This window comes from Limnothrix redekei LRLZ20PSL1 (assembly GCF_043235035.1).
Classification (GTDB): Bacteria; Cyanobacteriota; Cyanobacteriia; order CACIAM-69d; family CACIAM-69d; genus CACIAM-69d.
In genome coordinates this window covers 57,672-173,014 of record NZ_JAZAQF010000001.1, presented here as the reverse complement: position 1 = coordinate 173,014, position 115,343 = coordinate 57,672, and the positions used below count along the sequence as shown (strand labels likewise).

Sequence of the window (115,343 nt, the reverse complement as noted above, 5' to 3'; positions counted from 1 at the left end):
ACCAATCCAGGAACTCGCTCAAACTCTCGCTGATTAGCCGTCACCATAATTAATTGCTGTGCAAGCGCCGTCGCCGCAATTAACACATCATAAGCCCCGATCGGCTGCCCCTGCGATTTTAAAACAGCCCGAACTTCCGCCGCTTTTTCCGCTTCAGCAAGCTCAAATGGCAATATGGTTACAGATGAAAGAATGCTAGTAATGACTGGTTCAACTTTGCTCAATCTTTGTGGATTAATCGCCAGACCATAACGCAACTCCATTACCGTAATTGCCGAAATTGCAACATCTGTCGGTGAAGTGTTCTGAAACCGAAATATTGTTGCCGCATCACCCTTAATAAAGTCACTGATGACGCAAGTATCCAAAAGATAACGCATCAAAAAAACTCTATTTCTTGGGGATCAATCAATTCGCTACGATAAGACTCAAACTCAGGAAAATCGGGACTTGGTTCATAAGATAAAACAGCCTCCGGCCACTGAGTCGTGATAACTGGTGGCATCGGGACTAGCTGCCGAAGAATCTGTAGCACAATCAACGGCAAAGGGAGGTTAGCCTGGGCCGCTTGGCGCAGCAAATACCCCTCCAAATCCGGCGGCAAAGTAATCGTGATTTGCATCGATAACCTCCAAACCGTGAATGTATCCCCAACCTCGACAGCAGCAACCCAAGTCCTCACCATTTTAGCCAACCGCCACCTGCGATCGCCCTGCCTCCCTCCTTTTAGCGGTGCTAAGATCGCCACAATCCACAGACCAACAGGCAGCAGGCGATCGCCCAAAAAATCATGGGACTACAACTCTCAATTTCCGACTCAATTGTTCAAGCCATTCGCCTACCAGAACCCCGCATCGAGCGCGAACTACGGCGCGAACTTGCGATCGCCCTCTATGCCCAAAACCTGCTGGCCTTCGGCAAAGCCCGCGAACTTGCTGAAATGGATAAATACGACTTCGGCCAACTGCTTGCCCAACGCAGCATTCTGCGACATTACAGCCATGAAGAACTAGACGATGACCTCGCCTATGCTAGTCGTTAGCAACACCTCGCCAATTTTGAACTTGGCTATCATTAATCAACTTTTTCTTTTGCAACAGCAATTTGGCAAAGTCCTCATTCCCAAAGCTGTTTTAGAAGAACTAAAAATCAGTGAAAATCGCCCTGGATCTGCGATTATTCAAGACGCGATCGCCTCAGGATGGATTGAAGTTCAAGAAGCTCATGATCAGTCCCTGACTCGACTGCTAAAGCAAACTCTCGATCAAGGAGAATCCGAAGCAATTTCCCTCGCGCTAGAACTCAACGCTGACTGGATACTCTTGGACGAGCGAGAAGGTCGAAAAACAGCTAAATCTTTGGGATTGCAAGTAACAGGTATTTTGGGAATTTTGCTCCGAGCAGAACAAGACGGACAGCTTGAATCCTTGCCAGTAGCAATCAACAATCTTATTCATCAAGCTGGCTTTCGGATTGCTCCAGATTTACTCAAACGAATATTGGAGTGAAATCAGATTATTTAGACTAAGGATCTTTCCAAAAACCAAATATCTCGGCATCAATAAGCATGATATTTAGCTCCCTTTGAACCACATTCAACCCACCCAGCGCTAAACCCTAACCCTATGGTTGCCAATGCTGACCCGAAAAATCGGTGGACAACCGCCGATTTAGAATTCTTCCCCAACACCGGCGATCGCTACGAAATCATCGACGGAGACCTATACGTGACCCGCGCTCCCCACTGGAAACACCAGCGAGTTTTGACACGTCTCTGTCGATCGCTCCCCACCCAGGATGTGGACAACCGTATCGGAGAAGCCTTGCAAACACCGGGGCTGATTTTTGCGGGGGAAGAAAACGTCATCCCGGATCTAATTTGGATCAGCGACGAGAGAGCCGCAAGTTGTGTTGATAGATCAGGTCATTTCACAGCGGCTCCTGAGCTGGTTGTTGAGGTGATTTCCCAGTCTTCCCAAGATATTGCGCGCGATCGCCAGGTGAAATTAAAGCTCTATTCCCGCGTCGGTGTGCGGGAATACTGGATCGTGGATTGGCAACAACAAATCGTTGAGATTTATCGGCGATCGCAAGCCCGTTTAGAACTGGTCTTTACCCTCTTTGCCGAAGACGAATTAACCTCGCCCCTGTTCGCCAATTTCACCCTCAAAGTTGCCGACATTTTTAGCTAGTATGATTCCAATAAATCGCCTGGCAATCACTGAGGAAAAGCTGATCGAAATTTGCCAGCAGTGGAAAATTACTGAACTAGCCCTGTTTGGGTCTATTTTGCGAGAAGACTTTCGAGAAACTAGCGATATTGATCTGCTGATTTCCTTTGCGCCCGATGCTCCCCAAGGATTACTGACCCTCGCTAGAATCAAGCATCAACTTGAAGAGCTGCTCGATCACCCTGTTGATCTGGTCATCAAAGAGGCAATTCAAGAAGGTGATAACTGGATTCGTCGCCAAGAAATTTTGGATACTGCAGTCAGTATTTATGAATCGTGATGATGCCTATTTACTTGATATTTTGAATGCCATTAATCGAGCTAGGAGCCTTAATCATGCCGCTGATTGAAGCGAATGAAAATACGCCCTAGGGTTGTGATGGAATTTGCAAAATGCAGCGGGCATCGAGCAGTTGGAGGCGCTTGTTTTCGAGGACAGAACAGGGAGCGATCGCCCGTTCCAAAGCTGGAGTTTCACCGCGATCGAGCCGATCGCTCACGTCTTGGATGAGCGGCTGAAATTGCTGCAACCAAGTGTTATCTTCCAAGTCAGACTTTGAGAGTGACCAGGGTTCTAATAACCAGAAATTCACTTGATATTTCCGCAAGAATGCTTGCACCTCCGATAGGTTGCTGGTGTATTGAGCGCGGATGGTGTCCTCAATTCGTTGGCGCAAAACTCGGTAATAGCCCCAATGGTAAGGCAGGGCAAATTCGCGGCTGGCGAGAATCGATCGCCGGGCAAAGATCGGAATGAAATCCGCTTCCTTGGATAGGGAAACCACTAGGGTGTCCTTCGGTTGTTTTTGCAGAAATTCATAGACTTCGGCCATGCGTCCTTCCATTTGCAATTGGCTGGACACGGCCAAGTTAGGAACCATGGGCACAACGATCGACAGGCTGAGAACGAGGCTCACCAGGGGCCAGAACCAGCGCGGTTTTTGGGATTGGGTGGCTCGCATTTGCCGATCAAGCCACAGGCCCAGGGCGATCGCCCCCGCCACTGGCAACACCACTCGCAAGGGCACATAGCCATAGCGATTGGGTAAATACAACCGAAACAGCAGGGCATGGGCCACGAGAAACAGACCCAAACCACCCCAAACCCAATCCCCCAGCATGGCCAAGTGAGGCGAAAGGCGACTGGCTAGGGGAAATTGACGGGCGCGGGCGGGCCGGCTCAACCAGCGGGGCAAGGCCAAGGCCGCTAGGGCGATCGGGGGCACAAATCCCACCCACAGGAAGCCGCTACGGGGGGCAAACAGCCAAAAAATCAGCGGATTGGGGTGAAAAAAGAACGATCGCCCGTATTCATTGCCCACAAAGTTAAATTCCGGCAGGGCGGCGGCTTGGGATCGGCTGATCACGGGGCCAAACTCGCTGCTGGTGAACAGTTCCGGCAACAACACCGCAATGGCCATGGCAATGCCCCCGATCGCCAAGCGCCAGTCCAGGGGAGTCAGGGCTTCGGGATGCGATCGCCCCCGACGGGTGGCCCACCAGCGCCGACCCAAATTCACAGTCAGGGCCGCCGCCGCCACCACCGCCACCATCGGATAAAACAAACCACTGAGGGCGATCGCCCCTAAACAGCCCCAGAGCGATCGACTCAGCAGCGCATCTATCACCGCCAACACCAGGGGCGTGGCAAAGGCTCGCGGTGTGGATGAGGCCAAATCATCCTCCATCCACAGGCTTTGATTCACCAAAATGCAACCCAACAGGGCCACCCACGGCACGGGCAACAGCCGAATCATCACGCGCCAGGTCAGCACCGTGGTCACCAGACCCAAAATCACCGGCCAATATTTACTGACCGTTAGGGGATCCCAGCCGAGGAGGGCCGCTCCGTGATAGAGCCACTGATAGCCCAAGGGAGCAACGGATTGGTAATAGTCAGCAATCCAGTCGCCGGGAAAGAGACCCGGATCCAGGTAACGAAAGGCCCAAAACACATGCTGGCGCACATCGTCTTGCACGATATAGGGATTGCGTGTGGCCCACTGCACCGACTGCCAGCCATAAAACAACGCCATGGCTCCACTGAGCACCATGCTCCAGCGCCGATCGCCCGATCGCGCCCCTATCCAAGCCCATGCGTTTTTCATCCAACCAAACCTTTCGGGATTCCCGGCAACTGATCAGCCAGAAGCCACCCTAAACCAAGGTTGGGCCGTTTGGGGCGATCGCTGGTGTCGGTTCTCCGTTTGGGTAATGGCGAATTGAGGGGGCGGGCCCCAGCGACAGAGGGGCTTTGGGGTTGGGCCCTGGCTGCAGGATTGCCAGACCCGATAGAATGGAAGCAGCAATTGTTACCTAAAATTGGGCCACCGCTCCAAGGCTCGTTCTCGTCTAGGGTTTTCGCTCGCTTCTCCGCCGTCTCTGTCCAGCGGCTCTCGTTCAGCCTCCCCAACCCCGATCGACGCTCCAACCACTCTCTGATCCTGCTCCGGTGACCCTAACTATGTCCGAGCATCACCACCACTCATCGGGCCATCACCCATCGAGCCATCACCCGGCGGGTCATCATGGCCACAAGGCGCACTCAGGAACCCATGAGCCAGGAACCCATGAGGGTTGGGTGTCGCAACTGCGCGAAACCTTCAGCCTAACGCTGGTGCTGAGAAATCTGCGCTGGTTGGGTGAACCCTTCATCTGGTTGCCGGCCATGGCGATTTCGATGGCGACCTTGGGGGCTTGGGTTTTTTGGAAAAATCCCGATCGCTGGACTAATGCCGAACCTGAGCCGGACAAGGTGGATTGGCTCTCGATTCTGGAGTCCCAGCCCGATGATGATTCGGTGGCGGCCGATATTGACTCGTCTAATGTGTTGGCAACGGAGCTAACCCTGCCCCAAAACCAGCGCCGGAACAATCGCAATAACCGCGATCGCCAGAATGAAGAAAAAACGGCGAACAATACCAACTCTGAGCTGGCGGATATTTTGCAGTTGCTCAGTGGTGGTTCGACGGGCCCCGTGGGCAGTCGATCGCGCGGTGGCGAGGGCAGCGGTTTGGCCCCAAGGGCAGTGAATCAATTTTTGAGCAATGACCCTCGGGCCGCCAGTGCCAATGGCAGCACCTACAGCGTGGGGGGAAGCTCGACCATGCTCAATGGCAATGGGACAACCACCGGCCAGCCCGTGAGTCCCCTGCAAGCGGCGCTCGATCGCCTCTACCTCAACAACGGTGATGGCAGCAGCGATTCCAGCGGCACAACCCCCACCACCAGCACTAACACCACTACTCCGACGGTTCCCGTGACGGGTTCCAGCGGCACAACTTCCACCATCGGCAGCGGCACAACCAATCCCGCGCTACCGAATGTGGCGGTTCCCAATGCTGGGGCCGGCAATGGGAACTATAGCGGCTTTGGCAGCCCCACCGGTTATCCCAGCTATGGTTCTGGCCCGGCAACGGCGGGCAGCACCTTGCCCAAAATCCCAACAGCTCCGATGCCGGGCTATGGTTCCACGGGTTCCGGTGTGCCCTTAAACGCCGGTTACAACACGGTTCCCAACAGCCCCGTGATCGCCCCGCCGCCCAGCCAGCCGGCCGTGGCTCCGGAACCCGTGACACAGCCATCCCAGTCCAACATCGGTGGGCGACCGGTGCGCACTTTCAGCAATCCTTGGTAAGGACTGAGGGCGAAAAATTGGTCTATGTATTGATCTAATGTGTATTGATCTACTGTTGACCTACTTTTGACTGGTTTTCGAGCAGCTTTCGAGCAGTCGATCACTCAGGTCAACCTCTGCGGTTAGCCCTGGTAATTGGCTGGTGAAGCGGTCTATGCAGACGCGGCAGTTTTGAGAGTAGTTTTGAGAAAGGCGGCGATGCGATCGACCGAAAGCGCCAACTGTTCCGGGGTTTGCACCAGCGCAAAACGCACATAACCTTCACCGGAAGGGCCAAAGCCCACCCCCGGGGCCACGGCGATTCCCGTGGCAGCCACCAGTTGCTTACAGAATTCGATCGACTGGTTTTCCCAAGGCGGCGGCAACTTAGCCCAGGCGAACATAGTTGCTTGGGGCGTTTCCAGGGGCCAACCAATCCGATTCATGGCGGCCACAAACGCATCCCGGCGATCGCGAAAAATGGCTAACCGTTCTTGCACATCGGCTTGGGGCCCCTGAAGCGCTGCGATCGCCCCCCTCAAGATGCCCTGATATTGGTTAAAGTCCACGGCGGCCTTGACACTGCGCAGGGCCGAAATCAGGTCGCGGTTACCGATGGCATAACCCGCCCGAAAGCCGCCCATGTTGAAGGCCTTGGACAGGGTGAAAAACTCGATCGAAACCGTCTTTTCTGGATCCGCTTGCAGCACCGACGGCGGGCGATCGCCAAAGGCCATCCCGTCGTAGGCAAAGTCATGAATCAACACCATGCCATGCTGCTGACAAAACGCCACCGCCCGCCGGAAAAAGTCCAGGTTAGCCACCGCTGTGGTCGGGTTGTGGGGATAGTTCAGCACCATCAGCCGCGCCCGATCGACCACGGCCGACGGAATTTGGTCAAACTGGGGCAAATAGCCATGTTTTGCCAGTAGCGGCATCGGATAAACCTCACCGCCCGCCAAATGCACGCCGCCGTAGTGGGAGGGATAGCCCGGATCGCCCAGCAGGGCCACATCCCCCGGGTTTAAAACCGCTAGGGGTAAGTGAGCGGTTCCTTCCTGGGAGCCAATTAGAGCCAGCACTTCCGTTTCCGGGTCGATCGCCAGGCCAAATTGCCGCTCGTAGCGATCGGCCACCGCCTGTCGAAAGGCCGCCGTATTGCGAAAGAGTTGGTAGCCATGGGTGCTGGGATCCTGAAGCGCTTCCCCGATCGCCGCCAGCACATGGGGCGAAGTGGGCAAGTCCACCGATCCCAGCGATAAATCCACAATCTCGTGGGTTTCAGCCGCCGCAGCCTTCGCCCGATCCATTTCCGCAAACACGTTAAATTGCAGCGGTTTTAGTCGATCGGCAAATTGCATGAATTGAAGCCTCAGGATGCTGCTGCGATGACCCTCAAACTGCGCTGGGCACTGCGCCCACATGCGGCTTGAGGAAATCCGCCAACTTCTCCTTGGTCAGGGCCCCTTCGCTGGTGTCCAGCAATTGGCCGTCCTTGAACAGTCGCAGGGCGGGCACCCCTTCCACCTGGCAATGCTTGACGCTGATGGGGTTGGGATCCACTTCTAATTTCACGATCTGGAGCCGATCGCCCCAGGTGGTCGCCGCCCATTCCACGCTCGGACTCATCAACCGGCAAGGCCCACACCAAGATGCCCAAAAATACGCTAAGACGGGCGTTCCCGAGGCTCCCAGCACGTCGCTTTCAAATTCGGCATCCGAAATGACTCGCACTTGACTCACGATCGTTGTCCTTGCTTCTGAAAATTCGCCTTTTGCATCTTAAATCCACAAGTGTCTTGGCGGTAAGGGCAATATTTCGAGGGGGCGGCCGCCTGCGGGTTAGGTCACAAAACGCGTTAATTAACCACTGCACAGGCAATGCTACAGGGGCGCGCGGCCGCACGCCCCCACCCGAACTCGATCGCAGTTTTTGGTTTGGCGGTTTTGGTGTCCTGCCTACTTGGTGTCGTTGAGCTGGCGGCGCAGGGCTTCCAACTCGGCATCGATCGCCGCGTCTTTTGCCTCCGTGGCCGGTGCGGCATTGCTGGCCGGCAGTGCCCCCGCTGGCGTTGAGGAACCACCCAACATTTGCGCCTTCATTGCCGCCAGTTCATCATCCACATCGCTACCGGCTTCCAGGGATGCAAATTGTTGCTCCAACGAAACGCCGCTCAGTTCCAACGCTGCCGTGGAGCGGGCTTCCATTTCCAGCACCTTTTCTTCCATCCGCTCAAAGGCGGACATGGCGCTGCCGGTGTTCATGGAGCTGAGGGCCCCTTGCAGTTGCTCGTTGGCCTTGGCAGCTTGGGCCCGGGCCTTGAGCATGTCTTTCTTGGTTTTGGCTTCCGAAATCTTCCCTTCCAGGGCGATCAGGTTGCGCTTGAGCTGATCCACCATCCCCACTTGCTGATCCAATTGGGCCTTGAGGGCGGTGGCGGCTTCTGCCTGCACCTTTTTGCGGTTGAGGGCTTCGCGAGCCAGGCTTTCATCGCCTTTTTGCAGAGCCAGTTGGGCACGCTGTTGCCACAGGTTGGCCTCACTTTGAGCCTGGTTATATTGCTGCTGAATTTTTTGTTGAGCGGAGATCGCCCGGGCAACGGCCTGACGCATTTGCACCAGGTCTTCTTGCATGTCGATGATCGATTGCTCAAGGATTTTTTCGGGATCCTCGGCCTTGTTCACAAGGTCGTTGACATTGGCCCGAATCAGGCGGCTGACGCGATCGAAAAGGCCCATGACGGTGGCTCTCCTGCTGGTTAAATCGGGGAAGCGATCGGGATTGGGAAGCTTGGCCCCAAGGCCAACTGCTTTATCCAAACTACCAACTCCATCGGTCAACGGCCGCATGATCAAGACCGGCAGTTGCGATCGTCCTATTAGCCTAGATACCGAAAATCAGCGGCCCATGGCAAGTTCGGTTAGCTCTCCTACCGTGGTCGGCTATTGGGGGGCTGAGGGGCCCGGGCCCTGTGCCATTGCCCAACACCGGGAATTTTGGCGGCTAGGACGCTGGGAATCGCCGCTGGGAATTGCTGCCGGGAATCGCCCCAGGGCGGACTTGTGATGCTGTTGAATTATCGAAGCTCCGGGGGGCGACGGGCTTTCAGTTGTTCTAAGTCCCGCTCTAGGCGCTGGTCAGACTCTAGGGTTTGGAAGGCCTGCTCCAATGGATCGCGACCGGCGGTCTGGGACAACTGGGCACGAGCTTCGAGTTCCATGGTCCAAGACTCCAAACGCTCCAGCGGATTGTTGGGCCGGCTCAGGTAATTCAGAGTGTCGTGCATTCGCTGGGTAGCCATGGCCGATCGGGCACGGGCCACGTACAAATCGCGTTTGGTGCGAGTTTCCAGCAGTTTGGCTTCTAAATCCCGCAGGGTGCTGCGCAGTTGGGCGATCGTGTCCTGTTGGGTTTCCCACTGTTCCTGAAGGTGGGCGGCTGCGTCTTGCTGGCCGTGACACTGACTCAGGGCCGATCGGGCCCCTGGCTCATCCCCAACATTCAGCAACTGTTGGGCCCGTTGATACCAATCCTCAGCGGCGCGGGCGGCGGCTTCCCGTTGGCGCTCCGTGCGCTTTTGGGTGGCGATCGCCTGGGCCACCGCTTGGCGCAACTGCACCAAATCATCCTGCATGTCCATCAGGGCCTGATCCAAGGCCTGTTCAGGATCTTCCGCCTGGGCGATCGCCGCGTTCACATTGGCGCGCACCAGTTTCCCAAGTCGCTGCAATAGTCCCACGCTCGATCTCCTTCTGGCTCTTGCCCCGATCCTATCGCTTCGATCGTTCGGTGGGGCCTTTGGGGGGCGATGCCGTTGCGGTTGGTCAGCAATTGATCAATTACCGCTCAACCGATTAATTACCGCTCAACTGATAATCATTTGCTGGCTGATGCTGACTTGCTTGCTGACTGTTGACTGAACCGGCCGATGACCGGCTGGTTTACGGATTGGTTCGGGGACTGGGCTTCGGGCTGGAACTGGGTTGGGAGCGGTTGCCGGCCGCAGATTGATTGCGATTATTGGGCTGGTTACGGTTAGCGGCGTTGCGATTATTGGGCTGGTTGCGATTGGCGTTATTCGCATTCGGGCTAGGTTTGGCCCCTGGGCTAGCGGCTGGTCTGGGGGCAACGGGGCGATAGACCGTGGCGGTAATCCCGGCCGCCTTCAGTTGCTGAATGAGCTGGTTGGCCTGTTGTGCATTGTCCAGGGCCCCAAACTGAATTCGCCGCCCGATCGACAATTCCCGCACATAGGCATCGGCCACCTGTTTGCGCGCGGCAATCAGGCTAGCGGGCCCACTGTAGGGCCCCACCACATACCAGCGCCCATCAGCACTCGGATTAGCCACCGCTGGGGCTGCGGGTGAGTTGGTTGGGGGATTGGCTGGGGCACGCTGGGCTTGGGGAAACGGCAAGGGGCTGGGGGCCGGTTGCGGGGCCAAGTTAGCCCCAGCGGGCGCAGCGGCCCCGATCGTTCCCGTGGGCATCGGCGGGCGATCGCCCAAAACCGAAAGGCTCTCCAGGCTCAAATCAGCAAACTCATCCCGCGTCAAATCCACCGTTACCCCAGTGGGGGCCGTGGGCAAAGGGGTGGGTTCCGCAGGGGGCAATTCTGCCAAAACCGGCTCTGGCGATCGAGTGGCCGGTTGATTCAGCCCGATCGCCCGGCCCGTTCGTTCCAAAAATCCACCCACCTTTAGCCAACCGTCACTATCGGGATAGTTGCTGTAGTAAGTCCAAATTGTGCCCGACAGCATCACCAAAATCGTTCCGACCCCAATCCCCGTCCAGGTGGGTTCCTGTCTCCGACGCACCCGCCGTCGATCCCAGCCATTGCCATTGGCAACCGGTTGGGCCCCCTCCAGCAGCATCGCCGCCTGCACCACGGACTTCGCCGCCAAGGGTGCATCCTCGCCCAACTCATCCGCCGCCGTCAGCAATCGAGGCGAAGCCGGGCGGCGGTTTTGCTGAGCCAAAGCCGCTTGCAAATCGCTAGTATCAGGCACAGGGGGCAAGCTCAGGGCCCCAGAAGCCTCCAGCGCCTCCGCAGAAGCCAACAGGGGCGGTTCTCCAGCCCGTTCCGGGGGCTTCAGAAAGAAGCGACGAACAATGCCTTGGCGAGGGCCCCGCAGGCGACGATAGCGCGCGAGTTCCGCGTCTAAGTCCAACTCCATGCATTCCAACGCCAAGGACAGGCGACGGTGCAGGGTTGGCTCGGTCTCCGATCGCGCGGGTTGTTGGCGCGCTGGGCGGAATTTCATAGCGGTTTCGAGGCTCCTCGGTGCAGGGTTAATAATCACCCAAATGGTTCAACGTGACCAGGAAAGATGTGACCAGGAAAGATTAAACGGATGCCTCAGAGGGTGTCTGAAAAGCCAAAATGGATACACCGCTTCCCCCAGCGATCGATAGCGATCGACACAGACAAGGGGCTTAAGCCCCTTGCCCCGACGACAATTGGGGCTTGACTAGGGCTTCAAGATATTTTTCAAACATCCTCTCAGCGGGCTTGCTTCTCGCCTATTTTAGATTTTGCGAAGCGTTTGTCCAGATTAAACGCTGTTTGCTTAACCCATAAGGCTTTCCCACGGGTTCTGAATCTGAGCTGCTGTGATCTGAGCCGCTGTGGTCTGATGTGATCTGAGCTGATGCAGCCTGAGCGAACCCAATCCGCGCCGATTCAACGCAGGTTCAACGCAGATTCAACCTGATCGAATTTAACCCGATCGAACTGATTCTGAGCCGTGAGTTGTGATTGGGTTCACGGAATTGTTGAGCAGGGCCATGGGCTGGATTCACAAGGCTGACTGGTTCGATCGACCCCGGTTGTTTCCCAAATCTCTGCTGATTAACCCCTTTGCTCCCCCGTACTTTGGCCATGGCCTTTGACCCAATCGATGGACTGCTCAAACGGCTTGACCAACACCCGGCTTGGCAGTCAAACCGGTCTTTCCTGCAACTCTGTCAGCAATGGCGAGTCATTGTGGGCGAGGCCTTGGCCGGTCACACCCGCCCCATTTCCGTGCATCAGGGGGTACTGTGGGTGGCGGTGTCCAATCCCGCTTGGGCCCAAACCCTGATGTTTGAGCGATCGCGCCTGATCACCAAAATTAACCAATCGATTACGCCCCCCTTCAACCCGCCCCTGACCGACGCGCGATTTTCTACGGCCCGCTGGTTTGAAAATCGGTCTCAGTCGATCGCCCTGGGATCCGCTGCCACTGCCCGATCGCCCCAAAGATCCCAGCACCCTCCCGATCGACCCCGACCCGCCACCGCCACCGAAGCGTTCACCCAGTGGGCCGCTTCCGTGCAAAGTCAACTGAAGCGCTATGATTGCTGTCCCCATTGCGGGCGATCGACCCCACCAGCGGAATTAGAGCGCTGGGGAGTTTGTAGTTTGTGCATGGTTGAGCGCTGGTCTCAAGCCCGTTCATCCGGCTCTGGATCTTGAGATCAGCTTCCATTCAGCTTGCCTTTGGAAGTTCGATGCGCAAGCCAGAAACCCCAAGCCAGAAATCCAAGCCAGAAATCCAAGCCAGAAATCCAAGCCAGAAATCCAAGCCAGAAACGCAGGAACAGAAAAACCACAACTCCATAAGCATATGAATATGGGTGAATGTGGGTGAATACAGATCGATATCAATGCGAAATCAATGCGAATCAATGCAAGCAGTGAAATGCGGGCACTGGTTTCATGGAAGCCTCAAAATTTTGCGCAGGATTTGCTTACAGGATTTGCTCACCAAAATTCTGGGAGGGTTTCTTGCGAAATTTCCTGGGAAAGGTATCAAAAATAGCTCAACTCGATTGATCCCAATCCCAAACTCGTAGCCGATCCAAATGGCTCCCCGATCAAACAATGAGATCGAACAATGAGGCCAATAGTATGTCCAAAAAAAATTGATCTCAAATGTCCTGCCTTCGTCAATTTCAAGAGATGTTGCTAAATATTGCGTTTTGTATAATGGTATCTCTTGGGAAACGGTATTCTAGGTAACCGTTCACTCCTAGACTTTCATAACTTACCATTACTAGAAACCCAGGCTCCTAGCGTCATTGGAGAAATTGGCCACCCTTTTTAAAGACTTTTTAAAGTAATTGACAAAAACTCTTCAAAATGATTAACGATTGATTTTAAGTAATTTTTCTTTGATCCCCTAGCTGATTTTTTAGGAAAATCAATGGACTTCTGAAGAAAATTTTTGAAGAAGCCAAAGTGGAAGCTGAAGATAATCTAAATTTCTAAAAGTGTTTGGGATCGCTGAATCTCAGAGCAGATCTAGGTCTTAAGGACTTTTACGGCCTTTCGTCTCAATTCCATAATGAAATTAGCAAATTCTCAGCGGCGCTCTGCGTTGGCAGTGCAAAATATGAGTGCTACGCCCTTCCAAGTTTCTGCTTGCCGCCATTGTCGCTACTACACCCCAGAAGGGCGACGTGGTGGATATTGCGGTCAGTTTGATGCAGTGGTTCGTGCGGGCTGGAAGGCTTGTCCGCTCGCAATGCCAGCATTCGCTCCATCTTGGGAATCATTAGAGCGGTTGGTTCACAGCCCCGCAGAAACGGGCGTGGCAATCGTGGCGACGGTGGAGTTTAAAAATGAAGCGGCTCTGGCAACCACTACGTCGGTTTTGCGATCGAATGCTTCTGCTTCCATTGCCTAGGGGATCAGTCATGCCGTTGGCAATCAAGGCCTGATGAGTATCAGCTTCAGGGTGCATCAAGCTCCCAACTCAGCGCCTAGCCAATCAGGCAATTTCCTAACTATTATCCCCTAGGGTATTGCTCCGTTTTAAGGATTAACACTTAAAGAACGCTATTCGGGTTGAAATAGGGACTGAAACAACGATTGAAACCAATTTTGACCCGTCACTAGCACATCATTAGCAACTGATGGACGCAACTGGGTAAGCACTAGATCATCAGTCATTCAAAAGTGAAAAATGAACCAGGAGACTAAGGTGCTCCTGGTTCATTTTTTTAGATCGAATTTTGTGTCGATTGGGCAAGGGTGAGCCTGATACCCAAGAACCCTAAAAATTTTGCCTGATATGGCTTAGGGTCGCCAGGGATAGCGGCGGAAATTAGGCGATCGCTTCTCTAGAAAAGCCTGTTTGCCCTCGCTGCCTTCTTCGGTCATGTAATAGAGCATGGTGGCATTTCCAGCCAATTCCTGTAAGCCTGCTTGCCCGTCGCAATCGGCATTCAAAGCGGCTTTTAGGCAACGAATCGCGATCGGGCTTTTTTCGAGCACTTCTTGGGCCCAGCGCAGGCCTTCCGCTTCCAGTTCCGCCACGGGAACCACGGTGTTGACAAGGCCCATCTCCAAGGCCTGTTGCGCGTCGTATTGCCGACACAAAAACCAAATTTCGCGGGCTTTTTTCTGACCCACAATTCGGGCCAGATAGCTGGCTCCAAAGCCGCCGTCAAAGCTGCCCACTTTCGGGCCCGTTTGCCCAAAAATCGCGTTGTCAGCGGCGATCGTCAAGTCACAGAGCAGGTGCAGCACATGGCCGCCCCCGATCGCATAGCCCGCCACTAGGGCGATCGTCACCTTGGGGATCGATCGAATCAGTCGCTGCAAATCCAACACATTCAACCGGGGCACGCCAGCCTCATCCACGTAGCCCGCTTCCCCGCGAATGCTCTGATCCCCACCGGCACAGAAGGCATATTTCCCATCGGTGTGGGGGCCTGCGCCGGTCAGCAAAATCACGCCCACGGCCGCATCTTCGCGGGCATCACAAAAGGCTTCGTACAGCTCAAACACCGTTTTGGGGCGGAAGGCGTTGCGCTTGTGGGGGCGGTTGATGGTGATTTTGGCGATGCCGTCGGCTTTGACGTAGAGGATGTCTTCGTAGGTTTTAACGGTTTGCCACTGAATGGTCATGGTTGGCTGGTTTGTTAATCAAAAATTGGATGCTTGACCAGCATAGGGGTTGGCGCGATCGCCCGGATGCTGGCCGGGCCGAGTCTTTGCCAATGGAGTCTTGCCCCCTGGAAATTGCATCTGTGACGAGGGGCACACCGTGATCCTCGATCGAGCCGTTAGCTTAGAGGGGATCCTATGCAAATGCACGATCGCACGTGATTTTCGATTTTGGGGCAAAACCCTTAAGGTTTCTGCAACAAAACAGCAACGGGGCGATCGGGCGCGTTTAGCCACTCACGACCGCTTCAACAGGAGGTAGTCCCCGTGGAAATCGGTGTTCCCAAGGAAATTAAGGATCTGGAATTTCGGGTGGGTTTGACTCCCCAGGGTGTGCGGGCGTTGGTCGATCGGGGGCATTCGGTGCGGGTGGAAACCCAGGCCGGTGCCGGTGCGGGGTTTGGCGACGAAGACTATCGATCGGCTGGGGCGCGGATTGTGCCCGAAGCGGACTTGGCTTGGGACTGTGATTTGGTGGTGAAGGTGAAGGAGCCGCTGCCCGGTGAATATGGCTTCTTGAAAACCACGCCACTGTTGTTCACCTACTTGCATTTGGCGGCAGAGCGGGGCTTAACCGAAGCCTTGCTGCGATCGGGGATCAGCGCGATCGCCTACGAAACCGTGGAAACCCCCGATCGCCGTCTGCCCCTGTTGGCCCCCATGAGCGCGATCGCCGGGCGGTTGTCCGTGCAGTTTGGGGCCCGCTACTTGGAAAAACAACAGGGCGGGCGCGGAGTCTTGCTGGGCGGTGTGCCGGGGGTTGCGCCGGGCCGCGTCACGATCCTCGGTGGCGGCGTGGTCGGCACCGAAGCCGCCAAGATGGCCGTGGGCTTGGGGGCCAAGGTGCGGATCTTGGATGTGAATGTCGATCGCCTGAACGATCTAGAAACCCTGTTTGGCTCGCGGGTGGAGTTGCTCTACAGCAGCAGCGCCGCGATCGCAGCCGTTGTGCCCGAAACGGACTTGCTGATCGGCGCGGTGTTGGTGACCGGGCGGCGGGCCCCGATCTTGGTCGGTCGATCGCTGGTGGAACAGATGCCCACCGGAGCCGTAATCGTTGATGTGGCAGTCGATCAGGGCGGTTGCATCGAAACCCTGCACCCCACCTCCCACAGCCAGCCCACCTACACCGAGTGTGGCGTGGTGCATTACGGCGTGCCGAATATGCCGGGCGCTGTGCCCCGCACCTCCACCCAAGCCCTGGAAAACAGCACCTTGCCCTACGTGTTGTCCTTGGCGGATCACGGACTGGCCGCGCTCGATCGCGACCCAGCCTTGGCGAAGGGCCTCAACATCAAAGACGGCCGGATCGAACATCCAGCCGTCCAAGCGGTTTTCCCAGATTTGTAGGAATGAGGAGGGGTCGCTAAAACCATCCACGGCTACGACGTGATCAAAATCATCCCCATTCGGGTCGATCGAGACCCATCAACCCTGTAGGGGCGTACAGCGGTACGCCCCTACCCGGATTAATCCTCATTACAACGGAATATTCGTGACTGGCTCCGCGTCTTGGAACAACGGCGTGCTCAGGTAGCGCTCCCCAAAGCTGGGCTGAATCGCCACAATCAATTTGCCCGCATTTTCTGGGCGGCGACCCACCTGAATCGCCGCATAAATCGCCGCTCCCGAAGAAATCCCCGACAGCAAGCCTTCTTCCCGCGCCAACCGACGACCATAGGCGATCGCCTCGTCATCGGTCACCGTAATTACTTCATCAATCAGATCCACCTTCAGCACCTCGGGCACAAACCCCGCGCCAATCCCCTGGATTCGGTGGGGGCCCGGTTGCCCGCCGGAGAGCACCGGACTGTTGGCCGGCTCCACCGCGATCGCTCGAAACTCCGGCTTCCGCTGCTTAATTACTTCCGCCACGCCCGTAATTGTGCCGCCTGTACCCACACCGGAAATCAAAAAATCAATCTTGCCGTCCGTGTCGGCCCAAATTTCCTCAGCGGTGGTGCGGCGGTGAATATCCGGATTTGCCGGGTTGCGGAACTGCTGCAACATGTAGGCATTGGGAACCGTGTTGGCAATGTCCTGGGCCCGCCGAATACAACCGCCCATCCCCTCAATGCCCGGCGTGAGTTCCAACTGCGCCCCATAGGCTCGCAGCATGGCCCGCCGCTCAGCGCTCATGGTTTCCGGCATGGTCAGGATTAGTTGATAGCCCTTGGCAGCGGCGGCCATGGCCAGGGCAATCCCCGTGTTCCCGGAGGTGGGTTCCACCAAAACGGTCTTACCTGGAATGATCGTGCCAGCCTGTTCAGCAGCTTCGATCATATTGATGCCGATCCGGTCTTTCACCGAAGCGGAAGGGTTCATGCTCTCCAGCTTGACCAGCACTTCGGCCAGGCAGCCTTCCGCTTGGGGCAGGCGGTTAAGCCGAACTAGGGGAGTGCGGCCAATCAGTTCGGTGATGTTGTTGGCGACGTTCATGGACATCTGGCTGGAACTCTCTCGTCAGGTCTGAGGGGATCGATCGCCCCTATGGCACGGGTCGGATCGAACAACGAAGCATTGGGCAGTGAGTGGATCAGTTGAATCATCGGGCCATTCAGCCAGCAATTCAGCAAAAACCAAGCAACCACAAGCAACCACAAGCAACCACCAGTATCCTGAGCATTCTCAGGATCTGTTAAGTGCTCTGGATTGCCCCTGGGCAGCCATGATCCCCAGAGCCTAGATGTAATACATCAGGTCAAGTTGCTTGCGGGCATCTCGACGATCCTTGAGATCCTGGAGGGTGTAGCGTTGCAGCACGTTGTTGGCAGCTTGATCCACTTCAACCCAAATCTCGTAGATAATGGCGCTTTCGAGCGGGCGATCGCGCCCATCGTCGTCGGCAATGTTGGCATCGGCTCCTTCTAAACATCGCAGCACATCCAGCAGCGAGATCGTCCAGGGCGATCGCGCCAGCAGATAGCCACCTTTGGCCCCGCGTTGGCTTCTGACCAAACCGCCTCGGCGCAGGGTGGCTAAGAGTTGCTCAAGGTAGCGATCGGGAATGTCCTGATCGGCAGCAATTTGGCGGATTTGCAACGGCTCGTCGTCTTGGTAGCGATCGGCGAGTTGCAACAGGGCCAGAAGGGCATATTCGCTTTTGGATGACAGTTCCACGGGTGGAGAACCTAGGAGCGAGGCTGGATCCCTAAGCGCCCGATCGCCTCATGATCGTTGATCTGAATCATGGATCTAAATCATGGATCTGAATCGTTGATCGGCGAGTCGATCGAGATAGCTTCGGGGCGATCCTAGTATACCCCGGTTTTCCGCTGGGTTTTGTAGGGTTTCGAGAGAGGTGTGGGGTATGGAAAATTCAAGCCAATCCGCCACGACTGAGCGATTGGCTAGGTCAGAAAAAGGCCTTCAGTCAAGACTTCCTAAGTCGCTGGCTCTGGCTCCAAAACGATATAACCCTTGATTACTGACGACTCTGGCAAGCTTAACAATTTGGCTTCCAGGGCCGAGGGAGTTAGCTGTTGGTCTTCCAACAACTTGTATTGGGCGACATAACCTTCAAAGACTGCGCTCCGAGCCAGTAGCTTTCGCAGAGTTGGGATCACCACTTGCTTTTCCTGGTCAAGCCCTAGCCCCGCATTTCGGCTGAGGCCCGATCCCAAGTTGCCCAGATTCGGGAGCCAGCCTCGGGCGTACCAGGTTTCATTCATCTTCAATCGCAGCTCATCTACCCAACCCAATCCCCGTTGTTCGGGCTGAATAAAGTCCATCCACTGGGCTAATTCCGTCACAGGAACCGTATCCGCAAAATCCGTAGCTAGGAATCGCTCGGGGTATTCACCAATCAGAATGTCCTTAGCGATGCGGCGGGCTTGTGCTTGCCAGAGTTCATTGACTTCCTGTGCTTCCTTACGAGCAATGTCTAGCATTCCTAGCTCTGCGGTGCAGCGGATTTGCGCTAAAGCAGTGAGAGAAAAATATTCCTCATGGGCGATCGTAACTTTCAGTGCCTGGGACTCTGCTAAGAGTTCCCGATAGCGCATGTGAATCTCCGCCAAGACATTCCGCGATTGATGCAAAATGGTGTGGCGATGGGCTGAATCGGTACGCTCATCAATTTTCAGTAAGGCATTTAAAGCGGCGAAAAGTTTGGCTCGTTCACTACTTTCAAGAAACGATTTGATCGCCTGCACTTCTTGCTGAATTTCCTTGAGCCGACTATCAATTTTGCTGAGCTTGTGGTTCATTGCCAAAAAACCAATCGAACTCACGGCCAGGCCCAATCCGGAAAAGACTGCTGCTCCGGTTGCCATTTGCAAAATTTGCTGAGTCGATTGAGACAGGACGCTAATTTGCCCTGAGAGTTGGAGGAGTTGCTGAGTATTTGCTGCTGTTAATTTTTGTAGGTCATGCAGTTGGACATTCGCGATGATTCCCGGTACAAAACTGAGTCCTGGAATAGCGCCAAAAAGATCAGAACTGATGGGGATTAGATGCCGAACAATTTGACCTCCTTGTCCTGTTCCAGCAGCCCAACGAATTACGCCACCATAGAGTTTGTACTGTCCAGCCACTAAGCCAACTAGGATTTCAGTGGGGATTGCGCGGGCAACTGTCCAGCCAGGAATCATGGGCTTTTATCCCTTAGATTTTGTGTCCCATAGATACAGTTATGATGCTTTGTGTTCAAGCATCAATCACTCTTAGGTTAGTGTAATCCTGATCTTGGGAAGCGAACCTAGCCAGTGATCAGCTTGACCAGCACAAAGGGCGCAACAATCATGGCCTGAAAACGAACATCGCCCGATCGATCCCACTCCGCGAGTTCGGCTTGGGTGGGTTTTGTGATCGCCTGCTCATCAATCCAGCGCTGCACGACGGCGGTGTTGTCGCTGGCCAGGGCCTCGCCCACTTCGGCCAAGTCCAAATCTGGCGTAACCACAATGACGGCATCGCGGCCGATGTGGGGCTTCAGCCAATCCCACTCAGCTAGGTCGATCGATTCCATGAGGCTCGATCGCAGGTTGCCGCTGGAGGGGTCATCGGCCGGAAAATTGGGGTTGCTGGGTTCGCTATCCATGCGCTTGATGGGGGCAGGTGGTTTAGGCGGGCCGCACCCGCATCAAAACTTGATCGAATTCGACGGGTTGGGCATTTTCCACCAAAATTTCCACCACTTCACCGCTGATTTCGGCTTCTAGCTCGTTCATCAGTTTCATGGCTTCGATGATGCAAACCGTTTGCCCCGAGGCGATCCGATCGCCCGGTTGCACGAAGGGCGGCTCGCCGGGGGCCGGGGCCCGGTAAAACGTGCCCACCATCGGGGACTTGATTTCCAGCAGTTTGGGATCGTTGAGGGGCGGTGGCGAGGCGGGCGGCGCTGCTGGCTCCAGGGGCGTTGCCATGGTCACCGGGGCCGCTGCCGGGGCGATCGGGGCCGCTGCCATGGCCATCGGGGCGATCGCCGTGCCTGCTGCTGCCGCCGCCACTGCCTTTCGCACCGTCAGCTCATAGTCACCTTGCTTGAGCGTCACTTCGGCAATGTCCGTCTGGTTCAGAACCAGCAGCAGTTCCCGCAATTCGTCAAAGTCCAGCGGCACGGGTCGTCTCGCTCCTAATCGCAGAATGTTAAAGCGTTAAAGGGATTCAAAAAAGAGCCGTCTATGGGGCCTTGGGCCCAGGCTCCGAGTTGAAAAAGAGGCAATCTAGGCAATCTAAAGCAATGCAAACCAAGGCAATGCAAAATGCAGGATTTAGTCAGGATTTAGTTTAGAGAGCTGCCTGGTCTGAGGACGATCGCTTGGAGATTCCCAAGGGTTGCCCAGACCAGGGGCAGGGGCTGATTCAGTATCGGTTGTAACACTAATTGCCTAGCCCCTGGCGATCGGTCGTGGTGTTCCAGGGCCCAATCACCAGGAGCTTTGGAAGGAAATTAATTTTCGCGGCCAAGGTACTTGTCTTCGCGGGTATCAATCCGCAATTTTTCGCCCACGGAAATGAACAGGGGAACCATGACCGTTGCGCCGGTTTCCAGCTTGGCGGGCTTCTGACCCCCGGTGGCGGTGTCGCCCTTCACGCCGGGATCCGTTTCCACCACTTCCAGAACCACGGTGTTGGGCAAGTCCACTTCAATCACCTTGCCGTTCCAGGTCACCACCTGGGCTTCCATCCCTTCTTTCAGGTATTTGACCCGATCGCCAATTTGGGCGGCGGAAATGTTCATTTCCTCGTAGGTCTTCATGTCCATGAACACATACTGCTCACCATCCATGTAGGTGTGCTGCATGTCGCTTTTTTCCAGGGTCGCTTGTGGAACCGTTTCCCCTGCGCGGAAGGTGCGCTCAACCACGCTGCCGGTCTGCGCGTTTTTCAGCTTCGTGCGAACAAACGCTGCGCCTTTGCCGGGTTTGACGTGCAAAAACTCGACAACTCGCCAGACACCATTGTCTAGCTCGATCGTGACACCGGGGCGGAAATCATTACTGGAAATCATCGGAAGCTGGTTTACAAAGCACCGCAGGCGGGCATAGGACGGGATACACTCTACCGCTTTTTGGGGCCGTTGGGTATTGGGCCCAGGAATCTGGAATCGACCGGGCTATGGCAAGATTGGAAGATTGGCAGTCTCCCGATGCGCCCATGGAAGCGGGCGATCGCGCTGGGGCTGTTGCGATGGTTTGAGGGCTTGCGGGCTAGGGTTTAGGGCTAGTTTTCTTGCGAGTCCTGGGGGCTGGCTTGCGGGTTGGCTGGCGCAATTGCCGGTGTAGCCAGTAGTCAGCCAGCCGTCAGCCAGCCGTCAGCCAGCCATATTTTTTATTCACTTCGATTGACCTCGATTTATCTTCGATCATGGCTATTCCAAGGCGACTTAAGGCAGGGCAAACCCGCTCCGGGTGGGCAAAGACGATCGAACCCTGGACAGCGGTGGTCGATCGACAACTGCAAGGACGGGAGCAAGGGTGGATGGGCGGTTGGGCGATCGCCCTGAGCCTGGTGATGGTGCTGTGGACGATCGGGGCGGCTCCCGCTTGGGCAGCACTGCCGGCCGGCAATGCCATCACTGACGGCAAGGCCCTGCTGCGCTATTCCTTGCCGATCGACAATGTGCCCATTCGCAAGGTGCAGTCGGAGGTGGAATCGATCGCCGGATCCTTGCGGGCTAAGCGTTGGAGTCCCGTGGCCACCAGCTTGAAAACGGCCGATCGGACGGTGACCTACAAGCGCGACCAAATTTTGGCGGCCGTTCGTCCCGATCGCCAGGAAGCCGCGGCCCAAAAGCTTGATCAGATTAGCGAGACGATCGCCAAGGCCCAAGCCGCCGTGGAAACCAAAAATAAGTCCACGGTTTGGGAACTGCGCCGGGAGATTCTGGACGCAGTGGGGGCGATCGAAGCGGATATGGTGCAGGGTTTCCCCTTTGAAGTGCCTGCTCAATATGCCAACCTGCCTCAACTGAAGGGCCGGGCCACGATCGAGATTGAAACCAGCAAAGGCAGCGTCACCGTGATGGTGGATGGCTACAGCGCCCCCGTCACGGCCGGCAACTTTGTGGACTTGGTGCAACGAGGCTTCTATGACGGGTTGCCCTTCACCCGCGCCGAAGATTCTTACGTGTTGCAATTTGGCGATCCGGCTGGCCCCGCTGAAGGCTTCATCGATCCCAAAACCAACGAATATCGCGCCATTCCCCTAGAGATTCTGGCCAGCGGCGACAAAGAACCCACCTACGGCATCACGCTCGAAGATGCGGGCCGCTATGGCGATTTGCCCGTGCTGCCCTTCTCGTCCTATGGGGCCCTGGCCATGGCCCGACCGGAACCGGATCCCGATGGCGGTTCGTCTCAGGTGTTTTTCTTCCTGTTTGAACCGGAACTGACTCCCGCCGGGGCCAACCTGCTGGATGGTCGCTATGCGGTATTTGGCTACTCGATTAGCGATGCCAAGGCGGTGCTGGATAAGATTCGCCCCGGTGACAAGGTGGTGAAGGCAACGGTGGTGGATGGGTTGGAAAATCTGGTGCAGCCCAGTTAGGTGCGGCGGGTTCTGAGTGATGCCGTTTGCTCAGAACCTGTCTTGCAGCGAACGCCTCCCCGAGGATTGAGTCCCCGCTTGGCCTGGATGCCAAGGGGGACTTTGCTTTGGGCGTTGGGAGCCGTTCCGGTTGGCTGGGTTGCCTGGGTTGCTGGGTCGTTATGTTTGGGTTGAGTGCGTTTGGAGTCAGTGCGGGAGGTTGTGGACGCGGTGGAATCGTTGCGGTTGGCGGATGTGGGGGAAGCGGGGTTACTGGCGCGGTTGTTTGCCTTTTGCGATCGCTCGGTGGTGGGCGATGACGCGGCCCTGTTGAATTGGCCCGAGGGTCAATCGCTCGTGGTCACAACTGATGTGCTGGTGGACGGGGTGCATTTTAGCGATCGCACCACCCCTCCTAGGTCGATCGGGTGGCGAGCGGTGGCGGCTAATTTGTCCGATTTGGCAGCTATGGGGGCAACGCCTCGGGCAATCACCGTGGGGCTGTCTCTGCCGGGGAATTGTGCGATCGACTGGGTGGAGGCTCTCTATGGGGGAATGGCCGATTGCTTAGCCCAGTTTGGCGGGGCCATTGTGGGGGGTGACGTGACGCGATCGACCGTGGCTACAGTGGCCATCACGGCGATCGGATCGGTTTTGCCCGATCGATCCCTCCAGCGCCACGCGGCCCAATCGGGAGACGCGATCGTGGTGACGGGTGAACATGGGGCTTCCCGAGCAGGATTGGCCCTGCTGTTGGCTGATTGGCCCCCGGAGGCTGTGGAACCCTCGGCCGCAGCGCGATCGACCTGGATTCGGGCCCACCAATACCCAACCCCCCGTTTGGACGTAATTGCCCAGTTGGATCAACTGCGCCCCAGGCTGGCCGATCGCCCCCTGGCCGCCATGGACTCCAGCGATGGGCTGGCCGATGCGGTGGTGCAATTGGCCCAAGCCAGCGGCCTGCGGGCGAAACTGTGGGGCGATCGGCTGCCGATGCCAGCGGGGTTGGTGGCGGCGGTGGGGCTGGCGCAAGCCCGCCATTGGACGCTCTATGGGGGCGAAGATTTTGAATTGGTGCTGTGTTTACCACCGGATTTGGCTGCTGATTTGGTGCAGTCCTTGGGCGGTTCGGCGGCCATTGTGGGAGAAATGGTGGCTCCAGAGGCGGATCTAGAAGCGTTAACCCAGCAGCCGATCGCCTGGGTGGTGGATTCAGGGGCGATCGAGCCGATCGGGCGATCGGCCAGCTTCCAACATTTCGGAACATCGGCCACCACCGGGCCCGCTTGAGGCTGTCTCGCTGGGCCGGGCCCAAGGCGGCCATGCCCAATTGGCCCAGGATTGAGCCATCATGATTGAGCAATGCTAGAGGCGCAAAATGCGGAGCTGTTCAACCGCAAAGCCACTGAACTGAGCCACTGAACTGAGCCATCTCCATGGGGTTAATCAACAGGCCATCGGAGCAACCAACCTTGCCCATTGAAGAACCCACGATCGACCCCATGGGCCTCGATCCCAATCCGCATCCCCCTGGGTCGGCGGCGAAAGATGCCCGTGATGATCGATCGAGCTTGGCCCCGATCGCCCCAGAATCAGCACCGGATTGGTCAGCAGTGATTGAGCAATTGCAAATTTTTCAGCGATCGCAACTTAACCAGCTTGCCCAAGATCTCGATCGCCTGAGCGCCGAGAAAACCCAATTACTGTTGGATCTCGATCGCCTAGCTCGCTATCGCCAACAACTGCGAGCACAGACCGCTCCGGGGCAGTCCCTGTTGGATCCCAGCAGCCAAGCTTGGGCCCAACAGTGGGCAAAACAACTGGCTCAACACATGGGATCCCACCTGAAAAGGGCGATCGACCAACGGTTTCAGGCCTTGGCTCAGGAATTGCGGCCCAGGGATTCCAGCGAGGCGATCGGCTCGCCCGTGGTGATCCATGGTCGTCTCAGCAGCACCGCGATTGAGCGACAATTGATGGCGCTGGATCAAACCCTGGCCCAAGTTTTTACCCATCTCCATCAAGACTTAGCGGCCTATGAACAGGCGCTGGCCCAACGACTCAGCCGATTGGCCCGGCAGCAACAGCAGGGGGAATTGTTGTTGAAGCAGGTGATGGCTCGTTGGGAAACCTCGATCGCACCCAATGCTCTTGCGCCTGATTCCCTTGGGTTGAATCCTGGGGTTCCCAATCCTGCGGTTCCTGAGCCTGAATCAACCGCGCTCGATCGGCCCGCTTCCCCGATCGCTCCCTTGCCCGATCCGGCTCCTGTGTTGTTCCCTCCCCCCCTTGTGGCCGTGAAACCCTCCGTCCCCCATCCTCAGACCCTGCGGCAACCGGGCTGGCTGTTGGCCCTGGTGGCGGCCCTGTTGTTGGCCCTGTTCAATGTGGCCCTGAAGCTGTTGTTTACGGGCAATGCTCCGGAAACCCTGTTAGGGGTGGTGACCCTACCCGGCATCATTGCGCCGGGGCTGGGCAATTCCCTGCTGATTTTGCTATTGCGCACCCTAGCAATCGTGTTGGTGTTTCCAGCGCTGGCCACTTGGCTTTATCCCGCCACTTGGCAGGAAATTCGCCACCTGTGCCAAAGCCGCGATCGCCGGTCTTGGCAAATGATCTTGCTGAACGGCTTTTTCATGTTTGTGTCCCAAGTGCTGCTCTATGTGGCGATCGGGAATTTGCCGACGGGCTTGGCGGTCACCCTCTTTTTTCTCTACCCCGTCTTTACCCTGCCCCTGTCCTGGTGGCTATTGGGCGATCGGCCCACGGCCCTGCGCTTGTTTCTCACGGCCCTGATTCTGCTGGGGGGCGGCTTGGCCTTGCCCGAGGGGGGCCCGGCCGCGGGCGATAACTGGGTGGGCCTCTCCAGCGGGCTAGCGGCCGGCGCAGCCTTCGCAGGCTATCTACTCACGGTGCAATGGGGAACCAAAACCTTGCATCCCGTGCCGTTCACCCTGGTTTCCTTCCTGTGGGTGTTTGTGTTGGCTTGCTTTGGACTCATTGCACGGCCGGAGGCGGTGACGGTGCAGGTGTTGCCGGGGACTTGGGGCGGCCTGCTGTTGGGTGGAGTCATTTTGGGTCTGTTGACCTTGGGGGGCTACCTGCTGAATAACTTGGCGGTGCAACGGGTGGGAGCCGCTTGGACGGCCATTCTCAGCGCCTCGGGCAATGCCCTGACGGCCCTGGCGGCCTGGATTTTGATTCAAGAATCGCTGGCCGGGGGGCAATGGCTGGGCATTGGGTTGGTGACCCTTGGGGTGACGCTGCTGAGTGTGGAACAGTTGAGCAAGCCGCGCCGATCGCCCCGATCGCGCCAATCGCCCCAAAGCTAGGCCAGGTTAATCAACCATTGATGGTCTCGTGGGCCCCTTCTGAGACAATGGGGACGCGTTTGTCCTGATGCTTGCGTGCCGATGAAATCCTATTCGCTGCGATCGCCCGCCAAAATTAATCTCTATTTGGAAATTGTGGGCGATCGTCCCGATGGTTTCCATGAGTTGGCCACCGTGTTCCAGAGCATTGACTTGGCGGATCTCGTCCATGTGCGATCGGGAATGCAGGGCGTAATTCAAGTGGAATGCGCCGCCGAGGGTGTGCCTAACGATGCCAGCAATTTAGCCTATCGGGCCGCAGCCCTGATGAGCGAGCGGTTTCCCGAAGCCTTCGCCAAATTTGGGGGCGTGGCGATTGAAATTGAAAAGCGAATTCCCGTGGCCGCTGGCTTAGCTGGAGGATCGGGCAATGGCGCGGCGGTGTTGGTGGGGCTGGACTTGGCCTGGGGCTTGGGCCTCACCCAAGGAGAATTGCAGGAGTTGGCGGCCGAGTTGGGATCCGATGTGCCCTTCTGTGTGGGTGGAGGAACGGCGTTGGCCACGGGACGCGGAGAAGTGCTGGATCCCCTCGCGGGGGTGGATCAGGTGTGGTTGGTGTTGGCGAAATATCGCAGTTTAGGCGTTTCCACGCCCTGGGCCTATCAAACCTATCGCGCTCAGTTTGGGGCGGAATATGCGCGTACTCCGGAGGCCCAAGCGGCTCGGCATACGGCGGCCAAGTCTGGGCCCCTCGTGCGATCGCTCCAGGCCTTGGCCGCGGGCGATCGAGCTGGTCTTTCGGCGTTGCGGCCCCTGCTGCGCAATGACCTGGAGCGGGTGGTGTTGCCGGCCCATCCCCAAATTGCGCAGTTGCGGGACTTGCTCGATCGCCTGGCCCCGCTGGGAGCGATGATGTCCGGTTCTGGCCCCTCGGTTTTTGCCCTGGCCGAGTCTGCCAGCCAAGCCCAGGAAATCCAAGCCGCCGCGCGATCGGCCCTGCCGGATCCGGATTTGGAATTTTGGGTCACCCAATTCAGTGCGGCGGGCATTCGGCCCGTTAACCAGTCGGTTTAGCGGTGGATTCAGCCGTGGATTCAGCCGTGGATTCAGGGATTCACTCAGAGGTTAATTCAGGAGGCGGTGGATTCGTTTCTGCCAGGGGCAACCAAGCCACGGCCATCGTTCCTTGAGCGATCGAGGGGAGGAGTTGATCGGAAGTTTCCCGCAACCGCAACCGAGCAGATAGGGCGATCGGGGGACTAAACAGCTCCAAGCGGCCGCCCATTTGCATCATCAACTGACGGGCGATCGCCAAACCCAACCCCGTGCCTGGAATCGGGCTGGCGGCCTGAATCCCCCGAAAGCCGCGCTGAAACAGCCGCTCCAAGTCCGCTGGCGGGATATTGTTGCCCTGATTGTTGACCACCACCGCCAGCCCCCAACCGGCCGCAGGCGCATCCTGCCAAGCAGCGACCCGGGCCAGCACCTGCACCCGGCCCCGATCGCAGGCGTATTTGATGGCGTTATCCAGCAAATTGCTAAACACCTCCCGCCAAGCCGTGCCATCGGCCAAAACCGGCGGCAAACCGGCGGGTAACGAAATCTGAAACGATCGCCCACGTTCGATCGCCACCGCTTCCGCCGCCGCGATCGCATCCATCACCAAGGTATCAACTGGCCAAGGGGCGATCGTCACCCCCGGCAACAGCAGGGCCGCCCTGTTTTCGGCGGGGGCGGGCAACTCCGACGGTGAGGGCTGATCGGCACCGGGAGCAGCCGCCCCTGTCCAGTCCGGCGTGTCAATCACTTGGCTAAAGTCCGTCAACATTCCTTGGAGTCGATCGCCCTCCCGCAGCAAGCTTTCCAGATGTGAGCGCGATCGATCCTCACCCCCTAACCGCTTCAGCACCAACTTGCCGAATGTCCGAATGGCCGTTAGGGGATTGCGAAACTGGTGCAGCCAATTGTGCAGTAATTCCGCTTGGCGCTGTTGCGTGGTCTGTTGTTGGCGATAGGCCGCCTCCAACAGTTGATTGCGGCGATCGAGTTCGCAGGCCGCCGCCAAGGTCACCGCCACCCGCCCCGCCTGCTGGCGATCCTTGGGAGTCCAAGGTTTAGAACGATCAAGCACCAACAACCCCAACATCATCTCCCCTCGGGCCAAGGGCAGCACCAATCGGCCCGGGTGGGGTTGGGGATTAAATAGGGGATTCAACGCGGGGTCAGCGGCTGAGTGAGCAGAATTGGCTGAATGGGAATTGGTGGAATGGGCAGAGGCTGAATGGTCAGCATCCGTGATCTGGTTGGCCGCCGGGGGAATTGCTTCTGGCGCAATTGAGAGGTTCATCACGTCTGCCCGATCGCCCGCTTGGTGACTAACCTCGGCCTTGGGCGCGATCGCAGAGGTGATCTCCGCAGGAGCCGCTGCCCAAGGGCCCGACCCCGACAGCAACCGCGATCGGCCCCGACTGCGCGATCGGCCCGTTCCCGCTTCCTCCAAAAGCTGCGTATTGGCCCGAGCCGGATATTCCAACACCGGCATCCAAGCCGGTTCCGTCGTCCCAGACCAATCCTGCGCCAAATACACCACACCCCGTCCCAGGTGCAACGTTTCCGCCATCAAGGCCAACTGCGCTTGGCACAGGGCCAAAAAGGTTGAACTCGCCATTGCTCGCCACTCCCCCCGGGGGGCCTCCATCGGGGAACATTCGCGGTTGCTAGAGGTTGGGGAGCGGCCGCGCCCGGTTTCCCGCATGGGGCGATCGCCGGCTTTGTGAAGAATTACGGCATTGCTCTCCCCAAGGCTTGAGAACTCCTTAAGCTGGAACTATCTCAAGCCGCTTCTATTCAAATTGCTCCATTCAAACTGATTAAGAATCATTAAAAAGCCGCAAGGGATCGCAAGAACCTGGGGCAGCAATTGTGTGAAATCCAGACAGTCTCTAGGTTTCTGAATGGGCCAGTACTCAAAATGAAACTGCTAAGAAATCGACAGAATAAACAATTGTAATTGAATTCGTGTCGATCAATTAAAACAAGTTGAAATTTTGGCGCAAAGGCGATATACTTTGCACGGCTTTTGTAACCGTCACTACACTTATCTTGGCACGGGAGGTAAGGAGGTTGGCAAGGAGACGCAAGCGCAAGAGCCGTCGGCGGCAAGAAGGGCGACGGATTCTTGAGAATGTGCCACAGTATAGCATCGAATGTGGCGAAGATAAGCCGGTCACGGCCGCTCGCAAATTCATTAAGGCAGAGGGAATTCATCCCCCCGCTTTGGTGTTGGTGAAGCGTAACGAACACACCACGGATCGCTACTTTTGGGCCGAAAAAGGGTTGTTCGGAGCGCAATACGTTGAAGAAAACCACTTCCTGTTCCCGAGCCTCCGGCTCTGGGGCGATCAAGAAGGGGATGTGCCTGCTTTGGGAATGGTGGCCGCTGCGGCACGCTAAGCCCATGACAACAAAACTGAAACCCGCGTTGTGTGGAGCCTGAAATCAGACGTTTGAGGTCGTGGCTGCTCTGCAATTCGGGCACAGTTGAGGTGCAAATCGTCTTGGGGCATGGATGCACGGAAACGTGGATTAATTGGTGATTTGTTATTGATTGGTGGGTGATGACTGTTGACCTTCCATTGGCGATCGACTTCTACATCGCAGCGTCCATGGATGATCGAGTGCATCACAGTTGACACATCAATCTCTCATTAGCAAAAAGCTCAATAGCCGACTGACGACGGGCCTAAGCGCGATCGCTTCTTGCGCGATGGCCTTGTGCGGCCCTGGGTGCTTCCAATTCAAAAAAATCCAGCAACGTCCGCGATCAGACCGCTGATCAGTGGGCGTTGCTGGTTTTTCATGTGTTTGTAGGTGTGTTTGCAGTGGCACGGCTACCTTAATTCGCTTGGTCAAATTACATGACCGTTGCCGTCATCTAATCGTTAAGCAGCAAGATGCTCAAGCCCCTTGTTACCACGACTGGCTCCGCAACTTTGACCCAATGTCTTCAGTCTGTCACGCTAGTAGGTGTGTTTGCAGGTGTGAGGTTCTGGGGTTGTGCTGTGCTTTCGATCTAGGCAGCCTGGAACAGCAAGGCACGGAAAAATAGGCCGGTCAATGGGTTAACCAGGTTAAGCAACAGTTACCACATGCCGCGAATTGGTTGTGCGGGGCGATCGGGGGTGATGGTGGTTTGTTGAACAGTGGTTTGTTGGCCGCTGCGTTGTACGGTGCGTTGTTGCACGGTGGTGGTCGTGGTCACGCTGGCTTGACTGGTGCTGACGTAGGCGTTGTCAGCATTGGCCAGTTGAATATAGCCATTGCGAATCACAAGGGCATCGTTTCCCAGGGCAACGGCTTGGGCAAAGAAACGACCATCGACCAAGGCCAAGGTGATTTGATCTCCCGGATCGAGGCCCAGTCGGGTGCGATCGACCTGGGTGATGCCCACCAGGCGAGTGGAACCATCGGTCAGCAACAGTCGCACCCGATCGCCCACCAAATCTTGAATCTCGCCGGTCACAATTTCCACATTCTCAGCGGGCCCCACCATCCACACCACTTCCGGCATTTCTGCCCGGGCGGGCAAGGGGGCCAAGGTGGCGGTGGTGGCCAAAAGGGCGATCGAACCCATCACTGCGCAAGTCCATTTGCAAGCCATAACCAACTTCTCCAACGGAAGACTGTGAGTGCCAACGGAAGGACTCGATCGGGCGATCGAATCCGCCAACTGATTACTTCGCAGCCACGGGTGGGAAGTCAGGATCACCAATTCGGCCTCGATCGGGCCCAGAGGCGTGATCGCCAGGAAATGCTGGCACTTTTCTAAGGCGAGCGTGCGTTAAAACTCCTGGCCAGAGTCGATCGCAGCGGCCACCACATCCAAAGCAGCGGTGGTTTTGCGACCCGTGAGCCAATAGGTGCGCATGGGGCCGCGGCCCTTCACATCAATCTCGCCTCGGGATTCAAACTCATAGCGATCGCGTAGGGCCTGATACACCGTTTCGGTCACCTGAATTCGGCTGGCCAAGCCCTGGGATTCCATCCGGCTGGCAATGTTGACCGTATCGCCCCAAAGGTCATAGATAAACTTGCGAATGCCAATTACACCCGCAATGACGGGCCCGGTGTTCATACCCACGCGGATTTCCAGCGATCGCCCCAAGGTTTGCTGAAACTCGTCTTGAAAGCCATGAATCACCCGCTGCATATCCAGCGCCATGTTGGCCATGGCCGCGGTGGGATCTTCCATGGGCAGAGGCAGCCCGGCCGCCACCATGTATGCATCTCCGAGGGTTTTGATTTTTTCCAGGTGATGGCGCTCTGCCAGGTGGTCAAACTGGGAAAAGATGCGGTTCAACCAAGTCACCAAGTCGATCGGGGGCAGTTGGGACGAAAGGGGCGTGAAACCCACGATGTCCGCAAACAGAATGCTGACTTCTTCAAAATGTTGGGCGATCGGTTCCGATTCTGTGGATCCATCGGGCTGCACATTTTGCTTCAGGCGATCAGCTACGGTGCGGGGCAGGATATTCAACAGCAATCGCTCCGATTTTTCCTGTTCCCGGCGCAGGGCTTCTTCGGCCTGTTTGCGTAAGGTGATATCTTCCACCACCCCCAACAACCCAATCACGCGGCGTTGATTGTCGTGAATCGGAATTTTGCTGATATCTAGCCAAATGGTTTCGCCCGTGGCTCCCGGTTTTTGCTTGGGGGCGATCGCGTGCCAAACGGGTCGATCGCTCTCAATTACCCGGCGATCTTGCTCGCGAAAGGCTTCCGCTGCCTCTGGATCTCGCACCAGGTCAAAATCCGTCAACCCAATCACCGCTTCAGGATTTTCCAGCCCCGCCGCCTCTGCCCAGTTTTTGTTGCAACCCTGAAAGACCAGATCGGTATCTTTCCAAAACACATGCTGGGGAATGTTATCGAGAATTAGCCGCAAATATCGTTCCTTTTCCTGCAGTTTGGCTTCCGAGAGGGTGAGGGCAGCCGTGCGTTGTTGTACCTTCAACTCTAGATTTTGGTTGGCTTCCTCCCAGGCGGCGAAGGCCTGCCGCAGTTGAAAGGCCATGCGGTTAAAGGACTCGGCCAGGCGATCGACCTCCAGGATTGGGCTGGCGGCGGCGGTCTGATTCAAATTGCCCTCGGCGATCGCCTCAGCAGCCCGGCTAATCCGACTAACGGGATCCACAATCCAGCGTGTGGTGGCGATCGCCATTAAGACGGCCAAGCCTAAAGCACCCAAACAGAGCAGAGCGGTGATACGGGTATTTTCCTGAATTTGGGATGTGAAATCCCGCTCGGGGACAACCGTCACGGTCACCCAATCGAGTCCATAGTCATTTTCCAGAGGCAACACATCAATGAAGATCCGATCGCTCCCCTTCGGTCGCACAATGCCCTGATACCGCTTGCTAACCTGGCGATAGGTGCCAAAGCGATCTCGCAAAAACTCGCCCGCTGCCCGGATTCGAGGATCGCGGCTTTCCTCCGGCTTCAGTCGCCGGGGTTGGTTTTGGGCATCCCGCGCAAACAGAGGTTCCTCAGACGACGTGGCCACCAGGGCCCCGGTCAACCGCTCCACAATAAACATTTCCCCGGTTCGCCCTACCTTCAGACCCCGTAAAAAGGTAGAAAGCTGTTCCAAGGGAAGGTCGATCGCCAGCACGCCCTTGAGCGTTTCCGTGGTCAGTGGTGTGCCACTGGCGGTCACCGTACTGGGGCTGCTGGCGTAAATGGGCAAAGCCGGAGTAATGCCCAATATCGGCGGCTCCGTGAACACATAAATGGGCGACCAAGCCAAGCTACCCCGAGCCACAGCAGCCCGATACCAAGGGCGTTTTCGAGGATCGTAGGGCCGGGAGCTGACGAAGCGATCGCGCTGGCCCTGCTTGTTCAGGGTATAAATTCTCCAGTTGGGGGCCGTGGCCGTCGTTCGTACGGAGACAGTGGAAGGGTTGCCGCGCTCAACCTGTAAAAAATTGCCCTCCGCATTGCCGTAGTAGAGGGCGGAGACCGCCGGTGTGATGTGTACCTGATGCCAGAAATAGCGCTGAAGGGCGGTGAAGTCGTCTAGGTTGAGGTTGCCCGCCGCCACGGATGCAGCATCAATGCGCAAAAACAGCTCGGATGTGCCCAAATAACCCTGCACATGCTGTTCCACCTTGGCCGCAATTTCGCCACTGAGCCTGGCCGCGAGGTCATTCACGGCCCGCTGGCCATTTCGCAGTGAGAGCCATCCCGTGAGTCCAACGGCCCCGGCCACTTGCAGGATGAGCGGCACGACCAACCAGCGCAAGCGTAGTTGTCGGAACCGCTTCGGGATCGACTGGATGGGTTGCACGAGTTTCATAGGGTGTCTAACGGTGCGGGTGGGGCATGGTCAGGATCAGGAATGGAAAACCAGGCCTCGCTTGGGTTTCCATGTTGCAATTTGTTGCGGCTGAGAGAAACCTGCGCAGCAAATTGCAGCAGCCGACGAGAGTGCTCCGATGAAAAACGTGCCGATACTTGAACGGGTCTGGGTTGTAGCCTTGGCGCAGGCATCAGAATCGTTGAGAACGGTGGTCTGATTCTGGCATTCTCGGGGGAACTTGTGGGGTGATGCACCTAGGCGCAGCGTGTGACTTCCTGCGGCGCGGCGGTTGATCATGATCGGGGACTCGGCCCGATCGCCCCGCTGTGGCCCAGCCGGGTATTGCTAAATCCAGTAAGGCAACCAGCGCACACCCTCAATTCCCCAAATCCGCAGTTGCCAGTCAAAGGGGGTGAGGGGCCAACCCAAATAAACGGGAAGCCAAAAAAGAAAAGACAGCCCGATCAAAATCATGGCAATGATCGAAAGGGGGCGATCGGAGCGGGATTGCCAGAGCCGATCGAGCAGCCAAGCCAAGACCAAGCTCGAAAACACAAACGCTCCCATGTAGTGGTAGAGAAAGGTGCAACGAGAGACCTTGGCCCAGGGCAACCAGTTCGCCCCGTAGTTCACCAGGCAATAGGTCAACATCAAAACTTCAGGCGATCGCGCGGCGGCCCCGATCGCGCCCGATCGTTCCCACATCAGCCGTAATTGCCAGCGGTGGGATCCCAACCGCACCACGGGACTTTCCAAATAATCGGTACTGACAAGGGGGTTTGCCAAAGCGGCCGGTTGCGCGATCGAACGCCACCAGCACCGCCCCAACCACCACAGGGCCACAACCAACGCCCCCGCCGTCAGCCACCAAAGCAGTGGATTTCCCAAGGCATGTACGTCATAAACCGTTGGCGTACCAGCCGGGAGATCCTTGGGGATCGGGTTTTGATAATCGATCGGGGCGTTGGGGCTGCTGGTGCGGGCGTAGAAATAGGCGATCGGGCGCAACAGCAGGGGCCAAGTGAACCAACGGGAACAGTAGGGATGGGCATCATCACCCCCAACCCGATGGTGGTAGCGCAACAAATCTTGGTTAAATTCCCAAATACTTTTGCCAGGATTCATTTGGGCATGGGGAATCCACAGCAGCCAATAAATCACCAACGGCAGCAGCCCCAACATCAATCCCATTTGGATCGGGCTGAAGCGCTGAAGGAGTGTTAAGGGATTTGCGGCCGATCGCCCCGTTCGGGAACTAGGGCTGTTTTCAATGCTCTCGGGTCGTTCGGCATTCTCGATCGGCTCAGTTGATTGCCGGGTCGTGAAACCAGGGCGATCGAGCCAATGCCAAACTCGCCACAGGGCCCAACTGCCCCAAGCCCCCACCAAAAAGGCCAAGCCATTCCACTTCACACTGGCTGTGCAACCAAACCCCAAGCCCGCCACCGCCAACCAGGCCCACACCTGCCAGTGATAGCGCGATCGCCCGGCCATGGCCCGCGCCGCCATCAGCCAGCCACAGTGACCCAACAGGCCAAAGATCACCAGGTAAACATTATTCAACCCATAGCGGGATTCCACCAAAAACAGCCCATCCAGGGCGATCGCCCCCGCCGCCACCAAGGCCAACAGCCGCCGCCCGGAAATTAACCAAGCCAACCAAGCCACCACCAACGGCATCAAAGATCCCACCAGCGCATTCAGCCAGCGATAGCTGACCGTGGCTAGCAGGGAACCGGTTGCTTGGTTGGTGTTGTCGCGCCCCCACTGAAAATGCTCACTGATGGCAATCCCGATCGCAATCAGATACTTACTGAGGGGGGGATGGCCATCTTCAACGGGTTTGCCCACCAGGTAGTCGCGGGCGAACTGGGCAAAGTAAACCTCATCAAACACCAAGGTGTTCAAGTGGCCCAAATTCCAAAATCGGACGATCGCCCCCACCAACACGATCGCCCCCAGGATCCACCACCAATGGGATTCCCAGTGCCATCGCAACTTGGAAGATCTTGGAAAATCCCCCTGGCCTGCTGGATCTTCCTGGAGTGGTGAGTGGTCTAGGGGCGATCGCACATCAGCCATGACAAAATCCATGGAAAAAAGGCCATTTTAAGGGCCATTGCAGCGGCCGCAATTGCGAGGCCCCGCGAATGGGCGCTTAAGGATTTGGGTTGGAACCCGTGCCTTGCCAGTCACTGCCGATTTGAATCGTCACGTCGGATCCCAAAATGCCCGAGCTATCCACCCGCACATCACCCCGCCCGATCGCCGCCTTCACCTGTTCCGCCGTATCTGCATCCCCATTTTGGGCAATCACTCGCGTCGTGCTGATCGTCTCCTTCCAAGACCGAGCCACAAACGTTTGGCGATAGCCCATCGCTTCTAACTGCCGTGCCACCGCTCTGGCCGCCTCCGGATTGCCACTGGCATCCTGCACCGCCACACGCACCTGCGAAATCGATCGACTGTCGCCGGAACTGACCCCATGTTCAAAGTGCCTAGCCATCATGTCCCGAATCTGATTCGGGTAGGGCAACCAATAACTCGTGCCGTAACGGGCAATATCTCCGTAATCCCCCGGGGTCACCAGCATTTGCACATTTTGGCGATCGACCTGGGTGGCAAAGCCCGCCAGCGCCACAATCTCCTCCATGCTGAGGTTGGTGTCCAAATTCTCCCGAATCACCGACAAAATTTCCGGTAGCTTCAGCAGCGTGGTGGGGTTCAGGGCCTGTTCCTTCAGGCTGCGCATGGCCATCTGCTGGCGCTGTACCCGGCCAATGTCTCCATGTTCATCGTGGCGGAACCGCAAGAACGCCAGCGCCTGTTCCCCATTCAGGTGTTGCCGTCCCTGTTTCAAATTGATGTAAAGGTGTTGGCTATCATCTTGATACTTCATATCGCGGGGAACATAGACCGTTAAGCCCCCCAAAGCATCCAGCAGCTTTTCCACCCCTTGGACGTTAATTCGCATGTAGCGATCGATCGGCACGCCCCCCAACAGCTCGCTCACCGCCTTGGCGCTCAGGGCCGGCCCCCCACGACTGTTAGCGGCATTAATTTTGGTCATCCCCAGGCCATCCACCCAAGCCCGCGTGTCCCGAGGAATTGACAACACCGATAGTTTTTTCTGGCTGGGGTCAAACCGCACCAAAAACATCGTGTCCGACAGACCCTCAAAGGAGTTCACCAGCGCATGGTAGCCATACTTGCGACTAAGGCTCTCATCCACATCAGCGGTGATGACTTTAATCCCCAGCACCAAAATATTGACCGGCCGGGTGAGTTGCGGCAGTTGCAAGCCCAGGCTGGAAATGGGTTGATTGTTCCCAAAAACCGCCTTTTCCTCTTTGCTCAATTCCCGCTGACTGAGGCTGGGGGAACTGAGGGAAACGGCCAGCAACGCCCCCGTGGTTGCCGAGATGGTGGCCACGCCCAAGAGGCTAAACAACAGCCAGAACCAACGGAAGCGATTGGCCCGAGGCTTGGGTTGCGGCGCTTGGGAGCGAGACATATCGGTAGCGTGGGTTTGGGGATGTCGATCGGTCAAGGGTGAGGAGGCGCGGTTGGAATGGCGAGTGGACACGGAGTTCCTCAAAAGGGGGTCAAGGGCGGAGAGTTGATGAGAGAGTAGCGCACTGAATTGGCGATCGGACAGGGGCACTCGGGTGGCTCTGGCAGGGCGATCTCCACTTGATGAGGCTCTGAGAACCGCTGGGAGTGCGGTGTGGGGTGGCTGCCCAGACACCAATCTGACCGTTCTGACCATGGAAAGCAGAGCACAGCGGCCCGGCCGCATTGGCGGGAAAACCACTAGGTGCAACTGCCGTAGCGCAATCATCGGGGATGGGTGCGCAAAACTGCCGTCATTTTAGCGGCGTTTTGGTGCGATCGCGGTGGATCATCCGGAGAAGACTGAGCAAAAATTCGCCGGAACTTTTTAGCAGGATTTAACTAGCTTTGGCCGAGAGTTCAGCCGACAATGCGATTCCCCAAGCGGTTCTCGGTCACCATTCCCAAATCCCATTCCTAGATCTCAGCTCTTTTCAGGGCTGCTCAGGATGGGTTGGGAATCAGTCCAAGATCGGCCCCAGATTTGTTCGGGGTAGAGTTGGGCCAGCTCGTGATTGCAGGCTGTTGGCAGCCGCCAAGCTGGGAACCTGAATGCTAGCGGGTCTTGCTTGAGTCTTGATTTAGTAGCGAGTTGGTGGCGAGTTGGTGGCGAGTTGGTGGTGATTCGATGTTAAGGCGATGCCGAGATGCGATATTGGAATGCAATATTGGAATGCGATATTGAGATGCAATATTGAATTGAACCGGCGTTAACACTTTTGAAGCTGGCGTTGAAACCGTGCAAGATACCAGGCTCAACAACCTCCTAGGCGCGATCGCCCGGGGATTAGGAGGATGGCTCCAAAATCCTTGGCGGCGCACTTCTGTACAGTGTTTGGCGGTGTTGGTGGGGTTCTTTGGGGCTTCCGCATTAATCACCACAGCGGGCCAGGAGGCCGCCTGGGACTTATCCATGGCGGGCATTTTGGCGGTGTTCTGCGAGGTGGTGAGCATTGTGGTCTATCGCCGCTGGAATGCTCAGGCTACAGATTTCAACGGGCGATCGCCCCTGTGGCTGTCGGTTTTGAATTTACTGAAATTAGGAATGGTTTACGGCCTGTTCTTAGAGGCTTTCAAATTGGGAAGCTAACCCCAAACAGGAAAAAAGCCCCGCCCTGCTGGGGCGGATGGCCTGAAGTTGGGGAGTGCCTGTGAGGTGATGATTTGCGGCGAGTGAGCGCTGACGCTGCAAGGCTTTCACGAGCTGGCCGTGCCTGAGTTACGGCACTACCAATTACGGCACTACCCAAACGCCCTCATGATTCCTAGTCGCGCTCTAACTCGCCTTGAGCGACTTGCTAGCCAATCCAGACCAAGTTTTCAGCCGCGTCTCGAAAATCGTCAGACGCAGACACACCATTACAGGTGGTAATTTCCGGGGACTCCTCGCCATCGCGGGGGCGATCGGGTGGGGGCGGCGGCGGTGGAAAAGAAGGCGGCGGTGGCGGTGGTGGAGTTAAGCCCGCCGTGGTTGTTGCGCTGGTGGGGCCGTAATGCTTGCGGTGGCGCAAACTGGCATCGTCGGTGCGGAAACTGCCTGCCGGATCTGACACAGCAATCGGCATTCTGGCGGACAGAGGAGCTGGGGGCCGCTTGTTAGGTTCCGCCGAGGTTGAGGCCGATCGCACAAACCCTTTGCGGTGGGGACTAGCGGGCGCAGCGGCCCGGGCGGCACTGGTGCGCTGGGTTGCCGCAGCCATGGACTGACGAAGCGATCGACGTTCCGGTTCGATCACTTTGTCCATGAAATATTCGATGGTTTGTTCGCGAACCCAACCCCGTTTCGACAAAATTTCCCCAAACCGCAACCCCGTCACACTCTGATCATTCAGAGCAACCGTGACTTGAGCGGGCGCGAGCAAACCCGCCTCCACAAGGTATTGACCCAGGGGCTTAAGGCCGATCGACCGGGGCCAGGCTGCTGGTTGTCCCGAGACCGATCGATCTGTGCTGGGAGACGGTTGATTCTCCATAGCCAACCTCTACTACGACAAGGGATACAAGCGGGAGCGCGATCGTGGCAGAGCAGAATCCAGATGCGTCCCTCCGCAAAAGCCGAATTCGGGAACCACCAGAGAAGGAAACTTGGAACTGGATTGCAACGGAGCAACGGAACTGACCATCCACGTTATTACAGAGTCAACGGAGGGTTCAGTGGGGTTTAGCCCCCTAGGGGGTTGCCATCGTTGAATCTGGCCATGTTCAGAATATTATGGCACTGGATTTGTCATCCGAGTAATTACGGAGAATTTTTGGGATTTTAGACTCCGCCTCAAGCGTAACATGCCCCAATGGTGCCCCCCGCCATGCGATCGCCCCATGAATTGACGTTAACTTTGATTAATCTGTCTCGATCGAGGAAGCAAGCTCAGCCAGTTCCATCACGTCATAGCGCTCAAACGGCTGATGAATCCAGGGATTATGGGGTAAATAACAGTCGTAATAATCCGGGGCGATTGTTGAACAGCCCTTGTACCAAATCACGGCCGTGCGCAGATCGCTGAGATCGTAGCGATCGCGCAGCCACTGGATCGAAGCCTTCAGGGTTGCTCCCGAATCGGCCAAATCATCCACCACCAACACCCTCGGCCCCAGGCGATCGCCCGTCATGGCCAAGCTTTGGGCAAATTTGAGCTGCCCCCGTTCCCGTCCCAGCTCTCCGGCATAGGAACTGGCAAACAGAATGGCTAAGGGTTTGTGAAACAGGCGCGAGAAAATATCACCCACTCGCAGACCCCCACGAGCTAAGCAGACAATTTGGTCAAATGCCCAGCCCGATTGATGCACTGAACAGGCTAACCGTTCGATCGCCCGGTGATAGTTTTCCCAGGAGATGTATAAATCGCTACTTAGATTGTTATTTTCTATCCGTGATTGCCGATTGGGTGTTTCAGTCTCGATCGGGGTTCCAGGGGCGATCGGGGATGGGGCTTGGGAATTGCAGGGCGAATCAGAGGGCATGGCAACCATATCCAAGAGGGGCATCCATCAAATCATCAAACAAATATTCAAATCATCAAACAAACATTGAATAGATCAAATAGATTGAAGAGCGCGATCCGTAACGCGATCATCAGCAAGGGCCAGTGCGGACAATCGGGAAACCGGGAATCCAAACCCACAACAAAGAGCGGCCATCAACTCATCTCCAGCCCGATCGCATAGATCCGGGTATGGAGAATGGGTCGATCGCCGCTGCGATTTCAGACTTGGGCAGTGATTACGAGTCGGGCCTACGAGCCGGGCCGTTGGAACCTGTTGATTGTTTTTGATCGGATAGCCCCATCGAAAGCGGTCTATTAGATCCAACTATTAGATCCAACTAGAGCCAACTCCAATAGATCCAACAAATCCAACAGGCTTTTTCAACAGCTACTAGCCAACTCTCAAGCCCTACAGCTTGGCCCCGCAATGGGAACAGAACTGGTGACTCGGGTGATTATCCGTTTGGCAGTTGGTGCAAGTTTGGTGGCTCACGGGAGTTTCCCGCTTCACTTCCGGTAAGCCCAACATTTGGGCATTACTCTTGCCGGGAGCCACCATCGGGTAGCAGTTTTCATCGCGCCGCACCCGCACATCCAACAGCACCGGGCCATCATAAGCCAGCATTTCTGCTACGGCCGGCGCAAGCTGGCTGCGCTCCGTCACCAAAATGCCCTTGATGCCAAAGGCTTCGGCCAACTTGCCAAAGTCGGGCATTCCCACTTCCATGTTGGACGACGAGTAGCGCTCACCATAGAAGGCTTCCTGCCATTGGCGCACCATCCCTTGCCAACCGTTGTTCACAATCACGGTCTTGGCATTGATCCCAAACTGGGCCAAGGTTCCCAGCTCCTGGATATTCATTTGCACACTGGCATCGCCGGCCACGCAAATCACCTGGTGGTCTGGCAAGGCGACCTTTGCACCCATGGCCGCCGGAATCCCGAAGCCCATGGTTCCCAAGCCAGCGCTGGAAATCCAACGACGGGGGCCGTTCTTCAGGAACTGTGCCGCCCACATTTGGTGCTGGCCCACATCGGTGGTGTAGTAAGCATCGGGGGCTTGGCGACCCAATTCCACGATCACTTCTTGGGGGGCGATTTCGTTGTCGTAGCTGGGCACCACCAAGGGATAGTCGGTTTTCCATTGGTTGATACGGGTGTGCCAAGCGGCCGTTTGGGCCGGATCGCTGACGATTTCCAGTTCCCGCACCCGATCGAGCAGTTCAATCAGCACTTGCTTCACATCACCGACGATCGGCACATCAGGCACGCGGGTTTTGCCCACCTCGGCCGGATCGATGTCGATGTGGATCACCTTGGCGCGACTGGCGAACTCATCGAGCTTGCCGGTGACGCGATCGTCAAACCGCGCCCCCACCGCAATCAACAAATCGCACTCGGTCACGGCAAAGTTGGCGTAGGCCGTGCCATGCATTCCCAACATGCCCAAGGCCAGAGGGTGATGCTCATCAAAGGCCCCCTTACCCATCAGGGTGGTGGTGGTGGGCAGGCGGAAATGGTCGGCCAAACGGGCAATTTCCGCATGGGCCCCGGCCGCGATCGCCCCGCCACCCACATAGAGCAAGGGACGCTGACTATTGCGAATCAGTTCGATCGCCTGGGTGATTTGGCGCGGGTTGCCCTTCACGGTCGGCTTGTAGCCCGCCGGCCGGATCGCTCCCGGCTCCACCGGCACATAGTCAAATTCTTCCAGGCCCACATCCTTGGGCACGTCAATCAGCACCGGGCCCGGACGACCGGAAGAGGCGATATAGAACGCTTCCGCCACGATCGCCGCCATATCGGCCGGATCGCGCACCACGTAGGAATGCTTAACGATCGGCAGGGTAATGCCCCAAATATCCGTTTCTTGGAACGCATCGGTGCCGATCGCCGTGCGCGGCACTTGGCCCGTAATCACCACCAAGGGAATCGAATCCATGTGGGCCGTGGCAATCCCCGTCACCAGGTTGGTGGCTCCGGGGCCGGAAGTTCCGAAGCAAACCCCCACCTGGCCGGTGGCGCGGGCGTAACCATCCGCCGCATGGGCCGCGCCCTGTTCATGGCGCACCAAAATATGTTTTAGTTGGCCCGATACTTCAAAGCCGTAGAGTGCGTCATAGATCGGCAGGATCGCGCCGCCGGGATAGCCGAAAATGTGCTTCACACCATGACGGCACAGGCTATCGAGCAGAGCATAAGCGCCCGTGCGCCGCGTCACAGGCACGATCGAAGAGTCAATTTGGGAAGCGTTTCGCGATCGCACGAGCAGGAACCTCTAAAGGCGAAGAGTAAACGGTGGGTAAACGATCACATCGAAGGAAAGCTCTACCACAACATGACTTCGATCGGTGCGATCGTAACCTAGTTTACCGATTGATCGGGATTGGAAGCTAGGTCTCTGTCAAGGTTTTCTGGCCCCGATCGCGAGTTTGGGCATGGGGGCAATTCGGTTGCGATCGGGACGCTGTGGTGATCCCCCGCTCAGGATCAAAAAGTGATGTAGATCACAAATTTCTGATCCGCTTAAGGTTTCTGATCCACTTCAGGTTGGCAATCCAGCTTGCTTGCTGATGCTGCTTCACCTGGAGGGTTTGGCTTTGCCGTTCAAAAATTGCTGATACTGGCGCAAAATCATGCGCTGAACCGCAATAATCGCCGGATTAATTTCCACATACCGCCGCTGGGGATCGCGATCGATCGCCCGTTGCTCGCTTTCCATCATTTCGATGTCTTGATTCAGAAAGCGCATAAAGATTTTTTGCTCAATTAGCTTGGCAGCCCAGGGCCGCAACACCTGCACCAGCCAACCGGGCAACCCCAACCGCAAAAAGAAAATCGCAAACGATCGGCTCTCCCGCAGCCCCACCGGCAGGCGCATCAAGTAAAGGCTCGAAACTCCTTCTAGGCGACTAAAAAAGTGCGGATAGCGATACTGCACCGTCACGGTTTTGGTGGTGACTTGATCGGCCGACTCCGTAAAGCCCAAAAACTTCGCCATTTGCCCCTTGTAGGACACACGGTAGTCCGCCACGATCGCGTTGCCTTCGTCCTTGAGCTTCAGCAACACCGGATCAAACCAGCCCTGCAACTCTTCGTGCAAAAACCCGTGGAACACATCCATCGAGTTTTCATTACAAACCGAAAAATGGGCCCGAAACTGTCCCGTCACCGGCACGGCCAGCCATTGGGGATCGTCAAATTCGGGAATTTCCGGCAGCGGCATTTGATCCGCTAGGCTCTGGTCGCCGGGAAACACCCAAATGATCCCGTAGCGATCGACCGCTCGATAGCTCTGGGCTTGGGCACAGGGCAGCTTTTGACTCGGTGGCAAGTAGGGAATCTTGCGACATTGGCCCGCTCCGTCAAACTCCCAGCCATGGTAACGACAGGCGAGATGGTCGCCCATCACCTTGCCCCGGCTCAGTTCCACGCCGCGATGGGGGCAGGCATCTTCGAGGGCCTGTACGGCTCCCGATCGATCCCGATAGAGGGCGATTTTTTGCTGCCACACTTCCACGCCCAACACTTGCCCCGCTGCCAACTGGCTAGACCAAGCCACCGCGTACCAGAAATTGGGATTAATTCCCGCCTGGCGCACGCTGTTTTGCACCTCGTGCTGCTCTAGGGCGATCGCCCTGATGGGGGCTGTTCCGTCGCTGGAATCACCCAAGGCCGAATTGGCAGACTGCTCAGGAGTCTGATTGGCAGATGTCACCATGACAACTTTGGCAACTGATTGGCAACTAAACGACTCTGCCAGCTTAGTACAGCGTCGTTCTTGTGGTTTAGGTCGCTCGATCGCAAAAACGGAGAGAGAGGGATTCGAACCCTCGTTAGAGTTACCCCTAAACAGCATTTCCAGTGCTGCGCCTTCAACCGCTCGGCCATCTCTCCAGATGACAGGACGTTATCTTATCAGGCTGATGCCGGTTATGGGAAGAGAACGGTAAAATCTAGCTTCAGCGCGGCGGCAATCCCTGCGACCCGATCGCGCTGTGCTGGTTGGCCCCTAGATGCCCAAATCCCCCATGACCTACAGTGCTGAAGATCGATCGACCGCCACCCAAACCTATCGGGTGCGGATTCATAACCGCCAGCGGGGCACAGTTCATGAAGTGCAAGTGCCCGGCGATCGCTATATTTTGCAGTCCTCGGAAAATCAAGGGGCAACGCTACCTTTCTCCTGTCGCAACGGGGCTTGCACGGCCTGTGCGGTGCGTGTGCTGGAAGGCAAACTGAGTCAACCGGAGGCCATGGGCCTGTCGCCTGCTTTGCGCGATCGGGGCTATGCCTTGCTCTGTGTCAGCTATGCCGAATCGGATCTGGTGGTGGAAACCCAGGACGAAGACGAAGTATATGAACTGCAATTTGGCCGCTATTTTGGCAAGGGCAAAGTCCGCCGCGGCCTGCCCCTGGATGAAGATTAAGTCACCGGATCGGGTTCAACCGTCACCCCAAGGGCGATCGAGCACCCCATCAACCAGCCCATTCGCGACCCCGTCAGCAATCCCACACATCGGGACGGCCACCAGCCCCAAACAGCTCGCCAACATACCCACTCAACTCCGAACCGGGCCACTCCCGCAAGTCATTCGCAACCACCCCTGGCGCAGGGCGATCGCCCTTGGCCTGCTCCTGGGGTTGCTGACCAGTTGTGGCAATTCGTCCCTCGCCGGGGTGCAGGTGGTGGTGAACTGCGTGCCCAGCGGCAACACCCTGGAGGTGCGCGGCACGGGGGCCGATGCCAAGCGGCTGGAAACCGTCCGCCTTTTGGGCATTGATGCTCCGGACTTGCGCCAACAGCCCTGGGGGATTAAGGCCCAACAAACCTTGATGGAGTTGGTGGCGGGGCAAACGGTTTGGTTGGAATTTGAGTCCGGGGAAGCACGCGATCGCCTCGGTCGCCTCTTGGCCTATGTTTGGCGGGATGGGCAGCTTGTGAATGAGCAACTAACCAAGGCGGGCTATGCGGTTCCGGCCAGTCGATCGGGGCTGCTGAAGTACGATCGCCGCATTTTCTACGCCCAGGAATATGCTCGGATTTTGGAGTTGGGTGTTTGGGATCCCCGATCGCCCATGCGGTTGCGGCCCAGCGAATTCCGTCGCCAAAACCCCTCCTAACTGGCGGAAACAGACTGCGAGGTTAATCAACAGCTTTTGCAGGATGCATAACCTTAAAAAACGTCGGATTGAAGCATGAGTCAGTTACCGGATCAGGCAACATTGCAACGACTGCTGGAAATTGCCACGGAAGCGGCCCTGGCCGGAGCGGCGGTGGTGCGATCGTTTTTGGGCAAAATCGAGGCCGAGGAAAAGGGGCGATCGGGCGACCTGGTGACCGCGGCCGATCGCGCCTCGGAAACCGCCACCATTGAGGTACTGAGTCGCCACTGTCCGCAAATTCCCATTTTGGCGGAAGAGTCCGGGGCGATCGGGGGAACCCAAAACAGTGACTATCTTTGGGCGATTGATCCCCTGGATGGAACCACCAATTTTGCTCACCAATACCCGTTTTTTGCCGTTTCGATCGGGCTGCTCTTTCAAGGTCAACCGATCGTTGGGGTCGTGGCCGATCCCGAGCGCGGGGAACTATTTCGAGCGGCCAAGGGACTCGGGGCCACGCGCGATCGCATCCCCATGCGGGTGTCACGCACCGATCAACTGAGCCGCAGCCTGTTGGTGACCGGTTTTGCCTACGATCGCCGCGACACCAACGACACCAACTATCCCGAATTCTGCTACCTCACCCACTTAACCCAAGGGGTGCGGCGTGGCGGATCAGCCTCGATCGACCTGGCCTATGTGGCCTGTGGGCGGTTGGATGGCTATTGGGAACGGGGCCTCTCCCTCTGGGACATTGCCGCCGGCATCGTGTTGGTGCAAGAAGCTGGCGGCCAAGTCAGCGCCTACGATGGCAGCCCCGTCAATCCCAGCAGCGGCCGACTCGTGGCCACCAACGGCCACCTACACAATCAACTCTGCGCGGCCCTGGCAACGGTTCCCAAGCTCGACCTGTGGCACCAGCCCCCCACCACCTGGCCGAAAGTTGGTCAATAGGGCCCATTGGGGGTTAATCAATCGCAAGATGCCTCAGACCCCACCCACAATCAAGATCACCATGGCCACCCCAGGAACCCGATACACTACTAGATAGCGATTAACCAAATAGCAATTCAACGGCAATCCTTGAGATTGCCCCTCAGGCTGCATTCAGCCCAACAGCATCCAGCCCGGCTCCATCCGGCCAGGCTCTGCCCCTGTTCCGTCTACTTCCCCTGCTCCCATCCCCCTTTAGCGACTCACAGCACCGGCGGCGCGCTATGTCATTCGAGATTCAACGAGGGCTTTTTGGTCACGATGTGACGGATCACTATGCCATCCTGGGCATTCCGTTGGGGACAGATCCCAAAACCGTGCGCAAGCGGTTTTTACAAATTGCCCCCCGACTGCATCCCGACACCTGCTCCGCCGCCAATGCTCAGGGCAAGGCCTATGCCCAGCAACTGATGTCGCGGTTGGTGAACCCTGCCTACGCTACTCTCTCTAACGATGCCAAGCGGGCGGATTACGAGGCCGTGTTGCGCACGTTGCATAGCCGCTTGCCCCAACAAATCAACAGGGTGGCCATCCAAGGAGACCTAGCCCGCGAGCTAAGCCAAGCCACCAATGTACAGGGTACGTATCTCAAGGCGTTACAAACCCTCACCGCCAGCCAATACGACGATTTGGAACAGGTGCTGAACCGGATTGCTGAAATCAGCGAGTTGAATTTGGTTTATCTGCTCAAAACCGCAGCGGGCAGCGCCAGCCCAGCGCGTCCGGCCGCTGCTCCCCCACCACCACCGCCGGCCCAGCGGCCCGCGCCCACTCCCACCAGTGGCGGGGAAACCACGGGGGCCCGAGAAGGAACCGCCAGCAATACGCAGTTTGTGCTGCGGGCTTTGCAGCGGGCGGAGGAATTAACTGCGAAGGGCCAATTTGCGATGGCGATGCAGGAGTTGAAGGATGCGCTGAAGATTGATGGAAACAATGCCGATTGCCATGCCTGGTTGGGCAAGGTGTATTTGACTCAAAAACAAGGAACCTTGGCCAAGGTGCATTTGACGCGGGCGTTGGCGATTGATCCGCGCAATGCGATCGCCCTGGCCGCCAAGCAGGAACTCGATCGCGCCACGGGCGGCCAAGCCACGGGCCAAGCCACGGGCCAAACCGCCAAACCCAACAAACCACAGCCCAAAACGATCGGGGGCGGCAAAGATAAACCCGGCGGTGGGTTGTTTGGGGGCCTGTTTGGCCGTAAGAAGTAGGGGGCCGATGTTCACTGCCCGATCGATTTCGTTTCCCCCCTGACACCATGGCAATTCACCAACCCCCGACCGGCGCGCGCGATCTGTTGCCCCTTGATGTGGCCCAGAAGCATTGGATCGAAACCAAGCTGCAAGACGTGTTTCAGCGCTGGGGCTATCAGTGGATTGTCACGTCCACCCTGGAACGGGTCGATGCATTGGTGGCGGGCGGTTCGGTGCGCCGGGACAAGGTGATTCAAATTTATGACAGCGAAAGTGAAGATCTGGGGCTGCGACCGGAGCTGACGGCCTCGATCGCCCGGGCCGCCGTCACCCGCATGGCCGGCGTGACCCACCCCCAGCGCCTTTGCTACAGCGCCAATGTGTTTCGCAAGCCCCCCAAGGGCAGTGCCAGCCGCCAGCAGGAATTTTTCCAATCGGGGGTGGAACTGTTGGGTGCTGGGGGCGTGGCGGCTGATGTGGAGGTGCTGTTGCTGCTGACAGACTGCCTGGAACGATCGGGCGTGGCCGATTGGCATTTGCTTTTGAGTGAGGCGGGCTTGACCCGATCGCTCCTGGAACCCTTCCCGCAACCCTGGCGCGATCGGGTGCGTTCGGCCATGGCACGGCTCGATCGCCTGGCCATCGAAGCCATGCCCCTTGACCCCGCCCTGCGCGATCGGGCTTTGATCTTGTTTGATCTGCGCGGCCGCCCCATGGACGTGATTCAACAGGTGGGCCAACTGGACTTAACCCCCGACCAGCAAGCCATGCTCGATCGGCTCAAAACCACCGTTGACCTGCTGCAAGATTACGGTCGAGCCACCGAACAAACCCTCCCGATCGTCCTGGATTTGAGTCTCATTCAAACCTTCGACTACTACACCGGCATCGTCTTTGAAGCGATCAGCAGCGCCGACACCGGTCACGAAATCCTCGGCCAAGGGGGGCGCTACGATCAACTGCTGGGCCTATACGACCCCGACGGCAACAGCTATCCCGGCATTGGCTTTTGCTTAAACCTGGAACCTTTGCACCGCGTCCTTTCCAGCGGAGAGCGCCTGCCCAATCAACTGCCCGCCAGTGACTGGTTAGTGGTTCCAGCGGGGCCGCGCGCCCGGGCCGCGGCCTTTGTCTATGCCCGCCGCCTGCGCACGGAAGCCCCCAGCCTGATTCGGGTGGAGTTGGACTTGCAACCCACGGTGACTCGAGAATCGGCCCGCGATCGCGCCCGGGCCCGGCGCATCGGGCGGCTGGCTTGGGTACAAGAGGACGGCGTGATCGAAACGGAAACGATCACCAAACGCAAAGGGCCTGAAGCCCCCTAGCGATCAGGCCCATCAGTCATCAGCGAATCCGCGAGAACCGGATCCGTTTCCAGCAAATCCCCCGTGGACGGCAATTGAGCATGGGGAGACGTTTGCAAGAACAGCCGATAGCGATCTAACTGGGCCGATCGCAGGCTGCGGCGCAACTCGTTGTCATACAACCCCTCAAGCACCACCCGATCTTCCTTCTGGGTGGTTTCCGGGGCCAAGGGTAATGGTTCCGGCCCATCGATCGAAACCAGGTTGTACTGGACATTTTCCGTGTAAATCGCAAACGTCACATTGAAAATGTCAAAGAAATATATCGCCCAGCGGCATTTTTCTTCATCAAACTGTTCGTAATATTTCACCAATCGCGCAATACACAGATCCAAGTGCGATCGGGTGCTGGGGGCAATCAAAACCAACTTCAACAGAAAAATGGTCAGCGTTAACGCACTGCCATTCGACAAAATGAGCAGAAAAAGCCGCGAGGGATTATGCAAATCTTCCGTCGTCAGAAACTGAATTAAGTGGCGGCAGGTCTCCGCCTGCAAATCTTCCGTAATCACCTCATCATGATGTTCCGCCAGCAAGCTCGCTAACTTGTCTTGTAACTTTTGGCGAACCACCTTCGTCATGTGATCTTGGGTACTTTCCAATATGATGTATTTCAGCAGACTTTTTTTATAGCCGTGATACCTCAGTCCTTCCGTTTGTTGCAGAAACAAATTGGACAGGCTGGAGTAGCTGTATTTTCCCGTTCTCAAAACAATTGATTTCACAATTTTGAGCACCTGATCACCCAAATTGGTTGGATTTTTCAGGCGCTCTCGATCGCTCCGGCTCGATTGAGACTTGGCCATATACATCGCCAAATCAAACTTAAAACGCTCCCGCCACTGTCGCGCATAGGCCGCCGCCGCTTCCCGTTGCTCTAAGGGGTTGTTGGGATCCACCGATTGGGCCACCAACAGTTGCCCCACGTAACGACTGCTCCAATGCTGCTCATCAGGTGTAATAGCAGTTGCTGTAATCTGATCGGACTGCAATCGAGTGCGCGTGGCCGTCATTTCTGACTGACTTTGGTCAGAAGCTTGGGAATGATCTAGCTCGTGACGCGCAATGAAAAGTTTTAGCTCGTCATAGTCATTACTACTAATGAAATCCGCAACCCACTGGCGCACCCGATTCAACGACAAGGACGCGCTATCACTATGTTCATGGGAATGCTCAAACATCGCAATCAGGCGATAAATAAAAGCCTCATTCCGACGACTAGCCCAGTTATTAATCAAGATGTAGCAAGACCGCTTGAGAGTAGTTTGAAAGGCCTCTTGATTATTGAGAAAAACCAGTTGATATACAGCATTTAAAGGTTTGCTATCGGTTGTGTCACAGCAGTTAATAAACAAGCAGCAAAATTCATCCAGAACTTCTTCCGGTGAAAGATTCTGCACCGATCGAATCAGATGCTGAAAAATAATGTCTTGAATTTGTGGCACCGTTAAACGGCTTGGAAGTTCACCCTTGGGCGCAGGCGAAGCCCCCAACCCCTGAGAATCGGACTGGTGGCGGCTGGCAGATCGATCGCTCATGGCAGAAAGAGGAGAGGAGGGCAGTAGAGCGTCCATGGTGGAGTTGTGCCGAAAACCCATCGGTTGTAGATGCAATGAACCAGAAGTAATAAGTTAACTGGGGTTGAATGGGTTAGAAATTGCTCATTTCAACGGATCACCAACCTGCCGCATTAGCCCGGAACCTTCACTCGCTGAGATCGCAGCCATCATTCTCAGTGATGGCTGTTAGCGGCTGTTGCTTGATGCTTGCAGTTAATCAACTCAATCAGCATTGAGCAGCAGGCATCAGCATTTGTCAGCGCCAATTCCTGTTAATTCTTGCCCATCCTTAATTCATGAGTCACGAAGTTTTGTGATGGCAACCAGGAGGAAATCGCGAGCAACAGCAAGTTGGTGTTAAAAAAAGCACTTAATAACACTTAAGTATGAACATATCCCGAGTCTAGCAAATTCAGATTCACTCTCGGTAGAGTGTTGTCAGCCCTACCCCCCAAATACTTCACCATTGACCGCTAATGGTTCAAAAATCAAGCTTTATTGGCTGTCATGGATTTTGGAAAAGTTCCCTAGTTCTACGTGGGGATACTGGAATTTCTGTAAGGCTGGGTTGAAGAATTTGTATTGCTCAACAAAAAACCCCTGAACCATGAACCAGTTCAGGGGGTGATGACTTGACAGTCAATTCAGTTGTTAACTCGTGATGCCCGAGAGCACCACAAAGCCCAAGACCATTAGCCCGTGATGCCCGAGAGCACCACGAAGCCCAAGACCGCCGCAAACACGATCAGCGCGTAGAACTGGGCGCGACCGTTCTCGAAGTACTTCAGACCTTCGCCGGAAATCAGGGTGACGAAACCGGTCAGGTTGACCGCACCATCGACGATTCGGAAATCCACTTCCATCACCTGACGGGCCAGGCGACGGCTACCTTGGACAAACAGCCGATCGTAGATTTCATCGAAGTACCACTTGTTCAGGGACAGGCGGTAGAGGAAGGGAATCTTTTGGGCGATCGCGCTGGGGTCGATCGACTTCTTGAAATACATCAAGGAAGCCAAGGTAATCCCGATCAACGCAATCCCAACGGAGTTGCCGCCCATCACCAAAAACTCGGTGAGGTTAAAGGCGTGTTCCGCGTGCTCGGCGGCGTGGGGTGACTCCAGGAAATGCTCAAACAGGTTGTTCCAGGGCACACCCAACAACCCGATCAGCATCGACGGAATCGCCAACACTACCAAAGGCAACACCATCGTGGTGGGCGACTCATGCGGCTCGTGGGCGTGGTGATGGTCGTGGTCGTGGCTCAGTTCCTTGGGATCCATCGCGCCGGGGCCGAAGTTCGGGGTCACTTCCACGGGCACGGGCACAGCGGCCGCCGCCAACAGTTGCTCTTGGATCGCCTTGTCGTTGCCCCGGAATTCGCCTTCAAAGGTGTTGAAGTACATCCGGAACATATAGAACGCCGTCACGCCAGCCGTGACCCAGGCGATCGCCCAGAGGGCAGGGTTGGCCTCAAAGGTCAGACCCAGAATTTCATCCTTCGACCAGAACCCGGCAAAGGGCGGAATTCCGCAAATGGCCAGCGTTCCAATGAAGAACGTGGCGGCAGTAATCGGCATGTATTTCCGCAAACCGCCCATCAAGCGCATATCCTGCGCCAGCACGGCGTTGTGGCCCACCACCGCTTCCATCCCGTGAATCACGGAGCCAGAACCGAGGAACAGCATCGCCTTGAAATAGGCGTGGGTCATCAGGTGGAACATCCCGGCACTGGATGCACCAACGCCCATGGCCATCACCATGTAGCCCAACTGGGACATGGTGGAGTAGGCGAGGCCTTTTTTGATGTCGTTTTGGGTGATGGCGATCGAAGCGCCCAGCAGGGCCGTGAAGCCGCCCGTCCAGGCGATCACGGTCATCACGTCGGGCAGTCCTTCAAACACCGGAATCATCCGGGCAATCAGGAACACACCCGCCGCCACCATCGTTGCCGCATGGATCAGGGCGGAGATCGGCGTGGGGCCTTCCATTGCGTCCGGCAGCCAGACATGCAACGGGAATTGGGCAGACTTGGCGACGGGGCCGAGGAATACGAGGATGCAGAACAGGCTGGCCACGCCCGCGCTCAGAGAGCCGGAAGACACCAGCTCTTGCAGGCGATCGCCCATCACGTTGAAGTCAAAGCTGCCGGTACACCAGTAGAGCGCCAGCAACCCGAGCAACAGGCCAAAGTCACCCACCCGGTTGGTTACGAAGGCCTTTTGACAGGCATCGGCAGCGGGCTTGCGATCGAACCAAAAGCCGATCAGCAAATAGGAGCACATCCCCACCAGTTCCCAGAACACATAGATCTGAACCAGGTTGGGGCTGATCACCAGGCCCAGCATCGAGGAGCTGAACAGGCTGAGGTAGGCATAGAACCGCACATAGCTCGGATCATGGGCCATGTAGCCATCGGTGTAGATCATCACCAAGAACGCCACGGTGGTGACAATCACCAACATCAGGGCGCTCAGGTGGTCGATCGTGTAGCCCATCGTGATGTGGAAGTCTCCGGCGGCCGCCCATTCAATGTTGCGGGCGAAGGCTTCGTGGCCGTTGAGTTGGCTCCAAAACAGGGCAAAGGCCATGGTCATGGCCCCACCGATCGTGGTGAGGATGACAATCGCGTTAATTTGCCGCAGCTTGTTGGTGAATTGGTTAAAGGAAATCAGACCCAGGCCGACCAGCGCTGCACCAAGCAACGGCAAGACCGGCACGAGCCACGCATACTCGTAAAGCGGTTCCATCGCACAAGCCTGTGTTACAAGACAGGACGTTCAAAAGTTGTCTGGCCGGGCGATCGGGCTGAGGCTGGTGACGGGGAGTGCAGCCAGTGACGGATGCAGCCAACAAACGGCCCCAGAGTAATCGTCACGATCCGGCAAAACCAGTGACTATTGTGGCATGGGTGGCCGAGGGCGATCGGGCAGTTTTGCGTTGGTATTTGGGATCACAGGGCGATCGGGCAGCCCCTGAGTTAAAAACGAGTTACAAACCTCTTTACATTCCTTAAAAAGCAGTTACAATTGTTTACAACACCCCAAACAAGAGCAACCACCATGACGCAACGCGGCTACACCACGGAAGAACTGGGTCGTTTGAACAACTTCGCCGTTGAACCCAAGGTCTATGTAGACGACGTGCAGCGTGTGGGCTTCACCCAATACGCCGAACAACTGAACGGTCGCCTGGCAATGATTGGCTTCCTGTCTGCCCTGGCTGTGGAATTGGTCACCGGCCATGGCGTTGTAACCTGGCTCACCAACCTGTAATTGACCCACCACCCCAAGACTCGCGGATTCTCATTTTTCAAGGGATCCGTTCTCAGCAAGTCTTCTTTTGGTCAATCAACATTAAGTTTCCCTTCGATCTCTAAAGAATCCATCACCTAAGGAATCATCCAGGGCTGCCTAGGCAGTCCTTTTTTATTTTTTATTGCCCTATTTTATTGCCCTATTTTGTTGCTCTATTTTTGATTTCTGAATTCTTCATTGGATTTATTCCTTTTTTGATCAATTCTTTGCTGTTTACGGCACTGGCGGCGATGGATTGGGGTTGCCTAACCCGGCCAAATTAGCCACCTCAAAAGACCAAATTGGCTGGCAGGGGGCCAGCAGCCCCCCAAATATCGCCGCCAGCAAGAGACTTCTAGATCTGTAGCCCAGAGACCCAGGCCTAGAGACCCAGGCCTAGAGACCTAGGGCCTATCGTCATTTCCTGGGATCTAGGCGGAAACGATTGATTTTCCATATCCCAGTCGTCATAACAAGGGGCTTGAGCATCTTGTCCCCCACGATCTGCCAACGGTGGAATCAGGGTTTCAGGTGATTTGACGACACGCCCTAGCCTAAAAATCTAGAGCCTAGAGATCTAGGCGCGGAATCCTCGTTGGTGCATCACCAAATCCATGAACTCCTGGCGGGTTTTCGGATCTTCCGCAAAAACTCCACGCACCGCGCTGGTCACAGTCCAGGATCCTGGTTTTTGCACCCCACGCATCACCATGCACATGTGGGTTGCTTCCACCACCACGGCCACCCCTTGGGGCATCAGCAACCCTTGAATCGCATCGGCAATTTGGGCCGTTAGCCGCTCTTGCACCTGGAGCCGTCGGGCATACATTTCGCAAATTCGAGCAATTTTGGACAGGCCAATCACTCGGTGATCGGGAATGTAGGCCACGTGGGCCCGGCCAATAATCGGCAGGATGTGGTGTTCGCAGGAGCTAAACAGGTCAATATCGCGCACCAAGACCATTTCATTGGCATTTTCGTGAAAAACAGCACCATTGAGCAGTTCATCTAGGGATTGTCGATAGCCCGAAGTCAGAAACTGCAAGGCTTTGACCACTCGCTTGGGGGTGTCGCGCAGGCCTTCGCGATCGGGATCTTCCCCCAATCCAATTAACAGCGTCCGCACAGCTTGCTCCATCTCGGCCTGGCTGACGGGGGGGTTGGCCGCCGTGGTGATCAGGTTGGGCCGAGGTGACTCGATCGAAAGGGTCATAGGGATTGAGATCGCGGTGAATTGGCGTGGATTGGGAAACGCCCACCCAGCCCGATCGGGTAGGTGAGCGTACAGGTTGAAGAGATTCAGAGTTTGGGCGGCGCAACCCATCCAGCCCTAGAAACCAGCATTGGCTCTATGACTTGGGTTGGCATCAGACCAGTTATTTGGAGCAACTGGCTTGAATTTCCCTTTAGAAATTATAATGATAATCATTCTCATTCGATCATTTTTGCATTAACTCGCTGATGCAACTCGCTGATGCGAGAGGCTTACCCATCGATCGCGCCGTCTCTAACCGCGCCATCTCTAACCGCGCCATCTCGATCGCACTGACTTTTGAAAACGACTTTTGAAAATCGGAGTGTTTTAATGACCGTCACCCCCATTTCGCCGACCACTGAGGCAACAGCCAACGCCGCCATGGAACTGGAGCCAGCCACGGCGGGGCAATCCACAGGGCAATCCACAGCGCGATCGGACTCAAGCACGGCCGCCCAGACCACAGACCCGATCGCCCCGGAATCCACATTGGAACCAATCCTGGAACCAACAGCGGAACCGATCGCGCGGCCACGGCGATTGCGCCGATCGGCCACCCTGCGGCGAATGGTGGCAGAAACGGTGTTGACGGCCAAAGACTTGATCTATCCGGTGTTTGTGATGGAAGGGACGGGGCTGGTGGAGCCAATTCCCTCAATGCCCGGTTGCGATCGGCGATCGCTCGATCGGTTGTTGGAAAAGTTGCAGATGGTTCAAGGGGTGGGCATTGGGGCGATCGCCCTGTTTCCCGTGATTCCGCCCGCTCAAAAGGACGCGATCGGCTCCGAAAGCCACAACCCCAACGGCCTTGTGCCCCGGGCCGTCAAAGCCATCAAAGCCGCCTTTCCCGATCTATTGGTCTTGACGGATGTGGCCCTCGATCCCTATACCACCCACGGCCACGATGGAATTGTGGATGAGGCGGGACGGATTTTGAATGATGAAACCGTGGCAGTCTTGACCCAACAGGCCCTGGTGCAAGCGGCCGCAGGGGCGGATTTTGTGGCCCCGTCCGACATGATGGACGGTCGAGTGGGGGCCATTCGCCAAGCCCTGGATGCGGCTGGATTTTGGCAAACGGGCATCCTGGCCTACAGTGCCAAATATGCCTCGGCCTATTACGGCCCCTTTCGAGATGCCCTGGATTCCACCCCGCAGTTTGGGGATAAGAAAACCTACCAGATGGATCCGGCTAATCGACGGGAAGCGCTCAAGGAGGCGCTGTTGGATTTGGCGGAAGGGGCGGATGTGTTGATGGTGAAACCGGCTTTGGCCTATTTGGATATTATTTGGCAACTGAAGACCCAAACCCAACTGCCGGTGGCAGCCTACAACGTGTCTGGGGAATACGCCATGGTGAAGGCTGCTGCCGAGCAGGGGTGGATTGATGAACGGGCGATCGTGCTGGAAACTCTGTTGGGCATGAAGCGGGCCGGGGCCGATTGGATTTTGACCTATCACGCGGTGGACGCGGCCCGCTGGTTAAGGGAGCGGCCCTAGCGGGTGGCTAGCTCGATCGCTCCCACAACCCGATCGAGCTGCTCCAGGGTCAGGCCCGGAAACAGGGGCAGCGAGAGAATTTCATTGGCTAACTGTTCCGTCACCGGGAAGGCCCCAGCTCCGTAGCCCAAGGATTGCAAGGCCGGTTGCAGATGGCAGGGAATGGGGTAGTGAATGCCCGCAAAGATCTGTTGCTGTTGCAGGGCCGCCAGCAGTTGATCGCGATCGAGCCGACAGGTGGGCTGCACCCGCACCACGTAGAGGTGATACACATGGCCCGGCCCCGACTGGTTGGCGATCGGGACAAGACCGCGATCGGCCAGGGCTGCCAACCGCGCATCGTAGGCCGCCGCCAACTGGGCCCGGTCTTCATTCCAGCGGGGCAAATGGGGCAACTTCACGGACAACACCGCCGCCTGCAACGTGTCAAGCCGCGAATTCATGCCCAACTCTTCGTGGAAATATTTGCGAGGTGCGCCGTAATTGCGCAACATCCGCACCTTTGCCGCCACGGCCGCATCGTTGGTGACCACGGCTCCACCGTCCCCGATCGACCCCAAATTTTTGCCCGGATAGAAACTAAAGGCCGCCGCCCGTCCCAAGGAGCCGGCCAACCACCCGCCCCGCCGCGCCAAGTGGGCCTGGGCTGCATCCTCAAAAATCAACAGACCGGTGCGATCGGCCAAAGCCAACAGGGCCTCAGGATCCACCATTTGCCCATAAAGGTGAACCGGAATCAGGGCCTTGGTTTTGGGGCCGATCACCCGTTCCGCCGCCGCCAAATCGATCAGCGCCGTGTCCGGATCACAATCCACCAGCACCGGTTGGGCCCCCGATCGCAACACCCCCAGCACCGTGGCAATGAACGTGTTAGCTGGCACAATTACCTGATCTCCCGGCCCCACGCCACAGGCCGTTAGCCCCAAGGCCAACGCATCGGTTCCCGTACCCACGCCGACACAATGTTCAACGCCACAGGCCGCCGCAAAAGCCGCCTCAAAGGTAGCCAAAGCCTGGCCAAGCACAAAATCGCCCCGATCGAGCGTGCTGGCAATGGCGCGATCGAGTTCGGCCCGCAAGCGCTCGTGCTGAATCGACAAATCCACCAGGGGAATCGGCATTGCCATGGGCGTAATCGGAGCGGCCACCATTGGGCCCTGGGTCAGGGAAGCCGGCACAACGTCGGTCATAGTTAATTGCTCAATCCAAAAAGTAGCGGGAAGATCGTTCAGTCTTTTGATTTTGAAGCCTGTCTGAACACACCCCATCAACAGCATTCAACAAACTGTCGGTGAGAATGCACCAGGGGCTAATTGCTCCTGTACCATGCGTTCAGTGTCCCTTGCGCTGTTCCTTGGGCCATTGCTGGCCCTTGATCTTCAATTTGCCAGCATTTTTGATCCTGTTCAGGAGACAGTGCCCGGAACCCCGCAAGCCACACAAGCCACACAAGCCCATTTTTCCCATTCAACTTTTCCACCCATGCTGTTGGGGGTTAATCAACAGAATTTTTGGAGAACGTTGTTCATGGCCCCACTGAGTCAGGATTCAGCCGATCGCCCCAAATCCAGCCCCCTTCCCGATCGCCCCTCCGGTTGGCAGCGGTGGCGGGAAAGCGTGCAAATTATCGGCATTGCCCTGGTGCTGGCCCTGTTGATTCGCACCTTTGTGGCAGAACCGCGTGTCATCCCTTCTGAGTCGATGTATCCCACCTTGGCCGTGGGCGATCGGTTGGTGGTGGAAAAAATTTCCCACTGGTTCCGGCCCTTGCAACAGGGCGACATCGTGGTTTTTGCGCCGCCGCCCCAACTGCAAGCCCTTGGTTACCCCCGCGATCAAGCATTTATTAAGCGGGTCATTGGGTTTCCGGGTCAAACCATCGCCGTCAAAAACGGCCAGGTTTATGTGGACGGCCAACCCCTCACGGAGCCTTACACCCTGGAGCCACCCACCTACGAGTTAGCGCCCGTCACCGTTCCTGCACAAATGTTGTTTGTCATGGGTGATAACCGCAACAATAGCAATGACTCCCATGTGTGGGGCTTTTTGCCGATCGAAAACGCGATCGGGCGGGCCTGGTGGCGGTTCTGGCCGCTCGATCGGTTCGGTCTCACCAGCCGCTAGCCCCACCGCTAGCCCCACCGCTAGCCAGAAAAGCGACCCAACCCACCGCTTGAATCCAAGATGGCTCTGTGTCAGTTTTCTTGGATTGCAAATGATTTTGCTCAAACGCAATTTAAATTCAACTGCTTTAATCGTTTTTAATTGTTAATTCGACTATTTCAGCCGCTTCAATCCTATTGACTCGATTTTTGAAGACTTTTCTCACTCCATAGCCATTTTTCAATAGACTTTGCATCATCCGTTGGCAGCCATCCCAGCCATCCAGGTAGCTTCCTGACCCCGATCGCTCCATGACCGTTGCCGACTCATTTTCCTGGTATTTTGACCCCTCTTCTAGGCCTATCAATCCCCCTATGGATGATTGGGATTTGTCGCCTCCGCCGCCCTCCGAAATGGGGGATCGCGAGGTGCTGTTGGATGGGATGCATCTGGCCGGCCGGCGCATTGCCCTCCTCGTTTGTGGCAGCATTGCCGCCTATCGATCGCCCGATGTGGCCCGGGCCCTACGTCGCCAAGGAGCGGATGTGGTGGCCTTTGTGTCGAAGGAAGCCCGCCGCTACGTCACCTTGGAGGCCCTGGAATGGAGCACCACAAATCCGGTGGTCACCAGGCTCACGGCGGCGGCCGAACACCTCAGCGATGCTCACCCCTTCGCAGCTTACTTAGTGGCCCCCGCCACCTACGACACGATTAATAAAATGCGGCTGGGGATTGCCGATGGCGTGGTGACGGCGACCCTGGCTTCGGCCATTGGGCGCATGGAGGCGGGCCGCACGGAGGTGTTGGTGGCTCCGACGATGCATGGCACAATGCACAACTCTCTCCTGACGGATTCGTTGCAGGCCCTGCGATCGATTGGGGTACGGATGATTCAACCCCGCCGCGCCTATGGCAAGAACAATTTGCCCGATCCGCAAACTATTGTGGTACATGTTTGTCGGCTGCTGAGTCGATCGCCCCTGCGCGGTGTGCCGGTGATGGTGACCGGTGGGCCAACGCCGGTTCCCTTGGATGCCATTCGTCGAATTACCAACTGCTTCACGGGGCAACTGGGGATTGAAATCGCCAAAGAACTCTATCTCCGGGGATCCCAAGTGCATCTAGTACATGGGGCGGGCAGCACCGCGCCACCGGACTGGATACCCCACACCATTACACCGACCTATCACGACTATCGCGATCGGGTGTTGTCGCTGTTGCAGGAGCGGGATTATCGGTTTGGGATTTTTTCGGCGGCCGTGGCGGACTATCAACCCGTGCAAATTCACCCGGGCAAAATTCCCAGCGGCGGCCAGTGGAAGACGATTCAACTGCAACCCACAGAGAAGGTGATTGACCTGGTGAGCGAGTTGGCCCCCCAGTTGGGTTTGATCAGCTTCAAGTATCAAGAGGGGGTGACTCACGAAGCCCTGATGCAAATTGCCCACGATCGACTCCAGCGGGGTCACTTGGCAGTGGTGGCCAATCGGGGGAATGAGACGGGGCCCCGGGGAGAACAGGTGGCCTATTTGGTCACCCGGGATCGATCGCCCCTGCGGATGTTAGACAAGCCGGGAATTGCCATGGGCATTGCAGATTGGCTAGAAAGCCTGTTCTAGGTTTTGGCTGATTTTTTGCCTAATTTCTGGTCTCAAGGTCTTGTCCTAATTCCTGATTTCAATCTCCAAATCTTGGCGAATGGCGATGGCTAACGGCTCGCAAAGCCGTGGGGCCGGGGCGCGGGTTAGCCGATTTGGAACGATCGGTGCGATGCTATAGGCGCTCGCAATTGCCCAAGGGGACGGCCCCAAAAACATGCAACCTGCGCATATATCGTTTAAAACCGATTGAGATTGAGATTGCGATCCTGCTGAAATACTGTTGAGAGACTGCTCAAACAAGCTTGCCCATATGCGCTTGAGGTGGGCAAGTTTTAGCTCGCGGCTGGATAGCGGTGCTGGGCAAACAGTTCCCGCAATTCCTGAAATTTCAGCAGTTCCGGCAGTCCAAGCAATTCAAGCAGTGCAAGCAACTGAGTGGGTTCATCGCCAGCGCTCACCCCGGTCGATCGATTCCCCGATCGCCCAGGGGCCGATCGCGTGATGTTGAGGAGTTAGAACACAATGGTTTATGCGGCTGGGGTTAGTGGTTCGGGAAGCATCGGGTTGACGTGGGATGCGGGCACGTTGGCGAGTTGGTTCGATCGCTACCTGGCTCCCCATGGCATCCGCACCAAGGTTTCGGCGCAAATGACCGGCCAGATTGATGTGTGGGTGGAGTGCCAGCAAGAACCGGAGCGCGATCGGTTGGTGCGGTTCATTTGCCACCGACTCCATGGCTTGAATTTGGCGGCGGTGGAAGGGGTGCGGATCATGGCCCGGCGCGTGGGTCAGCCGGAATTGCTGTGGCAGCAGTCGGTGCAGTTGGAGCAGCGGCCGGGCCTCAATTCCACGGCCTATTATCAGCAGGTGTTGCCCCGATCGCCCGAGCAGCAGGTGATGCAACGCTTGGCCCATAGCTGGTTGGTGGCGCGAGATGGTTGGTCTGCGCTGGCGACGGCCACGCGCGATCGCTGGCGATCGCCCGTTGGTATGGATCTGGGCACTATTTCCCAATGGTTGCAGCCGGTGGGGCAAAGCTTGGGGGCTGGGCTAACGGTCGATCGACTCAATGGTCGCTGCTTGGTGGTGGAAGTGAAGTTGCCGCCAGAGGCCGCGATGGCAGCAACGGCCGCCGAAGTCACCTCCAGTGATGGGGAAAGTCTGGCGACCTCAAACACTTCAAGCAGCCCTTCAGACAGCACCTCAGACAGCGCCTCAAAATCCCTGAGCCAACCCTACATTGTGCAAACCATTTGCCGACGACTGTGGCAATTTAACGCCTCAGAACAAGGCCAAGTCAGCGGCGTGCGGATTCGGGCCACGGTGGCAGGGCAGGTGGATCCCTTCTGGCAGCAAACGATTCGGATTGCAGCTCCGGCGGGCCGGCGGGAGTTAGGGCTAGCGGGATTAACCCAATGGGCTACGGATCCGGCCCTGGAACCCATTTGGCGATCAGTGCTGTTGGGCGGGGCGACGATCGTGCCCTTTGTGTTGGCCCTGTGGTTGGCTAGTTCGTCACCCGATGCCACCCGATCGCGCCCCCAACAACCCTTGGCCAGCCCTCGCAGCGGCAATTCCACGGAGCAGGTCTTGCCCCTGCGCCCGGCGATCGCCCCCGTGGCCAGTCGGGTGCGGCAGGTGCGGCCACCCGTGGTGCAGGGAGCTTTGGAACTGTTGCCGGTGGTGAATCACCCACCCGCCAATCCCACCGATCCGGCGGTGACCTTGATGTTTGGGGGAGATGTGACCCTGAGCGATCGGGTCAAGCGACGGTTAGGGGGAGATTGGTCGGCGGCGTTGGCCCAGTTTCCCGAGTCCCGATCGGTCGATGTGGCCATGGTGAATTTGGAAAACCCAATTACGGATGCTGACCGTAAGCGATCGGGCAAGCGTTTCAATTTCCGTGCGGAACCGGAATCGGTGGCCGCCCTGGAAGCGGGGGGCATTGACCTGGTGACGCTGGCCAACAACCACACGATGGACTATAACCGGCCGGGTTTGTTGGACACCTTGGCCGCCCTGGATCAAAGCGACATCCACGCGATCGGGGCCGGAGAAAACATCACCGAAGCCCGTCGCCCCAAAATTTTGGAGGTGAAGGGTCAACGGATTGCCTACTTTGGCTATTACAACGCCCATTGGCACGCGGCCACGGAAACCAGCGCGGGCACTAACCCACGCGAAAACGAGGCCTTGGCGGCAGATATTCAAGCCGTGCGCGATCAGGTGGATTGGGTGGTGGTGAATTTCCACTGGGGCGAAGAATTGGCACGCTATCCCGCTCCCTACCAACGGTCGATCGCCCGGCGAGCCATTGATGCGGGGGCGGATTTGGTGGTGGGTCACCATCCCCATGTGCTGCAAGGCGCTGAGGTTTACAAGGATCGGGCGATCGTCTATTCCCTGGGTAACTTCATTTTTGGTGGCCATTCGCGCAGCACCTACGATACGGCGGTGCTGAAGGTGGCCCTGCGTGATCGCCAAATGAAGGTGGACTTTGTGCCGGTGCGGGTGCAAAACTATCAACCCCGGGTGGCTAAGGGCGATCGGGCTAAGGAGATTTTGCAGGAGCTAACCTACATTTCCCGCCGGTTTGACCAACCCCTGACCCAATCCATGGTGTTGACGGCGAGATCGGCTCCCAATCTGACTCCCAATTCTGGCTCGGGTGATTTTGTCTCAAACAGTCCCAATTCTGGCAATCCTGGTTCCAGCGCCCTCCCAATGACGATCGCCCCAACGGCTCCACTGACAGCCACCGGAGATCGCCCCCAACCCCAACTGCCGAGCTTCACCCGCTCGGCCGCAACCACCAACGGGCAATCGCCGATCGTGGTCGCCCCCTTGCCCAGCCCCGCAGCGGCTCCAATGCCCAGCAGCTCGCCCGCCGTGGCCAGTGCCCCGATCGCTCCTCAGCGCCCCTCTCAAGCGGGGGCTAACCCCATTAGCCCTTCTGACGGCAGCGCGATCGGCCAACGAATCCAAGCCACTGGTCAATCGGCACGCGATCGACTGGCGCAATTGATGACCGCCGTGGAATTGAGCGAACTGGTGCGCAATGCAGAAGCCCCCACGGATGAAGCGTTGGGGCCTAGCAACCGTTCCGTGGCGGCCATCACGGCTCCGGCAGGAAACCCATCAGCAACACCTAGCCCCATGGGCAGCAACCCACGCCGATCGATTTCCTTTGAAATTGGCCCAGAGGCAACCAGCTCAGAGCCGGCCGCCGGGCGATCGACCACCAGCCCTCAACTACCCTTTACGGCCCCTACCCAATCGGGAGCCACGCAGGACAGCGGGTTCACGGCCGCACCATCTTCGATGCCTGCCAACTACAGCAGCCTCAGCCTGCCCGCGTTGGTGAAGTCAGCAGCCGATCGGGCCCAGGCCATCCTGGAACCGTAGCGATTGGTTCGCTCCCATGGTTCCAGGTTCAGGCTTGGGGCGATCGGGGCTGGCATTGAGGGCAAACATGGCTCGATCGACCCGCAATCCGCAACCGCTCGATCGCCGTGCCACAAACGCGGCAGGGTTGCCCCTTGCGGTTATACACCCAAGCTTCCCCGCCGTAGTTACCGTTTACCCCTTCCAGGTTCACAAAATCGCTAAAGGTTGTGCCGCCCGCCGCCAAGCTGGCTTCCAGCACTTGCCGAATTTGCTGATGGAGCTTGCCAACCTGTTCCATGCTCAGGTCTGCGGCCCTGGTTTCTGGCCAAATGCCTGCCAAAAAAAGGGATTCATCGGCGTAGATATTGCCCAAACCGGCCACTAGGTCTTGATCCAGCAGGGTGGCTTTGATGGTTTTGTGGCGTTTTCGCAGCCGCTCCGCAAAGTAATCGATCGAAAAAGTCGGGTCAAAGGGTTCTGGGCCCAACTTCGCTAAACCGGTGATCACTTGCTCGATCGGGCGATCGGGTGACACCCACCACAAATGCCCAAACGTGCGCTGATCCACAAACCGCAATTCTCGCTCGACCGCGTTAGAGCGCAGTCGCAACCGAATCCGCGTGTGCTGATGCACCGGAGTCGCCGGATCCACCCACAAAAACTGACCCGTCATTCGCAAATGGGCCCCCAACCAGCCGGCTGGCCGTTGCGCTCGCTGCAACTCGCCCAGCAAATACTTGCCCCGTCGTTTCCAGCTCACCAAGCAACAACCCTGCAAGCCCGCTAAAAACGCCTCGGGTTCCGGGGCCGCCACCGCCCGATCGAGCAGCACTTCACCCCCCACAATCAGCCAGCCGGGAGTTGCTGTGGCCAACCCCCGCCGGACGGTTTCTACCTCTGGCAGCTCTGGCACAACATCCCCCGGCCTTGCAAAGAACCAACCCACGAATCAGACCAAGGCCAGCAGCCTTGGCTTGCGAAACGCTGCCACCATTCCCAACGGGCGATCGCAGCAGTGATTCGCCTATTTTTTCGCAGCAGCCTTCGGTGCTTCCACCACTTCCAGCTCTTCGGGCGCGAAGTTGTTGGTGTTAATGTTCGAGTAATTGACCTTATCAAAACGGACAATTACCGAGTATTTGATGCCGCTTTGGTCGATCGAAGCAACCGTGCCCACATCCCGATACCAGTACGACTCGGGGCGCAGAACCCGCACCTTAGCACCGCGTTGAACCGCCATAGGTTTATCTTCCTTTGGTTTATTTTTCTCTCTTTTGACCCCATCCCCAGGCTTAAGACTTGGGGATTTTGGCCCTAAATTAAACAGCCGAAACTGTTTAATTCGTCCATGGGTTGACGCTGCATTGATCGCCCCCAGAAATCTGGATGAACCCGATCGGCGCGTCGATGTTGAGTCTCGGACTGACTGCCCGTGACGATCGCACCCACATCGGAAGGACAGCCCAGAAGGCCAGTCCTATTGAGTCCCGTTTAGGGTGAAGTGGCTGCTCTCTAGGCTACTATCGCCCAGCCAACGACTAAAGGGGTGAGGTTTTAAGTTTTATTACTCGCTAAACCGAGAGCAGCCAACCAGGGCATTGATTCGGCTGTTGATTTGGGCATTGACTCGGCCGTTGATCAAGCCATGATTGATCGGGCCATGGTTGATCGGGCTATCGATCTGAGAACTGATCCGAGAACTGACCCGAGAACCCTGAATCGGAATCCTTGCCCATCTAGTTGTCGCCAACGTTGGGCCAAACACAATCCCCCGCCCATTCCCGCTTGAAGCCCAGGCGCGATCGATTGGGAACCGTCAAAATCACAGGATTCGTTTGCTCATCGGCCAAGTTGTAAGCCTGGAGGTGTTGCTGAGTGGTGATGTTGCAATAGTACCGACGACTGCCCACGGTGTAGAGAAGCTGCCAAATATTGCGCCAGTTGCTTTCGCGATAGATGCCATCGGGCCAAGGGCAAATCCCTGTATCCGTCCGACCCCGATCGAACGTGGAGCGATCGCCCACCACCCGCACCACACCATCGCCCCCAAAAGCCGTCAACTGATCGCGATTCATCACGCGGCACATGCGACCATCCCCCGCAACCCAACGGATGGTGGAATCGCTCATTCGCCGATAAAAGCCCGGTGGCCAACTTTGTTGGGCGTTACTCGGTAACGAATTACCGACCATGACCACCGCAGCGGTGGCCGCCATGCAAGTTGTGGCCAAAACGGCCCGGATCCACGTTGTTCGCGTTAAACCAGCCATGTCCTCACTCCTTTCTGGTTCACTTCTTCCTCGCCCGGATACGTGGCTCAACCATCGCTGAACCGTTCTAAACCTTGAGCACCCGAGGACTCTCTCCACAGCCTTTAACCATGAAGAATCGGGAACTGCGGATACCCAAAACCATCAGCAGCCACCAGTCACCCAAACGACAACATCAGGGTTTTAGAAATTTGATAACAGACCGTCAGGCAAATTTGGTTCAGCAAACTTGGTTCAGCAAACTTGATTAAGCAATTTTGATTAAGCAATTTTGGCTGAATAATTCTGGTTGGGCAATTCTGACCAAGCAATTCTGGTTAGGGAATTTTGGCCGGGCCAGTGGGTTTTAGCAATTGCTTGAGCGACTGTGCTGAAGCAATCCCTAACGCATGGCGATCGGTTGGGCACTGTCGCCCACATTTTTCGCCACTTCTTGGCCGTATTGCTCAAAAATCACCACCGGATCCAGAGTCTTGCTCAGTTCCACCCGCTTCACCAAAACCTGGCCATTGGCAATTCGATCGCCCACATTCACGTAGCGCTCGGAGTTCTCACCGGGAATTTGCACAATGATTTGGAATTGATCGCCCACTTGCACCACACCAGTCACCCGCAAACTGAGGGCATCCGTGGGCGAAGGAGGTGCGGGCGGCTGGCTGGGAACCGTCACAGGCGGCACTTGTGGCCGCGCAGCCACCGGAGAGCGAGCAGGCGTGGGACGACGCACCGCCGGCCGCGGCTTGGGCGGATCAACCAGCGTTGGCGGTGGATAGCCTCGGAAATCGCGGCCTTCCACATCGGTTTCCGGCTCTTGCCAAGTGGGGGATGGAATGGCAATCGGTCGGGGGGATTGGGTCACACTGGGGCCCACAGGGCTGCCATCCGGCAACTTGGCCAGGGGCTGCACTTGCAGCGGAATCGCAAAGGGATCGCGCCGACTGTTCTTGCTATTTTGCTGAATTTCGGTTTGGGTTTGTTTCGCCCTTGCGTCGATGTTGGTGGGCTGAATGAACCGCTGGATGGTAGGTACGGCCGTCTTGGGGCGACCGGCAACCATGGGCGATTTGAAGTCAGCCTTGGGCACGGTGGCAGTGGGCGCATCCGTACCGCTGGCGGGGGACGCAGTTGGGCTGGCCTCGTCAGTGGTTGCAGTGTCTGTGGGGCCACCACAACTGGTGGCTGCCACCAGCAGGGCTACGGCTGCCCCAAACCGTACCAGGCTGGGCATAGGTGAATTCTCCGATGGTTGAGTCCGCGGGATGGTTGAGTCCAAGGGACTGAGCTGCCCAGCATTGTAACCAATGGCTAGGCGATCGTCTCGTTTTCTGGGCCCCGATCTCCAATTGGCCCTGGGTTCGGCAATGTTGCTTCGGAGGCGGCCTCAATCGGGTTGAGAACTGGCCTCTGGAAGTTGCTGAGTGGTCAACGCTTAATCGTCAACCGTCTAGTCGTCAACCGTCTAGTCGTCAACCGTCTAGTCGTCAACGTTTAACTGTCGGTTAATCGTCAACGGGTTCCATCATGTCCTTCAAGGACTCTAGCCCCTTGCGCACCCGACGGGAAACGGTCACAGCACTGATCCCCATGCGATCGGCCACTTCTTTTTGGGTCAAGTCATGGAGAAAAACAAATTCCAGAATCTGGCGAGTGCGCTCTTCTAGCTTGACCAAAGCTTGGTTCAAACGCAGGCGGTCTTCTTCGGCCAGTTGGAAGCTGCGATATTTACGATCGGGGAGCGTATCCCCCAAGGATGACGGTTCCTCTTCGTCGCTGCGTACCGGCGCATCCAGGCTAAGGGGCGATCGATTTTGACGAGCCAGCTCCACATGTTGCCACTCGCTCAGCTCAATCCCGAGGGCTTCCGCAATTTCCCAATCATTGGGCTGGCGGCCCAGGGATTCCCGCAAGTTGCGGGTGATGGTGGCGGATTGTTGCTGGAGTTCCAACCAGCGGCGAGGAATCCGAATTGAACTACTGCGATCGCGGAGGTAGTGCTGAATTTCGCCCCGAATGTAGGGAAGGGCAAAGGAGCTAAAGGCATTGCCCTTGCTAGCATCAAACCGCTCGATCGCCCGAATTAGGCCAATGCTGCCAATTTGGAGCAGATCTTCGTAGCTTTCCTGGCATTGGGCAACCCAGTGGGCCGCTTCTTTCTTCACCAGGCCAAAGTTCAGCTCAACCAAGCGATTGCGCAGTTCCGTTGAGGGACAGGCCCGATAGGCGTTCAGCAACTCCAAACTGCGGGCGCGCAGGTCGTTGGGCGCAATACAAGCAGGACGAGCAGCCATGGTTACTAGCAGGGTAGTGCGTTGACTTTAGGGGGTCTGACACCCTGTTTCTTAGTGTATGGCCATTGCTACCCGATCGCTGTGATTCATAGCACAGCAAAACCGCGTTGTGGTTTTCTGGCTGGGATCACCGATCCATCAAACTTCGGCCCCAGTCGCTTACCCCGTTAATTGATTTCATCTCACTGATCAAGTATCGCAAAACACCTATCGCAAAACACCTATCGCAAAACACCCGACTGCAGCCCCAAGCTCCCCTTAGCCTCGATTCAGGTGCTGATTTGATTGACCGATCAATTGACCGATCGATGGACCGATCCACGGAGAGGGCCGCTCAGCAATCCATGCAATTCAAGCAAACTAAGTGAATGGCTTGGCAGTGAGGGCTTAGCAGTGAGGGCTTGGTCTCTGCGCTTAATTTAGGCCTCCACTTCCAAAGACTGAAACACCAAGCCCAAACTTTGGAGCCGAGCCACAGCTCGTTGGTGTTCTTGCTCCACGGCGGGTAACCACCGCTGGGCGAGGGCGAGGTCTCCTTGCTTCGCAGCGGTTTCGATTTGCTGGCTGGTTTGATACACCAACAGGGCCCCCATAGTTCCGCTGGTGGACTTGAGGGAATGGGCCGCATCCTTCAGGTGGGCCGTGTTGCCATTGCTCAGGGCCGATCGCACCTTTTCCAGCAACATGGGAGAATCGCGTAAATAGAGTTCGATCGCCTCATCCAGCACCTCTACCTCCCGCAAGCTGCTCAGGATTTGCTCATCCAAAATGGGTTCCTGGTCGGCCACCCACCCCGAAGGCAAGGGCGACCCGGCCAGCTCCGAGGCTGCTCGGTCAACCACCAGGTCAGGCTCCGGCCCAATCCCATTTCGTTCCACAGAGCTGGTATGGGCTAGCGCCTCAGGGGCAACCGGTTCGGATTCACCGCTCACCAGGGCCGTCACCAATTGCGGCAGGGCGATCGCCACGGCTCCCGCACCGTTCTCCGTCACCGCAGGCAACACCGAATCGGGCAAAGTTGGCGGTTCCGGTGCAGTTTCGCCGGTTCCCCCTTGGGCAAACCCCCGAGAAGGACAGCGCCCCAAAGCCTCCGCCAACTTCTGAATCCGGATAGGCTTGCTGATGTAATCATCCATCCCTGCTCGAATACAAGCCTCCCGATCGCCCTGCATAGCGTTAGCAGTCATGGCAATGATGTAGGGCCCCTGCTCTGTCACCCACTCCTGTCGGATCCGCTCCGTGGCTTCCAGCCCGTCCATTTCCGGCATCTGCATATCCATCAGCACCACGTCATAGGGTTGACGACGCAGGGCCTCTAGCACCTCGATCCCATTGCCCGCCACATCAGCCCGATATCCCATGCGCTGCAAAATCTGCAACGCCACCTTTTGGTTCACCGCATGGTCTTCCGCCAGCAAAATCCGCAGTGGGTGGAACTCAGCCATGTGGGAATCCACGTCAGCCATGACCGATCGAGCGGCCACCGTTTCCGCCGTGCGTCCGCCCAACACCGTCACGATCGCGTTGTAAAGCTGAGATTGCTTGATGGGTTTGTTCACCACTGCCGCAAAAACCGGCGAGGCACTGCGCTCCTGATAGCCCATTGGAGCCATGGCAATCATCCGCAACGGCGTTGTTTTGGGTAGCGCCAAATCCTGCAACCGTTGGGCCAACTGCAAGCCGTCCATCTGTGGCATTTGCAAATCCAGCAGCGCCAAGTCAAAGGATTGTCCCCGCATCATCCAGGCGATCGCCTCCTGAGGCGAGGCGGTGCTCTGGGTCACCGTGCCCCAGGCCTCCACCTGCCGCACCAAAATATCCCGATGGGTAGCGTTGTCATCCACAATCAGCACCCGCTTCCCTTGCAGATAGGGCTGGACTTCGTAGAAATCCACCAGGGACGCATAGGGAGCCGCCGCCGCCACGATCGTGAAGTGAAAAACAGAGCCTTTACCCAGTTCGCTTTCCACCCACATGCGCCCGCCCATCATTTCCGAGAGCCGCTTGCTGATGGCTAGCCCCAACCCTGTGCCGCCATATTGGCGAGTGGTGGAAGAGTCCACTTGGCTGAAGGATTTGAACAGGCGGTTCATGCGATCGCTCGGAATACCAATGCCCGTATCTCGCACCGCAAAGTGAATGTCGTACAGCGGTGCGTTGTAGTCGTGGGAACGGGTTGGCGGCAGGGTGCTATCACTTTGCAGCAAGGCATTCGATTCGTCGCTGGTGGTGTGGGGCTTGGCTTCCACCTGAATCACCACTTCCCCCCGGGCCGTGAACTTGACCGCATTGCCCACCAAGTTCACGAAAATTTGGCGCAGGCGCGTGATGTCCCCCACGATTAGGTTGGGGACGGCTGACCCCATCCAGTAGGCCAAATCCAAGCCCTTGTCGCTGGCTTTGGCGGCTAACAAATCCAGGGACTCTTCAATACAACTGCGCAGATCGAAGGGTTGCGACTCCAAATCCAGCTTGCCGGATTCGATTTTGGAAAAGTCCAGGATGTCGTTGATGATGGCCAACAGGGCATCGCCGCTACTGCGAACGGTTTCCACAAAGTCCCGCTGCTGACTGGTCAGCTCCGTATCCAACAGCAATCCGGTCATCCCAATGACGGCGTTCATGGGAGTGCGGATTTCGTGGCTCATGGTGGCCAAAAATTCGCTCTTGGCTCGGGTGGCCTCTAGGGCTTGGTCGCGGGCCCGGGCCAGGTCGTCGGCGGCTTGCTTGCGTTCCAATTCACCACCAATCCATTGCCCCATCAGCTCCAACAGACCAATATCAACGGCTTTGAAGGGCTGGTTACGGGTTTGATTGCTCCAAAAGCAGAGGGTGCCGTAACCCCGACGGCCGACGGTGATCGGTGTGCCAAGGTAGGCTTCGATTTCCAGGGCCGCATCGACGGCGGTGGGGCCAAGCTGGGCCAGGGATTTGGACTCGAAATACAGCGGCTCTTCGCGGGCAACGGCAATCTGAAAGATGGTGTTGCGCAGGGGGAACCGATCGCCCGCTTGCCAGTTCCAGGTGCTGGGCATTTGGGCGCGATCGCCCGTGTGAAAGATGCCCACCACGCGACATTGCAGATCGCCCACGGCAGCCATGCCGCCGTTATAGTCTGTGGGGTCTGGATCCGGGAGGGTGGCAAATCGATCGTCAATTTCCACCAGCAGCCCCAGTTCCAAGCCAAATTGCTCGCAACCCATTTGCAGCAACCGTTGCAATCGATCGTCAAAGGTCAGTTGGCGGGCGGCGGCAATTTGATAGAGACGACGGATGGAACTTTCGCTGTCACGCAGATCTTGCTCCACCTGTTTGCGGGGGGTGATGTCCCGCGAAACGGACAACGTGCCCTGAAATTCGCCGTTGTGGGAGTCGTAGATGGCGCGGCTGGTGGTTTCAAACCAGATGTAGAACCCATCGTGGCGGCGAATTCGATATTGGGTGGTGTAGGTGGCTTTGCGATCGCGGGCGTGCTGGTCTTCTTCAATGAGGCGAGCGCGATCGGCCGGATGGATAAAGTCCCAACGCTGTTGCCCCACCATTTCTTCCGGGTGATAGCCCAACAGGGCCATGCAGGCGGGGGAGGCATAGATATAAACATTGTCGGCCGTTTGCCGGGAGATCAAGTCGGTGGAGTTCTCCGCCATGATCCGGTAGCGCTCTTCGACGCTCGATCGCTCCCGCTGGAATCGATCGAGCGCCTCCAGCATCTCATCGATATTGTTGGCCAGAAGACCCAGCTCGTCGCTGCCAGGCATTTCTAAGCGGGTGGCCAGGTTGCCGCTCTGGCCAATGGTGGCCACCGCAGTGCTGAGGCGGGTTAAACGGGCAAGCACCAATTTCTCGATCGACAGCAGGGCCACGCCCCCAAAGAGCACCCCACAAAACACCGTGGCGGCTCCCAAGTAGCGGATAGCCCGTTGGCTACGGTGATAAATCTCCCGAGGCAGCGTCACCTCCAAAATTAGGGCCGGTTCCCCTTCTAGGTTCCGCAGCAGAATTTCCGCTCGCAACAGATCCAAGGATCCCAGGGCCGTGATGGAAATTGGGCTGCGGGCCAAACCGGGCCGGCTCACCTCCAGGGTCATGGGCTGGCTGAGGGTTCCAGAGTCCGCGGTCTGAAATTGCTCTAGGCTGACCGCCGGCCGCAGGGAAAGCTGTAACTCCACCCCCTCCGCCAGGCGATCGATTTCCACCTGATCCAACCAACGGCCCACCACCAACGCGCCGCGAATGGGGCCGGCCCCTTGACTGGTGACGATCGGGCGGGCCGCCACCATCAACACCCCTTCTGGCAGGGACACCAACCCTGAAATTACACGATCGGGCTGATCTTGTTGTAAAAGCGTCGTTTGGCCCGGCCCAGCCAAATAGTCCAGCAGGGAGCGATCGGCCGGTTGCAACCGGCCCCGCGTCGCATCAAATCCTTGGCTGTAGAGCACTTGCTTCTGGCGATTCACAATCGCGATCGCGTTCAGCCGCAAAGCCGTAAACGTGCGATCGATCAGATTGGACTGGATATAAGCAGGGTTGCGCGTTTCGATGAATTCATAGGTGTCGTCCCACTCCGCATATTCCTGAGCCGCCACCGCCAGACTGTCGAAATCCGCCGAGAGGGCATCCATGGCCCGTTGAGCATCTTGGCGCGCATATTGCACCTCCAGGGCCCGAAAATCCCCAGAGACCAACACCGACAGCGCAATGCAGAGCGTCACGATCGACACCACCGCCGCCATCCCCACAATCGCCAAGGTTTTTCGGCGTAAGTTCACGCGATCACCCTCCTGGCCCCCTGATAGTTCCGCCACATCAGCCCTCGGCCAATAGATTCGGGCCAACATCGCTGACTTGACCTGACCCATGGTTGACCACAGGGTTGATCGATCCACTGACCCCGATCGGCTGGAGACCCCTGGGTCTCGGCCGGTGGTTTCGGTCGAACCTGACTTGGAAGCTGCCATGGCGACTGCACAACGATTTGCAACAGCAACGGCAAATGCACCTGAATAAATTCGCGATCAATCAATTGGAGACTTAATTGGCGACCAATCAATTCGCGACAATGGTTCGGAGCGCACTCCCACGCCCAACTTAACCCTAGTGTCATCCCGTAGGGTTCTAACTCAAGCATAGGAGGGGTGAAACCCCTAGCTTCAAATTGCCCTAGTCGCGAGCAATTACTAACCATTCACTCGTCCAACAAGAATTACTCAGGCAGGTGTTTGCGTTGCTACTCCTCAATTGCCACAGCAGCGAGGCAATGGTCGGGATAATGCCTCAATCGATTCGCACAGAGCCGCATAGAGAGCCAATTGTTGCAGCCTTATAGAAAGCCAATTGTTGCAGCCTTACATCAACTTGTGACCTTACCCCCAACATCAGACACCCAACCCCAAGGCTGAACCAAGCCGTAGACTCTTGCGGGATTGCGGCCTCAGCGGCCCCCAACAGCAATGATCGCTCGATTCGATCCCGATTTTGCCGAATTCTCCGAACCGATTTGCCTCCCAAACGGTTTTGTTGCATCACTTTCGACCAGCCCCAATCCCATTGACATTGAATAGGCTTCCCCTTACCCCCGGCGCGGACTCCCCTGATCAACCGCTATGGGGGGTGAGACCCATCATTGAGATCTAGAAATCGATTTTAACGGTTCCCAGAGCAAGACTCCGTAGAATTTCGAGCTAGACCTCAATTTCTCCCTCGAACTTTGTTACACAAAGGGCCCATTCATTCCGAAATCGAAATTGAGCGTGCTGAATAGGGAAACTGGGGTCAGTTTCGGGGGCTGTTGGGGGCAGGGCTAGGAGCGGCTGACTGTTGGTGGCTGCAAATCGTTGACCCAAAGCTGACAAGAAGCTGACAAGAAATTGATAACCGTTGCAATCCCCTTGAGCCAATTTTACGGCGATCGCCTGGCTAGCCAGGGAGATTCCGATCACAATTGCCCCCACTCCTTTGGCGGATGTTCCCGATCGCCCCGGCACAGCTTGCGGCCCCTGGGTCTCCCTCAAGGGTCAGGCCACCGATCATGAGCCATTCATCGAAAACGAGGCCTGAATCGAGAAACCTGAATCGAGAAGCCCGAATTGAGAAGCCTGAATCGAGAAGCCTGAGTCGAGAACATTTACGAAGGCTTTTACGAAGGCTTCAGCGTTGCCGCGATCCAGGAAAATAAACCGTCTATAGTGTCTTTAAGTCCCTGCCGTAGCCTATGACCGCCTCTCAGTCCCGTCGCGATCGCCTGGAGTATTTCGATCGGCTGATTTCCCAGGTCATTTTGAACCGCCAACACCCCATCAGCGGCCTAATGCCCGCCAGCACCGCCGTTAATATCCATGGGGACTACACCGATGCTTGGGTACGCGATAACGTCTACAGCATCTTGGCGGCCTGGGGGCTGGCGCTGGCCTATCGCAAGGCGGGACTCGAAGCGGGACGCGGCTACGAAATTCAGCAGAGCGTGGTGAAGCTGATGCGGGGGCTGTTGTCATCGATGATGCGGCAAGCCCACAAGGTGGAGCGCTTTAAGCACACCCAAGATCCGTTGGATGCGCTCCATGCCAAGTACGATACGAGCACGGGCAACACGGTGGTGGCCGATGACGGCTGGGGCCATCTACAGATTGATGCCACCTCGGTATTTTTGTTGATCTTGGCGCAAATGACGGCCTCGGGCTTGGAGGTGATTTACACCACTGACGAGGTGAATTTCGTCCAAAATCTGGTCTATTACATTGGACGCGCCTACCGCACGGCCGATTACGGCATTTGGGAACGGGGAAACAAGATTAATCACGGCAACCCGGAGCTAAACGCCAGCTCGATCGGGATGGCGAAGGCGGCGTTGGAAGCGCTGAATGGCTTTGATCTGTTTGGGGCAAGGGGATCGCAATTATCCGTGCTGCATGTGCTGGAGGATGAAATTGCCCGATCGCGGGCCACGCTGGAATCCCTGTTGCCGCGCGAGTCGGCTTCTAAAGAGGTGGATGGGGCCCTGTTGAGCATCATTGGTTTCCCGGCGTTCGCGGTGGATGATGCGAATTTGGTCGATCGCACGCGGCGGCAAATTGTCGAAAAACTGGAGGGTCGCTACGGCTGCAAGCGGTTCCTGCGGGATGGTCACCAAACCGTTCTTGAAGACACCAGCCGCCTGCATTACGAACCCTACGAACTCAAGCGCTTTGAGCATATTGAGTGTGAGTGGCCGCTGTTTTGGACCTATTTGCTGCTGGATGCCCTGTTTCGGGGCGATCGGGACAGGGCCTTGGACTACCACCACCGATTGCAAGAGGTGGCCGTGGAACGGGAGGGATTCGCCCTGTTGCCGGAAGTCTATTATGTGCCAGAGGAGGCGATCGCCGCCGAACAGGCCAACCCCGGTTCCCAAACCCGCTTGCCCAACGACAACGTACCCCTGGTTTGGGCCCAATCCCTGTGGCTGCTGGGTCAGTTGGTGTTGGAAGAGCTGATCGATGTGGCGGATTTGGATCCCCTCGGCCGGCGATCTCGCCCGGGAGCCGTGCGGGAACCGTTGGTGCAAATGGTGTTGCTGGCGGAAGATGCGGCCTTGCAACATCAACTAGCAATCTACGGAATTGAAACCCAAACGCCGGATCAAGTGGCCCCGATCGAGGTGCGGCCCGCGCGGGATCTCTCGGCGGCCTATGCCCAAATCGGCCGCAACGAAGCCCTGGGCCTCACCGGGCGGCCCCTGCGGCGGCTGCGCACCCTCACCACGTCGCGGATTTTCTCGATTTGCGGCAAAACCATGGTCTTTCTACCCTCCTTCCTGGATCAGGAGCAGTTCTATTCGGGCGCAGATCCGGAGTTTTTGACCTCCCAAATTCGCAGCGAACTGGCTTACATTGCCCGCCAGTGGCGACAGTTGGGGCGGCCGACCATGACCCTGTTGCTGACTCGGGAAATGTTGGGATCCACAGAAGCCGACCTCGACACCCGATCGCCCCTGCTCTCCCTGATTGCGGACTTCAAATCTGGCAAATGCAACAATGTGCCGATTCGCCTGGGACGGCTGCAGTCCTTTGTGCTCACCGCCGGGAGCGAGCGGATTGATTTTCTCCACGGCTACGAATTCGAGCAATCCGTGGCCAATGGCACACCCTTGCCCCTGTCCCAATACCTGGCCTTTTCGGCGGCGGACACCAAACCCCTCAGCAGCCGCCAGGAATTTCAACTGGAGTCGGAAACCAATCCCAAGAGCTTGCTCACCCGGTTGCGGGCCACGGTGAACCTGTATGAGCAAATTGAGCTAATTCAAGACCTGTGGCGACTGGTGGGCCCGGATTTTGAGACGGGCTTTGCCGGGGACGATCGCGCCGTGCCGCTCAATCTGCTGGTGGAGGAAATCTATAACCGGGCCCTTCAGGGCTACAGCGTCGTGGAATCTGACGGGATTGCTCGCCATCGGCCCTATTGGGCAATTGTGCGGCGGGCGGCGGGCCTGCTGAACAAGGCGGACATTAACCTTTCGGATGCGGTGACTGATTTGCTGGTGCGGCAAAAGTTCATCGCCGTGGGCCGGGCTTACAGCGAGGGATCCTTGATCGATCGCCCCATGCCCCATGACGAGATCGTGGCCAAAATTGATGAATTTTGTGGGGAAGACATCCGCGATCGAGTCTTGAGCCAGGAAATTTTGGTGGCCTTGGGCGTGCTAATTAAGTCCAATCCGGCTCTGTTCAAAGGCTTTTTGACCCTCCGCACCAGCTATTTCCTGCTGCTGTTGGTGAGTGAATTGGGTCGCGAAATGCTCGTCACGCCCGATGAGGCCTACGAGCAACTGATGGAACTCAGTCCCTACGAGGTGCAATTGCGCTTGCGCCACGTGCTGGAGGGCTATCAGGGCGCAACTTTGGCCTTGCAACAGCAGGAATCGTTGCACCTGCGGGCCACGGGCCGGGCGATCGAATGGACAATTGTGCCGCAGCGGGAAGAGGGTTTGCCCCCCGCCGGGAGTTGGGCCCGTCAGCGGGAACTGGACGGCGCATTGAACCGCGTGCCCAAGGATTTTTATCCCCAGGTTTGGAACCTGTTGGGCCACTGCAAGGGCCTGGTGATTGGGGACAAGCTGGAACGTCGCAACCGGCTCGACAGTGCCTTGGTGTTGGCGGAAATGACCCCCGGCGAAAAGAACTTCGCCCTGCAAGTGGAACACCTGCTGAACAAGATTGGTGCGCCGCTTTACCGACAGATTTGTATGGAGGCGTTGGCGGAGTTGGCAGCCCTGACCGATCGCAACCCCGAGCTGCAAATTGATGATTACCTGGTGTTGGATGTGTTGGTGGGCCACGCGGTGCGGTTGGCCTGGCTCGATCGCCATCCCGAGGATGAACCCATTTACAACGAGCGTAAGGGTCAGGCCTGGCAACAGTTCTATGAAACGTCGCCCTACAATTGCGCCACCTTTATGGTGAAGGCCTTCCAGTTCCTGATCGAAATGGCGGAACAGTCGGCCCGCGATCGCGCTGAACAGGCGATCGATGAGTCCCTGGAGCCGGTGGGGTAATGGATTAGCCATTCCCACCCGTCCGCTTCAACAGCCCATCCTGAGGGCGATCGCCCAACCCGATCGCCCCGGCTGAAATCGGCCCTTATCACCCTCGCACCCATGCTGCTCCATCACTGGAAACTTCTGCGGTTGTTTGTCACCACCGCGATCGCGGCCGAAATGGAATATCGCGGCAACTTTCTCTTAGCCAGCATTTCCTCCGTTGGTGGGGGAATTGCCAGCGGCTTTGGGCTTTTTTTGTTTTATCGAACAGGCTACACCTTCCAAAACTGGAACTGGCATGAAGCACTTTTGGTGTTGGGGCTTTTTCTATTTTTACAAGGCTTTTCCAACACCTTTTTAGCTCCTAACCTCAACAGCATCGTGCGCCAGGTGGAGCTAGGAACTCTGGATTTTGTGTTGCTGAAACCCATCAGCAGTCAATTTTGGCTATCAACCCGCGCCGTTTCCCTCTGGGGCTTTCCTGACATTGCCCTCGGTTTGGGATTGATTTTCTATGCTGGGATCAATCTACAACTTCCCTGGTGGCAATATGGCTGGGCAATGTTGCCCCTCAGCTTTGGATTGCTAATTTTATATAGTCTCTGGTTTGTGTTAGGAGCCACCAGCATTTGGTTTACCAAAATCTATAACATTACGGAAGTGTTGCGGGGGCTGTTAGAAGCTGGGCGCTATCCCCTCACGGCCTATCCGGCGGCGTTTCGCTTCTTCTTTACCTTCATTGTGCCGGTGTTGTTTATGACCACTGTGCCGGCGGAAATTGCCTTGGGCCGCGATGCTTGGTTTTTGGTAGGAGTTTCAGGGTTGCTGGCGATCGGGCTGTTGTATTTGTCCAATCAATTTTGGCGGTTTGCCCTCCGGTTCTACACCAGCGCTTCTAGTTAGATTGCCGGTGAACCACGCGCAGCTCCGACCAGAAGCACTGGCCGGAGCTTTGGATGATAAATGGGTTTAAGGATGGGGGCAGAGGGGCTCGAACCCTCACGACCGTTTAGGGTCAACGGATTTTCATCTTCCTGTGGCTTTCGCCCCTGCACAATTCGGCCCGGGAGTCAGCAAAACTGCTCGATCGACCGTTTGGCGTTGAAGATTGGACTCTCCCTTTACCCTCGGCTGGTTACGTTAGGGTAGCTCCCGTCGAGTCTCTGCACCTTCCAAAGGAAAAGCCCGCGAGCTTTTTGTCCCTTCGGCTTGGCTCAGGATTGCCGTAGCGATCGGGGTGATCTGCGAACAACGTCCCAGAATTGGTTCCGTGCCTTAGGTTTCCCTGAGTTTGAGAGCTGCCACTCGATCGATTTCTCAACCGAGGCTCAATTGTCTTAAGTCCGTAGCGTCTACCATTCCGCCATGCCCCCTTAGTGGAGCCAATTGATCAGTTTAATTGATCAATTAAGCTGACTCGCCCCTAAGGACAACTCAAGTTAACGGGTAACGTTGAGCCGTCCCATCATACCTCGCAAAGGGGGACGAGAGGCAAGAGTTGAGCAACTCCTCAGTCTTGGCGAGATCTCTTGGCTAGATCTTTGAAAAGTCCCAATGGCTGCTCTGTACGCCCCCGCGATCCGCACAGACGAGGGGCTTAAGCCCCTTGCCCCCACTTAAGCCCCTTGCCCCCACTTTTGATGGCGATCGGTCAATTAATGGTGATCGGTTAGGGCCATTTGCCCCCACTTTTGATGGTGATCGGTCAATGAATGGTGATCGGTTAGGGCCATTGACTAATGCCATTGGCCGATCGCTAGGCATCTGGCGATCGACTAATGGTTGCAATTGTATTTTTTGAGGGGCCGATCGCCCTTGGAAGGGGAAGGGGAACGATAAAATGTGGTCTGGTTGTGGTCTGGTTACGGATAATGGCGCAGCGCTCAGGATCGCAACCGGAAATTAGGGGCCGATCGCTGGCTGCTAATGGGTTGCAAGGGGCTGCGGTTGTCCGTACGGGCTGAAGGATGACGTTCAGGCGAGGGTCTGGTTTATGGCTTTGACGGATTTGCCGATCGCGCTGATTTTGTATGTGGCACTGGCGGGGGCTTACCTGGTGGTGTTGCCGCTGGGCCTCTACGTTTATCTACAAAAACGGTGGTATGTGGCTAGCTCGATCGAGCGGCTCTTAGCCTACTTTGCGGTGTTTTTGTTCTTCCCCGGGCTGCTGTTGTTGTCGCCGTTTTTGAATCTGCGTCCCCAACGTCGGGCCGTTTAATACCTAGGATGCCTAGATTCTCCCGCTTGGGCGATCGCGCCAGGATGATGGGTTGGATGATGGTGAGCAATCGTGAGCAATTGACAGGGGCGATCGAGCAAACATGCGGCGAATTGACGCGATTCTGATTGGGTTAGGTGTCTTTTTGGGTGGGGGGCTGGTCTATGGTCTCCTGCAACTGGTGGGCATTGATGCCACCAATGCCGGCATCTGGACTCAGGCCGCGTTGGTAGTAGGATTGATGGGCTGGTTGCTGACCTATCTGGTGCGGGCCCTGACCCAAAAGATGACCTACTCCCAGCAGTTGCAAGACTACAAAGACGCGGTTTTGCAGAAGCAGTTGGAAGCACTGTCACCAGAGGAGTTGGCCGCCTTGGAAGCTCAACTGAAAGCGGAAGCGGCGGAAACGGATCGATCGAACCCGACCCATCCGTCACCCTAATCCGCATCCTTCGCTACCAACGCGCCGCCTGTTCCCCCCCCATTCCAAGCCAGCATCCTCAGCACCCAACAAGGGTTCACCCTGAATCCAGCATGTGGGCGAAGTTGCTGGCCGTTCTTGATGTCCTGACCACCGAGTTGATCGATCGCCTGCCACCATGACCGTCTCTGTTTCTGAACGCTTTGCCACCCTGCGCCAAGCAGAACGCTGTGCCCTGATCCCTTTCATCACCGCCGGGGATCCGAATTTGGCAACAACGGAGGAGGCCCTGCGGCGACTCGATCGGGCAGGAGCCGACCTGATTGAACTGGGTGTGCCCTACTCCGACCCCCTAGCGGACGGCCCCACCATCCAAGCGGCCGCCACTCGGGCCTTGGCGAACGGCACTCGCCTTGATGACGTGTTGGCACTGGTGCAGCGGGTGTCGCCGGAACTGTCCGCCCCGATCGTCCTGTTCACCTACTACAACCCGATTCTGAATCGAGGAATTGAGCAATTTATTCAAGACGTGAAAGTGGCTGGAGCGGCGGGCCTGGTCGTACCAGACTTGCCCCTCGAAGAAGCAGATGGCCTGCTGAAGCCAGCAGCGGCAGCGGGTTTGGAAGTCACTTTGTTGGTGGCCCCGACAAGTTCAAAGGATCGGATTGAAGCCATTGCCCAGCAGTCTCAAGGATTTATCTATTTGGTCAGTGTGACCGGAGTAACGGGAATGCGCAGCGAAATGCACGGGCGCGTTTCCGAAATTTTGGCCGCCATGCGCCAGGTTACTGATAAGCCGATCGGGGTAGGCTTTGGCATTTCCTCGCCGGAGCAAGCGGTGCAGGTGCGTACTTGGGGGGCTGATGCGGCGATCGTGGGTAGTGCTTTTGTGAAGCGATTGGCCGACGGCACGCCGGAAGCAGGTTTAGCCGCCGTTGAAGCGTTCTGCCGGGATCTGCGAGCCGCCCTTGATCAATGAGGATCAATTTAAGGATCAATGAGGATCAATAAACTCGGCCAGTTTCATTGCGGCGAATTCCATTCCTCCACCAGAAACAGTCCGAGTAAGGCAGTCCGAGTAAGACAGTCCGAATAGGGGCGTACGGCCATACGCCCCTATAGCCATTTCAAAACTGCTTAAACACTTGCGCGGTCTTTCGAGCAAAAACAGCTAATGGGCGAGTTCGTTCGCGGTTTCGGCTTCCCAGGCGGCGCGGACAAGGCGGATGTCGGCGTAGGTGTAGCGCTGCTGCAAGAAGTCGTAGATTTCCGGGAGTCGCTGGGCCCCGCAATGGTCGATCGCCCGGATAATTTCTTGCTGGATCTCGGGAGCCACAAAATCATCGATGTTGATTGCGTAGCCCTTGCGGATCAGCTCTTCGATATGGGTGACGATCGTGGTGGTGCGCAGGTTGCGGGCTTCGGCGATGTCCGCGAGGCGCTGGCCCTGTTGGTAGAGTTCCCAGGTGCTGTAGATGGTGGCGCTGACGGCGCGGCTGGTGCGATCACTGATTCGCTGGTCGATCGCGCTGGCCGGTGAATCCAGGTTGAATTCCTGACAAAATGCCCCGATCGCCGCCGTGAAGGTTTGGCCATATTGCTCCAGCTTGCGGCGACCGACTCCGGGCACATCGGCAAACTGCGCCAAATCCAGGGGCCGCAGCTTGGCCATGGCCCGCAGGCTGGCATCGGTGAAGACCACGTAGGGCGGCACGTTTTGCTCGTCGGCTAGTTGTTTGCGCAGTTGCCGCAGCCGATCGAACAGGGGTTGTTCTTCGGGGGCCAGGTCTTCGGTGTTGCTGGTGGGGCGATCGCGCCGCTGGGGGGGCACAGCGACCCAGACTTCCCGCTGTTTGCGCAATACTTCCCAACTGAGGGCGTTTAACCGCAAAACTCGATAGCCATCGGTGGTTTCATCGACCAATCCCTCGTGCCGGAGCGATCGCGCCAGTAGTTGCCATTGTTCCGCCGTCCGATCCTTGCCAATGCCGTAGGTCGAGAGTTCTTGATGGCCGTTGCGGAGGATTTTTTCGTTTTTGGAGCCGCGCAACACGTCGATGATGTATTGCGTGCCGAACCGCTCCCGCACCCGGGCCACACAGGAGAGGAATTTCTGAGCCGGAATCGTCCAATCTTCCAGGGGTTTGGGATCGCGGCAATTGTCGCAGCCGTTGCAGTTACCGGGAAAGGCTTCGCCAAAATAGCCCAGTTGGATCGTGCGGCGGCAGACGGTGCTTTCGGCATAGTCGATCGTCTGGCGCAGTTGCTGTTGGGCGATCCGCTGCTCGTTAGGGTCGGGCTTTTGGCCGATCAGATATTCAATGCTGCGAATGTCGCCCGTGCCGAAGTAGAGGATGCAGCGGGCGGGGTCGCCATCGCGGCCGGCGCGGCCGGATTCTTGGTAATAGCCTTCTAGGTTGCGGGGCAGGTCGTAATGCACCACCAGCCGCACGTCAGGTTTGTTGATGCCCATGCCAAAGGCGATCGTCGCCACCATCACCCGCACATCGTCGCGAATAAAGCGGGTTTGGTTGTTGGCGCGGCTCTCGTTGTCCATGCCCGCGTGGTAGGCCAGCGCTTCGATGCCGTCCATTTGCAGCTTGCGGGTCAGCTCGTCCACCCGTTTGCGACTGAAGCAATAGACGATCGCGGAGCCATCGGTGGTGCGCAACAGCCGCAACAGTTCGGGATAGGTGTTGCGATCCTTGGGCCGCACTTCGTAGTAGAGGTTGGGACGGTTGAAGCTGGCGATGTGGATGCGTGGATCGCGCAACTGCAACTGGTGCACGATGTCTTGGCGGACGCGATCGGTGGCGGTGGCGGTCAGGGCCATGAAGGGCACGTTGGGATAGCGATCGCGCAGGCTCCAGAGTTGCCGATATTCCGGGCGGAAGTCGTGGCCCCACTCGGAGACGCAATGGGCCTCATCGATCGCGAATTGCGCCAAGCCGATCGTCTGGTGGATCCGATCGATCAGGGGCAAAAATCCCTCGGTCATCAACCGTTCGGGCGCAACGTAGACCAATTTATAAACATTGTTCAGCAGTTCCAATTCGCGCGATCGCAACTCGGCCACGCCCAAACTGCTGTTCAGGAAGGTGGCGGAAATCCCGTTATCGCGCAGGGCAGCCACCTGGTCTTGCATCAGGGCAATCAGCGGCGACACCACCACGGTCAGGCCGGGTTGCAACAGGGCGGGCAGTTGAAAACACAAGGATTTGCCGCCGCCCGTGGGAATCACGACCAGTTGATCGCGCCCTGCCAGTGCCGCTTCCACAATGTCCCGCTGGCCGGGCCGGAAGCTGCGATAGCCAAAGTACTGCTTGAGGGCCTGATCAAGGTTGGGATCGGTGACCCGATCGGGCGTTGTGGAGGGTTGCCCCGCCGTTTGGTTTGTTGTCTGACCAACCCCGATCATGTTCCTTGCCGCCACTCGCCGTGCAATTCCTTGCTGAATTTAGCCCAAAACGGCAGTCCATACCGATCTCGCTGGGGATGGGCGATCGATCCGGGGCCGGGGTTCAAGTACGACCTGCCATAAGCCAGAAAATATACCCCGCTGATGTCAAAATAATCACCGATGGGCTGATCTACATCCGGTCATGAACTCTTCCTTTGTGTGGCGGTGGCTTGTGCGACGATCCTGCACATCTGGGCTGCGGCCCGTTGATGATCCGGGTTCAGGATTGGCGGCTGGCTCTGTGGTTGTGCGTATTGTGGGTGAAGATCTGGGTTCTGGATCGGTTGCTGGTTCCGTGACTTTGGGTGATGGGCGATCGGGTCATCAAACCCAGAAGGCTTCTCACTCAATTTCAGGCTGTTTGATTTCAAATCGCTTGATGGCGGGTGACTCAGCGGCGGGATTTACGCTGCTGGAATTGCTGATTGTGGCGGCGATGGTGGGCATCCTCAGCGCGATCGCCGCGCCCGTTTGGCTATCTTTTGCCGATAATCAACGCCTCAGCCAAGCCCAGGATGCGGCCTTTCGGACGTTGCGAATTGCCCAAGCTCGGGCCCGCCAAAACCGCCGGATTTGGGAACTGTGTTTTCGGGATACGGGACGATCGGTCGAGTTGGCGGTGCAGCCCGCTCGGACAGGTTTTTGTGACAACGCTCGGTGGGAACCTCTGCTGGCGGAGGCCACGGGCACGATCGGTGTGGCGATCGATGTGGATAACAGCACCCTGCGATCGCGCAGTGGCGTTTACCGAATGCAATTCCAAGGCAGCGGCTGGGTGAATGGGCAACTGGGCCGCATCACCTTTCAACTGCGCGATCGGGCGGATGATAGCCGCCGGAGTTGCGTGTTTGTGTCAACCCTCTTGGGTGCATTGCGGGGCGATCGCGATCGGGCCTGTTTGCGCTAACTCACGGGTGGTTGTCCCGATGGTTCACGGGCTTTAATTCTTCGCTTTTTCGCTCACGCCCTGGCCCAGCTCAGGAGCCACGGGATACCAACGCCAGCGCTGAAGCCGAAACCGCAGCATGGTGAACCGGGCCCGTTCCGCCACCGGGCGATCGAGCAATTGCTCCACGGGCAACACTGTGCCATCGGTCTGCACAGCCAAATTGTCCGCATCTAGCTCCAGCATCCAATTGCCGAACCGACAGGTGACCGGCGTGATCCGAAAACCACTCAAGGACTCGATCGGGTAGCCAATGCGCGCCCCCACACAAAACACCTCCTCCGGGGCCCGACTCACGCCCCGCAGCGCGATCGCCACTTCCTCGCGTAATTTCTCAGATTGCTCAATTAACGATTGCCACTCGGCCAGGCTGGAGGAGCCACCAGCCAAAGCAGGCTGGACTTCCCAGCCAACGGTGGTTACTCGTACAACTCCCACCAGAATAGTGATCAGCCCCAAAGTCCAATGTATGTACTTACCCATTGATCGGGAAGCAACCGCCGAGCGCTCAGACGATTACGTAGCCTCTGCTACAGTTTTAGCCCGATCGATTCAATCTCAGCCCAGTTCTCAAGAAAACCACACAGCAATTTCAGTGCGTCTGGTCACCACGATTCGATCGCCTGCCTCGTATCATGCAACCGAAGCGGGCCCCTCATCGGATTGACCCACGGGAAGCGGCCAAGGAGTGAATGAAAAACAGCGCGGGCAACGCTCCGCCCGGCCGCCACCAACCGATCACTCCTAACCTCCCCCAACAAACCCTCAGAGCCACTGACTGACCATGGATCACGAAAGCGAATACATCAGCAAAGCCGAAGCCACCCGGGTGCGCGTTCTCAGCGAAGCCCTGCCCTACATTCAGCAATTTGCCGGGCGCACGGTGGTGGTGAAATATGGCGGCGCAGCCATGAAAGACGATCGCCTCAAGGACAAGGTGATTCGTGATGTTGTGTTCATGTCCTGTGTGGGATTACGTCCGGTGGTGGTGCATGGGGGCGGGCCCGAAATTAACAACTGGCTGGGCAAACTCAACATCGAGCCACAATTCCGCGATGGGCTGCGGGTGACCGACTCCGACACCATGGATGTGGTGGAAATGGTGTTGGTGGGCCGTGTGAATAAGGAATTGGTCTCGCTGATTAACCAGGCCGGCGGCATGGCGATCGGGCTTTGTGGCAAAGACGGCAACTTGGTAACCGCTCGCCAAAAGGGCAACCGCGAGGAAATTGGCTTTGTGGGCGAAGTCAACAGCATCAACATCGATGTGTTGGAACCGATGTTGAACAATGGCTATATTCCCGTGATTTCCAGCGTGGCGGCCGATGTGGACGGCCAAGCCTACAACATCAATGCGGACACGGTGGCCGGGGAGTTGGCGGCAGCCCTGGGAGCCGAGAAGATGATTCTGCTGACGGATACGGCCGGGGTGCTGCGGGACTATAAAGATCCTTCGACCCTGATCCCCAAGGTGGATATTCAAGGGGCCCGGGAACTAATTTCCCAAGGCATTGTCGGCGGCGGCATGATTCCCAAGGTGAACTGTTGTGTCCGATCGCTGGCTCAGGGGGTGCGAGCAGCTCACATTATTGATGGCCGCATTCCCCACGCCCTTTTGCTGGAAATTTTTACGGACGCGGGGATCGGAACCATGATTGTGGCCTCCGATCTGATGAAGTCTTGAACGCCTTAGGGTGCGGGTGCGGTTCTTCATAACCCTGATCCCGCAGCCATGAGATCGTGGGGGGCAAGGGGTTTCGGCCCCTTGTCTAGTATGGGTATTGCGGAAGTTCCCTGAAGCAACCTGAACCGTTCTGAACTGTTTCGAGCAATCATGACCTATTCCACAAACACCCTGGGCGTGGCGATCGCCGGTACGGGGTTTGGCCAAAAAATCCATCTGCCGGTGTTGCAGCAGCACCATCGCACTCGCCCGATCGCCCTGTACCATCGCCAAATTCAAACGGCCCAGGCGATCGCCCAACGGCATCAACTCCCCTATGCCTTCGATAGTTTTGAGGAAATGGTGGCCCTGCCGGCGGTGCAGGCGGTGATGATTTCTACGCCGCCCTTTTTGCACTACACCATGGCCCAAACGGCCCTGGCGGCCGGGAAGCATGTGCTGCTGGAAAAGCCGGTGACCATGACGGTGCAAGAGGCGATCGCCCTAGAGCATTTGGCCGCGAAAACGGGGGCGATCGTGGCGGTGGATTTTGAGTTTCGGATGGTTCCAGCTTGGCAATATTTGGCGGAACTGCTGGCGGACGATCGCGTGGGCCAAAAGCGACTGATCAAAATCGATTGGATGGCTTCCAGCCGGGCCGATGCCAGCCGGCCTTGGAATTGGTATGCCCAGCGATCGAGCGGTGGCGGGGCCCTCGGGGCGATCGGGTCACATACCTTTGACTACATCCATTGGCTGTTTGGGCCCGTGCGGCGGTTGTTTGCCCATTTGGTCACCTCCGTGCCCGCCCGACCCGACCCCAGCAGCGGCCAACTGAAACCGGTGGATTCCGATGATATTTGCCAACTCCTGCTGGAGCTGACCGACGGCACACCGGTTCAGGTCTGTTTAAGCTCCACAACCTACCAAGGGCGCGGCCATTGGGTGGAAGTCTATGGCGATCGGGGCACGCTGATTTTGGGCAGCGACAACCAAGCGGACTATATCCATGGGTTCAAGCTCTGGTATGCACCCGCAGGCGAGCCGTTGCAAGAATTGCCCATTCCCGATCGCCTGGCGTTTCCCCAAACCTATCCCGATGGGCGGATGGCGGCCGTGTTGCGGGTGGTCGATCGCTGGGTGCAGGCGATCGATCAAGGCCAGGCGATCGCCCCATCCCTCCACGAGGGGATTGCTTCTCAGCAGCTAATGGACTTGGCCCACGAGTCCCACGATCGGGGTCAATGGGTGACGGTTCCCGATGCTTAACGGCCTTGGCTTGCGGCCACTGAACACTCTTGTTCAGCAACAACTGGCAGCCTAACGTGCGCCCATGGTCTACCAATATTCGGGGTTGTTGAGAGCCTCGACACAGAAAGACCGACCCTTGATCGATCGAATCTGATCTCCCGTCAAAGATTGGGCCAACCACCCTTCTGGACGCTGTAGCGCGAAGGGGGGCGGAATCACCGCCTCCGTGACCCCTCGGAATCCCACTTTGGAGTAGAACTGGGGGTCACCGTAGGTCACGACAAGTTCTACTCCCTCCTTTGAGAGAGCATCTAAACCAAATCTGATCAACTGCTGACCAATCCCTTGGCGCTGAAAATCAGTCCGAACAGCAACGGGCGACAGAATGAAGGAATTAGTTCCATCCTCAAAGATCAGTCGTGAGAAAAAAATCCCTCCGATAATTTGGTCAGCTTCTGTGGCAACAAAGCCGTAGAAATTACTTGGGTCAGTGCTACTAATCAAGTCTTTTACCAGTCGCCCAACGATCGCTCCTTCGGACTGACCTTCAGAGTTTGTGAATGTTTGAATGAACAGTTGCTCGATTTCAACTGCATCATTGGGCTGGTATAACGACAGTTTCATGGTTGCTCCTTGCAAATGTCGAAAGTTGGAACATTGGAACATTGGAACATTGGAATATATGTTCGGAATATGTGTAATTTTGCGGTTAATTCAGCACCAGTTGGTTCAGCATTACCCTCTCCCAAAAGGCGATCAGAGTCGTTGAGTGATGCGTTATCAAGTGGGCAACGCTCCATAGGCGACTGGCCCCTTGAACACAGGAGTGGCGAGCGACCCCTGTTGAAATATCTTCGATCTGAACTATGCTCTTGAGATGAATCGGCCCAGCTCGATCGACGGCGGCCACAGCTAAGCCATTTGGCATTCCGTAGCCAGCCGCTGGGCAACCAGCTCGTGATTCAAGTGCGGTTCTGGTGGAGATCAGCCACCAGAGGTAACGGGGAAAGTCCGGTGCAAGTCCGGCGCTGTCCCGCAACTGTGATGGGCGATCGCCCTGAGTCAGGATGCCCGCCGCGCGATGTTTACCCCTTCCACTTCTGCGAGGTTCGGACTGTGGAGTCCTCACAACTTTTGTCACCGACGGGCGAAACGCTCGCGGCCCATTCCGCATCCCCATCCGTCGTTTTCAGCCAAGCTGGCTCCGGGAAAACCAGCCCAGCGCCAACGAATGGAGCCGCCTCGGCCGCTGTGGTGCAATCGGCCGACCAACCCGCCACCGTTCCCATGGCCCTGTTGGTTTGCACCACCTGTGCCAGCACTTGGCAAAACGGCAAGCGAGTGGGCATCAGTGGCGGTGAGCAACTGCTTGATCGCCTGCAAAGCCATTTAGCGGACGGGGCAAATGGAGCGATTGCCCTGACTCCCACCCAATGCATGAGCGCCTGTAGCCATGCCTGTGTGGTAGCTTTTGCGGCCCCCGGTAAACACAGCTATCTGTTTGGGGACTTGCCCCACGATCCGGCCCACCTGGATCAGACCGTGGAGGCGATCGCCGCCTGTGCCGATCTCTATGTCAATCGCCCCGATGGTCTTTTGGCCTGGGGTGAGCGGCCGGAACCCCTGAAAAACGGCGTTTTGGCCCGCATTCCCCCCACCACGGTTTCGATTGCCTAGGGGCTGTTGCCCGCTCCCTAGAATTCTGCATCCATCCCATATTCATCCCATCCGCCCACTAGGGCTTGGAGAAATTACCCATGCGACAAACCAAAACATTGGCATCGGTTCAAGGTTGTTTTGCTGGCGCTGTGACCGGTTTGGCCCTGCTGTTGGCTGCTCTGCCCGCATCGGCGCACCACATGATGGGCGGTCAAGTGCCCAGCAACGGCTTTGAAGGATTCATGTCCGGTTTGGCTCACCCGGTGATCGGCTTGGATCACTTGGCCTTTGTGGCGGCTTCCGGTTTGGTGGCGATCGGGGCGGCCCGAGGGTGGATTGTGCCTGTGGTCTTTGCGGCGGCAGCCCTCGGCGGCACGGGGCTACACCTGCAAAGTTGGGATTTACCCTTCCCGGAGCTGATGGTTTCCGGTTCGGTGGTGCTGTTTGGGTTGTTGCTGGCCATGGGTCGCCAACTGCCGACGGTGGCCTTGGGGGCGATCGCCCTGGTGGCTGGCTTGTTTCATGGTTATGCCTACGGTGAATCGATCGTGGGGGCGGGTATGGTTCCCCTCACGGCCTATCTGATTGGGTTCACGGCCATTCAGCTCACGATCGCCCTCGGGGTGCGGGGGTTGGTGCAACAGTTGGCGGAAGGCTCGATCGCCCAAACCCTTCGCTACATCGGCTTTGCCATTGTGGGTGCGGGCGCGGCATTCTTAGCCTCGGCCTTGGGCGCTTAGGACTGATCGGGACTGGAGTTCAAGGACTGAATTCAACACCAACAACCATGCACAAAATTCCCGTTACCGTTGTCACTGGCTTTTTGGGCGCGGGCAAAACCACGCTACTGCGCCATTTGTTGCAAAATCCCCAAGGCCGACGGATTGCCGTGCTGGTGAATGAGTTTGGCGAAGTGGGGATTGATGGGGACTTGCTGCGATCGTGCCAAGTCTGTGACGAAGAGGAGGCGACTGGCCCCAATAACGGCCCCAGCAACGTGATTGAGCTGACCAATGGTTGTCTCTGCTGCACGGTGCAAGAGGAATTTTTGCCGACGATGCAACAGTTGCTCGATCGCCGGGAAGATATCGATTGCATTGTGATTGAAACTTCGGGGTTGGCGCTGCCCAAGCCGTTGGTGCAGGCCTTTCGCTGGCCGGAGATCCGCACGGGGGCGACGGTCGATGGCGTGATTGCCACGGTGGACTGCGAAGCCCTGGCCGCTGGTCGCGTGGTGGGCGATGTGGCCGCGCTGTTGGAGCAACGGGCTGCCGATGACAGCCTGGAGCACGAAACCCCGATCGAGGAATTGTTTGAAGACCAGCTCGCCTGTGCTGATTTGGTGTTGTTGACCAAGTGCGATCGGGTGGAGCCGATCGAGGTGGCGCGGGTGGAAACCTGGCTGAAGCAGGAGTTGCGACCCGGGGTGAAAATTGTCCGTTGCCAGCGGGGGGCGATCGCGCCGGAACTGTTGCTGGGCTTCAATGCGGCCGTGGAAGACAACCTGGACGATCGCCCCAGCCACCACGATCATCACCACCATGACCACGATCATGACGATGAGCATGATCACGATCATGACCATGATCATGACGACGACATCAGCGCGATCGCCCTCACCCTCGGAACCGTGGAGCCTCGCGCCCTGGTGCAACGCCTAGAGCGGCTGGTGCAGGAGTGGGAAATCTACCGCATTAAGGGATTTGCCGATGTGGCTGGCAAGCCGATGCGGTTGGTGGTGCAAGGGGTGGGGCCGCGGTTCGAGACCTTCTTCGATCGCCCCTGGCGGCCCGATGAAGCGCGATCGACCCAATTGGTGATCATTGGTCGCGATTTAGATCGATCGGCGATCGCGGCTGCTATTGGATAAGTTCAAGCTCAGGGAAAAGTTACATGGCCTGATTCCAGGTCGTGCCCACAAACACGATCGCCGCCATCAGGGCCAACAGTCCTTGAATCACGTTGCCAATGATGGATCCCAACAGGATGCCCAAGGCCGCCTTCAGGGAAACTTTGAAGCGGGGCACGAGCGGTACGGTGCGCCGGTAGAGCATTTCCCCCACCACGGCCCCCAACACCGGCCCCAACAAAATGCCTGCCAAGGGCCCTCCGATCGGGAGGGCTGGCAACAGGCCAAAGAACCCCAACAGCAACCCCACGATCGAGCCAATTTGCCCCCACTGGCTGGCTCCGGCCTTTTGTGCGCCAATGATGCCCGCCAGGTTGTCGATTAACAGGCTCAAGACCAACACGGCGATCGACACCCACAGGGCCGTGGTCACCAGGGCCCAGCCCTTGACGGCTCCCCAAATCACCACGGCCAACACCACCAAACTGGGCCCCGGAATGGCGGGGATGAAGGATCCCAAAACACCCACCAAGGCCATGGCGATTAAGCCCAAATACAAAATTGTCTGACCTGTCTGCCCGTCCATGTTGAGTTGCGAATTGAGCTGCGAGTTGGTTGGTGAATTTGGGCGAGTTAATCGGGTTGGGATGACAGCGGGCTAGCGATCGAGCCGCACCCTCGGATCCAAAACTCCGTAGAGGCCATCCGCAATCAGATTGAACAGCACAATCAAAATCGCATAGATAAACGCGATCGCCATCACCACGGGCGTATCGTTGCGCTGGATGGAGTCCACCAGCAAAGAGCCAATGCCCGGCACACGGAACACCTGCTCCGTCACGATCGCCCCTGTGAACACCGCTGGCACATCAAGCGCCACCAGCGTCACCACGGGAATCAAGGCATTGCGCAAAATATGCCGCCCCACCACGATCCATTCCGGCAGTCCCTTCGCCCGAGCCGTGCGCACATAGCCCTGATACACCTGTTCCAGCACCGAAGCGCGGGTGAACCGCATCAGGCCGGCCGTTTGAAACAGGGCCAACACCCCGATCGGCATCATGGACTGCTTGATCTGCTCTCCCAGGCTAGCGAAATCCACCACTTGCAGGTTGCTGTCATAGATAAAGGGCAGCCAGCGCAGTTGCACACTGAACAGCAAAATCACCAGCAAGCCCGTGAAAAAGGGCGGCAGAGAAAAGCCAATGAAGGAAATGAGCGTGGCCGTGCGATCGACCCATCCATGGCGCTTGAGGGCAGCAATTAGCCCCAACGGCAGGGCAATGAGAGCGCTGAATCCATAGGCCACCCCCACCACGGCCAGGGTGGTGGGTAACCGTTGGCCAATCAGTTCCAAAACGGGCACCCGACTCACGAAGGAGTAGCCTAAGTCGCCCCGCAGCAGGGACAGCAGCCACTTGAAATAGCGGATGTGAACGGGTTGATCCAGCCCCAGGGAGGCGCGAATTTGTGATCGCACCTCGGGGGAGAGGGCCCCGTTAGCGGCAAATTCACCCAAGGGGTCGCCGGGAGCCAGGGCCAGGATGCCAAAAATAATCAAACTGATGGCGAGCAGCGTTGGAATTGCCACCCCAATTCGTCCGAGGAAGTAGCGCCCCATGGTTTCAGTAGCGATTGATCCGGCTGATGGATCGAGTGATTGAATCGAATGCCTGAATTGAACGATTGATCAGGGCATTGACCAACGTTCAAAGTTCAGAGTTCAGAGTTCAGAGTTCAGAGTTCAGAGTTCAGAGTTCAGAGTTCAGGCCGATGATAGGCCTTTGGGGCCGATCGCCCCGTAGCCAGCGAGACCCGCCGTGCAGATTGCTTTGGGCGGGTCTCGCTTGACCAGAGTGGCCTTAACGGACAAATTGGGGCATGATTTCAGCGGCGGTGAACAGGCCAAATTGCCCGCGCCGTTGCAGGGAAACGCCGGCCTTCAGATAGCCAAAGGCGGGGCCACAAACGTTGGCGGCCATGCTGGTTTCGTCGCCGAGGGTGAAGGTGTGGGTGGAGATTTTGCCCTCGAAGGTGCGGCCCGTCACTTGCACGTTGGTGCTGAGGGGTTTCTTGGCGTTGCGCGTATCCACCACACCACCGACGGTGACCCGATCGCGGCTGCAAATGCCCGCCAGCTCCAGCATCAGATCATCGGCATGTTCCATGTTTTCCAAAGATAGGATGCCGTTGGTGGTGTCGAGCAGGGCTTCGACTTCCGCATCGGTCATCAGGCGGGCCCGCTCGGTGTCATAACCGGGCATGTGGGCGATGTCTTCGCGGATGGTGGCGCGGTAGGCTTCCCAGTTGGCGATGCCGACTCCAAAGGTGATTTTGACGCTGTGAACTTCGGCGTAGCTTTGGGCGGCGATCGTGGCGGCGGCGGTCAGCAGGCCGGGGGTGGCTCCGCAACCGGTGAGGTAGGTAATGCCAGCGTTGGCGAGCCGATCGCCCAGGGCCAAGATCTGTTCCATGGCGCTGGTGCGTTTGAGGGCATCCACCAATACGCCGCGCCAACCGGAGGCGATGATTTGTTCGACAACCTCGGCCATGAAGGTGTTGGGCAGGTTGGGCAGGGCCAGGAAGAAGCCATCGACGTTACCCTTGGCGGCTTCGATCGCCTCCAGGATGCTGGTGGGGCTGAGGGAGCCGCCGGGCAGATGGCCCACGGAACCCCGATCTCGGTAGGTGGCGATCGCCCGATCGGGATCTAGCCCTTCGGGGCTGTAGGCAAAGCCATCGCGATCGACCGCTGCCACCAAGAGCATTTCGCGCTTGGGAGCCAGCACCCGCGCCGCCGCTTGGCCCAAGCCGCCAAAGCCCATCACCCCAACCCGAATTGCGCCGGTCTTGTCCGAATTCACCATTTGCGCCGATGCCAAGTCCACAACCGAATGACTCATAACGGAATCCCCAAACTGAACGGGTCAATCAACTTCCAACAAATTCCCACAATACAGATTCCAACAAATTCCCAGTGCGGGAAAACGCAGGAAAAAGATAACCCCCAATCATTGCAGTGATCGGTAAATCTCAGCAATCGCGATCGCCGGGCCACCTGCCCAGGCTCGGCGGGTTTTGATCAAGATTGCCTGGGCAGCGGGTTGCCCAAACCGGTAGCTGACAATACTTTCGAGCGATAAATGCTTGGTGCTCAATGGCCGATCGATTGCCCCAAACCCTTGCCAATGCGTCCCTTGACTGCGATCGGAAGTTACGCCACACTATCAAAAAGGCAAAGTCAGCGCTCCTATCCAATTTAAACAATTGTCAAGAAGCGTCTCGAAATGGATCGTTTTTGGGCGATCCGAATCGATCGATTCTCGATCGACATTTCAGACCCTCGGTAATTCGGTGAAATCCCGATTCTAAAAAGACCATGGTTTGCTCGGCGGGCGCTTTCAGCAGCTCGGAACTCCTTCGTTGGGTTCCCCGTTGCGGAGCGATCGCCCGAGTCAGTGCTCAAAAACCTGTACGAGTTATCCCGATCGGGAACTTGTGCAAAGGCCTTGAGACCGCCTGTTGGCCGCCTAGTCTGGAAACCCTGCATGGAAACCCTGGAATTCATCATTTACCCCGATGGTCGGGTACAGGAGAAAGTCACCGGTATCATCGGGGCCTCCTGTGCCGAAGTGACCGCCGCCATCGAAGCACAACTGGGGCGGGTCATTAGCCGCGAGGTAACTTCCGAAAACTTTGCTCGGGCCCAAGCGGATCGCGAGGCCTCGATCGAAGCCCAAACAACCTTCAGCGAGTGGTAGCACTCTGGGATTTCTAAGGCGCAGCTTTCGAGCCATTCGGGAGCGGCGCTTTAAAAATTTCAGCCGCGCTTGCTCCGGGGGGTCTGCATCGTTCAACCCGTTCAGATCGCTGTTAACGAAAACCACCATGTCGCACTTTAGCCAAATCAAAACGCAACTTCGCAACCTGACTTCCCTGAAAGCCGCTCTGACGGATCTGGGCATGGATTGGAAAGAAGGCCCCGCCACCGTGCGTGGTTACCAGGGGCAAACGGAAACCGCCGACGTGGCGATCGAGCAGCCCAACGGCTACGACATCGGCTTTGCCTGGAACGGCCAGGAATATGCTCTGGTGACCGATATGCAATTTTGGCAACTGAACGGCTCGGTCGATCGGTTCCTGAAGCAAGTGACCCAGCGCTATGCCTTCCACACCGTGATCAGCAGCAGTGCTGAACAGGGCTTTCAAGTGGCCGAGCAGGTCAAGAATGAGGACGGATCGATCCGTCTGGTGTTGCAACGCTGGAATGGTTAAGGTTCGTTAAGGGAGAGGCTTTGATCCTTTCTGCGCAACGACTCAACCGGCCGCGTCGTCTCCATTGTCTAGCGCTGGCTTTGCCCAAAGCAGTGGCGATCTCGCCAGATTTTCTCGCTTGCGATCGGGGCAGGTTCTCAGAGTCCAAACTCGGAACTTGCCCCGATTTGTTTTTTCCGATTGTCGGCTTGCTATGCCACTAGAGGCAGAAAAAACCATGGATCAGGAACCACAAGCACCAATGGAATCCGCAATGGAATCCGCAATGGAATCCGCAATGGGATCCACCGACCTGGCGGGCAACAATGACGCGGGCCCAGGGTTTGCGCCAGAGCTGGGCGGTGCATTGCGTGGCCTGGGCGATCGCACCGGATTGGAACCGGAGCTAGGCGGTCTGGTGCGCCAAAAAGGCGTGTATGTGGACGAAATTACCTGCATTGGCTGCAAAAACTGCGCCCACGTAGCCCGCAACACCTTTTACATTGAGCTGGAATATGGCCGGGCCCGAGCCATTCGCCAAGACGGCGACCCCGAGGAATTAATCCAAGAGGCGATCGACACCTGCCCGGTGAACTGCATCCATTGGGTCCCCTTTGCGGAACTGAAGCGCCTCGAAGAAGAGCGGCGCTATCAAGAAATTCCCACGGTGGGCTTCCCGATCGATAAATCCGTGATTGCGGCTAATTTGCGTCGTCGCAAGGAAGCGGCCAGAAAACGGCGATCGGAACAGGGTTAAACAACCATTACAACCCACCATTACAACCCGCCATCACAAGCCTGAGTCCACGATTCAATGGTCGATCGCCCCTGATCCACGGGCTGGCCCCGTTTCCCGAAGCTCCTGTGTCCCGAAGCTCCTGTGTCCCGAAGCTCCTGTGTCCCGAAGCTCCTGTGTCCCGAAGCTATGGTTCCTGAACCGCGAGTGAATGAACCCATGGCCGATCGATCGATGGTGGATCACCCCAGGGCCGATCGACCCAGGGCGATCGTCATTCGCCCCGGCTTGCCCAGCGACGCAGCGGCAATTGCCCGACTTTTTCACGATACGGTGCGAGAAATTAACAGCCGCGACTACAGCCTTCAGCAGGTGAAAGCTTGGGCCCCGGATGATTTGTCGTTTTGCAACTGGGCTGAACGCAGCCAAACCCGCTGGACAATCGTGGCGGAGGATCAGTCAGCCCCCGATCGCGACCTGATCGCGGGTTTCTGTGAATTGGAACCCGATGGCCATATTGATTGCTTTTATTGCCACAAAAACTATCAACGCTGTGGTTTGGGTCGGCAGCTTTACCAGGCCCTAGAAACCGAAGCACTCGATCGTTCTCTTCAACAATTGCAAGTTGAATCCAGCATCACAGCACGCCCTTTTTTTGAAGCGATGGGTTTTGTTATGCTCTCTCCGCAGACCGTAAGTGTTCGAGGCGAAAGTTTTGTGAATTACAAGATGATTAAAGCGCTCAGTCCAATCCCCAAAAGCAGCATAATCTAAGATTTAAAAAGACAAGAGTCGCATTACTAAAATGCGATATTTCTTGATGAGAATTTAGACATTAATGATGGAAAATTTTGTGATTAAAAAATTCAACAATTAGTCAATTGATTTTAATTAAATCAATTCACTTATAAACTGACAATTACAAATTGGGCATTGATTCTCAACACCTGAGTTGGAAATTTAATTATAAATTTTGTCAATTGCTGGGGTTGAATTCTAGCAATAGAGAAATAGGCGTGCTACCTTGAAAGTCCGAAAAAACTCGTAAATTAGTTCGAGCATTTCAAATCATTGACCTTGCTGATTACCTTGCCCTGTCACGATCTTACCCCCCAATCTCGATACGTTGGTATCAATTTAAACCAGAAAATCTGTATTGATCAATCCTGGTTGCTCTGGCGTTGCTTGTAAAGCGGCCTGTGAAAGCAAAATCTCGAGGCTATGAATCAGAGAAAAAATAAAATAATCCTAAAAAAATTGAATTGCCGTCCATTGTCATCCATTGCCATCTGTGGTTGTAGTTCGTTTTGGATGACCGATCGACCCTTGGCTCAAAGTAAGCCTGCCACTCACTAATCCTATTCTCTTCATTGCTGAAACTGATGGCTCTAAAATGATGGTTCCAAAAAAAATTCGATCCAAACAGCTTTCACAATTTTTGTTGGTTTGTGCATTTGTTCTAAGCCTGGTGATTCATGGCTGCTTGGCCGGCGGAAATCGCGAGCTACCAACCTTGCGAGTGGGGATGAATAATTGGCCCGGCTACATGGTTGCTCTTTATGCCAAAGAAGCGGGCCTCTTCCAAAAACGCGGTCTCCAGGTGGAGTTAGTGCGCTTCACCAATCAGCAAGATAATATTCGGGCTACCATTCGCGGCTCATTGGATGCCAGCTTTGTGCCCCTGTGGGAGGCAATGCAGGTAGACCCGGGGAACGATCGCCCGGCCTATGTGATGGTGGCGGACATTTCCCATGGTTCCGATGGAATTGTGGCGCGATCGTCCGTGCCCTCGGTGAAAGATTTGCGGGGCAAAACCGTGGCGGCCAAGTTGGGAACCGTCAGCCATCTGATCTTGCTAGAGGCTTTGCAGTCTCAGCAACTGAAACCAACGGACGTGAAAATTAAAGATGTTTCCAATGATATTGCCGTGCAGTTGTTGGCCCAAGGCGAAGTGGATGCGGCAGTAGTTTGGGAGCCATTGCTGAGTGAAACGGCGGCCAAAATTAAAGGCAAAGTGATTTTTACCACCAAAGATGTGGACAGTTTGGTGATTGATGGATTGGCCACGCGGGCTAGCTTTGCGGCGGATCATCAAGCGGAATTAACCCAACTCATGTTGGCTTGGTTGGATGCGATTCATGCGGTGGATACCCAGCCCGATCGCGTGTTTGCCAGCATTGCGCATCAGTTGGGCCAAACGCCAGCATCCGTTGCTAAGGACTATTCTGGCCTGCTGAAGGGTGGAGTTGAATTGAATCGCCGGATGTTTGAGGGTCGTCTTGAAGCCGCCAAAAATGAAATTGTGCAGTTGCTGAAGTTAGACCCGCGCCATCGCCAGGTTATTCGTGAAGATATTAAGTTTGATCGTGGGCCGATGATGACTGCAATTGAACAATGGAAACCCTAATTTCAAGCCAAAACCCAGACCAAAAGTCCGGGACAATCATCATTACCCCATCGCCCAAATCTCCCAAAACAGTTGCCCCTGCCCGCAGCTTGGCTCGGCAGCTCCTCAGCAAGCTAGGAATTTCCTTGATGGCGATCGGGGTAACTATTTTGGGCGTGAACTATCAGCTCATTTCGGCCCAATTACAAAACCAAATGGGCAAGCGGGCCTTTGCCATTACCCAAGGGTTGCAGTTTGCGACGGAAGGACTGCTGGAAATTAGTCAAGAGAGCATTTTGCGGCGGGTAGTGCAAAACTATGCCACCTTGCCAACGGTGTTGGAAATTGCCATTTTGCGACCCGATGGCACGGTTTTAACCCATAGTTCCGGCTTCCTAGAAAACCAATCCTATGCTGCGAAATATCCTGCTCTGGCGGAACCGATTCAAGGGGCAGCCGCTTCAGGGGTTGAAGCCAGTTACCCCATGCAATTGCAGGGGCGATCGGTATTGGTGAGCCTGATGCCCTTTAGCAGCACACTTTTTCAGGTGCAAGGGAAACGAGGGTTGGCCGTGGTGATGCTGGATCAAGAGCAAACGGCCTTGGAAATTCGCCAAAGTTTTCTGACTTCCATGGTGACTTGGGGGGCTGGCATCATTGGCATTTTGGGTTTGGGAACTTTGCTGTTGCAGCGTCTGGTGTTGCGGCCTTTGAATCAGCTTCAGCAGGCGATCGGGATTAGCCAAGCAGGCATGACTTTCACCTTGCCTCCGCAAATGCCTGATCATGAAATTGGCTTTTTGGCAAAAACATTTGAGCAGATTTTTACCCAAAATATTGCCTTGCTGAATCAAGCCCAACAGCAAACAGTAGCCCTGGCCAAAGCCAAAGAGGCGGCGGATGTGGCCAACACGGCCAAGAGTGAATTTTTGGCCAATATGAGCCATGAATTGCGAACACCGCTGAACGGCATTTTAGGCTATGCCCAAATTCTCCTGCGATCGCGCACCATGACCCAAAAGGAGAAGCACGGGTTAACGGTGATTTACCAATGTGGCTCTCATTTGTTGAATTTGATTAATGACATTTTAGATCTGTCCAAAATCGAAGCGCGAAAGCTAGAAATTTTGCCCGCTCCGGTGAATTTTCCAGCATTTTTACAAAGTGTGATCGAAATTTGCAAAATCCGTGCCGAACAGAAAGAACTGAATTTTATCTATGAAGCCGATCACCCTCTACCGGAGGGGTTGCTGTTGGATGAAAAACGCCTGCGTCAGGTGTTGATTAATTTGTTGGGCAATGCCATTAAGTTCACCGATGCGGGATCGGTGACGTTGCAGGTGCAATGGGTCGATCGCCCCTTGGCAACCGCCACAAACCCCCACCAACCAGCACAACCTTGCTTGCGGTTCGTGGTTCGAGACACGGGCATTGGCATGAGTGCCGATCAGTTGGGGCGTTTGTTCACGGCCTTTGAGCAGGTGGGCGATCGCCGCAGAAATGCCGAAGGAACCGGCTTGGGTTTGGCCATCAGCCAGCAAATGGTGCAGTTGATGGGCGGCACCATTCAAGTACAAAGCACCTTGGGAGTGGGGAGTATTTTTTCGTTCCAGTTGTCATTCCCAGAAACCGATCGCTGGCAAGTGCCGCTGCTGGAGTCCCTCAGTCAATTGGTGGTGGGCTATGAGGGGGCAAAACTCAATTTGTTGATTGTGGACGATCGCCCCGAGAATCGATCGGTGTTGGTGGCATTTTTAGAGCCGCTGGGATTTGGTTTGACCGAAGCGGAAAATGGGCAAGCGGCCTTGAACTATTTGCGATCGCAGAGTCCCAATCAACTCCCAGATTTGGTGATTACGGATTTAGCTATGCCTGTGATGGATGGCTTTGAAATGCTGAAAAAAGTCCGCCATGATCCGCTGCTTTGTCACTTAAAAATCTTGGTTTCTTCTGCTTCTGTGACGCAACTCGATCGCCAAACCAGCATCGAAGCAGGCGGTGATGATTTTTTAGCCAAGCCAGTGCTAATGGCAAATTTGCTGGACAGTTTACAGCGCCATTTGGGTGTGGTTTGGCGCTATGAATCGGAGGCTGCTGCTGCGGATTCCCAGTCCACGATAGCCCATTTAACGAATGAATTCGCCGAACAAAAAGCAATTCATTTACCCGATCGGGCAACCCTGGAAAATCTGCTAGATCTGGCCCAGCGGGGACGCTTAAAACAACTCTTGGCAGTCATTGACCCCCTGCAAACCCAAGATCCGCAAATGCAATCCTTCTGGAAGGAACTGCGATCTTTGGCGAAAACCTTCCAAGCGGAACGGATTGAAACCCTGCTGCAAACGGCCCTGGCCAGTCAAGATCAATCACTGCCCAGCGAAGAGAAAACTGGGCCGGCCATTGCTGGGTCAGCCATTACCAGTCAGCCATCAACCTTTGGAGAGTTCTCATGACCAATATGCTATCGGGTTTGATTTTGATTGTGGATGATACGCCAACGAATTTGGATGTGGTTTGTGAAGCGTTGAGCGATGCGGGATTTGAGGTGGCCATTGCCACCAGCGGTGAACGGGCGCTGCAGCAGGTGCAACGAGAACTGCCAGATTTGATTCTCTTGGATGTGATGATGCCGGGAATTGACGGGTTTGAAACTTGTCAGCGCTTGAAGGCCGATCCCTTGACTCGATCGGTGCCAATTATTTTTATGACCGCGCTTTCGGATACGGATAGCAAAATTAGGGCCTTAGATTTAGGAGCAGCGGATTACATCACAAAGCCCTTCCAAGAACAAGAGGTACTCGCAAGGGTCAAAACTCATTTGCAAATTCGATTGTTGACCAAACAATTGGAGCAAGATTTGGATCAAAAAAATGCGGCTCTGCAAGCTTCCCAATTGCACCTAATTCAAAGTGAAAAAATGTCTGCCCTGGGAAACCTGGTGGCAGGGATTGCTCATGAAATTAATAACCCGATCGGGTTTTTACGGGGCAGCATTGAGCACATTCAAGACTATGTAGAAGATTTGATGGAGCATTTGGACTGTTATCAACAGACCTACTCGGAAGCGAGTGCCCAAATTTTGGATCATGCGGAAGATATTGAGCTGGACTTAATTCGCGAGGACTTACCGAAAATCCTGGATTCCATGAAGGCCGCTAGCCATCGCATTGCAGAAATTAGCACCAGTTTGCGAACCTTTTCGCGATCGGATAGTGACAACGAAGATGCTCAGGTCTTGGCAGATATCCATGAGGGCTTGGACAGTACCCTGTTGATTTTGAAATACCGCCTGAAAGCAAGCGATCGCCGCCCAGAAATTTTGGTTCAAAAACTGTATGGAAACTTGCCGGAAGTGCCTTGTTTTCCGGGACAGCTCAACCAGGTTTTTATGAATTTGTTGGCTAACGCGATCGATGCCTTCGATGAAGCCACCCATCAACAATCCTCTGTGGAATTGGCAACTCGGCAGCCAACCATCACAGTCGAAACCCTCCTAGCACCCGATCAACAATCGGTGGAAATTTGGATTCGTGATAATGCCTTTGGAATGAGCGAGGCGGTGCAGCAGCGCATTTTTGATTGGGCTTTCACGACCAAAGGTGTGGGTCGCGGCACGGGGTTGGGTTTGGCGATCGCTCGCCAAATTGTGGTCGATCGACATCAGGGCGAGCTGACGGTGAACTCAACCTTGGGAGAAGGCAGCAGTTTCTGTTTGCGGTTGCCGCTGCCCTCAATGTTTTCTGATCTGACTTGGAGCAGTGGCGCGATGATGGGGATATTGTCGCCCAGCCCGTTGGTGGAGTCCCATTGTTCTTGAGGGCCACCGTTTTTGCTTAATTAACCGAAAATCGTCCCTGTGGATCTGGCTCCGATCGTTCAACAGGAATCGTCCAACCTTCCTCGATCTCCAGGGATTCCAGCACCCAGGGAGATTGTTTCGGGGGTTCCACCTTCGGATAGAGAGTCAGCACCTGTTCCAAACCCAGGCGCGATTGGGCGGCGGTGCTGAGGGGCGATTGTCGCTCCCGATCGAAATGTTCACCAGCCGCACAGGCAATCATGGCCGCATTATCGGTGCAGAACTTCATGGGCGGGAACAAAACCCGTAGCCCCAAGGGTTCCGCCGCCGCCGCCAGGGTTGCCCGCAGGCCACGATTGGCCGCCACCCCACCCCCGATCGCGATCGTCGAAAAGCCCAGATCCTGCGCCGCCGCGATCGTCCGCTTGGTGAGGGCATTCACCACCGCCGTTTGGAAGCTGGCGGCCAAATCCGCCAAGGGCAGCTCAGGGGATTCCGCTTGCAGTTTTTGCACCAATCGCAACATGGCCGTTTTCAGGCCGCTGAAGCTGCAATCGTAAGGATGAAAGCCTCCGTCCGGCAACGAAACGCGCCCTTCGGGCAACTTGAAAGCCTTGGGATTGCCCTCGGCCGCCAGGCGATCGATCACGGGCCCGCCCGGATAGCCCAAGCCCATCAGTCGCGCCACCTTGTCAAAGGCTTCCCCCGCCGCATCATCCCGGGTTTGACCCACCGTTTCATAAACACCCGAGCCGCGCACCGCAATCAAGCTGGTGTGGCCCCCAGAGACCAACAGACACAGGAATGGCGGCTGCAACGTTGGCTCCATTAAATAGGAGGCGCAGATATGTCCTTCTAGATGATGCACCGCCAAAAAGGGTTTTTGGTGCAGCATGGCCAGGGTTTTGCCCGCCGTTAGCCCCACCAACAGGGCCCCAACCAAACCGGGCGCACTGGTGGCGGCCACCGCGTCGATCGCCCCCCAATCGAGACCCGATTCCTGGAGCGCTTGGGCGATCGTCCAATTAATCGTTTCCACATGGCCCCGGGAAGCCACTTCCGGCACAATGCCGCCGTAGGGCTGGTGGAGGGCAATTTGCGACGAGACCACATTGGCCAGCACTTGACGATTCTTTACGATCGCCACCGCCGTCTCATCACAACTTGTTTCAATTGCTAAAGCAGTCGCCATCGTTGGGAATTTGGCTGATATGGTGAGGGGCAGTATTGGCTATTTGTTGAAGTCTAACTGGTTTCGGCCGAAGACTTCAAACGCGCCCTCTGCCTAGCCTTGCGCGGTCTGGTGTTCCTCCTTAAAGGGATCCAAACCCACGGGGCGATCGGGCAAAGTTCTCGCGACAAATTGCCGTGATTTGTAACAGAAACGTATTGTTTCATAAAGAAAGGAAACAATCTATGCGTCAGTTGTTTGCAATTGCGCTAGCGGTTTGCCTCTGGTTTGGGTTTGCTGCCCCGGCTAAGGCAGATTACTACGCTAACCTGACCCCCTGCGGCCAGAACGCTGCCTTCGTGAAGCGCGCCAAAGCAGCCACCACGCCCCAGGCGAAAGCTCGTTTTGAAAACTATTCCACTCTGCTGTGCGGTGAAGAGGGTCTGCCTCACTTGATCACCGATGGCAACCTGTCTCACCTGGCAGAATTCACGATCCCGAGCTTGGCTTTCCTGTACATCGCTGGCTGGATTGGCTGGGCTGGTCGTTCGTACCTGCAAGCCATCAAGAAGGGTGACAGCCCCGAAGAAAGCGAAATCATCATCAACGTGCCTTTGGCTGTGAAGTGCTCCTTGGGTGGTGCGGCTTGGCCCGCAGCGGCCTTGGCTGAATTCAGCAGCGGCAAGTTGTTGGCCAAAGAAAGCGAAATTACGGTTTCGCCTCGCTAAACCCGGTTGGTTTACCGGGGTGCGGTAAGGGCACAGGTTTATGGTGACAAATCGGATGACGACCCCGATCGGTCAGCCTCCGTTGCTGGCAAACAACTGATTCTGTGAGCGATCGCCTGGGGCTGGGAGGCACAACCAACCGACCCGGTGATCGCTTCCCTGTTATCAGCGATCGCCCCGTTTCCGTTCCCGCCTGGGCCATGGCCGATCAACCCCCACTCCCCTGTTTTTAGAGATCTGGATTCGGAGACCATCCATGAAAGACTTGCAGCGCTATTTGTCCTCGGCTCCCGTGTTGGCAGCCGCTTGGGTTACCTTCACCGCTGGCCTGTTGATTGAATTCAACCGGTTCCATCCGGATTACTTGGTGCCGCCCTTCTAAATAAAGGGCGATCGCAGTTTGGGCGTTGGGTTGGGCCTGCCAAAGGGCAGCCAGAACACCGGCCCACGATCCAAACAACCAGTTTTGAAAACGCTTTGTCCCGCTGATTGCACGCTTAACCTCTAGAGGGAAAACTATGGCTTTGGACGTGGTTTCTCATAACGGCGATCCCCAGGTCGGCGATCTGGTGACTCCGATCTCCGGTTCTGGTTTTACGAAGGCTTTGATTCAAAATCTGCCGGCCTACCGCAAGGGCCTGTCGCCGATTCGTCGTGGTTTGGAAGTGGGCATGGCCCATGGTTATTTGCTGTTTGGGCCCTTTGCCTTCACGAGCCAATTCCGCAACACTAGCTACGGCACTTTGGTGGGCTTGATTGAAGCAATTATTTTGGTGACGATTCTGTCGTTGTGCCTGTCGGTCTATGGCAACGTGACGACCAAGGCTCCTTTGGCCTCCGTGGCCGTGTCCGAAGTACCTGCTGAGTTGGGCACGAAGGAAGGCTGGAGCGAGTTTGCTGGCGGCTTCACGATCGGTGGCATCGGCGGCGCGGCCTTCGCTTACGCGGTTTATTCCGTGGTGCAGTCGGGCGTGTTCCAAACCTTTGCGAACGGTCTGTAATTGACCCAACGTTAGGTTTTCGCTCTGAAAAAGGCGGTGGTCTTGGTGGCCATCGCCTTTTGATTTCTTGATTTTGGGTTAATCAACGGTTGTTGAGGAATTTCTAGGCGCTGATTTTTGAATTCCTAGTAGTTTTGTAGTTTTGTAGGTTGGGTTGAGGGGCGAAACCCAACAGAAACAAAGCTTGTGTTGATTTTTGAATCCCTAGGAGTCGATCGCGGCGGGTAAATCCGCCAGCCAGCCGGCCGCCCGTTGCCCATTGCTGGGGCCGCTGGCCAACCCCCAAGACCCGGTTCCCGTGATCACAAACCCGTTGGGGCCACAGGGAGCCACCGTTGATTGGCCATCCGCATGGACTGGCCGCGCCCCCACCCAGGGTTGCAGAGCCGCCAACGCCGCCCAATCTGGGGATTCAGACTCCAAAGTGGGGGAGCCATGGAGCGCCCACAGTTCCGGAAAGAACTGCGCCGCCGCCCTCAGTTGCGATCGCAAGGCCCAACGTGCGCCGGGGTGCTGTAAATCCAGGGGCCGATCGACCCCGGGATAAAACTTGCAGCCGCCGATCCGAATTTCCCAATCTCCAGCGGCGGCTCCCAGAGCTTCCGGGTGGAATCGATCGAGCCGACGCGGATCCACAACATCCAGAGGAATGAGCCGATCGCCCCAGGCCGCGGCCCAGGCGCGATCGATCCAATCAGTAGCATCCCCGCTCATATCCAATGCCAGGCGATCGAGCGCCCGCTGCTGATCTAACCAATCGAGAAAAGCCGCCGCCGGAATCAGGGTGGGGCTGATCACCAACGGCCCGGCGCTGCCGTCCTGTTTCCAGGCCCGGCGGGGAAAAGTCAGGCCCTGAGCGATCGCCGATCGGGGAATGGCGAACGTGATCGATGTGCCTGCGATCGGGAAGAGCGGTTGGCTCACCGCGCCGCTTTGTTCCAGCAGCGGATCAAACCCCGTGGCAAAGATGAACCGATCGGTCGCGCGACCGAGGGTGATCGCCTTGCCCCCGTGGTGGGCCCGCAATTGCTGGATTTGACCGCTGGCATCTCGATCGATTCCGGCAATTTCCGTGTTCAGTTGCCACTGAATCCGCCCCATTTGATTCAGCCGATCGGTTAATTCCGCCACCAATCGGCCCGCATGGATTGCGCCCCCCGGTTGCCGGGTAATTTGGCCCGCAAAGTCCGCCGCTCCCAAAAAAGGAGCCAAACCGGGATTCAGGGCCAAGGCCTCCGCCACCGACACCAGGGCCGCCACGGAGCGATCGCCCGCGGCCCGATGCAGCCGCGCCACCTCTTGGCTAGCCTTGGTGGCGGCTTGGGAACCCTGATAAACCCGCAGTTTCGCCCCCAATTGCAAACCGGTGCGGGCCGCCAAAGCGGGATCCTGTTCCGCCAGCTCGCGCCAAAGGTGCAAATTGCGGAACCCCAATTGCAGCATCGCCCGCTCCCGATCAGCTGCTTCGGGTTCCTGGGCCCAGGCCCGCTCCAAAAATGCCCCGATCGCAGCTCGATCGGCCCCTTGGGCCACAAACCCCGGATAAGCATAGCCCCCTTGATCCATGGGCGTTTCAAAGGCTTGGGCCAACTGAGCGGCCGTGAGACCCCCGGCCACCAGCCCTTCGGTGGCCGTCAAGCTGCGCCCATTGCCCGCCGTCAGGCCCGCCCCCGGCGTGGTGGCGCGATCGACCATTACCAAGGGCAGTTCCGTTTGGCCCGTTTGGCGAATGGCCCAAGCGGTCAACAAGCCCGCCACGCCCGCACCGACGATGTAGACACGACGGGCGCGAGGCCCAGTGGTGCGATCGACAGGATTCAACAGAACAGAGGACATGGCAACAACTTGGGGTCTAGGGGATGGGAGCAGGCGGGTCGATCGGGCAGGTGATCGAGTGTAATGAATTTAGAATAACTATTCAACGATGAATCGATGAAAGCTTCAAGGGTTAAACAGCAATCACCATGACCGTTGGCAACGGCCGCTGTAGCCCGAAACTCATTTTAAAAACGATCGCCCCAACGATCGCCCATTCACGCCGCTGCCCAATCGGCCTAAGGTTGCGGCTCCGTCACCGGAGCAATCGCCTCGAACAACGCCGAATAGTCCGTGTTGCCCAACCCCAGAGCGATCGCCCGTTCCACCACCGCCCGCACCGCCTGCACCGGAGCCGTCTCGATTCCTTGGGATCCCGCCGCCTGGGTGAACAAGTCCAGATCCTTCAGCAGATGCTTCGTGGGGAAATTGGGGCGATCGAAGTCCCGATCAAGCATCCGTTGCAACTTCTTGTCAAAGGTCGGCGCATAGAGGGCGCTGGGTCGCAAAATCTGCAAAAAGGTCTCAACGGCAATCCCTTCCCGCTGCACCAGAGCCAAACTGGCCGCAAACGCCGTCGTCAGCGACCCAATCAACTGATTCATCGCCAACTTCAGGGCCGCCGCCGACCCCACGGGCCCCACCAACAGCGGCTCGGGGCCAAAGGTTTGCAACCAAGCCCGATCGCGATCGAACTGTTGCGGCGTGGCCCCCACCATCAACAGCAATTTGCCCGCGCTCAGTTCGGGAATGCTGCCCAGGACGGGCGCTTCGTAATAGTCACAACCCAAAGCGGTTAACTCAGCGCCGATCGCCCGGCTTTCCTCCGGGGCGATCGTCCCCATTTGCACCACGGTTTTGTCCGCCAACAGTGCCCCGATCACCCCTTCCAGCAGCACCGATCGAATCGCGGCCCCATCCGCCAGCCACAACACCACCCGATCGGCCGGGGCGATCGCCGCCGCCAAGTCCGTCGTGGCGCTCAGGCGATCGATCCCTTGCAACGGTTCCAGAGCCTCGGGCGATCGATTCCAAGCCACCACCTCCTGCCCCGCTGCTGCCAGCCGCCCGGCCGCAGCCCGACCCATTAACCCCATGCCCAACACGGCTACTACAGTCATTGCGCTTACTTTTGTTCTGAGCGATTAGTTTGCGTGATCCTTAAGATCGCATCAAACTGCTGAGAAAATATGAATCCTTAAATGTCAATGATCAACTGAATCGATCATCCCGTAGGTTGGATGGAAGTAAGGCTAAATTGTTATGAAATGGTTGATTTTTCTCCCATACACCGAAAATTTTGACCACTCAACCGATCGACCCGGTTGGAGGGCGTACAGCGGTACGCCCCTACCCGATCGGGCCTTGTTGATTGGAGCGATCGATGCGGAAAAATCGATCAATTTCCGTGGGGGCGCATCACCATGGGCCCTCCGATACGTTGATTGGGCCTTGTTGATTGGAGCGATCGATGCGGAAAAAATTGATCAATTCTCGTGGGGATGCATCGCCATGCGCCCTCTGATCCGCTACACACGATTTTGAATTAATGGGTCGATCGCCCGGCTTGGTTGCACTGTTTCAGCAGTTGGTGCAGCACTCCTAACAATTCGGCTGGATTGCGATTGGAGTATAAGCCCGTTTCATAAACCTGACCGGACGAATCGAGCCGATAAAACCGCCAGCCGTCGCCATTGGTGACAATTCCCAACACTTCAATAGTTCGATCGCCATTGCAATCTTGGCAAGCTTTCATTTCCACTAAGCATTGGGCTAATCCTTGCTCAAAGTCGTCTTTTTTGGCTTCCACAATGCACAAAAAAGGGGCGGACACATAGTCTCGGCGCTCTGTGATTAAGTAATCAACATTGCCGGTGACTTGTGCTGTTTCTAGCTTAACGCCTTTCCAGATTTTGAGATTTTCTAGATCGGTAATGGCTTCTTCGCAAAATGCATCAATAATCAGTTCTTTGGATTTTTCGCAATAGCGTAAATCAAAATGGGCTTGCAGGCGGCGCAGGCGTTCTTGAAAGAAGGCGCTAGGCGATCGCGTTGGGCTGTCCAGTTCCCATGGTTTTAATTCGGTTAGGTTTAGGTGTTGATAGGCTTCTGTAAGGGTGAAGCTGGAAAAGTTTTTGCGTTTTTTAATCATTGAATTGGATCGCTTGACTCCAGATTTATTGATCATTATCGATCATTGCGAAATGGTCGATCGGCGGGTCTGGCCCTACTCCATCATTCACCGCTCGATCGACCCGTAGGGTGCATGGGAGAACGTTCGGAAGGAAATAGCAATCTCAATTCATCTCCCATGCACCGCCACCCATCGCGCATTCAACGACCATCATTCGGTTGAGTGGCGATCATTCTGCGGCGCATGGGAGTACAAATGAAGCGTTTCGTGGCCATTGGGGGTTGCTCCCATGCACCCTACAATTGGGGAAGACACTTTAATTGTCAATTCATGGCAATTGATCGACCCGGTTGGAGGGCGTACAGCAGTACGCCCCTACCTGATCGAGCCTTGTTGAATGGAGCGATCGCTGCGGAAAAATCCGATCTGCAAAATCTCTACGGCTTCCTGAAATGTGATACAAAAAAATAGGATCTTTGCGGGTGGGATGTCCGCATTTTGGCTGGGAGATTGGGATATGTCGCGCTTGCTGATCGATCGCTACTATGCAGATTTGGCGGATTGCAAGCGATATGGCGGGCAGTTCAACGAAAGCAATTTGCGAAAATCCTTTGCCAATTTGTTAGATGGCTATTGCCGGCCTCGCAACTATCGATTGGTGGAGGAAATTTCGACGCGCACGGCCCGAGGCAACATCATCAAGTTTGATGGGGTGGTGAAAAATGCCCTGCGCTTCGATTTGGGTTATTGGGAAGCAAAAGACACCAAGGACGACCTCGATCAGGAAATTGCGGCCAAATTTGAAAAGGGTTATCCCGACGACAATATTTTATTTGAAAACACCGAAACGGCGGTTCTGATTCAAAGCGGTGAGGAAGCATTTCGGATTGAATTGGCGGATGCGGCGGCGTTGGATCGTTGCCTCAATCAGTTTTTAGATTATGAGCGGCCGGAGGTGAAGGGATTCCGGCAGGCGATCGAGAAGTTTCGGGAGGATTTGCCGCAAATTGTGGAGGTGTTGCGGGAAACGATCGCCCAGGAAGAAACCAGCAATCAGCGATTTTTGGCGTTGCGCGATCGGTTTTGGGAAACCTGCAAAACGTCGATTAATCCGCAAATTACGCTGTTTGATGTGCAGGAAATTTTGATTCAGCATATTTTGTCTGAGGATATTTTCCTGAATGTGTTTAATGACGCGCAATTTCACCGGGACAACAACATTGCGCGGCAAGTGCAATCGGTGGTGGATACGTTTTTTACGGGTGGGTTGCGGCGAAATGTGCTGAAGTCGATCGACCACTATTACGGGGTGATTCGGCAGCAGTCGGCGGCGATCGCGGATCATCACGAGAAGCAAGAGTTTCTGAAGTCGGTTTACGAAAATTTCTATAAGGCTTATAACCCAAAGGCGGCCGATCGCCTGGGGATTGTCTACACGCCGTCGGAAATTGTGAAGTTCATGATCCAAGGGACAAATTACCTGCTGGAGAAACATTTCGATCGGCTGTTATCTGATCTGGGTGTGAAGGTTCTCGATCCAGCGACGGGGACGGGGACGTTTATCACGGAGTTGATTGATCTTTGGCCGGAGCAAACGCTGAAGCAAAAATATCGAGAGGATTTGTTTTGCAATGAGGTGGCAATTTTGCCGTACTACATTGCGAATTTGAATATTGAATATTGCTATCAGCAGAAAACCGGAACGTATGAGGAGTTCAACAATATTTGCTTTTTGGATACGTTGGATCATGCAGGGTTGAAGGAGGAGCAAAAGGATCTGTTTTCGCTTTCGGTGGAAAACACGGAACGGATTCGGCGGCAAAATGCGGAAGATTTGACGGTGATTATTGGCAATCCGCCCTATAACGCTTGGCAGGAAAATTTTAATCTCCGTAATCCAAATCGTCCTTACAAGGAAATTGATAAGCGGGTTAAGGAAAGCTATATCAAAAAAGGAACAGCCCAAAATCAAATCGCTGTTTACGATATGTATGTGCGGTTTTATCGCTGGGCGGCTGATCGGTTGCGTGGTCAGGGAATTATTTCGTTTATTACGAATCGATCATTCATTAACTCTCGGGCTTTTGATGGCGTTCGGAAGTGCTTTTCTGAGGAATTTGACTATATTTACTTGCTGGATTTAGGGGGTGATGTGCGCGAGAATCCGAAGCTTTCGGGTACGACGCACAATGTGTTTGGAATTCAAGCGGGCGTGGCGATCGCCTTTTGTGTGAAGCTGCCAGTTGAACCGGGTGAAAAACGCAATTGCCGAATTTTCTATATCGATCAGCCGGAAATGGCGACGGCTAAGGAAAAGCTGCGGTTTTTGGCTGAAAGCTCGCTGGAGTTGTTGGCCAAGTCCGAGATGGTGCGGATTAGGCCCGATGCGAAACAAAACTGGATTAATCAGACGGATAACGATTTTGATCAGTTGTTGCCGCTGGTTGATAAGGAAGTGAAGGCAGGACGGGGCGATCGATGTGTTTTTCGTCTGTTTTCGGCGGGCGTAAAAACCCAGCGAGATGAGTGGGTTTATGACTTCTCGCGTGAAAGCCTTGAGCAGAAAGTCAAGTATATGATCGCCGCCTATCAAGAACGCCTAAAAACTGGCAAGCGCCGCGAGTCTCTCGATATGAAATGGGACGAAGACTTGGAAACTTACCTAAAGCGAGGTATTCAGAAAAAATTTGACCCCAAATCGATCAGAAAAAGCTGCTGCCGCCCATATAGTCAAATTCATTTGTATTTTGATTCACACTTTAATGGAAGAACCTATAGAATTTCTGACCTGTTCTCTCTTCCGGATTTAGAGAACAAAGTAATTGCCATTACAAGTCATACTCAAATACCTTTTTTGGTGCAGTCTGCTGATTGTATTCCTGCATTGGATTTTGGTGGCCGTCCAACTCAATGCCTACCAATTTACACCTACGATCGCGACGGCAATCGCAGCGAAAACATCACCGATTGGGCGCTGCAACAATTCCGCGACAACTATCAGGATTCACAGATTCAACGACTCGATATTTTTCATTACACCTACGCCGTTTTGCACCATCCCGCCTATCGGCAAAAATACGAAATTAACCTTAAACGTGACTTTCCCCGACTGCCCCTCTACGCAGACTTTTGGCAATGGGCAAATTGGGGCCGCGACCTGATGGATTGGCATATTAATTACGAGGCGATCGAACCCTACCCGCTCGATCGCACCGACCTGCCCCCCGACGAAAAAGCCAACCCACCCAAACTGAAAGCCGACAAAACCAAGGGAACCATTCAAATCGATCGGCTCACCACCCTCAGCGGCATTCCCCCGATCGCCTGGGACTACAAACTTGGCAACCGCAGCGCGATCGAATGGGTCTTAGATCAACACAAAGAAAAGACCCCCAAAGACCCCACCATTCGCGAACTGTTTAATACTTATCGCTTTGCCGACTACAAAGAACGGGCGATCGATTTGATTCAGCGCGTCTGCACCGTCAGCATCAAAACTATGGAAATCGTGCAACAAATGCCCGCCGAATCGGTGCATCAGCCGCGAGTTTCCTGAGGCTCCACCCAAACCGAATGGGCATAATGGGAGCCATGGCCCAAACCGCAACCGCAACACCCGCGAGGCCCACCCCATGATTGCTCAACTCGATCCGCAAACTCCTCCAGCGGTGATTTATCCCGACAGCGATGGCCAACCGATCGCAGACAACACCCAACAATTCCGCTGGATTACGGTCATTCAAGGCAACCTAGATTGGATTTTTGCCCAGAATGATCAAGTGTTTGTGGCCGGCGACCTGCTTTGGTATCCCGTGGAAGGCGACAACAAAACTCGCCAAGCGCCCGATGTGATGGTCGTGTTTGGGGTGGCCAAGGGCGATCGGGGTTCCTATAGGCAATGGCACGAAGGAAACATCGCCCCGCAGGTGGTTTTTGAGATTTTGTCGCCCGGCAATCGATTAGCAGAGATGCTGAAAAAACAGGTGTTTTACGATCGCCACGGAGTCGAGGAATATTACATCTATGACCCCGATCGCCATGAACTCAGCGGGTTTTTGCGCGGGGCAGCACCGACACCCTGGCTGAACCCGATCGAGTCCATGGAAAATTGGGCGAGTCCGCGCTTGGGCATCCGCTTTGAATTCACCGAAACCAGCCTGAATCTGTTTCAGCCCAACGGTCAGCCCTTTTTGACCTACGCGGAATTGGGCGAGCAACTGTTGAACGAGCGATCGCGCGCCGAGGCCGCCATCCAACGGGCTGAACAGGAGCGCCAACGAGCCGATCACCTGGCGGAACAGTTACGCGCCCTGGGCATCGATCCCGATCGGCCAGTGGACGGGTAAAGCACTTCAGAACAGAATCGGGCCATTTTGGGGGGCAGATGGGCCTCTGCCTATACCATTTGGTTGAAAGAATCGCGGATTCGATCGCGATCGCCCTTGCTCCTGTCTCGTCCTATGTCTGAGTTTGTCGCCGTCGATGCCCCCGCTGCCACCGAGTTCGATCGGGCAATGATGCGCCGTTGTTTGGCGTTGGCGCGTCAGGCCCTGGGGCGCACGGCCCCAAACCCAATGGTGGGTAGCGTGATTGTGCAGGGTACGGAAGTGGTGGGAGAAGGGTTCCATCCCGGCGCGGGTCAGCCCCATGCGGAGGTGTTTGCCTTGCGGGCCGCGGGCGATCGGGCGCGGGGAGCCACCGTGTATGTCAGCCTTGAACCCTGCAATCACTACGGCCGCACGCCGCCCTGTTCCAAGGCGCTGGTGGAAGCGGGCGTGGCCAAGGTGGTGATTGGAACGGTGGATCCGAACCCCCAGGTGGCGGGCCAAGGGATTGCCACGTTAAATGCGGCGGGCATTGAAACCTTGGTGGGGGTGGAACGGGCCGCTTGCGATCGGCTGAATGAGCCGTTTTTTTATCGAATTCAGCAGGGTCGGCCCCTGGGCATTTTGAAATATGCCATGACCCTGGATGGCAAAATTGCCACTACCCACGGCCACAGCGCTTGGGTGACCGATGAGCGGGCCCGGGCGGAGGTGCATCGCTTGCGGGCCGGTTGCGATGCGGTGATTGTGGGGGGCAACACGGTGCGGCGAGATAACCCCAAGCTCACCAGTCACGGCCTGGAAAGTCACGACCCGCTGCGGGTGGTGATGACTCGGCGGCTGGAGTTGCCCCAAACCACGGCCGATGGTCGGATTTTGCACCTGTGGGAGCCGTCGGAAGCGCCAACTTTGGTGTTGACGCTGCCGGGCGCGAATCCGGAAATGCAGGCTTGGTTGCGCGATCGGGGCGTTGAGGTGCAGGAAGTGCCGGATCTGTCGCCGGCCCGGGCGATCGAGGTGCTGAATCAGCGGCAATTTCTATCGGTGTTGTGGGAATGTGGCGGGGCCCTGTCGGCCCAGGCGATCGCCGATGGATCGGTGCAAAAAATCCTGGCGTTTATTGCGCCCAAAATTGTCGGCGGCGTGGCAGCTCCGTCGCCGGTGGGCGATTTAGGGCTGACCCAAATGGGCGACGCGATCGCCCTGGAGCGGGTCACCTGGCGATCGGTGGGCCAAGACTTCGCGATCGAGGGCTACTTGCGCCCCCTCAAAAAAACCGATTAGGGGTGCATTCCTGCCGCTGCGGCCCAACCCAGCAACTCCGCCTCATCCTCGATCGCCACTTCCACATAGGCCTTCAACTGTCCCAGGTTGCCACCCGCCAGGGTCAGCGCCGCCATCAACACTTGCTCCGTGTGGGCTGTGGCGGCCGGGTCTTGGGGATAGTTCACCAAAATTCCCAGCACGGTTTCTTGCTGTTCGATCGGGAACTGGGCTTTGACATAATCTCGAATCGCTTGGGGCAACAACATCGCAATCTTCCCGATCGTTCCCGATCGCTGAATGTGAACTCAAACCAACCCACGCGCCCTCGCTCAAGGCTAGCTAGTTTCAGGGTAGCGAATCCCGATCGGCCTGTTTCCCACTGAATAACCTCGCCCAAAAACAAGCCCCCGAAATCCGCTCAGGATCTCAGGGGCTGCAACATTAGCTAGACAGAATCGGTTTCAGACCTGGGCTTCACCCATCCAGGCGATCAAGTCTAGTGGCGGCGGCGCTTCATGGTACGCAGCACAGCGCCCAGAGCCACCAAGCCCATCACGCTCACAGGTTCCGGCACAGACTTCGGAGTCGGTTCCGGCGTAGGCTCGGGAGTCGGTTCCGGGGTAGGTTCCGGCGTAGGCTCGGGAGTCGGCTCAGGAGTCGGTTCAGGTGTAGGAGTCGGTTCAGGAGTCGGTTCAGGTGTAGGAGTCGGTTCAGGAGTCGGTTCAGGTGTAGGAGTCGGCTCAGGGGTGGGTTCCGGTGTAGGAGTCGGCTCAGGGGTGGGTTCCGGTGTAGGAGTCGGTTCCGGCGTAGGCTCGGG

The 115,343-nt window shown here is 56.6% G+C and carries 98 protein-coding genes, 1 tRNA gene, 1 pseudogene and 1 riboswitch (2 of these 101 cut by a window edge); of the genes and pseudogenes, 52 read left to right on the top strand and 48 right to left on the bottom strand.

Annotated features, from left to right (window positions below; all coding sequences use genetic code 11):
- Both VPK24_RS00730 and VPK24_RS00725 read right to left on the bottom strand, forming a co-directional pair.
- A protein-coding gene (locus tag VPK24_RS00730) for a type II toxin-antitoxin system VapC family toxin (protein WP_393009817.1) crosses the window boundary here: on the bottom strand, nucleotides 1–380 show its 5' portion. Its footprint begins 28 nt before the window's first position; the window shows 380 of its 408 coding nt (coding positions 1–380); its start codon is at nucleotides 378–380; its stop codon lies off the left edge, out of view.
- On the bottom strand, nucleotides 380–622 hold the full coding sequence (locus tag VPK24_RS00725; protein WP_393009815.1) for a hypothetical protein: 243 nt from the start codon (nucleotides 620–622) through the stop codon (nucleotides 380–382). Before VPK24_RS00725 ends, VPK24_RS00730 begins: the two co-directional genes overlap by 1 nt.
- 168 nt (nucleotides 623–790) lie before the next feature.
- Between VPK24_RS00725 and VPK24_RS00720 the strand changes: the two genes are divergently transcribed.
- The 4 genes from VPK24_RS00720 (at nucleotide 791) to VPK24_RS00705 (ending at nucleotide 2,511) form a co-directional block, all read left to right on the top strand.
- Nucleotides 791–1,042 (top strand): UPF0175 family protein, encoded by a 252-nt coding sequence (locus VPK24_RS00720; RefSeq protein WP_393009813.1) that lies wholly within the window; start codon nucleotides 791–793, stop codon nucleotides 1,040–1,042.
- Nucleotides 1,029–1,508 (top strand): DUF3368 domain-containing protein, encoded by a 480-nt coding sequence (locus tag VPK24_RS00715; protein ID WP_393009811.1) that lies wholly within the window; start codon nucleotides 1,029–1,031, stop codon nucleotides 1,506–1,508. Before VPK24_RS00720 ends, VPK24_RS00715 begins: the two co-directional genes overlap by 14 nt.
- Before the next feature lie 117 nt (nucleotides 1,509–1,625).
- Complete coding sequence (locus tag VPK24_RS00710; RefSeq protein WP_393009809.1) at nucleotides 1,626–2,192, top strand: Uma2 family endonuclease; 567 nt, start codon at nucleotides 1,626–1,628, stop codon at nucleotides 2,190–2,192.
- 1 nt (nucleotide 2,193) lies between these two features.
- Complete coding sequence (locus VPK24_RS00705; RefSeq protein ID WP_393009906.1) at nucleotides 2,194–2,511, top strand: nucleotidyltransferase family protein; 318 nt, start codon at nucleotides 2,194–2,196, stop codon at nucleotides 2,509–2,511.
- A gap of 88 nt (nucleotides 2,512–2,599) precedes the next feature.
- On the opposite strand, the gene VPK24_RS00700 is transcribed toward VPK24_RS00705, so the two are convergent.
- Nucleotides 2,600–4,339 (bottom strand): hypothetical protein, encoded by a 1,740-nt coding sequence (locus VPK24_RS00700; RefSeq protein ID WP_393009807.1) that lies wholly within the window; start codon nucleotides 4,337–4,339, stop codon nucleotides 2,600–2,602.
- Nucleotides 4,340–4,683: 344 nt separating this feature from the next.
- Here VPK24_RS00700 and VPK24_RS00695 point away from each other — a divergent pair, with 344 nt between their 5' ends.
- Nucleotides 4,684–5,868, top strand: a complete 1,185-nt coding sequence (locus tag VPK24_RS00695; protein WP_393009805.1) for a hypothetical protein — start codon at nucleotides 4,684–4,686, stop codon at nucleotides 5,866–5,868.
- A 152-nt stretch (nucleotides 5,869–6,020) separates the two neighbouring features.
- Here the strand turns inward: VPK24_RS00695 and VPK24_RS00690 are convergent, their stop codons facing one another.
- The 3 genes from VPK24_RS00690 to VPK24_RS00680 all read right to left on the bottom strand — a co-directional run bounded on the left by VPK24_RS00690 (nucleotide 6,021) and on the right by VPK24_RS00680 (nucleotide 8,586).
- Nucleotides 6,021–7,208 (bottom strand): LL-diaminopimelate aminotransferase, encoded by a 1,188-nt coding sequence (locus VPK24_RS00690; RefSeq protein ID WP_393009803.1) that lies wholly within the window; start codon nucleotides 7,206–7,208, stop codon nucleotides 6,021–6,023.
- A gap of 34 nt (nucleotides 7,209–7,242) precedes the next feature.
- Nucleotides 7,243–7,593 carry a thioredoxin family protein gene (locus VPK24_RS00685; protein ID WP_393009904.1) on the bottom strand — a complete coding sequence of 117 codons (351 nt, stop codon included), beginning with the start codon at nucleotides 7,591–7,593 and terminating at the stop codon, nucleotides 7,243–7,245.
- Between the two features lie 213 nt (nucleotides 7,594–7,806).
- Nucleotides 7,807–8,586 carry a PspA/IM30 family protein gene (locus VPK24_RS00680; RefSeq protein WP_393009902.1) on the bottom strand — a complete coding sequence of 260 codons (780 nt, stop codon included), beginning with the start codon at nucleotides 8,584–8,586 and terminating at the stop codon, nucleotides 7,807–7,809.
- A 169-nt stretch (nucleotides 8,587–8,755) separates the two neighbouring features.
- Here VPK24_RS00680 and VPK24_RS00675 point away from each other — a divergent pair, with 169 nt between their 5' ends.
- Entirely contained in the window at nucleotides 8,756–8,914 is a 159-nt protein-coding gene (locus tag VPK24_RS00675) for a hypothetical protein (protein WP_393009801.1), read from the top strand.
- 10 nt (nucleotides 8,915–8,924) lie between these two features.
- Here the strand turns inward: VPK24_RS00675 and VPK24_RS00670 are convergent, their stop codons facing one another.
- Together VPK24_RS00670 and VPK24_RS00665 are read right to left on the bottom strand one after the other, a co-directional pair.
- Nucleotides 8,925–9,587 carry a PspA/IM30 family protein gene (locus tag VPK24_RS00670; RefSeq protein WP_393009799.1) on the bottom strand — a complete coding sequence of 221 codons (663 nt, stop codon included), beginning with the start codon at nucleotides 9,585–9,587 and terminating at the stop codon, nucleotides 8,925–8,927.
- Nucleotides 9,588–9,789: 202 nt separating this feature from the next.
- Nucleotides 9,790–11,109, bottom strand: a complete 1,320-nt coding sequence (locus VPK24_RS00665) for an SPOR domain-containing protein (RefSeq protein WP_393009797.1) — start codon at nucleotides 11,107–11,109, stop codon at nucleotides 9,790–9,792.
- A gap of 596 nt (nucleotides 11,110–11,705) precedes the next feature.
- Here VPK24_RS00665 and VPK24_RS00660 point away from each other — a divergent pair.
- Entirely contained in the window at nucleotides 11,706–12,302 is a 597-nt protein-coding gene (locus VPK24_RS00660) for a DciA family protein (protein ID WP_393009795.1), read from the top strand.
- A 919-nt stretch (nucleotides 12,303–13,221) separates the two neighbouring features.
- A complete protein-coding gene (locus VPK24_RS00655) occupies nucleotides 13,222–13,515 on the top strand; it encodes a hypothetical protein (RefSeq protein ID WP_393009793.1) in 294 nt (97 codons plus the stop codon).
- 392 nt (nucleotides 13,516–13,907) lie between these two features.
- Here VPK24_RS00655 and menB read toward each other — a convergent pair whose 3' ends face one another.
- Nucleotides 13,908–14,741 (bottom strand): 1,4-dihydroxy-2-naphthoyl-CoA synthase, encoded by an 834-nt coding sequence (gene menB, locus VPK24_RS00650; protein ID WP_190354371.1) that lies wholly within the window; start codon nucleotides 14,739–14,741, stop codon nucleotides 13,908–13,910.
- Nucleotides 14,742–15,047: 306 nt separating this feature from the next.
- Here menB and ald point away from each other — a divergent pair, with 306 nt between their 5' ends.
- Nucleotides 15,048–16,130 (top strand): alanine dehydrogenase, encoded by a 1,083-nt coding sequence (gene ald / locus VPK24_RS00645; protein WP_393009791.1) that lies wholly within the window; start codon nucleotides 15,048–15,050, stop codon nucleotides 16,128–16,130.
- A 129-nt stretch (nucleotides 16,131–16,259) separates the two neighbouring features.
- Here ald and cysK read toward each other — a convergent pair whose 3' ends face one another.
- The 6 genes from cysK to efp form a co-directional block, all read right to left on the bottom strand.
- A complete protein-coding gene (cysK, locus tag VPK24_RS00640; RefSeq protein WP_393009900.1) occupies nucleotides 16,260–17,219 on the bottom strand; it encodes a cysteine synthase A in 960 nt (319 codons plus the stop codon).
- Between the two features lie 243 nt (nucleotides 17,220–17,462).
- On the bottom strand, nucleotides 17,463–17,900 hold the full coding sequence (locus tag VPK24_RS00635) for an RrF2 family transcriptional regulator (protein ID WP_393009790.1): 438 nt from the start codon (nucleotides 17,898–17,900) through the stop codon (nucleotides 17,463–17,465).
- Between the two features lie 263 nt (nucleotides 17,901–18,163).
- Nucleotides 18,164–19,054, bottom strand: coding sequence for a hypothetical protein (locus VPK24_RS00630; RefSeq protein ID WP_393009788.1), 891 nt, complete (start codon nucleotides 19,052–19,054; stop codon nucleotides 18,164–18,166).
- Nucleotides 19,055–19,479: 425 nt separating this feature from the next.
- On the bottom strand, nucleotides 19,480–19,821 hold the full coding sequence (locus tag VPK24_RS00625) for a DUF2288 domain-containing protein (RefSeq protein ID WP_393009786.1): 342 nt from the start codon (nucleotides 19,819–19,821) through the stop codon (nucleotides 19,480–19,482).
- Between the two features lie 22 nt (nucleotides 19,822–19,843).
- A complete protein-coding gene (accB, locus tag VPK24_RS00620) occupies nucleotides 19,844–20,341 on the bottom strand; it encodes an acetyl-CoA carboxylase biotin carboxyl carrier protein (RefSeq protein ID WP_393009784.1) in 498 nt (165 codons plus the stop codon).
- Nucleotides 20,342–20,673: 332 nt separating this feature from the next.
- A complete protein-coding gene (gene efp / locus VPK24_RS00615) occupies nucleotides 20,674–21,234 on the bottom strand; it encodes an elongation factor P (RefSeq protein WP_393009782.1) in 561 nt (186 codons plus the stop codon).
- 470 nt (nucleotides 21,235–21,704) lie between these two features.
- On the opposite strand from efp, the gene VPK24_RS00610 reads away from it, so the two are divergent.
- The 4 genes from VPK24_RS00610 (at nucleotide 21,705) to ispE (ending at nucleotide 27,136) form a co-directional block, all read left to right on the top strand.
- A complete protein-coding gene (locus VPK24_RS00610; RefSeq protein ID WP_393009898.1) occupies nucleotides 21,705–22,772 on the top strand; it encodes a peptidylprolyl isomerase in 1,068 nt (355 codons plus the stop codon).
- A 189-nt stretch (nucleotides 22,773–22,961) separates the two neighbouring features.
- The gene (gene thiL / locus VPK24_RS00605) at nucleotides 22,962–24,041 is read left to right on the top strand and encodes a thiamine-phosphate kinase (RefSeq protein ID WP_393009780.1); all 1,080 of its coding nucleotides are present in this window, start codon (nucleotides 22,962–22,964) and stop codon (nucleotides 24,039–24,041) included.
- A gap of 182 nt (nucleotides 24,042–24,223) precedes the next feature.
- Nucleotides 24,224–26,083, top strand: a complete 1,860-nt coding sequence (locus VPK24_RS00600) for an EamA family transporter (protein WP_393009778.1) — start codon at nucleotides 24,224–24,226, stop codon at nucleotides 26,081–26,083.
- 81 nt (nucleotides 26,084–26,164) lie between these two features.
- Nucleotides 26,165–27,136 carry a 4-(cytidine 5'-diphospho)-2-C-methyl-D-erythritol kinase gene (ispE, locus tag VPK24_RS00595; protein WP_393009776.1) on the top strand — a complete coding sequence of 324 codons (972 nt, stop codon included), beginning with the start codon at nucleotides 26,165–26,167 and terminating at the stop codon, nucleotides 27,134–27,136.
- 40 nt (nucleotides 27,137–27,176) lie between these two features.
- Here the strand turns inward: ispE and VPK24_RS00590 are convergent, their stop codons facing one another.
- The gene (locus VPK24_RS00590) at nucleotides 27,177–28,730 is read right to left on the bottom strand and encodes a sensor histidine kinase (RefSeq protein WP_393009774.1); all 1,554 of its coding nucleotides are present in this window, start codon (nucleotides 28,728–28,730) and stop codon (nucleotides 27,177–27,179) included.
- 455 nt (nucleotides 28,731–29,185) lie between these two features.
- Between VPK24_RS00590 and VPK24_RS00585 the strand changes: the two genes are divergently transcribed.
- Nucleotides 29,186–29,515, top strand: coding sequence for a DUF3155 domain-containing protein (locus VPK24_RS00585; protein ID WP_099534815.1), 330 nt, complete (start codon nucleotides 29,186–29,188; stop codon nucleotides 29,513–29,515).
- A gap of 688 nt (nucleotides 29,516–30,203) precedes the next feature.
- Here the strand turns inward: VPK24_RS00585 and VPK24_RS00580 are convergent.
- The 4 genes from VPK24_RS00580 to VPK24_RS00565 all read right to left on the bottom strand — a co-directional run bounded on the left by VPK24_RS00580 (nucleotide 30,204) and on the right by VPK24_RS00565 (nucleotide 37,005).
- Nucleotides 30,204–30,830: a hypothetical protein gene (locus tag VPK24_RS00580; RefSeq protein ID WP_393009772.1), complete on the bottom strand. Its 627-nt coding sequence runs from the start codon at nucleotides 30,828–30,830 to the stop codon at nucleotides 30,204–30,206.
- A 72-nt stretch (nucleotides 30,831–30,902) separates the two neighbouring features.
- Nucleotides 30,903–33,416 carry an adenylate/guanylate cyclase domain-containing protein gene (locus VPK24_RS00575; protein WP_393009770.1) on the bottom strand — a complete coding sequence of 838 codons (2,514 nt, stop codon included), beginning with the start codon at nucleotides 33,414–33,416 and terminating at the stop codon, nucleotides 30,903–30,905.
- A gap of 348 nt (nucleotides 33,417–33,764) precedes the next feature.
- Entirely contained in the window at nucleotides 33,765–35,513 is a 1,749-nt protein-coding gene (locus tag VPK24_RS00570) for a phospholipid carrier-dependent glycosyltransferase (protein ID WP_393009768.1), read from the bottom strand.
- Between the two features lie 64 nt (nucleotides 35,514–35,577).
- A complete protein-coding gene (locus VPK24_RS00565; protein ID WP_393009766.1) occupies nucleotides 35,578–37,005 on the bottom strand; it encodes an LCP family protein in 1,428 nt (475 codons plus the stop codon).
- Nucleotides 37,006–37,770: 765 nt separating this feature from the next.
- On the opposite strand from VPK24_RS00565, the gene VPK24_RS00560 reads away from it, so the two are divergent.
- Nucleotides 37,771–38,121: a DUF565 domain-containing protein gene (locus VPK24_RS00560; RefSeq protein ID WP_393009764.1), complete on the top strand. Its 351-nt coding sequence runs from the start codon at nucleotides 37,771–37,773 to the stop codon at nucleotides 38,119–38,121.
- A 208-nt stretch (nucleotides 38,122–38,329) separates the two neighbouring features.
- Here VPK24_RS00560 and VPK24_RS00555 read toward each other — a convergent pair whose 3' ends face one another.
- The 5 genes from VPK24_RS00555 to VPK24_RS00535 all read right to left on the bottom strand — a co-directional run bounded on the left by VPK24_RS00555 (nucleotide 38,330) and on the right by VPK24_RS00535 (nucleotide 43,912).
- Entirely contained in the window at nucleotides 38,330–39,004 is a 675-nt protein-coding gene (locus tag VPK24_RS00555; protein WP_393009762.1) for a hypothetical protein, read from the bottom strand.
- Between the two features lie 367 nt (nucleotides 39,005–39,371).
- A complete protein-coding gene (locus VPK24_RS00550; protein ID WP_393009760.1) occupies nucleotides 39,372–39,992 on the bottom strand; it encodes a phosphoribosyltransferase in 621 nt (206 codons plus the stop codon).
- A 432-nt stretch (nucleotides 39,993–40,424) separates the two neighbouring features.
- A complete protein-coding gene (gene ilvB, locus VPK24_RS00545; protein ID WP_393009758.1) occupies nucleotides 40,425–42,281 on the bottom strand; it encodes a biosynthetic-type acetolactate synthase large subunit in 1,857 nt (618 codons plus the stop codon).
- Nucleotides 42,282–42,596: 315 nt separating this feature from the next.
- Nucleotides 42,597–43,736 (bottom strand): aromatic ring-hydroxylating dioxygenase subunit alpha, encoded by a 1,140-nt coding sequence (locus tag VPK24_RS00540; protein ID WP_393009756.1) that lies wholly within the window; start codon nucleotides 43,734–43,736, stop codon nucleotides 42,597–42,599.
- Between the two features lie 89 nt (nucleotides 43,737–43,825).
- Nucleotides 43,826–43,912: transfer RNA gene (locus VPK24_RS00535), tRNA-Ser, on the bottom strand.
- 134 nt (nucleotides 43,913–44,046) lie between these two features.
- Here VPK24_RS00535 and VPK24_RS00530 point away from each other — a divergent pair.
- From VPK24_RS00530 to VPK24_RS00510, 5 genes are all read left to right on the top strand, one after another.
- Nucleotides 44,047–44,445: a 2Fe-2S iron-sulfur cluster-binding protein gene (locus VPK24_RS00530; protein ID WP_099535405.1), complete on the top strand. Its 399-nt coding sequence runs from the start codon at nucleotides 44,047–44,049 to the stop codon at nucleotides 44,443–44,445.
- Nucleotides 44,435–45,139, top strand: a complete 705-nt coding sequence (locus tag VPK24_RS00525) for a thermonuclease family protein (protein WP_393009754.1) — start codon at nucleotides 44,435–44,437, stop codon at nucleotides 45,137–45,139. Before VPK24_RS00530 ends, VPK24_RS00525 begins: the two co-directional genes overlap by 11 nt.
- A 75-nt stretch (nucleotides 45,140–45,214) precedes the next feature.
- A complete protein-coding gene (locus tag VPK24_RS00520) occupies nucleotides 45,215–46,075 on the top strand; it encodes an inositol monophosphatase family protein (protein ID WP_393009752.1) in 861 nt (286 codons plus the stop codon).
- 263 nt (nucleotides 46,076–46,338) lie between these two features.
- Nucleotides 46,339–47,325, top strand: coding sequence for a J domain-containing protein (locus tag VPK24_RS00515; RefSeq protein WP_393009750.1), 987 nt, complete (start codon nucleotides 46,339–46,341; stop codon nucleotides 47,323–47,325).
- A 47-nt stretch (nucleotides 47,326–47,372) separates the two neighbouring features.
- The gene (locus VPK24_RS00510) at nucleotides 47,373–48,632 is read left to right on the top strand and encodes an ATP phosphoribosyltransferase regulatory subunit (RefSeq protein ID WP_393009748.1); all 1,260 of its coding nucleotides are present in this window, start codon (nucleotides 47,373–47,375) and stop codon (nucleotides 48,630–48,632) included.
- Here VPK24_RS00510 and VPK24_RS00505 read toward each other — a convergent pair.
- Both VPK24_RS00505 and VPK24_RS00500 read right to left on the bottom strand, forming a co-directional pair.
- Nucleotides 48,629–50,209 carry a hypothetical protein gene (locus VPK24_RS00505; protein ID WP_393009747.1) on the bottom strand — a complete coding sequence of 527 codons (1,581 nt, stop codon included), beginning with the start codon at nucleotides 50,207–50,209 and terminating at the stop codon, nucleotides 48,629–48,631. The two genes, VPK24_RS00510 and VPK24_RS00505, sit on opposite strands and share 4 nt — an antisense overlap.
- A gap of 713 nt (nucleotides 50,210–50,922) precedes the next feature.
- Complete coding sequence (locus VPK24_RS00500; RefSeq protein ID WP_393009745.1) at nucleotides 50,923–52,980, bottom strand: NAD(P)H-quinone oxidoreductase subunit 5; 2,058 nt, start codon at nucleotides 52,978–52,980, stop codon at nucleotides 50,923–50,925.
- A gap of 143 nt (nucleotides 52,981–53,123) precedes the next feature.
- Between VPK24_RS00500 and VPK24_RS00495 the strand changes: the two genes are divergently transcribed.
- Both VPK24_RS00495 and VPK24_RS00490 read left to right on the top strand, forming a co-directional pair.
- Nucleotides 53,124–53,246: a hypothetical protein gene (locus tag VPK24_RS00495; protein WP_393009743.1), complete on the top strand. Its 123-nt coding sequence runs from the start codon at nucleotides 53,124–53,126 to the stop codon at nucleotides 53,244–53,246.
- Nucleotides 53,247–53,292: 46 nt separating this feature from the next.
- Complete coding sequence (locus tag VPK24_RS00490) at nucleotides 53,293–53,505, top strand: chlorophyll a/b-binding protein (protein ID WP_099535357.1); 213 nt, start codon at nucleotides 53,293–53,295, stop codon at nucleotides 53,503–53,505.
- A 598-nt stretch (nucleotides 53,506–54,103) separates the two neighbouring features.
- On the opposite strand, the gene folE is transcribed toward VPK24_RS00490, so the two are convergent.
- Complete coding sequence (folE, locus tag VPK24_RS00485; protein ID WP_393009741.1) at nucleotides 54,104–54,739, bottom strand: GTP cyclohydrolase I FolE; 636 nt, start codon at nucleotides 54,737–54,739, stop codon at nucleotides 54,104–54,106.
- A gap of 372 nt (nucleotides 54,740–55,111) precedes the next feature.
- Between folE and hemB the strand changes: the two genes are divergently transcribed.
- Nucleotides 55,112–56,281 carry a porphobilinogen synthase gene (gene hemB, locus VPK24_RS00480; RefSeq protein WP_393009739.1) on the top strand — a complete coding sequence of 390 codons (1,170 nt, stop codon included), beginning with the start codon at nucleotides 55,112–55,114 and terminating at the stop codon, nucleotides 56,279–56,281.
- Here hemB and VPK24_RS00475 read toward each other — a convergent pair.
- Nucleotides 56,278–57,417, bottom strand: coding sequence for a DegT/DnrJ/EryC1/StrS family aminotransferase (locus VPK24_RS00475; RefSeq protein WP_393009896.1), 1,140 nt, complete (start codon nucleotides 57,415–57,417; stop codon nucleotides 56,278–56,280). The genes hemB and VPK24_RS00475 overlap by 4 nt on opposite strands.
- A gap of 391 nt (nucleotides 57,418–57,808) precedes the next feature.
- Between VPK24_RS00475 and lepB the strand changes: the two genes are divergently transcribed.
- Together lepB and VPK24_RS00465 are read left to right on the top strand one after the other, a co-directional pair.
- The gene (gene lepB / locus VPK24_RS00470) at nucleotides 57,809–58,405 is read left to right on the top strand and encodes a signal peptidase I (RefSeq protein WP_393009737.1); all 597 of its coding nucleotides are present in this window, start codon (nucleotides 57,809–57,811) and stop codon (nucleotides 58,403–58,405) included.
- A gap of 353 nt (nucleotides 58,406–58,758) precedes the next feature.
- Nucleotides 58,759–60,003, top strand: coding sequence for a phosphopantothenoylcysteine decarboxylase domain-containing protein (locus tag VPK24_RS00465; protein WP_393009735.1), 1,245 nt, complete (start codon nucleotides 58,759–58,761; stop codon nucleotides 60,001–60,003).
- Nucleotides 60,004–60,317: 314 nt separating this feature from the next.
- Here the strand turns inward: VPK24_RS00465 and VPK24_RS00460 are convergent, their stop codons facing one another.
- Nucleotides 60,318–60,443 (bottom strand): hypothetical protein, encoded by a 126-nt coding sequence (locus VPK24_RS00460; RefSeq protein ID WP_393009733.1) that lies wholly within the window; start codon nucleotides 60,441–60,443, stop codon nucleotides 60,318–60,320.
- A gap of 64 nt (nucleotides 60,444–60,507) precedes the next feature.
- Between VPK24_RS00460 and VPK24_RS00455 the strand changes: the two genes are divergently transcribed.
- Nucleotides 60,508–63,390, top strand: coding sequence for a CapA family protein (locus VPK24_RS00455; RefSeq protein ID WP_393009731.1), 2,883 nt, complete (start codon nucleotides 60,508–60,510; stop codon nucleotides 63,388–63,390).
- Between the two features lie 28 nt (nucleotides 63,391–63,418).
- On the opposite strand, the gene VPK24_RS00450 is transcribed toward VPK24_RS00455, so the two are convergent.
- From VPK24_RS00450 to VPK24_RS00425, 6 genes are all read right to left on the bottom strand, one after another.
- Nucleotides 63,419–64,285, bottom strand: coding sequence for a DNA-formamidopyrimidine glycosylase (locus tag VPK24_RS00450; RefSeq protein WP_393009729.1), 867 nt, complete (start codon nucleotides 64,283–64,285; stop codon nucleotides 63,419–63,421).
- 111 nt (nucleotides 64,286–64,396) lie between these two features.
- Entirely contained in the window at nucleotides 64,397–64,612 is a 216-nt protein-coding gene (locus VPK24_RS00445) for a photosystem I reaction center subunit IV (protein ID WP_099535372.1), read from the bottom strand.
- Nucleotides 64,613–65,108: 496 nt separating this feature from the next.
- Nucleotides 65,109–65,642 carry a hypothetical protein gene (locus tag VPK24_RS00440; protein WP_393009727.1) on the bottom strand — a complete coding sequence of 178 codons (534 nt, stop codon included), beginning with the start codon at nucleotides 65,640–65,642 and terminating at the stop codon, nucleotides 65,109–65,111.
- A 382-nt stretch (nucleotides 65,643–66,024) separates the two neighbouring features.
- Nucleotides 66,025–66,870, bottom strand: a complete 846-nt coding sequence (locus VPK24_RS00435; RefSeq protein WP_393009725.1) for a hypothetical protein — start codon at nucleotides 66,868–66,870, stop codon at nucleotides 66,025–66,027.
- Between the two features lie 271 nt (nucleotides 66,871–67,141).
- A complete protein-coding gene (locus VPK24_RS00430; RefSeq protein ID WP_099535378.1) occupies nucleotides 67,142–67,930 on the bottom strand; it encodes an RNA polymerase sigma factor SigF in 789 nt (262 codons plus the stop codon).
- 419 nt (nucleotides 67,931–68,349) lie between these two features.
- Entirely contained in the window at nucleotides 68,350–72,891 is a 4,542-nt protein-coding gene (locus tag VPK24_RS00425; protein WP_393009723.1) for a response regulator, read from the bottom strand.
- A 1,253-nt stretch (nucleotides 72,892–74,144) separates the two neighbouring features.
- Here VPK24_RS00425 and VPK24_RS00420 point away from each other — a divergent pair.
- The 5 genes from VPK24_RS00420 to trpA all read left to right on the top strand — a co-directional run bounded on the left by VPK24_RS00420 (nucleotide 74,145) and on the right by trpA (nucleotide 81,062).
- On the top strand, nucleotides 74,145–77,459 hold the full coding sequence (locus VPK24_RS00420; RefSeq protein WP_393009721.1) for a glycoside hydrolase family 15 protein: 3,315 nt from the start codon (nucleotides 74,145–74,147) through the stop codon (nucleotides 77,457–77,459).
- A gap of 105 nt (nucleotides 77,460–77,564) precedes the next feature.
- Nucleotides 77,565–78,347 (top strand): ABC transporter permease, encoded by a 783-nt coding sequence (locus VPK24_RS00415; protein WP_393009894.1) that lies wholly within the window; start codon nucleotides 77,565–77,567, stop codon nucleotides 78,345–78,347.
- A gap of 1,090 nt (nucleotides 78,348–79,437) precedes the next feature.
- The gene (gene ndhL, locus VPK24_RS00410) at nucleotides 79,438–79,662 is read left to right on the top strand and encodes an NAD(P)H-quinone oxidoreductase subunit L (protein ID WP_393009719.1); all 225 of its coding nucleotides are present in this window, start codon (nucleotides 79,438–79,440) and stop codon (nucleotides 79,660–79,662) included.
- Nucleotides 79,663–79,765: 103 nt separating this feature from the next.
- Nucleotides 79,766–80,104 (top strand): DUF3007 family protein, encoded by a 339-nt coding sequence (locus VPK24_RS00405; RefSeq protein ID WP_393009717.1) that lies wholly within the window; start codon nucleotides 79,766–79,768, stop codon nucleotides 80,102–80,104.
- A 157-nt stretch (nucleotides 80,105–80,261) separates the two neighbouring features.
- On the top strand, nucleotides 80,262–81,062 hold the full coding sequence (trpA, locus tag VPK24_RS00400; RefSeq protein ID WP_393009715.1) for a tryptophan synthase subunit alpha: 801 nt from the start codon (nucleotides 80,262–80,264) through the stop codon (nucleotides 81,060–81,062).
- Between the two features lie 192 nt (nucleotides 81,063–81,254).
- Here the strand turns inward: trpA and recQ are convergent, their stop codons facing one another.
- Nucleotides 81,255–83,501, bottom strand: a complete 2,247-nt coding sequence (gene recQ / locus VPK24_RS00395) for a DNA helicase RecQ (RefSeq protein WP_393009713.1) — start codon at nucleotides 83,499–83,501, stop codon at nucleotides 81,255–81,257.
- A 184-nt stretch (nucleotides 83,502–83,685) separates the two neighbouring features.
- Here recQ and VPK24_RS00390 point away from each other — a divergent pair, with 184 nt between their 5' ends.
- A complete protein-coding gene (locus VPK24_RS00390; protein ID WP_393009711.1) occupies nucleotides 83,686–84,450 on the top strand; it encodes a pilus assembly FimT family protein in 765 nt (254 codons plus the stop codon).
- Between the two features lie 33 nt (nucleotides 84,451–84,483).
- Here the strand turns inward: VPK24_RS00390 and VPK24_RS00385 are convergent, their stop codons facing one another.
- Complete coding sequence (locus VPK24_RS00385; RefSeq protein ID WP_393009709.1) at nucleotides 84,484–84,972, bottom strand: hypothetical protein; 489 nt, start codon at nucleotides 84,970–84,972, stop codon at nucleotides 84,484–84,486.
- A 301-nt stretch (nucleotides 84,973–85,273) separates the two neighbouring features.
- Between VPK24_RS00385 and argB the strand changes: the two genes are divergently transcribed.
- Both argB and VPK24_RS00375 read left to right on the top strand, forming a co-directional pair.
- A complete protein-coding gene (gene argB, locus VPK24_RS00380) occupies nucleotides 85,274–86,173 on the top strand; it encodes an acetylglutamate kinase (protein WP_393009707.1) in 900 nt (299 codons plus the stop codon).
- A 150-nt stretch (nucleotides 86,174–86,323) separates the two neighbouring features.
- Nucleotides 86,324–87,421, top strand: a complete 1,098-nt coding sequence (locus VPK24_RS00375) for a Gfo/Idh/MocA family protein (protein ID WP_393009705.1) — start codon at nucleotides 86,324–86,326, stop codon at nucleotides 87,419–87,421.
- A 69-nt stretch (nucleotides 87,422–87,490) separates the two neighbouring features.
- On the opposite strand, the gene VPK24_RS00370 is transcribed toward VPK24_RS00375, so the two are convergent.
- Nucleotides 87,491–88,027 (bottom strand): GNAT family N-acetyltransferase, encoded by a 537-nt coding sequence (locus VPK24_RS00370; RefSeq protein ID WP_190529363.1) that lies wholly within the window; start codon nucleotides 88,025–88,027, stop codon nucleotides 87,491–87,493.
- Nucleotides 88,028–88,355: 328 nt separating this feature from the next.
- Nucleotides 88,356–88,496, top strand: a riboswitch (cobalamin riboswitch).
- A 23-nt stretch (nucleotides 88,497–88,519) separates the two neighbouring features.
- Here VPK24_RS00370 and VPK24_RS00365 point away from each other — a divergent pair.
- From VPK24_RS00365 to cobW, 3 genes are all read left to right on the top strand, one after another.
- Nucleotides 88,520–89,080 carry a DUF1636 domain-containing protein gene (locus VPK24_RS00365; protein ID WP_393009702.1) on the top strand — a complete coding sequence of 187 codons (561 nt, stop codon included), beginning with the start codon at nucleotides 88,520–88,522 and terminating at the stop codon, nucleotides 89,078–89,080.
- 80 nt (nucleotides 89,081–89,160) lie between these two features.
- Complete coding sequence (locus VPK24_RS00360; RefSeq protein ID WP_393009700.1) at nucleotides 89,161–89,802, top strand: HupE/UreJ family protein; 642 nt, start codon at nucleotides 89,161–89,163, stop codon at nucleotides 89,800–89,802.
- Nucleotides 89,803–89,849: 47 nt separating this feature from the next.
- Nucleotides 89,850–90,932, top strand: coding sequence for a cobalamin biosynthesis protein CobW (gene cobW / locus VPK24_RS00355; RefSeq protein ID WP_393009698.1), 1,083 nt, complete (start codon nucleotides 89,850–89,852; stop codon nucleotides 90,930–90,932).
- 19 nt (nucleotides 90,933–90,951) lie between these two features.
- Here the strand turns inward: cobW and VPK24_RS00350 are convergent, their stop codons facing one another.
- The 3 genes from VPK24_RS00350 to bioU all read right to left on the bottom strand — a co-directional run bounded on the left by VPK24_RS00350 (nucleotide 90,952) and on the right by bioU (nucleotide 93,778).
- The gene (locus VPK24_RS00350) at nucleotides 90,952–91,497 is read right to left on the bottom strand and encodes a DUF456 domain-containing protein (protein ID WP_099532400.1); all 546 of its coding nucleotides are present in this window, start codon (nucleotides 91,495–91,497) and stop codon (nucleotides 90,952–90,954) included.
- Between the two features lie 72 nt (nucleotides 91,498–91,569).
- Nucleotides 91,570–92,532 carry an ABC transporter permease gene (locus VPK24_RS00345; RefSeq protein WP_393009696.1) on the bottom strand — a complete coding sequence of 321 codons (963 nt, stop codon included), beginning with the start codon at nucleotides 92,530–92,532 and terminating at the stop codon, nucleotides 91,570–91,572.
- A gap of 241 nt (nucleotides 92,533–92,773) precedes the next feature.
- On the bottom strand, nucleotides 92,774–93,778 hold the full coding sequence (bioU, locus tag VPK24_RS00340) for a (S)-8-amino-7-oxononanoate synthase BioU (RefSeq protein WP_393009892.1): 1,005 nt from the start codon (nucleotides 93,776–93,778) through the stop codon (nucleotides 92,774–92,776).
- A gap of 681 nt (nucleotides 93,779–94,459) precedes the next feature.
- On the opposite strand from bioU, the gene VPK24_RS00335 reads away from it, so the two are divergent.
- The 8 genes and pseudogenes from VPK24_RS00335 (at nucleotide 94,460) to VPK24_RS00300 (ending at nucleotide 102,104) form a co-directional block, all read left to right on the top strand.
- Nucleotides 94,460–94,672 carry a DUF2997 domain-containing protein gene (locus VPK24_RS00335; protein WP_099532398.1) on the top strand — a complete coding sequence of 71 codons (213 nt, stop codon included), beginning with the start codon at nucleotides 94,460–94,462 and terminating at the stop codon, nucleotides 94,670–94,672.
- 127 nt (nucleotides 94,673–94,799) lie between these two features.
- Nucleotides 94,800–95,186, top strand: a complete 387-nt coding sequence (locus tag VPK24_RS00330) for a DUF1257 domain-containing protein (protein ID WP_393009694.1) — start codon at nucleotides 94,800–94,802, stop codon at nucleotides 95,184–95,186.
- A gap of 265 nt (nucleotides 95,187–95,451) precedes the next feature.
- Nucleotides 95,452–95,922, top strand: a complete 471-nt coding sequence (locus VPK24_RS00325; RefSeq protein WP_393009692.1) for a 4Fe-4S domain-containing protein — start codon at nucleotides 95,452–95,454, stop codon at nucleotides 95,920–95,922.
- 168 nt (nucleotides 95,923–96,090) lie between these two features.
- Entirely contained in the window at nucleotides 96,091–96,675 is a 585-nt protein-coding gene (locus VPK24_RS00320; protein ID WP_393009690.1) for a GNAT family N-acetyltransferase, read from the top strand.
- A gap of 619 nt (nucleotides 96,676–97,294) precedes the next feature.
- Nucleotides 97,295–98,308: an ABC transporter substrate-binding protein gene (locus VPK24_RS00315; protein WP_393009688.1), complete on the top strand. Its 1,014-nt coding sequence runs from the start codon at nucleotides 97,295–97,297 to the stop codon at nucleotides 98,306–98,308.
- Nucleotides 98,296–100,740, top strand: a complete 2,445-nt coding sequence (locus VPK24_RS00310) for an ATP-binding protein (RefSeq protein ID WP_393009686.1) — start codon at nucleotides 98,296–98,298, stop codon at nucleotides 100,738–100,740. The genes VPK24_RS00315 and VPK24_RS00310 overlap by 13 nt, the downstream gene beginning before the upstream one ends.
- Nucleotides 100,737–101,111 (top strand): annotated as a pseudogene (locus VPK24_RS00305) (response regulator); the annotation flags it as partial. The gene VPK24_RS00310 and the pseudogene VPK24_RS00305, both read left to right, overlap by 4 nt.
- A gap of 93 nt (nucleotides 101,112–101,204) precedes the next feature.
- The gene (locus VPK24_RS00300; RefSeq protein ID WP_393009890.1) at nucleotides 101,205–102,104 is read left to right on the top strand and encodes a sensor histidine kinase; all 900 of its coding nucleotides are present in this window, start codon (nucleotides 101,205–101,207) and stop codon (nucleotides 102,102–102,104) included.
- A gap of 16 nt (nucleotides 102,105–102,120) precedes the next feature.
- Here the strand turns inward: VPK24_RS00300 and tsaD are convergent, their stop codons facing one another.
- Nucleotides 102,121–103,278, bottom strand: a complete 1,158-nt coding sequence (gene tsaD / locus VPK24_RS00295) for a tRNA (adenosine(37)-N6)-threonylcarbamoyltransferase complex transferase subunit TsaD (protein ID WP_393009684.1) — start codon at nucleotides 103,276–103,278, stop codon at nucleotides 102,121–102,123.
- Nucleotides 103,279–103,502: 224 nt separating this feature from the next.
- On the opposite strand from tsaD, the gene VPK24_RS00290 reads away from it, so the two are divergent.
- The 4 genes from VPK24_RS00290 (at nucleotide 103,503) to VPK24_RS00275 (ending at nucleotide 104,986) form a co-directional block, all read left to right on the top strand.
- Complete coding sequence (locus VPK24_RS00290) at nucleotides 103,503–103,985, top strand: Photosystem I reaction center subunit III (protein WP_393009682.1); 483 nt, start codon at nucleotides 103,503–103,505, stop codon at nucleotides 103,983–103,985.
- Nucleotides 103,986–104,089: 104 nt separating this feature from the next.
- On the top strand, nucleotides 104,090–104,218 hold the full coding sequence (locus tag VPK24_RS00285; RefSeq protein WP_393009680.1) for a hypothetical protein: 129 nt from the start codon (nucleotides 104,090–104,092) through the stop codon (nucleotides 104,216–104,218).
- Between the two features lie 23 nt (nucleotides 104,219–104,241).
- Nucleotides 104,242–104,367 (top strand): photosystem I reaction center subunit IX, encoded by a 126-nt coding sequence (gene psaJ / locus VPK24_RS00280; protein WP_099532391.1) that lies wholly within the window; start codon nucleotides 104,242–104,244, stop codon nucleotides 104,365–104,367.
- A gap of 136 nt (nucleotides 104,368–104,503) precedes the next feature.
- A complete protein-coding gene (locus tag VPK24_RS00275; protein ID WP_099532390.1) occupies nucleotides 104,504–104,986 on the top strand; it encodes a photosystem I reaction center subunit XI in 483 nt (160 codons plus the stop codon).
- A gap of 204 nt (nucleotides 104,987–105,190) precedes the next feature.
- On the opposite strand, the gene VPK24_RS00270 is transcribed toward VPK24_RS00275, so the two are convergent.
- From VPK24_RS00270 to VPK24_RS00260, 3 genes are all read right to left on the bottom strand, one after another.
- Nucleotides 105,191–106,822, bottom strand: coding sequence for an FAD-dependent oxidoreductase (locus VPK24_RS00270; protein ID WP_393009677.1), 1,632 nt, complete (start codon nucleotides 106,820–106,822; stop codon nucleotides 105,191–105,193).
- A gap of 218 nt (nucleotides 106,823–107,040) precedes the next feature.
- Entirely contained in the window at nucleotides 107,041–107,922 is an 882-nt protein-coding gene (locus VPK24_RS00265; RefSeq protein ID WP_393009675.1) for an NAD(P)-dependent oxidoreductase, read from the bottom strand.
- 425 nt (nucleotides 107,923–108,347) lie between these two features.
- Nucleotides 108,348–108,953 carry a hypothetical protein gene (locus VPK24_RS00260; protein WP_190354282.1) on the bottom strand — a complete coding sequence of 202 codons (606 nt, stop codon included), beginning with the start codon at nucleotides 108,951–108,953 and terminating at the stop codon, nucleotides 108,348–108,350.
- Between the two features lie 499 nt (nucleotides 108,954–109,452).
- On the opposite strand from VPK24_RS00260, the gene VPK24_RS00255 reads away from it, so the two are divergent.
- The 3 genes from VPK24_RS00255 (at nucleotide 109,453) to ribD (ending at nucleotide 114,544) form a co-directional block, all read left to right on the top strand.
- Entirely contained in the window at nucleotides 109,453–112,491 is a 3,039-nt protein-coding gene (locus tag VPK24_RS00255; protein WP_393009888.1) for a type ISP restriction/modification enzyme, read from the top strand.
- A 76-nt stretch (nucleotides 112,492–112,567) separates the two neighbouring features.
- On the top strand, nucleotides 112,568–113,281 hold the full coding sequence (locus VPK24_RS00250) for a Uma2 family endonuclease (RefSeq protein WP_393009672.1): 714 nt from the start codon (nucleotides 112,568–112,570) through the stop codon (nucleotides 113,279–113,281).
- Between the two features lie 114 nt (nucleotides 113,282–113,395).
- A complete protein-coding gene (ribD, locus tag VPK24_RS00245) occupies nucleotides 113,396–114,544 on the top strand; it encodes a bifunctional diaminohydroxyphosphoribosylaminopyrimidine deaminase/5-amino-6-(5-phosphoribosylamino)uracil reductase RibD (protein ID WP_393009670.1) in 1,149 nt (382 codons plus the stop codon).
- Here ribD and VPK24_RS00240 read toward each other — a convergent pair.
- Together VPK24_RS00240 and VPK24_RS00235 are read right to left on the bottom strand one after the other, a co-directional pair.
- Nucleotides 114,541–114,792, bottom strand: a complete 252-nt coding sequence (locus tag VPK24_RS00240) for a hypothetical protein (protein WP_393009668.1) — start codon at nucleotides 114,790–114,792, stop codon at nucleotides 114,541–114,543. The two genes, ribD and VPK24_RS00240, sit on opposite strands and share 4 nt — an antisense overlap.
- 230 nt (nucleotides 114,793–115,022) lie before the next feature.
- Nucleotides 115,023–115,343: the 3' portion of a hypothetical protein gene (locus VPK24_RS00235; RefSeq protein WP_393009666.1), read on the bottom strand. The gene runs 528 nt beyond the window's last position; 321 of the gene's 849 nt are visible here — the last part of the coding sequence; its start codon lies off the right edge, out of view; it ends in the stop codon at nucleotides 115,023–115,025.

Coding starts and splice junctions, on each gene's coding strand:
- VPK24_RS00330 (WP_393009694.1), top strand. CDS start 94,800: ATGTCGCACTTTAGCCAAATCAAAACGCAACTTCGCAACCTGACTTCC.
- VPK24_RS00385 (WP_393009709.1), bottom strand. CDS start 84,972: ATGGGTAAGTACATACATTGGACTTTGGGGCTGATCACTATTCTGGTG.
- VPK24_RS00350 (WP_099532400.1), bottom strand. CDS start 91,497: ATGGACGGGCAGACAGGTCAGACAATTTTGTATTTGGGCTTAATCGCC.
- VPK24_RS00390 (WP_393009711.1), top strand. CDS start 83,686: ATGAACTCTTCCTTTGTGTGGCGGTGGCTTGTGCGACGATCCTGCACA.
- VPK24_RS00375 (WP_393009705.1), top strand. CDS start 86,324: ATGACCTATTCCACAAACACCCTGGGCGTGGCGATCGCCGGTACGGGG.
- VPK24_RS00715 (WP_393009811.1), top strand. CDS start 1,029: ATGCTAGTCGTTAGCAACACCTCGCCAATTTTGAACTTGGCTATCATT.
- VPK24_RS00675 (WP_393009801.1), top strand. CDS start 8,756: ATGGCAAGTTCGGTTAGCTCTCCTACCGTGGTCGGCTATTGGGGGGCT.
- VPK24_RS00455 (WP_393009731.1), top strand. CDS start 60,508: ATGGTTTATGCGGCTGGGGTTAGTGGTTCGGGAAGCATCGGGTTGACG.
- recQ (WP_393009713.1), bottom strand. CDS start 83,501: ATGATCGGGGTTGGTCAGACAACAAACCAAACGGCGGGGCAACCCTCC.
- VPK24_RS00435 (WP_393009725.1), bottom strand. CDS start 66,870: ATGCCCAGCCTGGTACGGTTTGGGGCAGCCGTAGCCCTGCTGGTGGCA.
- tsaD (WP_393009684.1), bottom strand. CDS start 103,278: ATGGCGACTGCTTTAGCAATTGAAACAAGTTGTGATGAGACGGCGGTG.
- trpA (WP_393009715.1), top strand. CDS start 80,262: ATGACCGTCTCTGTTTCTGAACGCTTTGCCACCCTGCGCCAAGCAGAA.
- menB (WP_190354371.1), bottom strand. CDS start 14,741: ATGACCATTCAGTGGCAAACCGTTAAAACCTACGAAGACATCCTCTAC.
- VPK24_RS00680 (WP_393009902.1), bottom strand. CDS start 8,586: ATGGGCCTTTTCGATCGCGTCAGCCGCCTGATTCGGGCCAATGTCAAC.
- VPK24_RS00575 (WP_393009770.1), bottom strand. CDS start 33,416: ATGAAACTCGTGCAACCCATCCAGTCGATCCCGAAGCGGTTCCGACAA.
- VPK24_RS00405 (WP_393009717.1), top strand. CDS start 79,766: ATGCGGCGAATTGACGCGATTCTGATTGGGTTAGGTGTCTTTTTGGGT.
- VPK24_RS00510 (WP_393009748.1), top strand. CDS start 47,373: ATGGCAATTCACCAACCCCCGACCGGCGCGCGCGATCTGTTGCCCCTT.
- ispE (WP_393009776.1), top strand. CDS start 26,165: ATGAAATCCTATTCGCTGCGATCGCCCGCCAAAATTAATCTCTATTTG.
- VPK24_RS00315 (WP_393009688.1), top strand. CDS start 97,295: ATGATGGTTCCAAAAAAAATTCGATCCAAACAGCTTTCACAATTTTTG.
- VPK24_RS00425 (WP_393009723.1), bottom strand. CDS start 72,891: ATGGCAGCTTCCAAGTCAGGTTCGACCGAAACCACCGGCCGAGACCCA.
- VPK24_RS00530 (WP_099535405.1), top strand. CDS start 44,047: ATGACCTACAGTGCTGAAGATCGATCGACCGCCACCCAAACCTATCGG.
- VPK24_RS00630 (WP_393009788.1), bottom strand. CDS start 19,054: ATGGCAACCGGAGCAGCAGTCTTTTCCGGATTGGGCCTGGCCGTGAGT.
- VPK24_RS00705 (WP_393009906.1), top strand. CDS start 2,194: ATGATTCCAATAAATCGCCTGGCAATCACTGAGGAAAAGCTGATCGAA.
- VPK24_RS00465 (WP_393009735.1), top strand. CDS start 58,759: ATGGATGATTGGGATTTGTCGCCTCCGCCGCCCTCCGAAATGGGGGAT.
- hemB (WP_393009739.1), top strand. CDS start 55,112: ATGACCGTCACCCCCATTTCGCCGACCACTGAGGCAACAGCCAACGCC.
- VPK24_RS00255 (WP_393009888.1), top strand. CDS start 109,453: ATGTCGCGCTTGCTGATCGATCGCTACTATGCAGATTTGGCGGATTGC.
- VPK24_RS00520 (WP_393009752.1), top strand. CDS start 45,215: ATGAGTCAGTTACCGGATCAGGCAACATTGCAACGACTGCTGGAAATT.
- VPK24_RS00320 (WP_393009690.1), top strand. CDS start 96,091: ATGGTTCCTGAACCGCGAGTGAATGAACCCATGGCCGATCGATCGATG.
- VPK24_RS00720 (WP_393009813.1), top strand. CDS start 791: ATGGGACTACAACTCTCAATTTCCGACTCAATTGTTCAAGCCATTCGC.
- VPK24_RS00310 (WP_393009686.1), top strand. CDS start 98,296: ATGGAAACCCTAATTTCAAGCCAAAACCCAGACCAAAAGTCCGGGACA.
- VPK24_RS00250 (WP_393009672.1), top strand. CDS start 112,568: ATGATTGCTCAACTCGATCCGCAAACTCCTCCAGCGGTGATTTATCCC.
- VPK24_RS00360 (WP_393009700.1), top strand. CDS start 89,161: ATGCGACAAACCAAAACATTGGCATCGGTTCAAGGTTGTTTTGCTGGC.
- VPK24_RS00525 (WP_393009754.1), top strand. CDS start 44,435: ATGAAGATTAAGTCACCGGATCGGGTTCAACCGTCACCCCAAGGGCGA.
- VPK24_RS00490 (WP_099535357.1), top strand. CDS start 53,293: ATGACGCAACGCGGCTACACCACGGAAGAACTGGGTCGTTTGAACAAC.
- VPK24_RS00700 (WP_393009807.1), bottom strand. CDS start 4,339: ATGAAAAACGCATGGGCTTGGATAGGGGCGCGATCGGGCGATCGGCGC.
- VPK24_RS00540 (WP_393009756.1), bottom strand. CDS start 43,736: ATGGTGACATCTGCCAATCAGACTCCTGAGCAGTCTGCCAATTCGGCC.
- VPK24_RS00345 (WP_393009696.1), bottom strand. CDS start 92,532: ATGGGGCGCTACTTCCTCGGACGAATTGGGGTGGCAATTCCAACGCTG.
- VPK24_RS00265 (WP_393009675.1), bottom strand. CDS start 107,922: ATGACTGTAGTAGCCGTGTTGGGCATGGGGTTAATGGGTCGGGCTGCG.
- VPK24_RS00325 (WP_393009692.1), top strand. CDS start 95,452: ATGGAATCCGCAATGGGATCCACCGACCTGGCGGGCAACAATGACGCG.
- VPK24_RS00515 (WP_393009750.1), top strand. CDS start 46,339: ATGTCATTCGAGATTCAACGAGGGCTTTTTGGTCACGATGTGACGGAT.
- VPK24_RS00655 (WP_393009793.1), top strand. CDS start 13,222: ATGAGTGCTACGCCCTTCCAAGTTTCTGCTTGCCGCCATTGTCGCTAC.
- VPK24_RS00240 (WP_393009668.1), bottom strand. CDS start 114,792: ATGTTGTTGCCCCAAGCGATTCGAGATTATGTCAAAGCCCAGTTCCCG.
- cobW (WP_393009698.1), top strand. CDS start 89,850: ATGCACAAAATTCCCGTTACCGTTGTCACTGGCTTTTTGGGCGCGGGC.
- VPK24_RS00275 (WP_099532390.1), top strand. CDS start 104,504: ATGGCTTTGGACGTGGTTTCTCATAACGGCGATCCCCAGGTCGGCGAT.
- argB (WP_393009707.1), top strand. CDS start 85,274: ATGGATCACGAAAGCGAATACATCAGCAAAGCCGAAGCCACCCGGGTG.
- VPK24_RS00445 (WP_099535372.1), bottom strand. CDS start 64,612: ATGGCGGTTCAACGCGGTGCTAAGGTGCGGGTTCTGCGCCCCGAGTCG.
- ribD (WP_393009670.1), top strand. CDS start 113,396: ATGTCTGAGTTTGTCGCCGTCGATGCCCCCGCTGCCACCGAGTTCGAT.
- VPK24_RS00505 (WP_393009747.1), bottom strand. CDS start 50,209: ATGAGCGATCGATCTGCCAGCCGCCACCAGTCCGATTCTCAGGGGTTG.
- VPK24_RS00665 (WP_393009797.1), bottom strand. CDS start 11,109: ATGAAATTCCGCCCAGCGCGCCAACAACCCGCGCGATCGGAGACCGAG.
- VPK24_RS00625 (WP_393009786.1), bottom strand. CDS start 19,821: ATGGATAGCGAACCCAGCAACCCCAATTTTCCGGCCGATGACCCCTCC.
- VPK24_RS00500 (WP_393009745.1), bottom strand. CDS start 52,980: ATGGAACCGCTTTACGAGTATGCGTGGCTCGTGCCGGTCTTGCCGTTG.
- VPK24_RS00270 (WP_393009677.1), bottom strand. CDS start 106,822: ATGTCCTCTGTTCTGTTGAATCCTGTCGATCGCACCACTGGGCCTCGC.
- VPK24_RS00290 (WP_393009682.1), top strand. CDS start 103,503: ATGCGTCAGTTGTTTGCAATTGCGCTAGCGGTTTGCCTCTGGTTTGGG.
- VPK24_RS00335 (WP_099532398.1), top strand. CDS start 94,460: ATGGAAACCCTGGAATTCATCATTTACCCCGATGGTCGGGTACAGGAG.
- VPK24_RS00710 (WP_393009809.1), top strand. CDS start 1,626: ATGGTTGCCAATGCTGACCCGAAAAATCGGTGGACAACCGCCGATTTA.
- VPK24_RS00725 (WP_393009815.1), bottom strand. CDS start 622: ATGCAAATCACGATTACTTTGCCGCCGGATTTGGAGGGGTATTTGCTG.
- folE (WP_393009741.1), bottom strand. CDS start 54,739: ATGACCCTTTCGATCGAGTCACCTCGGCCCAACCTGATCACCACGGCG.
- VPK24_RS00610 (WP_393009898.1), top strand. CDS start 21,705: ATGGGCGGTTGGGCGATCGCCCTGAGCCTGGTGATGGTGCTGTGGACG.
- VPK24_RS00550 (WP_393009760.1), bottom strand. CDS start 39,992: ATGCCCTCTGATTCGCCCTGCAATTCCCAAGCCCCATCCCCGATCGCC.
- VPK24_RS00260 (WP_190354282.1), bottom strand. CDS start 108,953: ATGATTAAAAAACGCAAAAACTTTTCCAGCTTCACCCTTACAGAAGCC.
- VPK24_RS00370 (WP_190529363.1), bottom strand. CDS start 88,027: ATGAAACTGTCGTTATACCAGCCCAATGATGCAGTTGAAATCGAGCAA.
- VPK24_RS00570 (WP_393009768.1), bottom strand. CDS start 35,513: ATGGATTTTGTCATGGCTGATGTGCGATCGCCCCTAGACCACTCACCA.
- VPK24_RS00590 (WP_393009774.1), bottom strand. CDS start 28,730: ATGGCGAGTTCAACCTTTTTGGCCCTGTGCCAAGCGCAGTTGGCCTTG.
- bioU (WP_393009892.1), bottom strand. CDS start 93,778: ATGGTGAATTCGGACAAGACCGGCGCAATTCGGGTTGGGGTGATGGGC.
- VPK24_RS00555 (WP_393009762.1), bottom strand. CDS start 39,004: ATGGAGAATCAACCGTCTCCCAGCACAGATCGATCGGTCTCGGGACAA.
- cysK (WP_393009900.1), bottom strand. CDS start 17,219: ATGAACGTCGCCAACAACATCACCGAACTGATTGGCCGCACTCCCCTA.
- VPK24_RS00440 (WP_393009727.1), bottom strand. CDS start 65,642: ATGGCTGGTTTAACGCGAACAACGTGGATCCGGGCCGTTTTGGCCACA.
- psaJ (WP_099532391.1), top strand. CDS start 104,242: ATGAAAGACTTGCAGCGCTATTTGTCCTCGGCTCCCGTGTTGGCAGCC.
- lepB (WP_393009737.1), top strand. CDS start 57,809: ATGGCCCCACTGAGTCAGGATTCAGCCGATCGCCCCAAATCCAGCCCC.
- VPK24_RS00430 (WP_099535378.1), bottom strand. CDS start 67,930: ATGGCTGCTCGTCCTGCTTGTATTGCGCCCAACGACCTGCGCGCCCGC.
- ndhL (WP_393009719.1), top strand. CDS start 79,438: ATGGCTTTGACGGATTTGCCGATCGCGCTGATTTTGTATGTGGCACTG.
- VPK24_RS00300 (WP_393009890.1), top strand. CDS start 101,205: ATGTCTGCCCTGGGAAACCTGGTGGCAGGGATTGCTCATGAAATTAAT.
- efp (WP_393009782.1), bottom strand. CDS start 21,234: ATGATTTCCAGTAATGATTTCCGCCCCGGTGTCACGATCGAGCTAGAC.
- VPK24_RS00690 (WP_393009803.1), bottom strand. CDS start 7,208: ATGCAATTTGCCGATCGACTAAAACCGCTGCAATTTAACGTGTTTGCG.
- VPK24_RS00420 (WP_393009721.1), top strand. CDS start 74,145: ATGACCGCCTCTCAGTCCCGTCGCGATCGCCTGGAGTATTTCGATCGG.